The sequence below is a fragment of the Streptomyces triticirhizae genome, assembly GCF_003696235.1.
Classification (GTDB): domain Bacteria; phylum Actinomycetota; class Actinomycetes; order Streptomycetales; family Streptomycetaceae; genus Streptomyces; species Streptomyces triticirhizae.
This window is the reverse complement of record NZ_RFFJ01000005.1, coordinates 1-88168: the sequence shown is the minus strand read 5'-3', so window position 1 is coordinate 88168 and position 88168 is coordinate 1. Positions and strand designations below refer to the sequence as shown.

The following is an 88168-nucleotide window of genomic DNA, read 5'->3' as shown; positions in this document are numbered from 1 at the left end:
GCCAGCCGCCGCCGGCCCGCGCCGCCGCCACCAGCCGCGCCAGCCACCCGGCGTCGGCGGCCCCGGTGTGCAGGTCGACGGCCAACCCGTGCGCGTCGGCCAGCGCCAACACCTCCGCCAGATGCCCCGCCGGGTCCGGGTCCAGGTCCGGGCTCCCGCCCACCGCAGCCGCGCCCAGCGCCACCGCGTCCCGCAGCCGGGCCCGCTGGTCGGCCCCGGCCAGCCCGGTCAGCCGGCCCGGCACCGCCACCGTGCTCACCTCGGCCAGCCCCGTCAGCGCCCGCGCGGTCCGCAACACGGCCTCCAGCGGCGCCAACCCCCGCTCCCCGCCCACCGCGACATGGCAGCGCTGCGCGGTCGCGCCGTGGCCCAGCTGGAGCAGCGCGGCCTCGGCGACCCGCTGCGGCAGGGGCGTCGGGGCCGGGGCGCCGGACGCGGTGAGCGCGGTGTCGTGGTGGGCGTGCGGCTCGGCCGGCGCGGGCAGCAGCAGATAGCCGCCGAGTTCGACCAGGTCACCGGGGGCGTTCGGGCGCAGCGTGCCGGCGGGCGCGACGGCCGCGACCCGGCCGCCGGCCAGGGCCACGTCCACCACCCGCCCGTCGGCCAGGCGTGGGCCGCGCAACACCAGGCCCTCGGCCGCCTGTGGCATATCCGACATCGCGCTCCCCGCTCGGGCGACGACTGCGGAAGCGAGCGTAGGCGGCGGCCGCCGGCCCGGCCGGGACGTGCCCGGGGGACCCGGGAAAGTCATAAGAAACGCCCACCGTGTGGCCACCGAACCGGCCGGCCAATGGATTTCGCCTTCCGCCGTGGAGCGTGTAATCTCTTGAGCGCTCGCCCCAATAGCTCAGTCGGCAGAGCGTCTCCATGGTAAGGAGAAGGTCAACGGTTCGATTCCGTTTTGGGGCTCTGGGGTGCCGGCTCTCGCCCGATGGGTGGGGGCGGCTCACCCTGTGGCGGCGTAGCTCAGTCGGTAGAGCAAACGGCTCATAATCGTTGTGTCACCGGTTCAAGTCCGGTCGCCGCTACTCTCAGTAGCCGATTGCGGGGTCGGTCCTCCGATCGGCTACTCTCTCTGTGTTCAATACGTTTCACCCGTCCATCCGTCAAGGAGCACTCACGTGGCTGCCACCGACGTCCGCCCGAAGATCACGCTGGCCTGCGTGGAGTGCAAGGAGCGGAACTACATCACCAGGAAGAACCGGCGCAACGACCCGGACCGCCTGGAGATGAAGAAGCACTGCCCGCGCTGCAACGCGCACACCGCCCACCGCGAGACCCGCTGAGCGCACGCGCTCGGTATCCGAGTTCGAGCAGAACTCAAGGTCGCCGTGTTGAAGCCGCCCCCGGTTGTCGCCGGGGGCGGCTTCACGTCTTCTCTCGGACGGACGGGCGGGCGGGCGCCTATCCCGGCCCTCGCGCGCGGCGTCCGTAACAGCCACGTCGTCCCAGCTGTCCCATGGATGTGAGGAGTTCGCCGATGCCTCTCGACCAGTCGTTCGTCGGGCGGAGTTATCCCCCCACCGAGCCGTACGAGGTGGGCCGGGAGAAGATCCGTGAGTTCGCCCAGGCGATCGGGGATGACAACCCGGTCTACACGGACCCGGCGGCGGCCAGGGCCCTGGGATACCCGGACGTGATCGCGCCGCCGACCTTCGTCTTCCTGGTCAGCTATCGCGCCGCGTTCGAGGTGGTCTCCGACCCGAAGCTCGGCCTGGACTACAGCCGGGTGGTGCACAGCGACCAGAAGTTCGCCTACGTCAGGCCGCTGCGCGCCGGCGACCGGCTCACCGTCACCTCCACCATCGAGTCCGTCAAGTCCCTCAAGGGCAACGACATGTTGACGGTGCGCGGTGAGCTGCACGACGAGACGGGCGCGCTGGTGGCGACCGCCCACACCAAGCTGGTGGCCAGGAGCGCCGACGAGGACGCGCCGGCCGGGGAGGGGGAACGATGACCGGAACGACCGCGCACCGCGTCGCCTACGCCGAGGTCGGGGTGGGCACCGAGCTGCCGACCAGGACCTTCCCCGTCAACCGGGCCACCCTGGTGCGGTACGCGGGCGCCTCGCTGGACTTCAACCCGATCCACTGGAACGAGCGCTTCGCCGTCGACGTCGGGCTGCCCAACGTGATCGCGCACGGCATGTTCACCATGGCCCAGGCGATCCGGGTGGTCACCGACTGGGTCGGTGACCCGGGCGCGGTGCTGGAGTACGGGGTGCGCTTCACCAAGCCGGTGGTGGTGCCGGACGTGCCGGCGGGGCCCGAGGGGCTCGAAGCGGTGGTCGCGGCCGAGATCGAGGTCGGCGGGCGGGTCGCCGTCAAGCTGGACGACGAGCTGCGCACCGTTCGGGTGGATCTCACCGCCGTGCACGCCGAGCAGAAGGTGCTGGGCCTGGCCAGGGCCGTGGTCCGCCTGGCCTGAGCGCCCCGCGCCGCCCGTCTCCCGGGGCGGAACGAGCCTGTTCCGCCCCGGGGTTGACAAGGTTAGTGATTGAGCAATAACTTACTCGCATGGCACGGGAGAGCGGCCGGATGTCGGCCGATGAGCGACGCGAGAGCGTGATCCGCGCGGCGGTGGTCGAGTTCGGCCGCTCCGGGTACGTGGGCACCTCCACGGCCGCCATCGCCAAGCGGGTGGGGGTCTCCCAGCCGTATCTGTTCCGCCTCTTCCCGGACAAGCGGGCGATCTTCCTGGCCGCCGCGCGCCGCTCCATCGAGCGGATGCGTCGACACCTTGAGGGCGCCGCCGAGGGGCTCGGGCCGCAGGAGGCCCACGACGCCATGTGCAAGGCGTACTTCCCGCTGATCTCCGACCGCGACGACCTGCTCTTCCAGATGCAGATGTTCGTCACGGTCAGCATCAGGGAGGCCGACGGGGACGTGGAGTTCGCCGAGGAGATCCGCGCCCAGTGGGCCGGGCTGCTGGACGCCATAAGGGGCAGGCTCGGCGACGACCCGGTCCTCACCCGGGACTTCGCCAGCATAGGCATGTTGATCAATGTGACCCTGACCATGGGCTTCCCCGAGGGGCACCGGGTCTGGGACGAGTTGACCGTCTTCGACTACCTCGCGGGCTCCGGCTCGCAGGGGGCGGGGGAGGGCGCGGGCGCCGCCTGACCCGGCGCCGCCCGGCCGCTTCTCCTCGCTGGGAGGTGGTCGTGTGTCCACCGTGGGGCACACGTCTGTCCTCGAAACTTATTGACCAATCACTAATCTTCGGGTTCGGCGAACGACCGCCGGCCGCGACCGGGGCACCTCATGCCCCGAAGGAGGAGGGGACGATGGAGCAACGACCAAGCGACCAGGACGCGTTGAAGCAGGCGGGGGAGGGGACATCCGGCGGCGGGCGCGGCAACGCCTTCTGGACCCTGCTGATCGTCGGCGCCGCCACCTTCATGGCGGCCCTCGACAACCTGGTGGTCACCACCGCGCTGCCCGTGATCAGGGACGACCTCGGCGGGAAGCTCTCCGATCTGGAGTGGATCGTCAACGGCTACACCCTGCCGTTCGCCTGCCTCCTGCTGCTGGGCGCGGCGCTCGGGGACCGCTTCGGGCGGCGTCGGGTCTTCGGCCTCGGCGTGGCGCTGTTCACCCTGGCCTCGGCCGGCGCGGCCCTCGCCGCCACGACCGGGGAGCTGATCGCCGCCCGCGCGGCCCAGGGCGCGGGGGCCGCGATCATCATGCCCCTCAGCCTCACCCTGATCTCCGCCGCCGTGCCCAAGGAGCGGCGCGGCATGGCCTTCGGCATCTGGGGCGCGGTCAACGGCCTGGCCGTCGCGGCGGGCCCGCTCGTCGGCGGCGCCATCACCGAACACCTCACCTGGCAGTGGATCTTCTGGCTCAACGTCCCCATCGGCCTGGCCCTGCTGCCGCTGGTCCGCACCCGGCTCGTCGAGAGCAGGGGCGGCGACGGCCGGCTGGACCTGTTCGGCACGGCCCTGGTCAGCGGCGGCCTCTTCGGCGTCGTCCTCTCCCTGGTGCGCGGCCACGAGCACGGCTGGTCCTCCGGCCCCGTGGTCGCCGGCTTCGTCCTCGGCGGGCTGCTGCTGGTCTCCTTCGTCGCCTGGGAGCTGCGGACCCCGCACCCCATGCTGCCGATGCGCTTCTTCCGCTCCCGCACGTTCAGCGTGATCAACGCGGCCAGCCTGCTGATGTTCGCCGGGATGTTCGGCTCGATCTTCCTGCTGACCCAGTTCCTCCAGCTGATCCAGGGCTACTCGCCGACCGAGGCCGGCCTGCGGATGCTGCCCTGGACGGGGATGACCCTGCTGGTGGCGCCCCTCGCCGGGTTCCTCACCGACCGGATCGGCGGACGCACCGTCGTCGCCACCGGGATGACCCTGATGGCCGCCGGCCTCGGCTGGATGGCCCTCCTGGCCGAGCCCGGGGTGAGCTACACCGCGCAGATACCGGCCTTCGTCATCAGCGGCGCGGGGATGGCCATGTTCTTCGCCCCCACCGGCGCCATGGTGATGAGTTCGGTCCAGCCCCACGAGGAGGGCATAGCCTCCGGGGTCAACAACGCCCTGCGCGAGGTCGGCGGCGCCCTCGGCGTGGCCGTGCTGGCCTCGGTCTTCGCCAGCCAGGGCGGCTACGAGACCCCGCGGACCTTCACCGACGGGCTCACCCCGGCCCTCTGGATAGGCGCCGCCCTGCTGCTGGTCGCCGCCGCCCTGGTGCTGCTGATCCCGAGGAACCTCGTCCGGCCCCCGGCCACCCCGGGCTCCGCGCCCGACCAGGCCGAGGCGCCCGCGCGGGCCGGCGCGCTGGTCTGAGGGCGGACGAAGGGCGCGTCCCGCCCGTGGCCGGGCAGCCGCCGGCCACGGGCGGGACGGTCTCGTATGGTGGCGTGGTGCTGGAAACTCCTGACGCCCCGCTGGCTCCGCTCACCACGCTCCGCCTCGGCGGCCCCGCCGACCGGCTGCTGACGGCGACCACCGACGAGGAGGTCGTCGAGGCCGTCCGCCGGGCCGACGCCGACGGCCAGCCGCTGCTCGTCATCGGCGGCGGCAGCAACCTCGTCGTGGCCGACGCCGGCTTCCGGGGCACCGCCCTGCGCATCGCCACCACCGGCGTCCAACTGGACGGCGACCACCTGGAGTTGGCCGCCGGCGAGAACTGGTCCGCCGCCGTGGCCCGGGCCGTCGACGCCGGCCTGGCCGGCATCGAGTGCCTGGCCGGCATCCCCGGCTCCGCCGGCGCCACCCCGATCCAGAACGTGGGCGCCTACGGCCAGGAGGTCTCCTCCGTGATCACCGAGGTCGTGGCCCACGACCGCGAGAGGGACCGCACGGTGACCCTTCCGGGCGCCGAGTGCGGCTTCGCCTACCGCCACAGCCGCTTCAAGGCCGACCCGCACCGCTTCGTCGTGCTGCGCGTCCGCTACGCCCTCCAGGACGCCGGCGGCCTCTCGGCCCCCATCCGCTACGCCGAGACCGCCCGACTGCTCGGCGTCGAGCAGGGCGGCCGGGTCCCGCTGGCCAACGCCAGGGACGCCGTCATCAAGTTGCGCACCGGCAAGGGCATGGTGCTGGACCCGGAGGACCACGACACCTGGTCGGCCGGCTCCTTCTTCACCAACCCCGTGCTCGACGCCGACGCCTTCGCCGCCTTCCGCCGCCGCGCCGCCGAGCGCCTCGGCCCCGACGAGGTGCCCCCCGCCTTCCCCGCCCCCGACGGCCACACCAAGACGTCCGCCGCCTGGCTGATCGACCGCGCCGGCTTCACCAAGGGCTATGGCACGGGCCCCGCCCGGATCTCCGGCAAGCACACCCTGGCGCTCACCAACCGGGGCGGCGCCACCACGTCCGACCTCCTCGCCCTGGCCCGCGAGGTACGCGACGGCGTGCACGCCGCGTTCGGTGTCACGCTGGTCAACGAACCGGTCCTGATCGGCGCGTCGCTCTGACGGGGACGCCGCCCGGCCCTGGGGGCCGGGCGGCGAACGCGCGCGGGCGCGCGGCGGGTTGGCGTGAGGGGCGCGAGTAGCGGGTGTTGGCCGGTGCTCGACTACGCACCGGGGGTGGCTCCTCGCCGTGGTCGTCTACGGCGAGTCCCGGATCGCCCGTGCCGTTCCCCGCGCCCGTTCGGGCGCTCCGCGCCCCGGCGGAGCCCCCCGCGCGTCAGGACGCCAGCCACGCGTCGATCTCGACGAGAATCTTGCCCTTCACATCCTCCGGCGCCGCCGACGCGCGCACCGACTGCCGGGCCAGCTCGGCCAGTTCGTGGTCGGTGAACGCGTGGTGCTCCCGCGCGATGCGGTACTGCTCGGCCAGCCGCGAGCCGAAGAGCAGCGGGTCGTCCGCGCCCAGCGCCATCGGCACCCCGGCCTCCCACAGCGCCCGCAGCGGCACGTCCTCCGGTCGTTCGTAGACCCCCAGCGCCACGTTCGACGCCGGGCAGACCTCGCACGCCACCCCGGCCTCCGCGAGGCTGGTCAGCACCGCCGGGTCCTCCACGGCCCGCACTCCGTGTCCCACCCGCGCCGCGCCCAGGTCGTTGAGGCAGTCCCGCACGCTGATCGGCCCCGCCAGCTCGCCCCCGTGCGGCGCGGCCAGCAGCCCGCCGTCCCTGGCGATGGCGAACGCGCGGTCGAAGTCCCGCGCGAAGCCCCGGCGTTCGTCGTTGGAGAGCCCGAAGCCGACCACGCCCTGGTCCCGGTAGCGCACCGCGAGCCTGGCCAGCGTGCGCGCGTCCAGGGGGTGCTTCATCCGGTTCGCCGCCACCACGACCCGCATCCCGAGACCGGTCTCCCGCGCGGTGTCGCGCACCGCGTCGAGGATGATCTCCAACGCCGGGATCAGCCCGCCCAGTCGGGGCGCGTAGGAGGTCGGGTCCACCTGGATCTCCAGCCAGCGCGAGCCGTCCCGCAGATCCTCCTCGGCGGCCTCCCGCACCAGCCGCCGGATGTCGTCCGGCTCCCGCAGGCAGGACCTGGCGATGTCGTACAGGCGCTGGAAGCGGAACCAGCCCCGCTCGTCGGTGGCCCGCAGCTTCGGCGGCTCGCCGCCGCGCAGCGCCTCCGGCAGGTGCACCCCGTACTTGTCGGCCAGTTCGAGCAGCGTGCCGGGCCGCATCGACCCCGTGAAGTGCAGGTGCAGATGCGCCTTCGGCAGGGAACTCAAGTCACGAACACGAGCCATTCCAGGATCTTGCCGCAACCGACCGGCGCGCCAAAACCCGGCCACCCCCCGGGGCGCCGGCCCGAGCCTCAGTTCGGGCCGGCGCCCCCTCACACACCGCCCGACGGCCCCCGGCCGCGTACGGCCTCAGCGCGCGTCGGCCAGCAGCTTCTGGAGCCGGGAGACGCCCTCCACCAGGTCGTCGTCGCCCAGCGCGTACGAGAACCGCAGGTAGCCCGGCGTGCCGAAGGCCTCGCCCGGCACCACGGCCACCTCGGCCTTCTCCAGCAGCACCTCGGACAACTCCAGCGTGGACGAGGGCCGTTGGCCGCCGATCTCCCGGCCGAGCAGCTCCTTGACCGAGGGGTAGGCGTAGAACGCGCCCTTGGGCTCGGGGCAGTGGACGCCCTCGATCTCGTTGAGCATCCGCACGATGGTGGTGCGGCGCCGGTCGAACGCCTCCCGCATCCTGGCCACCGCGTCCAGGTCGCCCGCGACGGCGGCGAGCGCGGCGGCCTGCGCGACGTTGCTCACGTTGGAGGTCGCGTGCGACTGGAGGTTGCCCGCCGCCTTGACCACGTCGCGCGGGCCGATCACCCAGCCCACCCGCCAGCCGGTCATGGCGTAGGTCTTGGCGACGCCGTTGACGATCACGCAGCGGTCGGCCAGTTCGGGCACCAGCGTCGGCAGCGAGCTGAACTGCGCGTCGCCGTACACCAGGTGCTCGTAGATCTCGTCGGTGAGCACCCACAGGTTGTGGTCGACGGCCCACTGTCCGATCGCCCTGGTCTCCTCGGGCGAGTACACCGCGCCGGTCGGGTTGGACGGCGAGACGAAGAGCAGCACCTTGGTGCGCTGCGTGCGGGCCGCCTCCAACTGCTCGACGGTGGCCAGGTATCCGCTGGTCTCGTCGGTGTCCACGAAGACCGGCACGCCCCCGGCCAGCCGGATCGACTCCGGGTAGGTGGTCCAGTACGGAGCGGGAACGATCACCTCGTCGCCCGGGTCGAGCAGGGTGGCGAACGCCTCGTAGATCGCCTGCTTGCCGCCGTTGGTGATGAGCACCTGGCTGGCCTCGACCTGGTAGCCGGAGTCGCGCAGCGTCTTGGTCGCGACCGCGTCCTTGAGTTCCGGCAACCCACCGGCCGGGGTGTAGCGGTGGAAACGCGGCTCCCGGCAGGCGGCCTCGGCCGCCGCGACGATGTAGTCGGGGGTCGGGAAGTCCGGTTCGCCGGCGCCGAATCCGATCACCGGACGGCCGGCGGCGCGCAGCGCCTTCGCCTTGGCGGTCACGGCCAGCGTCGCGGACTCGGAGATGGCGCCGATCCGCGCCGAGACCCGGCGCTGGGCCGGCGGCGCGACGGGCGGTTGGGCAGGGGGTGGGGTTGCGGCACTCATGGGGGCATCGTCCCAGACCGGCGCGCGCGGTGGCACGCGGGTTGTGCGCGATCATCACACCCGCCACATCCGTCACACCGGGCGCCCGGGGTAGCTCCACACACCAACCGTTCGACGCCCGGGCTTTGAACACGTACACTCCTCACCGGTGGGCGCCCGATGCGGTACGTTGTCGGGGCCACACGGTAAAGGGTCGTAGCTCAATTGGTAGAGCACTGGTCTCCAAAACCAGCGGTTGGGGGTTCAAGTCCCTCCGGCCCTGCTGCACGAAGTGAAGAGCCGTCCGGGTGGCCGGGCGGCTTATGACCATGACCGGGATCGGGTGAGGACGAGTGGCTGGGATCACGGACTCCGTTGAGGCGCCGGAACCCCGGGGCGAGGGTGGCACCGGCCGTCGCGGCCGTCGAGCCAAGAGGGGCCCGCTGGGCAAGCTCGCGCTCTTCTACCGGCAGGTCGTCGCGGAGCTGCGGAAGGTCGTCTGGCCCTCGCGCAGGCAGCTGACGACGTACGCGACCGCGGTGATCGTCTTCGTAGTCGTCGTCATCTGCATCCTGACCGTGCTTGACTGGGGATTCAGCCGGGCCATCGAGTACGTCTTCGGCTGATTCGGCTGATGTGCCATCCCTCGTAACGAAAGTCAGGAAGAAGCGGCTACCGTGTCTGACCCGAACCTGAACGACGCCTCCCCCGAAACCGAGGGCGAGGACACCGAGCGCGACGAGGTCCAGGTGGACCAGGTGGACGCCGTGTCGAGCGATGTCGAGCAGGCCGAAGCTGCCGATGCCCGGGCGGACGAGTCCGCCGAGGTGGCCGACGAGCAGCCGGCCGAGGCCGTCGAGCCGCCGGTCGACCCGGTCGCGGCGCTCCGCGAGGAGCTGCGGACGCTGCCCGGCGAGTGGTACGTGGTGCACACCTACGCGGGCTACGAGAACCGCGTGAAGACCAACCTCGAACAGCGCGCGGTCTCGCTCAACGTCGAGGACTACATCTTCCAGGTCGAGGTGCCGCAGGAGGAGGTCGTCCAGATCAAGAACGGCGACCGCCGCACCATCAAGCAGAACAAGCTGCCCAGCTATGTCCTGGTGCGGATGGACCTCACCAACGAGTCCTGGGGCGTGGTCCGCAACACCCCGGGCGTCACCGGCTTCGTCGGCAACGCCTACGACCCGTACCCGCTGACCCTGGACGAGATCGTCAAGATGCTCGCCCCCGAGGTCGAGCAGCAGGCCGCCGCCGAGGCGGCGGCCGAGGGCGGCGCCCCCAGCGGCGGCCGCCGGGTCGAGGTCCAGGTCCTCGACTTCGAGGTCGGCGACTCGGTCACCGTCACCGACGGCCCGTTCGCCACCCTCCAGGCGACGATCAACGAGATCAACGCCGACTCCAAGAAGGTCAAGGGCCTGGTCGAGATCTTCGGCCGCGAGACCCCGGTCGAGCTGAGCTTCGACCAGATCCAGAAGAACTGACACCGGCCCTTCGAGCCGGCCGCCGCGAGGGCCAGGGAACGGACGCCGATCCGTCTCCCGGGCCCTCGCGGCGTTCCCCACCCGGCCCCCGGAAGGACCCCGGGCCAGGTCACGATCGTGGGCCCGAATTTTGGGCCGGGGAGCTTACCCGCTACCGTGGTGCGGTATGCCTGCCGCCGGATCGGCGCGAACGGTCGCGACTGACGACGGCGGCGGGCCGATCACCTCTCGTCAAGGACCCGGAGAGAGCACATGCCTCCCAAGAAGAAGGTCGCCGGGCTGATCAAGCTCCAGATCCAGGCGGGCGCGGCCAACCCGGCCCCGCCGGTCGGTCCGGCGCTCGGCCAGCACGGCGTGAACATCATGGAGTTCTGCAAGGCCTACAACGCGGCCACCGAGTCGCAGCGTGGCTGGGTGATCCCGGTGGAGATCACGGTCTACGAGGACCGTTCCTTCACCTTCATCACCAAGACTCCGCCCGCCGCCAAGATGATCCTCAAGGCCGCCGGCGTGGAGAAGGGCTCGGGCGAGCCGCACAAGACCAAGGTCGCCAAGATCACCCGCGACCAGGTCCGTGAGATCGCCACCACCAAGATGCCCGACCTCAACGCCAACGACCTGGACGCCGCCGAGAAGATCATCGCCGGCACCGCCCGTTCCATGGGCGTCACCGTCGAGGGCTGACACGCCCGACCCCCTCGTGGCAGGGCCAGGCGCTGGCCCGGACCACCACTCCGAGACCATCTCACGCAACAGCTCAGGAGCAGCAGTGAAGCGCAGCAAGAGCCTTCGCGGCGCGGACGCCAAGGTCGACAGGACCCGCGTCTACAGCCCGCTTGAGGCCGTTCGGCTCGCCAAGGACACGGCGACCACCAAGTTCGACTCGACCGTCGAGATCGCCATGCGGCTGGGCGTCGACCCCCGCAAGGCCGACCAGATGGTTCGCGGCACCGTCAACCTCCCGCACGGCACCGGCAAGACCGCCCGGGTCCTGGTCTTCGCCACCGGCGACCGTGCGGCGGCGGCGGAGGCCGCCGGGGCCGACATCGTCGGCTCCGACGAGCTGATCGACGAGGTCGCCGGCGGGCGGCTCGACTTCGACGCCGTCGTGGCCACCCCCGACCTCATGGGCAAGGTCGGCCGCCTCGGCCGGGTCCTCGGCCCGCGTGGCCTGATGCCGAACCCGAAGACCGGCACCGTCACCCCCGACGTCGCCAAGGCCGTCACCGAGATCAAGGGCGGCAAGATCGAGTTCCGCGTCGACAAGCACGCCAACCTGCACTTCGTGATCGGCAAGGTGTCGTTCGACGAGACGCAGCTGGTGGAGAACTACGCCGCCGCGCTGGAGGAGATCCTGCGGCTCAAGCCCTCGGCGGCGAAGGGGCGTTACCTGAAGAAGGCCGTCGTCTCCACCACCATGGGGCCCGGCGTGCCGATCGACCCCAACCGCACCAGGAACCTGCTGACCGAGGACGCCCTCGTCTGATCCGGTCGCGCCTGGTTCGGGATCCGGGCGAAATCCATGCGTCCGTCCCGGTTCTGTCACAGAACCGGGACGGACGTCTCATGTGTGCGACCACCCCTTTAGGGTGAGCGGAGGGGGAGCAACTGACCGACCCTGTCGCACACTTGGGGGGATCATGCGTTTCGCTTTCCGGATGCTGACCGGAGTTGCCGGAGTCGCCCTGCTGGCCGGCACCGCCGCCTGTGGCAGCGAGGACGGCTCGCCCGAGAGCCGCGCCACCGCCGAGGAGCGGAGCGGCCAGGACGCCAGCGCCGCGCTCCAGGCCGCCGCCGAGACCACATCCGAGATGCGCTCGGCCCGGTTCGAGGGCGAGATGACCGCCCCGGCCTCCGCCGGTGGGCAGACCACCATGGAGGGCGTCATGAGCTGGGATTCCTCGCTCACGATGCGGATGTTCGTCTCCGGCGAGGAGCTGGCCGCCACCCCCGGCGCACCCGACGAGATCGAGGTGCGCTGGCTGGACAACGTGATGTACATGCACATGGGGACGGAGTTCGGCGCCGAGATGGGGGGCCCCGAGTGGCTCTCCATGGACCTGGCGGCGATCGCCGAGGAGAGCGGCGACGCGGCCATGGCCGACGCCATGACCATGGGCCTGGAGTCCGCCGGCCAGGACCCGGCCCAGCAGGTCGCCATGCTGCTCAGCGCGCCCGGCATCGAGGAGGTCGGCGAGGAGACGGTGAACGGCGTCGAGACCCGCCACTACGCCGGCACCATGAGCGTCGAGGACGCCGTCGCCGGCGACCAGAGCGGCCTCACCGAGGTGCTCACCGAGGAGGAGGTCGAGCAGCTGGTCGCGACCATGGAGCAGCAGGGCATCGACGGCTACGACATCGACGTCTGGATCGACGAGAACGACCTCCCGGTGCAGGTGCGGCAGTCCTACGAGACCCCCGAGGGCCCGGTGGAGTACGAGGTCCGCTACTCGGACTTCAACACCGAGGTCTCCGTGGAGCAGCCCGCCGCCGAGCTGGTGATCGACTTCGTGGAGCTGATGGAGGAGCTGAACGCCTCGCTCTCCTGAGGCCGCTGTCGGGACAGCCTCTGTCCCTACCCCGATTTGCCTGAACGAAATCCCCTCACGTACGCTGCCACGTAAAGCCAGAGACCGCTGGTTGTCGCCTTGACCCCTCGGGGTTCGGGGCGGCCGAAGGACCGCTCACGCGGCGACCCGCGCAGGTGATCGTGGATGTGTGCGTGTGGAGTTCTCCACACGTTACGCCCTGAGCGCCTGCGCCCGGGGCGTTTTCGTTTGCCGGACCCTTCTGCCGCGGTTGCTGAACACCTGCGGAAAAACCGGAAGGAGGGCCGAGGTTATGGCTGGTTCCGACAAGGGCGCGGTCGTCGCGGAGATCAGGCAGCGCTTCGAGGCGTCGAACGCCGCCGTGGTCACCGCCTACACCGGGCTCACCGTGGCTCAGCTCAAGGAGCTGCGCCGCGCGCTCGGCGAGAACGCCCAGTACCGCGTGACGAAGAACACGCTGACCAAGATCGCGGCCAACGAGGCCGGGGTCAGCGGGCTGGACGAGTTCTTCAAGGGCTCCACCGCCGTCGCCTTCGTGACTGGGGACCCGGTCAACGTGGCGAAGGGCCTGCGTGACTTCGCCAAGGAGAACCCGGCGCTGGTCATCAAGGGCGGCGTCCTGGAGGGCAAGCCGCTCAACGCCGAGGAGATCGTCAAGCTCGCCGACCTGGAGTCGCGCGAGGTTCTGCTCTCCAAGCTCGCCGGTGGCATGAAGGCGTCGATGGCCAAGGCCGCCGCGACCTTCCAGGCCCCGCTCACGAAGTTCGTCCGCACCGCGGACGCGCTGCGGGACAAGGTCGAGCAGGGTGGTGCCGGTGCGCCGGCCGCCGCCGAGTCCGCCGAGTAACCACGGGGACGCGCGCGTCACCCCGGTTCCCTCGGGGACCTCAGTGGGCCGCCCAGGCCCGCATCACACGTTCAACCGGCGCCAGCCGGCTCAAGTGGAAGGACCGCCATCATGGCGAAGCTGAGCCAGGACGAACTGCTTGAGCAGTTCGCCGAGATGACCCTGATCGAGCTCTCCGACTTCGTGAAGAAGTTCGAGGAGAAGTTCGACGTCGAGGCCGCCGCCCCGGCCGCCGTCGTCGCCGCCCCGGGTGGCGGTGGCGCCGCCGCCGAGGCCGAGCCGGAGAAGGACGAGTTCGACGTCGTCCTGACCGGTGCCGGCGACAAGAAGATCCAGGTGATCAAGGTCGTGCGCGAGCTGACCTCCCTGGGTCTGAAGGAGGCCAAGGAGCTGGTGGACAACACCCCGAAGCCGGTTCTGGAGAAGGTCAACAAGGAGGCCGCCGACAAGGCCAAGGAGTCCCTCGAGGGCGCCGGCGCCTCCGTCGAGGTGAAGTGACCTTCGCGTCACTCCTCCCCACACGGGGTCCTACCAGGGGCGATCACCCAGCGGGTGGTCGCCCCCTGGCGTTCTCGCGGAACGCCTCCTTGCCCGGGGCGCGGCGGCGGGTATGGTGATCTTCGGCCGCTTCTCGGAGATGCCCGGGACGGGTGGCGGTGTAGTAGGGGCCTTGACGAACCGCAGCGGTCGCGCGATTCTCTGGTCGCACGCCGGATCGAATCCATGATCCGAGGCATGGAATCCCGGCGAGGTGGGAAGTGATGCGGCAGACGGGTCCGTTGCCAGCCTTCGAGGCGGCTGGAGACGGAGCGGAGCACGGCCGAGGGTGGCTCCTCGATTGATGGAATATGGGCGTTGGACATCAGTGGGTCTTGTGGCTACACTGACCCTTTGCGCTGCCTAGCTGCCTCCTGCCCGTCACCTTGGGGGCCGGCACGCGCGCAGAGAGTCCGAGCCCTCGGAAGGACCCCCTCTTGGCCGCCTCGCGCAACGCCTCGACGAACAACCAGAACAACGGCACCAGCACCGCACCGCTGCGTGTCTCCTTCGCCAAGATCAAGGAGCCGCTAGAGGTTCCCAATCTCCTTGCGCTGCAGACCGAGAGCTTTGACTGGCTGCTCGGCAATGACGCCTGGAAGGCCCGCGTCGAGGCCGCGCTGGAGAGTGGACAGAACGTTCCGACGAAGTCAGGTCTTGAGGAGATCTTCGAGGAGATCTCCCCGATCGAGGACTTCTCCGGGTCGATGTCCCTGACATTCCGCGACCACCGTTTCGAGCCGCCGAAGAACTCGATCGACGAGTGCAAGGAACGCGACTTCACCTATGCCGCCCCGCTGTTCGTCACGGCGGAGTTCACCAACAACGAGACCGGCGAGATCAAGTCGCAGACGGTCTTCATGGGTGACTTCCCGCTGATGACCGACAAGGGCACCTTCTGCATCAACGGCACCGAGCGCGTGGTCGTCTCGCAGCTGGTGCGGTCCCCGGGCGTCTACTTCGACAGCAGCATCGACAAGACCTCCGACAAGGACCTCTTCTCCGCCAAGATCATCCCCTCCCGGGGCGCCTGGCTGGAGATGGAGATCGACAAGCGCGACATGGTCGGGGTCCGGGTCGACCGCAAGCGCAAGCAGTCCGTGACCGTGCTGCTGAAGGCCCTGGGCTGGACCTCCGACCAGATCCTGGAGGAGTTCGGCGAGTACGAGTCCATGCGCGCCACCCTGGAGAAGGACCACACCCAGGGGCAGGACGACGCGCTGCTCGACATCTACCGCAAGCTCCGCCCGGGCGAGCCGCCGACGCGTGAGGCCGCGCAGACGCTCCTGGAGAACCTGTACTTCAACCCCAAGCGGTACGACCTGGCCAAGGTCGGTCGCTACAAGATCAACAAGAAGCTGGGCGGGGACGAGCCGCTGGACGCCGGCGTGCTCACCGTCGAGGACATCGTCGCCACCATCAAGTACCTGGTGCGGCTGCACGCGGGCGAGACCGAGACGGTCACCGCCAGCGGCCGGACCATCGTGGTGGAGACCGACGACATCGACCACTTCGGCAACCGGCGCCTGCGCAACGTCGGCGAGCTGATCCAGAACCAGGTCCGCACGGGCCTGGCCCGGATGGAGCGGGTCGTCCGCGAGCGGATGACCACCCAGGACGTCGAGGCGATCACGCCGCAGACCCTGATCAACATCCGGCCGGTCGTCGCCTCCATCAAGGAGTTCTTCGGCACCAGCCAGCTGTCGCAGTTCATGGACCAGACCAACCCGCTCTCCGGCCTGACCCACAAGCGCCGGCTGAACTCGCTGGGCCCCGGCGGCCTCAGCCGTGAGCGGGCCGGCCTTGAGGTCCGTGACGTGCACCCCTCGCACTACGGTCGGATGTGTCCGATCGAGACCCCCGAGGGTCCGAACATCGGCCTCATCGGTTCGCTCGCGGCCTTCGGTCGACTGAACGCGTTCGGCTTCGTCGAGACCCCGTACCGCAGGGTCACCGACGGCGTCGTCACCGACCAGGTCGACTACCTGACCGCCGACGAGGAGGACCGCTTCGTCATCGCGCAGGCCAACGCGCCGCTGACGGAGGACTACCACTTCGCCGAGTCCCGGGTGCTGGTCCGCCGCCGTGGCGGCGAGATCGACTACGTCGCCGGCACCGAGGTCGACTACATGGACGTCTCGCCGCGCCAGATGGTGTCGGTGGCCACGGCCATGATCCCGTTCCTGGAGCACGACGACGCCAACCGGGCGCTGATGGGCTCCAACATGATGCGCCAGGCCGTGCCGCTGCTCCAGGCGGAGGCCCCGCTGGTCGGCACCGGCATGGAGTACCGCTCCGCCGTGGACGCCGGCGACGTGATCAAGGCCGAGAAGGACGGCGTGATCTCCGACGTCTCCGCCGACTACATCTCGGTGCAGAACGACGACGGCACCCATGTCACCCACCGGCTGGCCAAGTTCCACCGCTCCAACCAGGGCACCTCGTTCAACCAGAAGGTCCTGGTCGAGGAGGGCGACCGGGTGGTCGCCGGCCAGGTGATCGCCGACGGCCCGTCCACCGACCGTGGCGAGATGGCGCTCGGCAAGAACCTGCTGGTCGCGTTCATGCCGTGGGAGGGCTACAACTACGAGGACGCGATCATCCTCTCCCAGCGCCTGGTGCAGGACGACGTCCTCTCCTCGATCCACATCGAGGAGCACGAGGTCGACGCCCGCGACACCAAGCTGGGCCCCGAGGAGATCACCCGCGACATCCCCAACGTCTCCGAGGAGGTCCTCGCGGACCTCGACGACCGGGGCATCATCAGGATCGGCGCCGAGGTCGAGGCCGGCGACATCCTGGTGGGCAAGGTGACCCCCAAGGGCGAGACGGAGCTGACCCCGGAGGAGCGCCTGCTGCGCGCGATCTTCGGCGAGAAGGCCCGTGAGGTCCGCGACACCTCGCTGAAGGTGCCGCACGGCGAGACCGGCAAGGTCATCGGCGTGCGCGTCTTCGACCGCGAGGAGGGCGACGAACTGCCGCCGGGCGTCAACCAGTTGGTCCGCGTCTACGTGGCCCAGAAGCGGAAGATCACCGACGGCGACAAGCTCGCCGGCCGGCACGGCAACAAGGGCGTCATCTCCAAGATCCTGCCCGTCGAGGACATGCCGTTCATGGAGGACGGCACCCCGGTCGACATCATCCTCAACCCGCTGGGCGTCCCGTCCCGGATGAACCCGGGTCAGGTGCTGGAGATCCACCTCGGCTGGCTGGCCTCCCAGGGCTGGAAGGTCGAGGGCCTGGAGGAGGAGTGGCAGCAGCGGCTCGCCGCCATCGGCGCCGACGACGTCGCGCCGGGCACCAACGTGGCCACCCCGGTCTTCGACGGCGCCCGCGAGGACGAGATGGCGGGCCTCTTCGGCTCCACCATCCCGAACCGCGACGGCGACCGCCTGGTGCTGCCGTCCGGCAAGGCGCGGCTCTTCGACGGCCGTTCCGGGGAGCCGTTCCCCGACCCGATCTCCGTCGGGTACATGTACATCCTGAAGCTGCACCACTTGGTGGACGACAAGCTGCACGCCCGTTCCACCGGCCCGTACTCGATGATCACCCAGCAGCCGCTCGGCGGTAAGGCGCAGTTCGGCGGTCAGCGGTTCGGCGAGATGGAGGTGTGGGCGCTGGAGGCGTACGGCGCCGCCTACGCGCTCCAGGAGCTGCTGACCATCAAGTCCGACGACGTCACCGGCCGGGTCAAGGTCTACGAGGCGATCGTCAAGGGCGAGAACATCCCCGAGCCCGGCATTCCCGAGTCCTTCAAGGTGCTCATCAAGGAAATGCAGTCGCTCTGCCTGAACGTGGAGGTGCTGTCCTCGGACGGCATGTCCATCGAGATGCGCGACACCGACGAGGACGTCTTCCGCGCCGCGGAAGAGCTCGGCATCGACCTGTCCCGGCGGGAGCCGAGCAGCGTCGAAGAGGTCTGACGGGCCAGGCCGGGGGAGCGTGGCCACCACGTTCCCCCGGCTCCCCCCGGACCCCGACAGACCATTGACTGACACGACCCTGAGAGGGATTGACGAGAGTGCTCGACGTCAACTTCTTCGACGAACTGCGGATCGGCCTGGCGACGGCTGACGACATCCGTCAGTGGTCTCACGGCGAGGTGAAGAAGCCGGAGACCATCAACTACCGCACCCTCAAGCCCGAGAAGGACGGCCTCTTCTGCGAGAAGATCTTCGGCCCCACCCGGGACTGGGAGTGCTACTGCGGCAAGTACAAGCGCGTCCGCTTCAAGGGCATCATCTGTGAGCGCTGCGGCGTCGAGGTGACCCGCGCCAAGGTGCGCAGGGAGCGGATGGGCCACATCGAACTGGCCGCCCCCGTCACCCACATCTGGTACTTCAAGGGCGTGCCGTCGCGCCTGGGGTACCTGCTCGACCTGGCGCCGAAGGACCTGGAGAAGGTCATCTACTTCGCCGCCTACATGATCACGTATGTGGACGAGGAGCGTCGCACCCGCGACCTGCCGTCCCTCGAAGCGCACATCTCGGTGGAGCGGCAGCAGATCGAACAGCGCCGCGACGCCGACCTGGAGGCCAGGGCCAAGAAGCAGGAGGCCGACCTGGCCGAGCTGGAGGCCGAGGGCGCCAAGGCCGACGTCCGCCGCAAGGTGCGCGAGGGCGCCGAGCGCGAGATGAAGCAGCTGCGCGACCGGGCCCAGCGCGAGCTGGACCGGCTCGACGAGGTGTGGAACCGCTTCAAGAACCTCAAGGTCCAGGACCTGGAGGGCGACGAGCTGCTCTACCGCGAGCTGCGCGACCGCTTCGGCACCTACTTCGACGGCTCGATGGGCGCCGCCGCGCTCCAGAAGCGGCTGGAGACCTTCGACCTCACCGAGGAGGCCGAGCGGCTGCGGGAGATCATCCGCACCGGCAAGGGCCAGAAGAAGACCCGTGCCCTGAAGCGGCTCAAGGTGGTCTCGGCGTTCCTCCAGACCTCCAACAGCCCGCGCGGCATGGTGCTGGACTGTGTCCCGGTGATCCCGCCGGACCTGCGTCCGATGGTGCAGCTGGACGGTGGCCGGTTCGCGACCTCCGACCTGAACGACCTGTACCGCCGCGTCATCAACCGGAACAACCGGCTGAAGAGGCTGCTGGACCTGGGCGCGCCCGAGATCATCGTCAACAACGAGAAGCGGATGCTCCAGGAGGCCGTTGACGCGCTGTTCGACAACGGCCGGCGCGGCCGCCCGGTCACCGGTCCGGGCAACCGCCCGCTGAAGTCGCTCTCCGACATGCTCAAGGGCAAGCAGGGTCGGTTCCGGCAGAACCTGCTGGGCAAGCGCGTCGACTACTCGGCCCGTTCGGTGATCGTCGTCGGCCCGCAGCTGAAGCTGCACCAGTGCGGCCTGCCCAAGGCGATGGCGCTGGAGCTGTTCAAGCCGTTCGTGATGAAGCGGCTGGTCGATCTCAACCACGCGCAGAACATCAAGTCGGCCAAGCGGATGGTCGAGCGGCAGCGCACCGTGGTGTACGACGTCCTCGAAGAGGTCATCGCCGAGCACCCGGTGCTGCTCAACCGCGCGCCCACCCTGCACCGCCTCGGCATCCAGGCGTTCGAGCCGCAGCTGGTCGAGGGCAAGGCCATCCAGATCCACCCGCTGGTCTGCACCGCGTTCAACGCGGACTTCGACGGCGACCAGATGGCCGTGCACCTGCCGCTGTCGGCCGAGGCCCAGGCCGAGGCCCGCATCCTGATGCTGTCCTCGAACAACATCCTCAAGCCGGCCGACGGCCGGCCGGTGACCATGCCGACCCAGGACATGGTGCTCGGGCTCTTCTTCCTCACCACCGACGAGGAGGAGCGCGAGGTGCGGGGCGAGGGCCGGTCCTTCGCGTCAACGGCCGAGGCGATCATGGCGTTCGACGCCGGCGAGCTGTCGCTCCAGGCGAAGATCGACATCCGCTTCCCGCTGGGCACCGTCCCGCCGCGCGGCTGGACGCCGCCGGAGCCCGAGGACGGCGAGCCGGCCTGGCAGCCGGGGGAGAGCTTCCGCCTGCGCACCACGCTGGGTCGGGCGCTCTTCAACGAACTGCTGCCCGAGGACTACCCGTTCGTCGACCAGTCGGTGGGCAAGAAGCAGCTCTCCGGCATCGTCAACGACCTGGCCGAGCGGTACCCGAAGGTCGTGGTGGCCGCCGCGCTGGACAACCTCAAGTCGGCCGGCTACTTCTGGGCCACCCGGTCCGGGGTCACCGTGGCCGTCTCCGACATCGTGGTGCCCGAGGCGAAGAAGCAGATCATCGCCGACTACGAGGCACAGGACGAGAAGGTCCAGAAGCAGTACGAGCGTGGCCTGATCACCAAGGACGAGCGGACCCAGGAGCTGATCGCGATCTGGACCAAGGCCACGGCCGAGGTCGCGGACGCGATGAGCGACAACTTCCCGAAGACCAACCCGATCTTCATGATGGTGGACTCGGGTGCGCGCGGCAACATGATGCAGATGCGTCAGATCGCCGGTATGCGTGGTCTGGTGTCCAACGCGAAGAACGAGACCATCCCGCGGCCGATCAAGGCGTCGTTCCGCGAGGGCCTCACGGTGCTGGAGTACTTCATCTCCACCCACGGCGCCCGGAAGGGCCTCGCCGACACCGCGCTGCGGACCGCCGACTCGGGCTACCTGACCCGTCGTCTGGTGGACGTCTCCCAGGACGTGATCATCCGCGAGGAGGACTGCGGCACCGACCGTGGCCTCAAGCTGACGATCGCCTCCAAGGACGCGGAGGGCGTGCTGCGCAAGGCGGACGACGTCGAGAGCAGCGTCTACGCCCGGTGTCTGGCCGAGGACATCACGGTGGACGGGAAGGTGCTGGCCCCGGCCGGCACCGACCTGGGCGACGTGCTCATCGACGAGCTGGTCCGGCACGGCGTGGAGACGGTCAAGACCCGCTCGGTGCTCACCTGCGAGTCGGCCGTCGGCACCTGCGCCATGTGCTACGGGCGTTCGTTGGCCACCGGCAAGCTGGTGGACATCGGCGAGGCCGTCGGCATCATCGCGGCCCAGTCCATCGGTGAGCCGGGCACCCAGCTGACGATGCGGACCTTCCACACCGGTGGTGTGGCGGGTGAGGACATCACCCAGGGTCTGCCGCGTGTGGTCGAGCTGTTCGAGGCCCGCACGCCCAAGGGCGTCGCGCCGATCTCCGAGTCGGCCGGCCGGGTGCGGATCGAGGAGACCGAGAAGACCAAGAAGGTCATCGTCACGCCGGACGACGGCTCCGACGAGACCTCCTACGCGGTCTCCAAGCGGGCCAGGCTGCTGGTCGGCGAGGGCGACCACGTCACGGTCGGCCAGCCGCTGACCGTGGGCGCCGCCAACCCGCACGACGTGCTGCGCATCCTGGGCCAGCGCGCGGTGCAGATCTACCTGGTGGGCGAGGTCCAGAAGGTCTACAACTCGCAGGGTGTGGCCATCCACGACAAGCACATCGAGATCATCGTCCGGCAGATGCTGCGCCGGGTGACGATCATCGAGTCCGGCGACGCGGAGCTGCTGCCGGGCGAGCTGGTCGAGCGCTCGAAGTTCGAGTCGGAGAACCGCCGCGTGGTGGCCGAGGGCGGGCACCCCGCCTCCGGTCGTCCGCAGCTGATGGGCATCACCAAGGCGTCGCTGGCCACCGAGTCGTGGCTGTCGGCGGCGTCCTTCCAGGAGACGACGCGGGTCCTGACCGACGCGGCGATCAACGCCAAGTCGGACTCGCTGATCGGCCTCAAGGAGAACGTGATCATCGGTAAGCTGATCCCGGCCGGCACGGGCCTGTCCCGCTACCGGAACATCCGGGTGGAGCCGACCGAGGAGGCGAAGGCCGCGATGTACTCGGCCGTCGGGTACGACGACATCGACTACTCGCCCTTCGGCACCGGCTCCGGCCAGGCGGTCCCGTTGGAGGACTACGACTACGGCCCCTACCAGGGCTGAGTCCTCGCGAGTGACCGGTGGCCGGGGCGGAGCGATCCGCCCCGGCCACCGGCCTGTCACGGCCCTGTCGCGTCGCCGCCGGTGGAACGCCCGGCCACGTCAAGGGGGCCGGACCTCGATCGTTTTGACCCAGGCCATCGCGCTGGGTACGCTCTGACCTTGTGCCTGGGGTGTTCCCTGCGCTTTTTCGGCGGCAGTCGGAACTCCGGGGTCCGCACACTCTTCCCAGCGCTCCCGAGCGGAGTCGCGGAAGCTCGCGGTTTTCGACACGCCCGACCGCGTGGGTCGGCGTGTTCCAGGTTAGCTTTATTGAGACCGGCACAGAGAAACCGGAGATACGGTGCCAACGATCCAGCAGCTGGTCCGCAAGGGCCGGCAGGACAAGGTCGAGAAGAACAAGACGCCCGCGCTTGAGGGTTCGCCCCAGCGCCGTGGCGTCTGCACGCGTGTGTTCACCACCACGCCCAAGAAGCCGAACTCGGCGCTGCGTAAGGTCGCGCGTGTCCGGCTCAGCAACGGGATCGAGGTCACCGCCTACATTCCGGGTGAGAACCACAACCTTCAGGAGCACTCCATCGTGCTGGTGCGCGGTGGAAGGGTGCGTGACCTGCCGGGTGTTCGCTACAAGATCATCCGCGGTTCCCTGGACACCCAGGGCGTCAAGAACCGCAAGCAGGCCCGCAGCCGCTACGGCGCCAAGAAGGAGAAGTAACCATGCCTCGTAAGGGCCCCGCCCCGAAGCGACCGGTGCACATCGACCCGGTCTACGGTTCTCCTCTGGTGACCTCCCTGATCAACAAGGTGCTGCTGAACGGCAAGCGCTCCACCGCCGAGCGCATCGTCTACGGCGCCATGGAGGGGCTGCGGGAGAAGACCGGCAACGACCCGGTCATCACCCTGAAGCGCGCCCTGGAGAACGTGAAGCCCACCCTTGAGGTGCGGTCCCGCCGCGTCGGTGGCGCCACGTACCAGGTGCCGGTCGAGGTGCGCCCCGGGCGTTCCTCCACGCTCGCCCTGCGTTGGCTCGTCGGCTACTCCCGCGCCCGTCGCGAGAAGACGATGACCGAGCGCCTGATGAACGAGCTGCTCGACGCCTCCAACGGCCTCGGTGCCTCCGTGAAGAAGCGCGAGGACACGCACAAGATGGCCGAGTCCAACAAGGCGTTCGCGCACTACCGCTGGTAGTCGCAACCCCTATCGAGACCGAGAGAAGACTGAAGCCAGATGGCTACCACTTCACTTGACCTGGCCAGGGTCCGCAACATCGGGATCATGGCTCACATCGACGCGGGCAAGACGACCACCACCGAGCGGATTCTTTACTACACCGGTGTGAGCTACAAGATCGGTGAGGTCCACGACGGCGCCGCCACGATGGACTGGATGGAGCAGGAGCAGGAGCGGGGGATCACCATCACCTCCGCGGCCACCACCTGCCACTGGCCGCTCGATGAGGTCGACCACACGATCAACATCATCGACACCCCCGGCCACGTTGACTTCACGGTCGAGGTGGAGCGCTCCCTGCGGGTGCTCGACGGCGCGGTCACCGTCTTCGACGGTGTCGCCGGTGTCGAGCCGCAGTCGGAGACCGTCTGGCGTCAGGCGGACCGCTACGGCGTTCCGCGCATCTGCTTCGTGAACAAGCTCGACCGCACGGGTGCGGACTTCTTCCGCTGCGTCGACATGATCGTCGACCGGCTGAAGGCCACCCCGCTGGTCATGCAGCTCCCGATCGGTGCCGAGGCGGGCTTCAAGGGCGTCATCGACCTGGTCCGCATGAAGGCCCTGGTCTGGTCCGAGGAGACCAAGCTCGGCGAGATGTACGACGTCGTGGACATCCCGGAGGACCTGCGCGAGCAGGCCGACGAGTGGCACGGCAAGCTCGTCGAGGCCGTCTCCGAGAACGACGAGGAGCTGATGGAGCTGTACCTGGAGGGCACCGAGCCCACCGTGGACCAGCTCTACACCGCGATCCGTCGGATCACCCTCGCCTCCACCGGCGCCGAGGGCTCCACCACGATCACCCCGGTGTTCTGCGGCACCGCGTTCAAGAACAAGGGCGTGCAGCCCCTGCTCGACGCGGTCGTGCGGTACCTGCCGTCGCCGCTGGACGTCGAGGCCGTGGAGGGCCACTCGCCGAAGGACAGCGAGGAGGTCATCCGCCGGAAGCCCTCCGAGGAGGAGCCGCTGTCGGCCCTGGCGTTCAAGATCGCCAGCGACCCGCACCTGGGCAAGCTGACCTTCATCCGCGTCTACTCCGGCGTGCTCCAGGCGGGCACCCAGGTGTTGAACGCCGTGAAGGGCCGCAAGGAGCGGATCGGCAAGATCTACCGGATGCACGCCAACAAGCGGGAGGAGATCGACCGCGTTGGCGCCGGTGACATCGTCGCCGTGATGGGGCTCAAGCAGACCACCACGGGTGAGACGCTGTCGGACGCCACCCACCAGATCATCCTGGAGTCCATGGAGTTCCCGGCTCCGGTGATCGAGGTCGCCATCGAGCCCAAGTCCAAGGGCGACCAGGAGAAGCTGGGCGTGGCGATCCAGCGGCTGGCCGAGGAGGACCCGTCCTTCCAGGTCAAGACCAACGAGGAGACCGGCCAGACGATCATCGCCGGCATGGGCGAGCTGCACCTCGATGTGCTGGTCGACCGCATGAAGCGCGAGTTCAAGGTCGAGGCCAACGTCGGCAAGCCGCAGGTGGCCTACCGCGAGACCCTGCGTCGCGCGGTGGAGAAGGTTGACTACACCCACAAGAAGCAGACCGGTGGCTCCGGTCAGTTCGCCAAGGTGCAGATCAGCCTGGAGCCGCTGGAGGGCGACGGGTACGAGTTCGAGAACAAGGTCACCGGTGGCCGCATCCCCAAGGAGTACATCCCCTCGGTGGACGCCGGTTGCCAGGAGGCGATGGAGTTCGGCGTGCTCGCCGGCTACCCGCTGACCGGCGTGAAGGTGACCCTGCTCGACGGCGCGTACCACGACGTGGACTCCTCCGAGATGGCGTTCAAGATCGCCGGCTCGATGGTCTTCAAGGAGGCCGCCCGCAGGGCGAGCCCGGCCATCCTGGAGCCGCTGATGGCGGTCGAGGTCACCACGCCCGAGGAGTACATGGGCGACGTGATCGGCGACATCAACTCCCGCCGTGGCCAGATCCAGGCCATGGAGGACCGGGGTGGCAACAAGGTCGTCAAGGCCCTGGTGCCGCTGTCGGAGATGTTCGGCTACGTCGGCGACCTGCGCAGCAAGACCTCCGGTCGTGCGAGCTACTCCATGCAGTTCGATTCCTATGGTGAGGTTCCCAAGAACGTCTCCGAGGAGATCATCGCGAAGGCCAAGGGCGAGTAGCCCTTAAGCTGGAGCAAGGGGCATTCGGGGGCATTCCGCCCCCGGTGCCCGGCCCTTTAGCGAAGCGGTCAAGGGCATCCCCTCGGGGTCCTGACCGGTTCGGTCGATTCCTGAAAACCTTCCGCAAGGTGCGGGGGGCGTACAGCACCAGTCCACAGGAGGACCCCAGTGGCGAAGGCGAAGTTCGAGCGGACTAAGCCGCACGTCAACATTGGCACCATCGGTCACATCGACCACGGCAAGACGACGCTTACCGCGGCGATCACCAAGGTGCTGCACGACGCATACCCGGACCTCAACGAGACGTTCGCGTTCGAGAACATCGACAAGGCGCCCGAGGAGCGTCAGCGCGGTATCACCATCTCCATCGCGCACGTCGAGTATCAGACGGAGAACCGCCACTACGCGCACGTTGACTGCCCGGGTCACGCGGACTACATCAAGAACATGATCACCGGTGCCGCCCAGATGGACGGCGCGATCCTGGTGGTCGCCGCCACCGACGGCCCGATGCCGCAGACCAAGGAGCACGTGCTCCTGGCCCGCCAGGTCGGTGTGCCGTACATCGTGGTCGCCCTCAACAAGGCGGACATGGTGGACGACGAGGAGATCATGGAGCTGGTGGAGCTTGAGGTCCGTGAGCTGCTCACGGAGTACGAGTTCCCGGGCGACGACGTCCCCGTGGTCAAGGTCTCCGCGCTGAAGGCGCTGGAGGGCGACCCGGAGTGGGCCAAGACCGTCCTTGAGCTGATGGAGGCCGTGGACAGCGCCATCCCGCAGCCCGAGCGGGACGTCGACAAGCCGTTCCTGATGCCGATCGAGGACGTGTTCACCATCACCGGTCGCGGCACCGTGGTGACCGGCCGTATCGAGCGCGGCATCCTCAAGGTCAACGAGACCGTCGACATCATCGGCATCAAGGAGGAGAAGGCCACCACCACGGTGACCGGAATCGAGATGTTCCGGAAGCTGCTGGACGAGGGCCGGGCCGGTGAGAACGTCGGTCTGCTCCTCCGTGGCATCAAGCGCGAGGACGTCGAGCGCGGCCAGGTCGTCATCAAGCCCGGTTCGGTCACGCCGCACACCGAGTTCGAGGCGACCGCGTACATCCTGTCGAAGGACGAGGGTGGCCGTCACACCCCCTTCTTCAACAACTACCGGCCGCAGTTCTACTTCCGCACCACCGACGTGACCGGTGTGGTGAACCTCCCCGAGGGCACCGAGATGGTCATGCCGGGCGACAACACCGACATGCGCGTCGAGCTGATCCAGCCCGTCGCCATGGAGGAGGGCCTGAAGTTCGCCATCCGTGAGGGTGGTCGGACCGTCGGCGCCGGTCAGGTCACCAAGATCATCAAGTGAGTTGACCGTTCGCGGCCCCGGCCGCGAGCCATCGTTCACCTGGGCCCCGGGCCCGCCGCCTCGCGCGGTGGGCCCGGGGCCCGGGCGCGTTTCCCGGCGGCTCTCCCCGGGGTGATCTGCCCGTCGCCCGCTCGGCGCTGATTTCGACCGTTCGTCGAGTGGCGGGCTCCTCGGCCTGCCCCGGGGGTGTGACGCTCCTTACATTCTGGGGGCAGTTTCCTTGTCACCACCCGGGCCGCTTTCCTAAGGAGCCGTCGATGACGACACACTCCGCCCCCGACTCCAGCGAGCCTCCCCAGCCCGCCGAACGGGGTGACCCGCCGCCGGCCGTCGCCGCCGAGGCCGACCTGGAGGCACGCTCGGCCGCGATGCACGCCGATCCCCGGTTCGACGAACTGCGCCGCCGGCTGCTGCGCTTCGTCGTCCCGGCGAGCATCGCCTTCTTCGCCTGGTACCTGCTCTACGTCCTGATGTCGGCGTACGCCCGAGGGGTGATGTCGACCGAGGTGGTCGGCAGCGCCAACATCGCGCTGTTCTTCGGTCTGTTGCAGTTCGTCACGACCTTCGGCATCGCGATCCTCTACTCCCGTTACGCCAACCGCCGTTACGACCCCCTCGCCGACGAGCTGCGCGACGAGTTGGAGGGCCAGCCGGCGGTGCCCGGCGCCAGGAAGGGAGACGACGCATGATCTCCATCGCGGCGGAGACCACCTCGGACGAGCGGCTGATCACCGTCATCCTCTTCGGCGTGCTGATCGCGGTGACGCTCGGCATCACCGTCTGGGCGAGCCGGCAGACGAAGTCCGCCACCGACTTCCACTCCGGGGGCCGGGGCTTCAGCGGCATCCAGAACGGCTTCGCGATCGGCGGCGACTACATGTCGGCCGCGTCGTTCCTGGGCATCGCTGGCATGATCGCGCTCTTCGGCTACGACGGCTTCCTCTACTCGATCGGCTTCCTGGTCGCCTGGCTGGTGGCGCTGCTGCTGGTCGCCGAACTCCTGCGGAACTCCGGCCGGTTCACGATGACCGACGTCGTGTCCTACCGGATGAAGCAGCGGCCGGTGCGGACGGCGGGCTCGGTCTCGACGCTGACCGTGTCGATCTTCTACCTGCTGGCGCAGATGGTGGGCGCCGGCGCCCTGGTGGCGCTGCTGTTGGGCATCGAGGAGGGTGAGACCTACCTCGGGATGAGCGCCGACACCGCCAAGATCGTCGGCATCGTGGTCGTCGGCCTGCTGATGATCACCTATGTGTCGTTCGGCGGGATGACCGGCACCACCTGGGTGCAGATCGTCAAGGCCGTGATGCTGATGGGCGGCGCGCTGCTGGTCGCGCTGCTGGTCCTGTCGATCTACGACTTCAACTTCGGCTCGCTGATGAACGACGCGGCCGAGGCGAGCGGCGCGGGGAACGCGTTCCTCGAACCGGGGCAACGCTACGGCGTCGAGGTCGCCGGCGACGCGTGGCAGACCATGGTCAACAAGCTGGACCTGATCAGCCTGGGCCTGGCGCTGGTGCTGGGCACGGCGGGCCTGCCGCACATCCTGATCCGCTTCTACACGGTGCCGGACTCCAAGACCGCCCGGAAGTCGGTCAACTGGGCCATCGGCCTCATCGGCACCTTCTACCTGCTGACCCTGATCCTGGGCTTCGGCGCCGCGGCGCTGGTCGGCCGCGACGCGATCGTGGCGCAGAACTCGGCGGGCAACACGGCGGCGCCCCAGCTGGCCGAGGAGGTCGGCCAGCACTTCGGCGGCGACTTCCTCGGCGCGGTGATGCTGGCGCTGATCGCGGCGGTGGCGTTCGCGACGATCCTCTCCACGGTGGCCGGGCTGACGATCGCCTCGTCCTCCTCGTTGGCGCACGACTTCTACAACGCCGTGCTGCGCGGCGGGAAGGCCAGCGAGCAGGAGGAGGTCAGGGTCGCCAGGTTCGCCGCGATCGGCGTGGGCGCGGTCTCCATCGTGCTGGCGGTCTTCGCACAGGACCTCAACGTGGCCTTCCTGGTCGCGCTGGCCTTCGCGATCGCCGCCTCGGCCAACCTGCCGGTGATCCTGCTGAGCCTCTTCTGGAAGCGGTTCAACACCAGGGGAGCGGTGGCCGGCATCTACGGCGGCCTGATCAGCTCGGTCGGCCTGGTGATCTTCTCCCCGGTGGTCTCGGGCAAGGTGGACGCCGAGGGGAACAACCTGGCGCTGCTGCCGAAGAGCATCGACATCTCCTGGTTCCCGCTGGAGAACCCCGGCCTGGTCTCCATCCCGCTGGGTCTGCTCTGTGCCGTGATCGGCACCCTCATGTCCAACGAGTCCGAACCCGAGCGGTTCGCGAAGCTCCAGGTGCGGGCCCTCACCGGCGCCGGGGCGGAACGCGCGACCAAGCACTGACGGTTCGCACTCGAAGGAGGGGGCCTCATCCGCCCCCGCGCCCGGGGTCCCGCACCCGCCCTTCCCCAGGCGGGGCCCCGGGCGCCGTTCTCCCGCCGGCGCGCGCCCGTACGCGCGCGGGCGGGTTCTTCGCCGTCGGGCGCGGCCCCGCGCGGCGGCGCCTACCGCCGGCGGAGGCCGGCGCGGCGGACGCCGTAGGCGGCGGCGCCGACGAGGAGGACGGCGGCTCCGGCGAGCACGGAGGGCAGCGGGAGGGCGAGGGCCAGAACGAGGCAGCCGGCGAGGCCGACGGCGGGGACGATCCTGGCCGGGCGGCCTTCGGCGGGGGCGAGGGTCCACGCGGAGGCGTTGGCGATCGCGTAGTAGGCCAGGACGCCGAAGGAGGAGAAGCCGATCGCGCCGCGGACGTCGGCGGTGGCGGCGGCTGCCGCGACGACGGCGCCGACGACGAGTTCGGCCCGGTGGGGGACCCCGAAGCGCGGGTGGACGGCGGTCAGGGCGTGGGGCAGGTGGTGGTCACGGGCCATGGCCAGGGTGGTGCGGGAGACGCCGAGGACGAGGGCGAGCAGGGAGCCGAGGGCGGCGACGGCGGCGCCGACGCGCACGACGGGCACGAGCCAGCCCGCGCCGGCCGCCCGAGCGGCCTCGGCCAGCGGCGCTTCGGCGGCGGCGAGGCCGCCTGGGCCGAGGACCAGGAGGACGGAGACGGCGACGAGGGCGTAGACGACGAGGGTGATGCCGAGCGCGGTCGGGATGGCGCGCGGGATGGTGCGGGCCGGGTCGGTGACCTCCTCACCGAGGGTGGCGATCCGGGCGTAGCCGGCGAACGCGAAGAACAGCAGCCCGGCCGCCTGGAGCACCCCGCCGCCGGTCGTGTCCGCGCCGATGTCCAGGCGGTCCGCGTCCACGGCGCCGGAGGCGAGGGAGGCGACCACGAGGGCGGCGAGCACCGCGAGGACGAGGGCCACGATGACGCGGGTGAGCAGGGCGGACCTCTGGACACCGGCGTAGTTGACGGCGGTGAGGGCCACCACGGCGGCCACCGCGACCGCGTGGGCCTGGCCCGGCCAGACATAGGTGCCGACGGTCAGGGCCATCGCCGCGCAGGAGGCGGTCTTGCCGACCACGAACGCCCACCCGGCCAGGTAGCCCCAGAACTCGCCCAGCCGCTCCCGCCCGTAGACGTAGCTGCCGCCCGAGGTGGGATAGCGGGCGGCGAGCCGGGCGGAGGAGGTGGCGTTGCAGTAGGCGACGACGGAGGCCAGGGCGAGGCCGAGCAGCAGGCCGGAGCCGGCCGCGCGGGCGGCGGGGGCCAGGGCGGCGAAGATCCCGGCGCCGATCATCGACCCCAGCCCGATCAGCACCGCGTCCGGCACGCCCAGGCGCCGACGGAGTTCGTCCGGCATCCCGGGGGTCGGCGAGGGCGTGCTGCTCACTGTGTGTCTCCTGTCGGCCGTGACCGTTCGACGTGCTTCTCCCGGTTGAGCGCGCACGATAGGGGACCGAGCTGAACGCCGGGTGGCCCACCCGCGCGTGGCCGGCCCGTTCCGCGTTCCCGGAACGGGCCGGACGCGCGACACGCGTCGGAGCCGGGCCCCCGCCCCGGGGTCGGGTGGCACGCTGACCGGGGGCGCCCGTGCGGGCGGGCGCCGGGCGGCGTAGGGAGGACGGCAATGGCGAGGATCGCGGTCTTCGGCGCGGGAGGCTCCATCGGCCACCGCGTGGTGAGCGAGGCGCTGGACCGGGGCCACGAGGTGACCGCCGTGGTCCGCGACCCGGCGAGGATCACCAGGTCGCACCCCCACCTCGCCGTGGAGCGCGGCGACGTGCTGGACCCGGCGAGCGTCGCTGCGGTGGGGCGCGGCCAGGACGTGGTGGTCAGCGCGGTGGGCGGGGACGACGGGCCGGGGCACCTGGCGTTGATCGAGCCATCGGCGCGCTCGCTGGTCGCCGGGCTGCACGCGCTGGGCGCCGAGGCGCCCCGGTTGATCATGGTCGGCGGCGCCGGCTCGCTGCGCACCCCGGACGGGCGGCTGCTGTGGGACACCCCGGGGCTGCCCAAGGCGGTGGTGGAGATCATGCGCTCGCACGGCGACGCGCTCGCCTATCTGCGGTCCATCGCCAGCGAGGTGCGCTGGACCAGCCTCAGCCCCGCGGCCCGCGTCGAGTCGGGCCGGCGCACCGGCCGTTACCGCACGGCGCTGGACGACCTGGTGGTGGACGAGGAGGGGAACAGCGTGATCAGCACCGAGGACTACGCCACGGCCCTGGTCGACGAGATCGAACGCCCCGCCCACATCGGCCGCCGGTTCACCGTCGGCTACTGAGGCCCGGGCGGCGACCCGGCGCGCGTGGGGTCACGGTCGGGCCGCGCGAAGGAGCGGAAACCGTGAACATCGTGAACCGAGGCGTGAACATGGGGGCAAGGTAGCCCCCCGAAGGTGGGGGCTTTGGGCAATCCCGGGACGCGGCAGGCCCGTTGGCGTCACACTGGGCTCATGGAGGACTACCGGAGGAACCCGCCGCGCCACCTCACGTTCCGGGTGACCCGCAGGGACGACCCCGTCTCCGAGGTCACCGAGCTGGACATGCTCAGGGCGGCCGAGCAGTACCCCCACGTCGCGATCAGGGGCCCCGTCTTCGGCTTCGCCGAGCAGCGTCCCGCGTACGGCCCGGCCTGGCGGCTCCTCGACGACGTGTCGGCGGCGTTCCCCCAGCACGCCAGGGAGGGCCTCAACTCCCACCTGTGGACGCGCGCCAACGACGAGACGAAGCCCGGCGACCCGCTCCGCGCCGAACTCATCGCCGCCATCAGCAGGTTGGAAACCGAGCCGGTCAACGAGCTGACGGTGGACGGCACCAGGTACCGGGTCGTGCGCGGCGACGAGTTCGCCCGGCTCGGCCCCGACGGCATCGAGGGCCCGCGCCCGACCGACCCCGACGAGCCCAACGCCGACCTCGCCTGGGGCGAGCGCCGCCCCACCCCGAGCCGCACCAGGGGCCTGCTCGTCGACCACGCCCGCCCGACCGGGATCATGGAGTCCATCCAGCGGATGGAGCTGCTCGGGCTCCGCTACGAGGCGTCCCGCATCCCCGCCGACGTGCGCGCCGACTCCGCCCGGGCGATCGAAACGCACCCCGGAGTCGTGTTGCTCCCGGCCACCTTCACCTTCGCCGAGCGAAAACGCGCCTCCTGGGAGCCGATGGCCAGCCTCTCGGCCACCCCGAACGAGGCCCGCGCCACCCTCTACGACTACCTCGCCGAGTTCCTGCCGAAGCTGGCCCCCGAGATCCCCGCCGAGGACGCCAGCCGCTATGCCGAGGCGGCCGAGGACTTCCGCGCCCACCCGCGCCGCGACGAGGTCACCGTGCTCGGGCGCAGGTTCCGGATCATCCGCGTCGAGCGGCTGCTGCGGATCGGGCCCGACGGCCCCGAGACGCCCAGGCCCAGCGACCTCGACCCCTACGGCCCCTGCCAGATCCACCCTTCGCTGACGGAGTGACCGCGCGCCCCGCCCACGCCCGCGTGCCCCGCCCGTCGTCCGAAGGCTGATCGGCCCGTTCGCCCCCCTGCGAGTCCCCGCGACTCCCTACACCCACGCCGTCGACTGGGCTAGGTTCGGCCCATGCTGGAAGGCAGACGTCGGCGCAGGGCCGAGGCGGGCGAGGACGCGCGCAACCGGCCGGGCCTGGCGCGGCTGCTGACCGCCGTGCGGGAACTGGACGACGACCTGCGCGACGGGCTCACCGGGCGCGGCCCGGCCCAGGCCGCCCGCCGGCTGCGCCGCCTTCTCGGCGCCGACACCGTGCTGCTCGCCGACCTCGCGGGACCGGTCGCCGTCGCGGGACCGCACCCCGAGGAGCCCGAGCCCGACACCCTGCTCGCCCAGGCGTACGAGCACGGCAGCCCCGTCCACCGGCCGCCCTGGTCGGCCGTCCCGCTGCTCGTCGCCGGCGAGCTGACCGGCGGGCTGCTGGTGCGCGGCGGCAGCGAGCCCGAGGTCACGGCCGCCGCCGCGCAGGTGGCCCGTTCCCTGGACCACGCCGCGCTGCGCCGCGCCAGGGAACGCATCGCCCAGGCCGAACTCCGCACCCTGCGCGCCCAGATATCGCCGCACTTCCTGCACAACGCCCTGGCCGTGATCGGCGCCCGCATCCGCACCGACCCCGACCGCGCCCGCGCGCTGCTCAGCGACTTCGCCGACTACCTGCGCTACAGCTTCTCCCCACAGGGCGACTACGCCACCGTCGCCGAGGAACTCCAGGCCATCCAGACCTATCTGGAGCTGCAACGCGCCCGCTTCGACGACCGGATGGAGCTGACCGTCCGGATGGCGCCCGAGATCCTGCCCGTCGCCATCCCCTTCCTCGTGATCCAGCCGATCGTGGAGAATGCCGTGCGACACGGGCTGGAGCCCAAGCCGGGCCCCGGCTCGATCCAGGTCTCCGGCTTCGGCGAGGGCCCGCTGTGCGTGATCGAGGTCGAGGACGACGGGGTGGGGATGACGCCCGAGTTCGCCCAGGCGGTGCTCGCCGGGGAGCGGCCGGCCGACCGGGGCCACCCGCTGGGGGAGCGCCGCCGGGTCGGGCTGGCCAACGTCGACCAGCGGCTGCGCACGGTCTACGGGCCCGAGTACGGGCTGGTCATCGAGACCGCGCCGGGCAGCGGCACCAAGGTCGTGATCCGGGTGCCCCGATTCAGACGAGGAGTGGTCGCGCATTGACCGCCGAGACCCGACTGCGCGCGCTGGTGGTGGAGGACGAGACGTTCACCCGCCGCGAGCTGGCCGCCATGCTGACCGCCCTCCCCGAGATCGGCCGGGTCAGCGAGGCGGACGGCGGGGAGAGCGCGGTGCGGCAGCTGGGCGAGACCGCCTTCGACGCGGTCTTCCTCGACATCTCCATGCCGGGCCTGGACGGGATGGCCGTGGCCCGGGTCGTCGGCCGCCTCTCCGAGCCGCCGGCGATCGTCTTCGTCACCGCCTCCGAGCAGCACGCCGTCGACGCCTTCGGCATTGGCGCCATCGACTACCTGCTCAAGCCCGTCCGGCCCGAGCGGCTGGCCGAGGCCGTCTCCCGCGCCGGCGCCCCGCGCCGCCCGCCGCCGGCCACGCCCCGCCCGTCCCAGGTCGACGAACTGGCCGTCGTCCAGGTCGAGAACGGCCGGCACACCACCTTCGTGCACCGTGACGACATCCAGTACGCCGAGGCCCACGGCGACTACGTCCGGCTGCACACCGGCGAGGGCAGCCACCTGATCCGGATGCCGCTGAGCTATCTGGAGGAGGTCTGGGCGCCGGCCGGCTTCGTCCGCGCGCACCGGGGCTATCTGGTGGCCATCGGCTGGGTCCGCGACCTGTGGGTCTCCAGCTCCTCGGGGCTGGTGGCCCGCACCCCCGCCGGCGACGTCCCGGTCAGCCGCCGCCACGCCCGCGCGCTGAAGGAACGGCTGCTGGCCGCCGTCAGGGACGAGGGAGTGAACGCCGTGCCGCCGCCCGGAACCCGCGCGTGAGCGGCACCCGGCGGGTGCGGATCACCAGCCCGCAGACCCGCATCGCGCTGGCCCGCCGCCACCGGCCCGCCCAACACCTGCTGCCCCCGACCATCCCCGGCGCCGACGACCGGGACTCCACCGAGGCGGTCCGCGCGCTCTTCGCCCGCCAGCGCCGGCAGGCCGCCCGCACCCTCGCGCTGCTCGGCGCCGTGCTCTTCGGGCTCAGCGGGCTGCTGGCCGCCGCGCCCGCGCTCAGCCATGTCACGCTGCTGGGAGTCCCGCTCTCCTGGCTGCTGTTGATGGGCGGCAGCTACCCCGTGCTGCTGCTGATCGCGGTCCGCCACGTCCGCCGCGCCGAACGCCTGGAGCGCGACGGCGCGCGGCCGGAGCGTGGCCCGGGAACGGACCGGGCCGCGCCGTGATCGGGCTGCTGGCCATCGGGCTGCTCTTCGTCGTCAGCGTGGTGATCGGCGCCTACGGGGTGCGGGCCGCGCGCACCACGCCCGACTTCCTGGTGGCCTCGCAGCGCGTCGCGCCCGGCTGGAACGCGATGGCCATCGCCGGCGAGTACGTCTCGGCCGCCTCGGTGCTCGGCCTGGCCGGGCTGATGCTCAAGAACGGCGTGGGCACCCTCTGGTACGCGGTCGGCTTCACCGCCGGCTATGTCGCGGTCGCCGCGCTGGTCGCCGGGCCGATGCGGCGCTCCGGCGCGTACACCGTGCCGGACTTCGCCGACTACCGGCTGGGCTCGGAGCGGATCAGGAAGCTCTGCGCGGTGATCGTGCTGGTGATCATGTGGCTCTATCTGGTGCCCCAGTTCAAGGGCGCCGGCATGGTGCTGCACGCGGTCAGCGGCACCCCCTACTGGGTCGGCGTCGTGCTGGCCGGTCTCGTGGTGAGCGTCTCCATCGCGGCCGGCGGGATGCGCTCGGCGACCTATGTGCAGGCGTTCCACTACGGCGTGAAGCTGCTGTTCATCGCGGTGCCGGCCATCTTCCTCGTGGCGCACGCCGGTTCGGGGGCGCGCGCCGAGGCGCTGCGCTTCGACGTCTCCGACGACTGGAGCCGGCCGCTGCTCGACCTGGAGAGTTCGGGCGCCCCGCTGCTGGCGACCTGGTCGGTGCTGTTGGCCACCACGCTGGGCGCCGTCGGGCTGCCGCACGTGATCATGCGGTTCCACACCAGCCCCACCGCGAAGGCCGCCCGCCGGGTCGCGGTCGGCGTGATCGTGCTGCTCGGCGTCTTCTACCTCTTCCCCGCCGTCTACGGGCTGCTCGGCCGGGTCTTCACCCCGGAGCTGGTGCACGGCGGCGACACCGACATGGTGACCGTGGTGCTGCCCGGCGCGATCGTCCCCGGCACCTGGGGCTCGATCCTGACCGCCGTGGTCGCGGCCGGCGCGTTCGCCGCGTTCCTGTCCACCTCGTCGGGGCTGCTGATGGCGCTGGCCGGCGGGCTCTCGCACGACCTGTCCCGGGCGACCGTGCCCCGGCTGCGCTGGGCGGTGGCCGCCGGCGCGACCGTGGCCGTCGGGCTGTCGCTGCCGGCGCGCAGCGTGGACATCAACGTCGCCGTCGGCTGGGCCTTCGCCGTCGCCGCCTCCACCTTCTGCCCGCTGCTGGTGCTGGGCATCTGGTGGCGCGGGCTGACCACGGCCGGGGCGGCCGCCGGCCTCGCGACCGGGGTGAGCGCCGCCACGGGCGCCGCGTTCGCCTCGGTGCTGACCGACGGCGGGCCCGGCTGGCTGGTGGTGCTGCTGGCCCAACCGGCCGCCTGGACCGTGCCGTTGGCGTTCGCCGTGATGATCGGGGTCTCGCTGCGCGGCTCGGTGCCCGAGTGGGCGGAGCGGGCCGTCCTCCGGCTGCATCTGCCGGGCTGACCGGCGGCCCCGGCCACGCGCGGGCGCGGAGACGCTGCGCCGCAGGTGGGGGATACCGCCCGATTGGCGGGGGCGCGGTCTGCTATGGCACACTGACCAGGTTGCTCGGTTGACGGCCGATGCTGCGCGCCTCCCGCCGGGAGGACCGGAAGCGAGTCTCACTGTATTCGTCATCCCATGGATGCCCTGGTCAACGGGGCAGGGATGGAAGTACCGAGATCTTCCGGGAAGCGTGGGCGGGGCTTTCAACCAGGCACCCGGTGGATTACTCCCCCCACTCCTCCCAGAGGAAACCCCTGCGGTGAAATATGGGAACGAGTACGACACGCCCGACCGCGTGGGTCGGGTCGCCTCGGGGGGTGAGCCGGGTTCCAGAGCGTTGACGAGAGACAGGACTACGAAGTAGCCATGGCGGGACAGAAGATCCGCATTCGGCTCAAGGCCTACGACCACGAGGTCATCGACAACTCGGCGAAGAAGATCGTCGAGACGGTGACCCGCACGGGTGCGTCGGTCGCGGGCCCGGTGCCGCTGCCCACTGAGAAGAACGTGTACTGCGTCATCAAGTCGCCGCACAAGTACAAGGACTCGCGCGAGCACTTCGAGATGCGCACCCACAAGCGGCTGATCGACATCCTCGACCCGACCCCCAAGACCGTTGACTCGCTGATGCGCCTGGACCTCCCGGCCGGCGTCGACATCGAGATCAAGCTCTGAGAGGTCCGGTAGAAGAGATGACCAAGCAGATCAAGGGCGTCCTGGGCGAGAAGCTCGGCATGACCCAGGTCTGGGACGAGAACAACCGTGTCGTCCCCGTGACCGTGGTCAAGGCCGGGCCCTGCGTTGTCACCCAGGTCCGCACCAACGACAAGGACGGCTACGAGGCCGTCCAGATCGCCTTCGGCGAGATCGACCCGCGCAAGGTGAACCGCCCCCTGAAGGGCCACTTCGCCAAGGCCGACGTCACCCCGCGCCGCCACCTGGTCGAGCTGCGGACCGCCGACGCCAGCGAGTACACCCTCGGCCAGGAGGTCACGGCCGAGGTGTTCGAGTCCGGCGTCCGCGTCGACGTGACCGGCACCACCAAGGGCAAGGGCACCGCCGGCGTGATGAAGCGTCACGGCTTCGGCGGCCTCGGCGCCTCGCACGGCACCCAGCGCAAGCACCGCTCGCCTGGCTCCATCGGCGGCTGCGCCACCCCGGGCCGGGTCTTCAAGGGCTTGCGGATGGCCGGCCGGATGGGCAACGAGCGCGTCACCACCCAGAACCTGACCGTCCACGCCGTGGACGCGGAGAAGGGCCTGCTCCTCATCAAGGGCGCGGTGCCCGGTCCCAACGGCGGCCTCGTCCTGGTCCGTTCCGCGGCCAAGGGGGCCTGAGGTTAATCATGAGTACCCCAAAGAGCATCGTCATCCTCTCGCCCTCGGGTGAGGAGGCCGGCACCGTCGAGCTTCCGGCGGAGATCTTCGACGCCAAGGTCAGCGTGCCGCTGATCCACCAGGTCGTCGTCGCCCAGCTGGCCGCCGCCCGCCAGGGCACGCACAAGACCAAGACCCGTGGCGAGGTCCGCGGTGGCGGCAAGAAGCCGTACCGCCAGAAGGGCACGGGCCGCGCCCGCCAGGGCTCCGTCCGCGCGCCGCAGTTCGCCGGCGGTGGCACCGTCCACGGCCCCGTGCCGCGCGACTACAGCCAGCGCACCCCGAAGAAGATGAAGGCCGCCGCGCTCCGTGGCGCCCTCACCGACCGGGCCCGGCACGACCGCGTGCACGTGGTGACCGGCGTCGTCGACGGCGAGGTCTCCACCAAGGCCGCCAGGACCCTGCTGGGCAAGATCAGCGACCGCAAGAAGCTGCTGCTGGTCGCCGAGCGCTCGGACAACACCTCGTGGCTGTCCGCCCGCAACCTGCCGCAGGTCCACATCATCGACCCGGGCCAGCTGAACACCTACGACGTCGTCGACTCCGACGACGTGGTGTTCACCAAGGCCGCCTTCGACCGCTTCGTGGCTGGCCGGGCCGCCGGCGCCGTGGCGCTCGACAAGAAGCCCGAAGGGAGCGACGCCTGATGAGCGAGGTCACCGTCGCCGAGTTCTCCAGCAAGGAGTTCTCCGCCCCGCACGACATCCTGATCAAGCCCGTCGTGTCGGAGAAGAGCTACGCGCTGCTCGACGAGAACAAGTACACGTTCATCGTCGACCCCCGGGCCAACAAGACCCAGATCAAGCAGGCCGTCCAGGCGGTCTTCGCGGTCAAGGTGGTCGGGGTCAACACGATCAACCGCCAGGGCAAGCGCAAGCGCACCCGCACCGGTTACGGCCGCCGCGCCAGCACCAAGCGCGCGATCGTGACCCTTGCTGAGGGCGACAGCATCGACATCTTCGGCGGCCCGGTCTCCTGACGGGGACCGGCCGTCCGAGACCGGACGAGGACTAAGAAATGGGAATCCGCAAGTACAAGCCGACGACTCCGGGCCGTCGTGGCGCCAGCGTCGCCGACTTCGTCGAGATCACGCGGTCCACGCCGGAGAAGTCGCTGGTCCGCCCGCTGCACAGCAAGGGTGGACGGGACAACGCCGGCCGCGTCGCGGTCCGCCACCAGGGTGGTGGCCACAAGCGCGCCTACCGCGTCATCGACTTCCGTCGGCACGACAAGGACGGTGTGCCGGCCAAGGTCGCGCACATCGAGTACGACCCGAACCGCACCGCCCGCATCGCGCTGCTGCACTACGCGGACGGCGAGAAGCGGTACATCATCGCGCCCGCCCACCTCAAGCAGGGCGACCGCGTGGAGAACGGCGCCGGCGCCGACATCAAGCCCGGCAACAACCTGCCGCTGCGCAACATCCCGGTGGGTACCGTGATCCACGCCATCGAGCTCCAGCCGGGCGGCGGCGCCAAGTTCGCGCGCTCCGCCGGTGCCTCGGTGCAGCTGCTGGCGAAGGAGGGCCGCATGGCCCACCTGAGGATGCCGTCCGGCGAGATCCGGCTGGTGGACGTCCGCTGCCGGGCGACCGTCGGCGAGGTCGGCAACGCCGAGCAGTCCAACATCAACTGGGGCAAGGCCGGCCGGATGCGCTGGAAGGGCGTTCGGCCCAGCGTGCGCGGTGTCGTGATGAACCCCGTCGACCACCCCCACGGTGGTGGCGAGGGCCGGACCTCGGGTGGTCGCCACCCGGTCTCGCCCTGGGGCAAGAAGGAGGGCCGTACGCGCTCGCCGAAGAAGGCCAGCAACAAGTACATCGTCCGCCGCCGCAAGACGAACAAGAAGCGCTAGGGAGCAGGTCGATGCCGCGCAGTCTCAAGAAGGGGCCCTTCGTCGACGACCACCTGATCAAGAAGGTGGACGCGCAGAACGAAGCCGGTACCAAGAACGTCATCAAGACCTGGTCTCGCCGCTCGATGATCGTCCCGGCGATGCTGGGCCACACGATCGCCGTGCACGACGGCCGCAAGCACGTGCCGGTGTTCGTCTCCGAGTCGATGGTGGGCCACAAGCTCGGCGAGTTCGCGCCGACCCGCACCTTCCGTGGGCACGTGAAGGACGACCGCAAGTCGCGTCGGCGCTGAGCGGGGTTTGTAGATCATGACGAACTCCCCTACCAAGACCGAAGGGACGACCATGGAAGCCAGGGCCCAGGCGCGGTACATCCGTGTCACGCCCATGAAGGCCCGCCGTGTGGTGGACCTGATCCGTGGCCTCGACGCCACGGAGGCTCAGGCGGTCCTGCGGTTCGCCCCGCAGGCCGCCAGCGTGCCGGTGGGCAAGGTGCTCGACAGCGCCATCGCCAACGCCGTGCACAACCACAACCACCCGGACGCGGACACCCTGTACGTCAAAGAGGCGTACGTGGACGAGGGCCCGACGCTGAAGCGGTTCCGGCCGCGCGCGCAGGGTCGCGCGTACCGGATTCGCAAGCGGACCAGCCACATCACCGTGGTCCTCGGCAGCAAGGAAGGAACCCGGTAATGGGCCAGAAGGTAAACCCGCACGGGTTCCGGCTCGGCGTCACAACCGACTTCAAGTCGCGGTGGTACGCCGACAAGCTGTACAAGGACTACGTCAAGGAAGACGTCGCGATCCGCAGGATGCTCACCCAGGGCATGGAGCGGGCCGGCATCTCCAAGGTGGAGATCGAGCGCACCCGGGACCGGGTCCGCGTCGACGTCCACACCGCCCGGCCGGGCATCGTCATCGGCCGCCGGGGCGCCGAGGCCGACCGCCTCCGGGGCAACCTGGAGAAGCTGACCGGCAAGCAGATCCAGTTCAACATCCTTGAGGTGAAGAACCCGGAGCTGGACGCCCAGTTGGTGGCCCAGGCCGTCGCCGAGCAGCTGTCCTCCCGCGTCTCCTTCCGCCGTGCGATGCGCAAGTCGATGCAGAGCACGATGAAGGCGGGCGCCAAGGGCATCAAGATCCAGTGCGGTGGCCGGCTCGGCGGGGCTGAGATGTCCCGTTCCGAGTTCTACCGCGAGGGTCGCGTCCCGCTGCACACGCTGCGCGCCAACGTGGACTACGGCTTCTTCGAGGCCCGCACCACCTTCGGCCGCATCGGCGTCAAGGTGTGGATCTACAAGGGCGACGTGAAGAACATCGCCGAGGTGCGCGCCGAGAACGCCGCCGCCCGGGCGGGCAACCGCCCCGCGCGCGGTGGCGCCGACCGTCCGGCCCGTGGTGGCCGTGGCGAGCGCGGGGGCCGTGGCCGCAGGCCGCAGCAGCAGAGCGCTCCCTCGGCCGAGGCCACCAAGTCCGAAGCAGCCACGGCCGCTCCGGCCTCCGAGGGCGCCAGCGGCTCCAACCAGTCCACCGGCTCTGCCGGAGGGGAGAGCTGACCCATGCTGATCCCTCGCAAGGTCAAGTACCGTAAGCAGCACCACCCCAAGCGCCGTGGCGCCGCCAAGGGCGGCACCGAGGTCTCGTTCGGGGAGTACGGCATCCAGGCCGTCACCGGTGCGTATGTCACCAACCGGCAGATCGAGGCCGCCCGTATCTCGATGACCCGGCACATCAAGCGTGGCGGCAAGGTGTGGATCAACATCTACCCCGACCGCCCGCTGACCAAGAAGCCGGCCGAGACCCGGATGGGTTCCGGCAAGGGCTCGCCCGAGTGGTGGGTGGCCAACGTCAAGCCCGGACGCGTGATGTTCGAGCTGTCGTTCCCGAACGAGAAGATTGCCCGTGAGGCGCTCACCCGCGCCGCGCACAAGCTTCCGATGAAGTGCCGGATCGTCCGGCGCGAGGCAGGTGAGGCGTGATGGCAGCCGGTACCAAGGTCTCCGAGCTGCGCGAGCTGAACAACCAGGAGCTGGTTGAGAAGCTGCGCGAGGCGAAGGAGGAGCTGTTCAGGCTCCGCTTCCAGGCGGCCACCGGACAGTTGGAGAACAACAGCCGGCTGAAGGCCGTCCGCAAGGACATCGCCCGGATCTACACCCTGATGCGCGAGCGTGAGCTGGGCATCGAGACGGTTGAGCCGGCCGAAGCCGAGGCGGTGGAGAACGCCTGATGAGTGAGAAGACTGTGACTGAGACGACGACCGAGCGCGGCCGGCGGAAGACCCGCGAGGGCCTGGTGGTCAGCGACAAGATGGACAAGACCGTCGTCGTCGCTGTCGAGGACCGGGTCAAGCACGCCCTCTACGGCAAGATCATCCGCCGTACGAGCCGGCTGAAGGCGCACGACGAGCAGAATGCCGCGGGCGTTGGCGACCGCGTTCTTCTGATGGAGACCCGTCCGCTGTCCGCGACCAAGCGCTGGCGCGTCGTGGAGATTCTGGAGAAGGCGAAGTAACCAATGATCCAGCAGGAGTCGCGACTGCGCGTCGCCGACAACACGGGTGCGAAGGAGATCCTCTGCATCCGCGTCCTCGGCGGGTCCGGGCGCCGCTACGCGGGCATCGGTGACGTCATCGTCGCCACGGTCAAGGACGCGATCCCCGGTGGCAACGTGAAGAAGGGTGACGTCGTCAAGGCGGTCGTCGTGCGTGCCGTCAAGGAGCGCCGTCGGCCGGACGGTTCGTACATCCGCTTCGACGAGAACGCCGCCGTCATTCTCCGGAACGACGGCGACCCCCGGGGCACCCGCATCTTCGGCCCGGTCGGGCGTGAGCTGCGCGAGAAGAAGTTCATGAAGATCATCTCACTCGCCCCCGAGGTGCTGTAACCGATGAAGATCAAGAAGGGCGACCTGGTTCAGGTCATCACCGGCAAGGACAAGGGCAAGCAGGGCAAGGTCATCGTGGCCTACCCCCGCGAGGACCGCGTCCTGGTCGAGGGTGTCAACCGGGTCAAGAAGCACACGAAGGCCGGCACGACCCAGCGTGGTTCGAAGACCGGTGGCATCATCACCACCGAGGCCCCCATTCACGTCAGCAACGTCGCGCTGGTCGTGGAGAAGGACGGCAAGAAGGTCACCACCCGGATCGGCTACCGCTTCGACGAGGACGGCACCAAGATCCGCGTCGCGCGCCGGACCGGTGAGGACATCTGATGACCACTGCCACCAGCACCGCACCGCGCCTGAAGACGCGGTACCGCGAAGAGATCATCGGCAAGCTGCGTGACGAGTTCGCCTACGGCAACATCATGCAGGTGCCGGGCCTGACCAAGATCGTGGTCAACATGGGTGTGGGCGACGCCGCCCGCGACTCCAAGCTGATCGAGGGCGCCGTGCGTGACCTCGCCACGATCACCGGCCAGAAGCCGACCGTGACCAAGGCCCGCAAGTCCATCGCGCAGTTCAAGCTGCGCGAGGGCCAGCCGATCGGCGCGCACGTGACGCTGCGCGGCGACCGGATGTGGGAGTTCCTGGACCGCCTGCTGTCGCTGGCGCTGCCCCGGATTCGTGACTTCCGTGGCCTGTCGCCCAAGCAGTTCGACGGGCGTGGCAACTACACGTTCGGCCTGACCGAGCAGGTCATGTTCCACGAGATCGACCCCGACCGCATCGACCGGGTTCGCGGCATGGACATCACCGTGGTCACCACGGCCACCACCGATGACGAGGGCCGCAGCCTGCTGCGTCACCTCGGATTCCCGTTCAAGGAAGCCTGAGGCGTCGCGCGATGGCTGAGTATCGAAACAAGGAGGCGTAAGCGTGGCGAAGAAGGCTCTGATCGCCAAGGCCGCCCGCAAGCCCAAGTTCTCGGTGCGTGGGTACACCCGCTGCCAGCGCTGCGGCCGGCCGCACTCCGTGTACCGCAAGTTCGGCCTGTGCCGGGTGTGCCTGCGTGAGATGGCGCACCGCGGCGAACTGCCGGGCGTCACCAAGAGTTCCTGGTAAGACGACTACGCCGTAGGTCCGGTGGGCTCCCCAACTCCTGGGGAGCCCCGGGGAAACCCCGGTGAGAGAGGCCCAAGGCCGTTTTATGACCATGACCGACCCCATCGCAGACATGTTGACCCGTCTGCGTAACGCGAACTCGGCTTACCACGACACCGTGGTGATGCCGCACAGCAAGATCAAGTCGCACATCGCGGAGATCCTCCAGCAGGAGGGCTACATCACCGGCTGGAAGACCGAGGAAGCCCAGGTGGGCAAGAGCCTCGTCCTGGAGCTGAAGTACGGCCCCAACCGCGAGCGTTCGATCGCTGGCATCAAGCGCATCTCCAAGCCGGGCCTTCGGGTCTATGCGAAGTCCACCGCGCTCCCCAGGGTGCTCGGTGGCCTGGGCGTGGCGATCATCTCCACGTCGCACGGCCTGTTGACCGACAAGCAGGCTCAGAAGAAGAACGTGGGCGGGGAAGTCCTCGCCTACGTCTGGTGACGGAAGGGAACGGAGGACAGCCATGTCGCGTATTGGCAAGCAGCCCATCCAGGTTCCCGCCGGCGTGGACGTCACCATCGATGGCGCCGTGGTCGCGGTGAAGGGCCCCAAGGGGACCCTGTCGCAGACCATCGCCGCGCCCATCGAGGTGGCCAAGGGCGAGGACGGTCAGATCGTCGTCTCCCGGCCCAACGACGAGAACCGCAACCGTGCGTTGCACGGCCTGTCGCGCACCCTGGTGGCCAACATGATCACCGGTGTGACGCAGGGGTACGTCAAGAAGCTCGAAATCAGCGGCGTTGGCTACCGCGTCCAGGCGAAGGGCTCCAACCTGGAGTTCTCCCTGGGCTACAGCCACCCGATCCTGGTGGAGCCCCCGGACGGAATCGCCTTCAAGGTCGAGACCCCGACGCGGTTCAGCGTCGAGGGCATCGACAAGCAGAAGGTCGGCGAGGTCGCGGCGAAGATCCGCAAGCTGCGGAAGCCCGACCCGTACAAGGCCAAGGGCGTGAAGTACGAGGGCGAAGTCATCCGCCGCAAGGTCGGAAAGGCTGGTAAGTAGCCATGGCATACGGTGTCAAGATCGCCAAGGGCGACGCCCGCAAGCGGGCCGCCTCCAAGCGGCGGCACATCCGCATCCGCAAGAAGATCTCGGGCACGTCCGAGCGCCCGCGTCTGGTGGTGACCCGGTCGAACCGCCACATGGTGGCGCAGGTCGTGGACGACACCATCGGGCACACGGTCGCCTCGGCCTCGTCGCTCGACGTCTCCATCCGTGGCGCCGACGGCGCCAAGAGCGACAAGGCCAAGCAGGTCGGCGCCCTGGTCGCCGAGCGGGCCAAGGCCGCCGGCGTGGAGACCGTCGTGTTCGACCGTGGCGGCAACAAGTACGCCGGCCGGGTGGCGGCGTTGGCCGATGCCGCCCGCGAGGCCGGGCTCAAGTTCTGAGCCGGTCCCGTCCGTAGATTCGAGAGAGGTATTTTTCATGGCTGGACCCCAGCGTCGCGGTGGCGGCGCCGGTGGCGAGCGGCGGGATCGTAAGGGTCGGGACGGTGGCTCGGCCGCCGAGAAGACCGCGTACGTCGAGCGCGTCGTCGCGATCAACCGCGTCGCCAAGGTAGTTCAGGGTGGCCGTCGCTTCAGCTTCACCGCGCTGGTCGTGGTGGGCGACGGCGACGGCACCGTCGGTGTCGGTTACGGCAAGGCCAAGGAGGTGCCGGCCGCCATCGCCAAGGGCGTGGAGGCCGCGAAGAAGCACTTCTTCAAGGTCCCCCGCATCCAGGGCACGATTCCGCACCCGATCAAGGGTGAGGAGGCGGCCGGGATGGTGCTGCTCAAGCCGGCTTCGCCCGGTACCGGTGTGATCGCCGGTGGCCCGGTGCGCGCCGTGCTGGAGTGCGCGGGCATCCACGACGTGCTCAGCAAGTCGCTTGGCTCGTCGAACCCGATCAACATCGTGCACGCCACGGTGGCCGCGCTCAAGGGCCTCCAGCGTCCCGAGGAGATCGCGGCCCGCCGTGGTCTGCCGCTCGAAGACGTGGCGCCCGCCGCCCTGTTGAGGGCTCGCGCCGGAGTGGGTGCGTGATGGCACAGCTGAAGATCACCCAGGTCAGGTCCCGCATCGGGACCAAGCAGAACCACCGCGAGACGCTGCGCTCCCTCGGGCTGCGCCGGATCAACGACGTGGTGGTCAAGGAAGACCGGCCGGAGATCCGTGGCATGGCCAACACCGTGCGGCATCTGGTGACGGTCGAGGAGGTGGACTGAGATGGCGGACCTCGCCAAGGAGAACACGTCGTCGGACGGCCCGCTGAAGCTGCACGACCTCAGGCCGGCCCCCGGCGCCAAGAAGTCCAAGGTCCGCGTGGGCCGTGGTGAGGCGTCCAAGGGCAAGACCGCGGGTCGCGGCACCAAGGGCACCAAGGCCCGCTACCAGGTGCGCGCCGGCTTCGAGGGTGGGCAACTCCCGCTGATCCAGCGGCTGCCCAAGCTCAAGGGCTTCAGGAACCCGGCGCACAAGAACTACCAGGTGGTGAACGTCGAGAAGCTGGCCGCCCTCTACCCGGGGGGTGGCGAGGTGACGAAGGCCGACCTGGTGGCCAAGGGCGCCGTGCGCAAGAACGAACTCGTGAAGGTGCTGGGCAGCGGCGAGATCTCGGTGGCGCTGACGGTGACGGTCGATGCCGTCTCCGCCTCCGCCAAGGAGAAGATCACCGCCGCCGGTGGCTCCGTGACCGAGTTGTCCTGAAAGCCGAAGGATCTTCGGCCGGTTTACCGAGTGACCGGGGGTGCCTGAGCGCAGGCATCCCCGGTCAGTCGTTCCGGCGGGGCCCATCCGCCGGTAAGGTGGCGGACGTTGTGCCGCCGCCAGACCTGAACTGTCATATTCGTTGGACTTCAAGACCCTAGCCTCTCGCGTGGCGCGGGGGGTGCAGGAGGAGCCGTGCTCACCGCGTTCGCCCGGGCGTTCCAGACGCCTGATCTGCGTAAAAAGCTGCTCTTCACCCTGGGCATCGTCGTGGTGTTCCGCCTGGGCCAGCACGTACCCGTGCCTGGCGTCAGCTTCCAGAACGTCGATCAGTGTGTGAAAGAGGCCGAAGCGGGCGCCGGCTCCAGCCTCTTCGGTCTGGTCAACATGTTCAGCGGTGGCGCGCTGCTGCAACTCACCATCTTCGCCCTGGGGATCATGCCGTACATCACGGCGAGCATCATCCTCCAGCTGCTGGTGGTGGTGATCCCGCGCCTGGAGGCCCTGAAGAAGGAGGGCCAGTCCGGGCAGGCGAAGATCACGCAGTACACCCGCTACCTGACGATCGCCCTCGCGGTGCTCCAGGCCACCGGCCTGGTCGCGACCGCCCGCAGCGGCACCCTCTTCCCGCAGTGCACGGTGGCCAACGACATCATCCCGGACGACTCGATCTTCACCACGCTGGTGATGGTCGTCGCCCTGACCTCCGCCACCGCGCTGATCATGTGGCTGGGTGAGCTGATCACCGACCGGGGCATCGGCAACGGCATGTCCATGCTGATGTTCGTCTCCATCGCGGCCGGCTTCCCCGGCGCGCTCTGGCGGATCAAGCAGCAGGGCACCCTGGCCGACGGCTGGATCGAGTTCGGCACCGTGGTGGCCTGCGGCCTGGCGATGGTCGGCCTGGTGGTCTTCGTCGAGCTGGCCCAGCGCCGCATCCCGGTGCAGTACGCGAAGCGCATGATCGGCCGCCGCTCCTACGGCGGGACCTCGACCTACATCCCGCTCAAGGTCAACCAGGCCGGCGTGATCCCCGTGATCTTCGCGTCCTCGCTGCTCTACATCCCGCAGCTGCTGGTGCAGTTCGCCGGCAACGACTCCGGCGGCTGGACGGACTGGGTCAACCGGTACTTCACCGGCGGTGACCACCCGTACTACATCGTCACGTACTTCGTGCTGATCGTCTTCTTCGCCTTCTTCTATGTGGCCATCACGTTCAACCCTGAGGACGTGGCCGAGAACATGAAGAAGTATGGTGGTTTCATCCCGGGTATCCGGGCAGGCAGGCCCACGGTCGAGTACCTGAGCTATGTGCTGAACCGGATCACCTGGCCTGGTTCGCTCTATCTCGGTCTGATCGCCCTGGTGCCCACGTTGGCTCTGATCATGTTCGACGCGCAGCAGGACTTCCCGTTCGGCGGCACGTCGATCCTGATCATCGTGGGCGTCGGCCTGGAGACCGTCCGGCAGATCGAGAGCCAGCTCCACCAGCGAAATTACGAAGGGTTCCTCCGCTGATGCGCATCGTCCTCGTCGGACCGCCGGGTGCGGGCAAGGGCACACAGGCCGCTCTGCTGGCCGAGCAGCTGTCCATCCCGCACATCTCCACCGGCAACCTCTTCAGGGCCAACATCAGCGAGGGGACGGAGCTGGGGCGCCAGGTCGAGTCGATCCTGCGCGAGGGCGGCCTGGTTCCGGACGAGCTGACCATCGCGATGGCCGCCGAGCGGATGGCCCAGCCGGACGCCAGGGAGGGGTTCCTGCTCGACGGCTTCCCGAGGAACATCGGCCAGGCCAAGGCGCTGGACGCCTCCCTGGCCGAGGCGGACCAGAAGCTCGACGCGGTGCTGGACCTGGAGGTCCCCGAGGACGAGGTGGTCAAGCGGATCGCCGGCCGCCGCATGTGCCGCGCGGACAGCGCGCACGTCTTCCATGTGGAGTACAACCCGCCGCGCCAGGAGGGCGTCTGCGACGTCTGCGGCGGGGAGCTGTACCAGCGGGACGACGACCGGGCTGAGACCGTTCGCAAGCGGCTGGCGGTCTACCACGAGGAGACCGAGCCGATCATCGACTACTACCGCGAGCAGGGCCTGGTCTCCACGATCTCGGCCCTCGCCCCGGTGCCCGAGGTGACGCGGCGGGCCCTGGCGGCCCTGCCGGGCCTCGGCTGAGTCGACGCTCGCTGGTGAACGCCGGCCCCCGCGCCGGCTGAGGGCCGGCCCCTGGCCGGTGTGGGAAAGGAACGTTTCCGATGGTGGAGATCAAGACCCCGGAGCAGATCGCCCGGATGCGGGCCGCGGGTCTGGTGGTGGCCGAGATACACCGCAGGTGTGCCGAGGCCGCCGTGCCCGGGGCCACCACCGCCGATCTGGACCGGGTCGCCGCGCGGACCCTCGCCAACCACGGCGCCAAGCCCAACTTCCTCGGCTACGGCGGCTTCCCCGGCAACATCTGCACCTCGGTGAACGACGTGGTGGTGCACGGCATCCCCGACGAGAAGACCGTGCTCAAGGACGGCGACCTGCTCTCCATCGACGCCGGCGCCATCGTGGACGGCTGGCACGCCGACGCGGCGATCACGGTCTTCGTCGGGGGCGGCCCGGACACCGAACGGCCGGCCGAGCTGGCCGCGTTGAACAAGGTGACCGAGGACTCGCTCTGGGCCGGCATCGCCGCGATGCGCAGGGGCAACCGCCTCGTCGACGTCTCCCGTGCGATCGAGAGCTACATCCGCCGCCAGCCGCTGCCGCCTTCGGGCAGGTACGGCATCGTCGAGGGCTACGGCGGCCACGGCATCGGCAGCGAGATGCACATGGACCCGCACCTGCTGAACTACGTGGACCGCAGGCGCGGGCGCGGTCCCAAGCTGGTCCCCGGCTTCTGCCTGGCGATCGAGCCGATGTTGACCCTGGGCACCCCGAAGACACATGTGCTGTCGGACGACTGGACGGTCAAGTCCAACGACGGCACCTGGGCCTCGCACTGGGAGCACTCGGTGGCGCTGACCGAGGAGGGCCCGCTGGTGCTGACCGCCGTGGACGGCGGGAAGGCCCGGCTGGCGGAGCTGGGCGTGACGACGGCGCCCGATCCCTTGGCATAATGATCTCTTCCCTGGGGAATGGATCATTGATTCGTCTTTTCGGGTGGGGTGTCGTAGACTGATTCGTCGGTCCTGGTGCACCCGTCTGCCCAGGGCCATCCAGGTAGCCGATCCCGGAAGGTGAAGCGCTCAAGCATGGCCAAAAAACAAGGGGCCATCGAGATCGAGGGCACCGTCGTCGAATCTCTCCCGAACGCGATGTTCAAGGTGGAGCTTCAGAACGGGCACCAGGTCCTCGCGCACATCAGCGGCAAGATGCGGATGCACTACATCCGTATTCTTCCCGACGACCGGGTCGTGGTGGAGCTGTCTCCCTACGACCTGACACGCGGGCGGATCGTCTACCGCTACAAGTAGAACCTCACAGAAGAAGACAGATCGAGACCCGGAGAGCCTCAGTCCATGAAGGTCAGGCCGAGCGTCAAGAAGATCTGCGACAAGTGCAAGGTGATCCGCCGCCACGGGCGCGTCATGGTCATCTGCGAGAACCTGCGCCACAAGCAGCGCCAGGGCTGACGCACCGCACGACCCCGCAGCTTCGCCGCGACGCGAGCGACGTTACACGTTACAGACGCAGACACCCGACCCCTCGCTCAGCGCGGGGACGACACCCCCGGTCGGAGGCCGGGGACCCGGCTCGTAAGCCCTTCGAGTCTTACGGGAACGGTGCTGCGGAAGACCTCCGAGCTATCCAACAGGAGCCACATACATGGCACGCCTCGCAGGCGTTGACCTCCCGCGTGAGAAGCGCGTCGAGGTCGCCCTCACCTACGTCTTCGGCATCGGGCGCACCCTTGCCAAGGAGACCCTGGCCAACACCGGGGTGAACCCGGACACCCGCGTGCGTGACCTTGCCGAGGAGGACCTCGTCAAGATCCGCGAGTACGTGGACAACAACATCAAGACCGAGGGTGACCTCCGCCGGGAGATCCAGGCCGACATCCGCCGCAAGGTCGAGATCCAGTGCTACGAGGGACTGCGCCACCGCCGTGGCCTCCCCGTGCACGGCCAGCGGACCAGGACCAACGCCCGCACCCGCAAGGGACCGCGTCGCGCGATCGCCGGCAAGAAGAAGCCGGGCAAGAAGTAGTCCGCCAGGACGCAGACCACCGGTCCGTCACTGGCAGGACCGACCACCTCCACGGGAGTGAGACACCTCTATGCCTCCAAAGGGCCGTACGGCCGGCGCCAAGAAGGTGCGCCGGAAGGAAAAGAAGAACGTCGCCCACGGGCACGCTCACATCAAGAGCACGTTCAACAACACGATCGTCTCGATCACCGACCCCACCGGCAACGTGATCTCCTGGGCCTCGGCCGGGCACGTCGGCTTCAAGGGCTCGCGTAAGTCCACGCCGTTCGCGGCGCAGATGGCCGCCGAGAACGCCGCCCGCCGCGCGCAGGAGCACGGGATGCGCAAGGTGGACGTCTTCGTGAAGGGCCCCGGCTCCGGCCGGGAGACCGCGATTCGCTCGCTCCAGGCCACCGGCCTGGAGGTCGGTTCGATCCAGGACGTCACCCCCACCCCGCACAACGGCTGCCGCCCGCCGAAGCGTCGCCGCGTCTGATCCAGCCGGATCTCCAGTCGAAGTAGGAGAACAACAGAACTATGGCGCGTTACACCGGGGCCGACTGCAAGCGTTGCCGTCGGGAGAAGCAGAAGCTCTTCCTCAAGGGAGCTAAGTGCGAGAGCGCGAAGTGCCCGATCGAGATCCGTCCTTACCCCCCGGGTGAGCACGGACGCGGGCGCACCAAGGACAGCGAGTACCTGCTGCAGAAGCGCGAGAAGCAGAAGTGCGCGCGCATCTACGGCGTCCTGGAGAAGCAGTTCCGGGGGTACTACAACGAGGCCAACCGGCAGTCGGGCAAGACGGGCGAGAACCTCCTCCGCATCCTGGAGACCCGTCTCGACAACGTGGTCTACCGGGCGGGCTTCGCCAAGTCCCGTGACCACGCCCGCCAGTTGGTCCGGCACGGTCACATCCTGCTCAACGGCAGGAAGACGGACATCCCGTCCGCTCGGGTCTCGCCCAACGACATCGTCGAGGTGCGGGAGTCCTCCAGGAACATGACCCCGTTCCAGGTGGCACAGGCCGAGGCGGGGGAGCGGACCGTTCCGGCGTGGCTGGAGGTGGTGCCCTCGCGGCTCCGCATCCTGGTCCACGCGATGCCCGAGCGCCAGGTGATCGACACCCAGGTGCAGGAGCAGCTGATCGTCGAGCTGTACTCGAAGTAGTCCTCCCAGGAGGACCCGCACGACCGGACGTCGCCGGGTGAGCCAGCTCACCCGGCGGCTTCCGTACCCTGGGGGGCGTGCCCCGCAGCGGGGGCGCCCCCCACACCGCACACACCGTCTGGCTCGGCATCAAATAGCGGGTGCCGAAGACTGGAGTTCACCTCATGCTGATCGCTCAGCGTCCTTCCCTGACCGAAGAGGTCGTGGACGAGTTCCGTTCCCGGTTCGTCATCGAGCCGCTGGAGCCGGGCTTCGGCTACACCCTCGGCAACTCCCTGCGGCGCACGCTGCTCTCCTCGATCCCCGGTGCGGCCGTCACCAGCATCCGGATCGACGGGGTGCTGCACGAGTTCACCACCGTGCCCGGGGTCAAGGAGGACGTCACCGACCTGATCCTCAACATCAAGCAGCTGGTCGTCTCATCGGAGCACGACGAGCCCGTGGTGATGTACCTGCGCAAGCAGGGGCCCGGGCTGGTGACCGCCGCCGACATCGCGCCGCCGGCCGGGGTCGAGGTGCACAACCCCGACCTGGTGCTGGCCACCCTGAACAACAAGGGCAAGCTGGAGATGGAGCTGACCGTCGAGCGCGGTCGCGGCTATGTCTCCGCCGTCCAGAACAAGCAGGTCGGCCAGGAGATCGGCCGCATCCCGGTGGACTCCATCTACAGCCCGGTGCTCAAGGTCACCTACAAGGTGGAGGCGACCCGTGTCGAGCAGCGCACCGACTTCGACAAGCTGATCGTCGACGTCGAGACCAAGGAGGCCATGCGGCCCAGGGACGCCATGGCCTCGGCCGGCAAGACCCTGGTCGAGCTGTTCGGCCTGGCCCGCGAGCTGAACGTGGACGCCGAGGGCATCGACATGGGCCCGTCCCCGACGGACGCCGCGCTGGCCGCCGATCTGGCGCTGCCCATCGAGGAGTTGGAGCTGACCGTCCGGTCCTACAACTGCCTCAAGCGCGAGGGCATCCACTCCGTCGGCGAGCTGGTCGCCCGCTCCGAGGCCGACCTGCTGGACATCAGGAACTTCGGCGCCAAGTCGATCGACGAGGTCAAGGCCAAGCTGGCCGGCATGGGCCTGGCCCTCAAGGACAGCCCGCCCGGATTCGACCCGACCACCGCCGCCGACGCGTTCGGCGCGGAGGACGAGGGCGACACCGGCTTCGCCGAGACCGAGCAGTACTGAGCGGACGCCGGGGCGGCCTCGTTCGCCCCGGCCCCGCCACCGCACTTCCGGGGCGTCCGCCCCGGGCGACCTGACACCGGTACCTGACACGGCCGGTGCAGAGATGACAGGAGAGAGTCATGCCTACGCCCACCAAGGGCCGCAGGCTGGGCGGCAGCCCCGCCCACGAGCGCCTCATGCTGGCGAACCTCGCCACCTCGCTCTTCGAGCACGGCCGCATCACCACCACCGTGGCCAAGGCCCGGCGGCTGCGGCCCGTTGCCGAGCGGCTGATCACCAAGGCGAAGAAGGGCGACCTGCACAACCGTCGCCAGGTGATGCAGACCATCCGCGACAAGAGCGTGGTGCACACGCTGTTCACGGAGATCGGCCCCCGGTACGAGAACCGCCCCGGCGGCTACACCCGGATCACCAAGATCGGCCCGCGCCGTGGCGACAACGCGCCGATGGCCGTGATCGAGCTGGTCGAGGCGCTGACCGTGCAGCAGAAGGCGGTGGGCGAGGCCGAGGGTGCCACCCGGCGCGCGGCCAAGGAGCGGGAGACCGCCGCCGAGCGGCCGGCCGAGGCGACGGAGGCCACCGAGGCCACCGAGGCCAAGGACGAGCAGGCCGAGGAGAAGGCCGAGGAGAAGAAGGACGACTGAGTCCTTTCTTCCGTTTTCGGTTCCACCGACGGGCCCGCACCTGCCAGGGTGCGGGCCCGCCGTGATGAGGAGGCGCTGTGGGCGAGGAGCCCGGGCCGGTGCGGGTGCGGCTCGATCTGGCGTATGACGGGCGGGAGTTCTCCGGCTGGGCGCGGCAGCGCGGCAAGCGCACCGTGCAGGGGGAGTTGGAGGACGCGCTGCGGGTGGTGACGCGGGCCGAGCGGCCCTGGGAGCTGACCGTGGCGGGGCGGACCGACGCGGGGGTGCACGCGCGGGGGCAGGTGGCGCATGTGGACCTGCCGGCCGGGGTGTGGGCGGAACAGCGGGACGCGCTGCTGCGGCGGCTGGCGGGGCGGCTGCCGCAGGACGTGCGGGTGTGGCGGGTGTCCGAGGCGCCGCCGCACTTCGACGCGCGGTTCTCGGCGTTGTGGCGGCGCTACGCGTACCGGGTCAGCGACCACCCGGGCGGGGTCGATCCGCTGCGGCGCGGGCATGTGCTGTGGCACAACTGGCCGTTGGACGTGGACGCGATGAACGAGGCGTCCGAACTGCTGCTGGGCGAGCACGACTTCGCGGCGTACTGCCGGCGGCGGGAGGGCGCCACGACGATCCGTCGGCTGTTGACGCTGCGGTGGCGGCGGGAGCCGGACGGGGTGGTCGAGGGAACGGTGCGGGCGGACGCGTTCTGCCACAACATGGTGCGGGCGCTGGTGGGGGCGTTGCTCTTCGTCGGTGACGGGCACCGGCCGCCCGACTGGCCGGCGCGGGTGCTGGCGGGCGGGGTGCGGGACTCGGCGGTGCATGTGGTGCGGCCGCACGGGCTGACGCTGGAGGAAGTGGCGTACCCGCCCGACGAGTTGCTGGCGGAGCGGAACCGGGAGTCCCGCACGTTGCGGACTCTCGGGAGCGCGCACCGTGGCTGACGGGTGTGGGAACTGTGGCGACTGCGGGGGCGCCCACGGATCTGGGGGCGCGGGGAACCGCGCGGGTGATTGTTGGCGGGCCGCGCTCGACGGTGCGTCTGCTGGGGCTTGTTGGGTGGTCGTCTGCGGCTGCTTGGTGGGTTGCTCGCGCAGTTCCCCGCGCCCCTCACCCCGGTGGGCGCTCCCCGGAAGAAACTAACCTTCCTGGCTGCGGCGGCGTTCTTCGACGATCGCGCTGGCCGAGGCGGACGCCTGCGTCTCTCCGCGCCGGATGATCTGCGAGAACGCGTGGTCGTTGCCGTCCCGCGCGGCCTGCTGCGCGGCGGTGCCGTCGCCGCTGTCGGGGCTGCCGTCCGCGTTGCCCGCGATGGTCAGGTAGACGTAGCGGCCCACCTGGTTACGGGTGGTCCGGCAGCCGCCGCGCTCGCAGAGGGCGCCGGCGTCGCCGCCGGGCAGGGCCTGGAGCGTCCCGCTCAGCTCGTCCGCGCCGTGGACCGCCGCCGCGGCCTCCTCGGATGGCAGCTGGGCCACGCCCACGGTGACGGCCACCCCGCCGCCGACATAGGTCGCGCGGAGCAGGCCGGCGCAGCCCTGTTCCTCCAGGAGCGAGGCCAGGCCACCGGTGGTGAGGGAGGCGCAGTCCTCGCTGCCGTCGCTCGCGGCCAGGGCGTAGGAGCGGTCGTCGACCTCCATCGGGTCCTCGCCGTAGAAGCCGTTCACGTCGAAGGGCGCGACGTCCTTCTCGGCGTCGCTGATGAACTCGCGGGCCGAGGGCACGGGGGGCAGCGTCGTCTCGCCGAACGTCGGCTCGGCGTCGTCGGACTCGGCGGTGCTCTCGGGCAGGGTGGTGGCGGTGCTGGCGGTCGGTCCGCCCTCGTCGTCACCCTGGCTGACGATGGCGAGCGCGACGACCACGCCGATGACGACGGCGGCGCCCACACAGGAGCCGATGATCGTCCAGCGCTTCCTGGCCCGTTGCTTGTCGGCGTCGGCCGCCAGCCGGTTCCAGTCCGGACGCGCGTCTCCCCCGGGAACCCACTGGGGTCCCCCCTGCCCTTGGCTCATGGGCGGCAGTTTAATGCGGCGCGGCCCCGGTCAGTGCGCCGGTTCGTGCCGTTCCGGTCCCCGTGCGAAAACGGATTGGCAACGGTCGGTCCGCTCGGCACACTGCGGCGGATGCGGCACATCGAGGCGGCGCACCTCGAGTACCACCTCCCGGACGGGCGGCCGCTGTTGGCGGAAGTTCGAGGAGGCCGGCCCGCCGCAGGAGCCGCCGCGTCGGCGGGACATCAGGATGCGGCTGCGCGGCGGCAGGACCGGGCTGCGCGCGGTGACGCACGACCGCTGGTTCGCCCGTTCCTTCGACCGGTTCCTGGTCTTCGGCGAGGACGGGCTGGTGCGGGAGACGCCCGAGGCGGTCTGGGACGAGCGGCGGGTGCGCAGGTCCCGGTAGGGGCGCAGGTCCCGGCGGGGGGGCGGGCTCGTTTTGACCCCTTCGGGAGGGGCGCGGTATTCTGCCTGGTCGATAATGCGTTTGGCTTGCTCGATCTCACGTGAGGGGCCCAGCGCCGGTCCACCAGGACGGTCGCCAGCGGACGGCACCCCGGTTTGCGTCACCGGATGCCGACGGTTCTGCTGATCGCCGGGTGGCCTTGTCAGGAACCACTCACTGAAAAGCGAAGGCTACGACCCGTGCGTACGTACAGCCCCAAGCCCGGCGACGTCCAGCGTCAGTGGCACGTCATCGACGCCGCCGATGTCGTGCTGGGCCGCCTGGCCTCCCAGGCCGCCACCCTTCTGCGGGGCAAGCACAAGCCCGTGTACGCACCGCACGTTGACACCGGTGACTTCGTCATCATCGTCAACGCCGACAAGGTGCACCTGTCCGGCAACAAGCGGACCCAGAAGCTCGCCTACCGGCACTCCGGCTACCCGGGCGGTCTCCGCTCGGTGCGCTATGGAGACCTTCTGGAGAAGAACCCCGAGCGCGCCGTCGAGAAGGCCGTGCGCGGGATGCTCCCGAAGAACACCCTCGGCCGCCAGATGCTCTCCAAGCTGAAGGTCTATGCCGGCCCCGACCACCCGCACGCGGCCCAGCGGCCCGTGCCGTTCGAGATCACCCAGGTCGCGCAGTAGTCCGGCCACACCCTAAGACGTAGAGACATCTCAAGGAGAATCGTGGCCGAGACCACCCCCGAGAACCTGGACGCCGAGGTCCCCGAGGTCGAGGAGTACACCACCGAGAGCGCCAGCGAGGACTTCGCCGCCTCCGGCGAGCAGCTGAACGCGCGCTTCGGTGACCCGCTCCCCGGCGCCGGGACCGGCCGTCGGAAGAACGCCATCGCCCGGGTCCGGATCGTTCCGGGCACCGGCAAGTGGCGGATCAACGGCCGCACCCTGGAGGGGTACTTCCCCAACAAGGTGCACCAGCAGTCCGTGAACGAGCCGTTCAAGGTGCTGGAGCTGGACGAGCGCTATGACGTTGTCGCGCGCATCGCCGGCGGCGGCATCTCCGGCCAGGCCGGCGCGCTGCGCCTCGGCGTGGCCCGCGCGCTGAACGAGGCGGACGTGGAGAACAACCGCGGCCCGCTGAAGAAGGCCGGCTTCCTGACCCGTGACGCCCGCGCGGTGGAGCGGAAGAAGGCCGGTCTGAAGAAGGCTCGTAAGGGCACGCAGTACAGCAAGCGGTAATCGCCGGCAGGATTTTGCTCACGCCCCGGCAGCACTTCCGTGCTGCCGGGGCGTCCCCTTTTATAGGGTCAACGGGGAATCGACAGGGAATATCGGTCACGGGCCGCGTGGGTGAACTCGGAGGAAAGACAGTGGGACGACTCTTCGGTACGGACGGGGTACGCGGTGTCGCCAATGCGGATCTCACGGCGGAGCTGGCGCTCGGCCTGTCCGTCGCGGCGGCGCGGGTGCTGGCCGGGACGGAGAGTCGGGACAGTACGTGCGGTCGCCGGCCCACCGCCGTGGTGGGCCGCGACCCGAGGGCCTCGGGCGAGTTCCTTGAGGCGGCCGTGGTCGCCGGGCTGGCCAGCGCGGGCGTGGACGTGCTGCGGGTGGGCGTGCTGCCGACCCCGGCGGTGGCGTATCTGACGGGCTCGCTGGGCGCCAGCTTCGGCGTGATGCTCTCCGCCAGCCACAACCCGATGCCGGACAACGGGATCAAGTTCTTCGCGCGCGGCGGCCACAAGCTGGCCGACGAGCTGGAGGACCGGATCGAGGCGGTCTACCGCGAGCACGCCGCCGGCGAGCCCTGGGACCGCCCGGTGGGCGCCGGCGTCGGCCGGGTCACCGAGCACACCGAGGGCTTCGACGCCTATGTGGCGCACCTGGTCGGGGTGTTGCCCAACCGGATCGACGGCCTGCGGATCGTCGTGGACACCGCGCACGGCGCGGCCTCGCGGGTCGCGCCCGAGGCGTTCGCCCGGGCCGGCGCCGATGTGATCAGCATCGGCGACGACCCGGACGGGCTCAACATCAACGACGGCTGCGGCTCGACCCACCTGGACGCGCTGCGCGACGCGGTGCTCGCCCACGAGGCCGACCTGGGCATCGCGGTGGACGGCGACGCGGACCGCTGCCTGGCCGCCGACCGGACCGGCGCCGAGGTGGACGGCGACCAGATCCTGGCCGTGCTGGGCGTCGCGATGAAGGAGGCCGGCACGCTCCGTGAGGACACGGTGGTCTCCACCGTGATGTCCAACCTGGGCTTCACGCTCGCCATGGAGCGCGAGGGCCTGCGGGTGCGGCAGACCGCCGTCGGCGACCGCTATGTGCTGGAGGAGATGTGGAACGGCGGCTTCTCGTTGGGCGGCGAGCAGTCCGGCCATGTGATCGTTCTCGACCACGCGACCACCGGGGACGGCACCCTCACCGGGCTGCTGCTGGCCGCCCGGGTGGCGGCGACCCGCCGCCCGCTGGCGGAGCTGGCGGGGGTGATGGTGCGGCTGCCGCAGGTGTTGATCAACGTGCGGGACGTGGACCGGGCCCGGGTCGCCGACAGCAGGGAGCTGGCCGAGGCGGTGGCCGAGGCCGAGCGGCAGCTCGGCGAGACCGGCCGGGTGCTGCTGCGGCCCTCGGGGACGGAGCCGCTGGTGCGGGTGATGGTGGAGGCGGCGGACGCGGCGCAGGCGCGGGCCGTGGCCAGCGGACTGGCCGACGTGGTCAAGTCCGCGCTGGGCTGAGGCCGTTCGGAGAATCCGGGACGCGTGCCCCGGCCGACGCCGGGGCGCGCCGGCCCTCTCCGGTCAGAGCTTGCGCAGCCGCAGCCCGGCGACCGCGTGGTCGGGGCCCTTGCGCAGCACCAGCGAGGCCCGACCCCTGGTCGGGGCGATATTGTCCACGAGATTCGGCTCGTTCACCTCGCGCCAGGTCTTCCTGGCGAAGTCCAACGCCTTTTCCTCGGGAATCTCCGCATACCTTCGGAAGAAGGAGCGCGGGTCCTGGAACGCGGTGGCCCGCAGCGCCAGGAATCGTTCCAGATACCAGCGTTCGATGTCGGCGACGCGGGCGTCCACATACACCGAGAAATCGAAGTAGTCCGCCACCCCGATCCGTCCGGGCGGCGCCGGCTGGAGCACGTTCAGCCCTTCGAGAACGAGGATGTCCGGGCGCACCACGGTCTCCCGCTCACCGGGCACGATGTCGTACACCAGATGCGAGTAGACCGGCGCGCTCACCTCCGCCCGGCCCGACTTCACCTCCGCCACGAAACGGGTCAGCGCCCGCCGGTCGTAGGACTCCGGGAAGCCCTTGCGGCGCATCAGGCCGCGCCGCTCCAACTCGGCGTTGGGCAGCAGGAATCCGTCGGTCGGCACCAGCGCCACCCGGTAGCCCTCCGGGCCCTGCGCCAGCAGCGCGCGCAGCAGCCTCGCCACCGTCGACTTGCCGACGGCCACGCTGCCCGCGATGCCCACGACGAACGGTGTCGCCGGCTGCGGCCCGCCCAGGAAGCCGCCGACCCGGGCACGCAGCTGGCGGGCCGCGTCGATGTGCAGCCGCAGCAGGTCGCAGAGCGGCAGGTAGACGTCCCGCACCTCGGCCACGTCGATCACGTCGCCGAGGCCGCGCAGCCGTTCCACCTGCTCGGCGGTCAGCGGCGATGCGGCCCGGTCCCTGGGGCGGCCCCAGTCGGCGCGGGAGAGGTCCACGTAGGGGGTGGGGCGCGTGGCGCGCGTGGCGCGCTGCGGGCGCGTTCCGCGCGCCGGCGCGCGACCCGAACGCGCGCGCCGGCTCGGGTCTTCGGGGCGGCTCGGGTCTTCGGGTCGGTTCGGGTCTTCGGGTCGGTTCGACGGCTCGGGAGGGTTCGGCTGCTCGGAGGGTGAGGTTGCCACGCGCCTCATTGTTCCGTCCGGTTGTCGCGTCCGGCTTGGCACCCCGTGCGGCGACCCCGATACGCTGCCCGCATGTGCGGGATCGTGGGGTACACGGGTGTCCAGTCCGCCCTCGACGTGGTGCTGGCCCAGCTCGGCCGGGTGCGCCGGCTCGAGCACGATGCCTGCGGCGTCGCGGTGCTGGCCGACGGCGGCCTGGCCTGCTCCCCGCCGGCCGACTCCCTCCCGGCGCTGACCGAGGCGCTGCGCACCCACCCGCTGCCCACCGGCGGCAGCGGCATCGGGCTCAGCCGCGACGCCCGGGACGCCCCCGAGAACGCCGGCCCCCAGCTGGACGAGGCCGGGCGGGTGGCCGTCGCGCTGATCGGGGAGCCGACCAACGGGCCCGCGCTGGCCGAGGAGTTGACCGAACGCGGCCACCCGCTGCGCACCGGAACCGTGGGCGAGGCGGTGGCCCGGCTGCTGGCCGAGGCGTTCTCCTCCGCGTACGAGCCGGCCGAGGCCGCGCGCCAGCTGTGCCGCGCGCTCGACGGCGACTTCGCGCTGCTCGCGCTGCACGCGGACGCCCCCGACACCGTGGTCGCGGCGCGGCGCGGCCTGCCGCTGACGGTGGGGCTGGGCGCCGGCGAGGCGCTGCTCGCCTCCGACGCGGCGGCGCTGGAGGCGCAGCGACCGCAGGAGGTCGTCTCGCTGGACACGACCCCCGGCGAACAGGTGGTGCTGCTGCGCCGCGAATGGGACGAGGTGCGGTGCGAGATCACCGACGCCGAGGGGGGCGTGCTGCGCGCATGATCGTGGGCGTGGGTATCGACGTGGCGGAGATCGACCGGTTCGCGCGGTCCCTGGAACGCACCCCCGAGCTGGCGCGGCGGCTCTTCGTCGAGGCGGAACTGGTGCTGCCGAGCGGGGAACGACGCGGCGTCGCGTCCCTGGCCGCGCGGTTCGCGGCGAAGGAGGCCCTGGCGAAGGCGCTGGGCGCGCCCGGCGGCCTGCGCTGGACGGACGCGGAGGTGATCCAGACCGAGTCCGGCCAGCCGCGCCTGGAGGTACGCGGCACGGTCGCCGCCCGCGCGGCGGCGCTGGGAGTGACGTGCTGGCACGTCTCCCTGAGCCACGACGCGGGGGTGGCGTCGGCGGTGGTCATCGCGGAGGCGGGGGCCTGACCGGCCGGAGGCGGAGCCTCCCGGCCCCTGACGGGCCGGGCCGGCGCGTTCCTCGGAGGTGACCGGGCGGGGGAAGCCGGGGGGCGTCGCGGCCACCTCCGGGACTGTGTCTCCGGGGCTGTGTCTCCGGAACTGTCTACGGGATCGTGGCGCCCCAGGTGGGCGCGTCCAGACTCGTGTCGTCGGTGTCGTCGGTGTCGTCGCCTCCACAGCCTGTCAAGGCGAGAACGGTCGCGGTGGCGGCTGCGATCAGCAGCGTGCGGGTGCGGGTCATGTGGAGAGCGTGGCGCCGGAGTTGGGGAGAGATGTGGCCGAAGTGCCCGTTCCGTGACGGTGGCCGTCGGGGGCGCTTTGCCCGGGGTCTGCGGCGGCCCTCAGGCCAGCAGCGAGAGCAGTTCCGCGTGGGTGTCCGCGTCGGCCGCCGCCACCAGGCCCCGGCCGGGGCCGTCGGCGCCGTCGATGTCGGTGACCACGCAGCCGGCGGCCCGGCACAGCGCGATGCCCGCCGCGAAGTGCACGCTGTCGGCGAGGTCGCCGCCGTCGGTGACATACGCCGCGCGCCGGCCGGCGGCGACCCAGGCCAGCGCCAGGGTGGAGGACACGACGCGCGGCCGGAACCGTTCGACGAACCCGGGGTGCGCCAGCAGTTCCACGGCCCGGAAGCCGGGCGCGTTCGGGAACGGCGGGTCGAGGTTGACCAGCCGCGTGGCCGGGGTGGGCGCCAGGGGCGCGTCGCCCCGGTCGAGCGGCCCGGCGGCCCGGGCCCAGGCGGTCCTTCCGTCGGTGCCGAAGACCTCCCCGCCGAACGGGTCGGCCACCGCCGCCGGGCCGCCGCGCAGCGCCACCTCGACGTCGGACCGGCCACCGGCACCGTCGGACCCCGCCCTGGGACTGTGCATGGACCGCAGCCTAGGTCGTGTCCGGGTGCCGGCCGGCAGCCCCCGAAAGCCGCCAGCCGTCACCCCGTCAGCGACCGCCACGCCGTCGGCAGGGCGTCCGTCACGCCGGACGCCGTCGCCGGCATCGGGGCCGCGCGGCCCGCCAGGCCGTGGAGGTGCGCGGCGACCGCGCCCGCGTCGCGGGCCGCGAGGCCGGCGGCCAGCAGTCCGCCCGCCAGCCCGGAGAGCACGTCGCCGCTGCCGGCCGTCGCCAGCCACGGCGTGCCGGTCTCGTTGACCAGCACCGGCCCGGCCGGATCGGCGACCAGCGTCGTCGAACCCTTCAACAGCACGGTGGCGCCGAAGCGTTCGGCCAGTTCGCGCACGGAGGCCAGCCGCCGCGACTCCACCCGTTCCCGCGCCACGCCCAGCAGCGCCGCCGCCTCGCCCGCGTGCGGGGTGAGCAGCGTCGGCGCCGAACGGGCGCGGACCCGCGCCGGGTCCAGGCCGCGCAGCGCGTCCGCGTCGAGGAGCAGCGGAACGTCGGCTGCCAGCACCTCGTGCACCACCCGTTCCGCCTCCGGGTGGTCGCCGAGTCCCGGCCCGGCCACCCACGCCTGCACCCGCCCGGCCTCGGCCGGGGTGCCGGGGCTGACCAGCGTCTCCGGGTGACGGGCGATCACCGCGCCGTGGGCCGGGCCCGCGTAGCGGACCGCGCCGACCCCGCCGTGGAGCGCCCCGCCGACGGTGAGCACGGCCGCGCCCGGGTAGCGGGCGGAGCCGGCGGCGACGCCCAGCACGCCCCGCCGGTACTTGTCGCTCTCGCCGGTCGGCCTCGGCAGCAGCGCCGCCACCTCGGCCGGGGTGAGCGCCGCGGCCTCGGGCTCGACGGGCAGCAGCGGGCGCAGCCCGATGTCCACCAGCCGCACCTCGCCGGCGTGTTGCCGCGCCGGGTCGACGAGCAGCCCCGGCTTGAGGGTGCCGAAGGTCACGGTGAGCGCGGCCGGCAGCACCGGCCCGTGCACCTCGCCGGTGTCGGCGTCGATGCCGCTGGGCAGGTCGACGGCGATGACGGGGGCGCCGGACGCCGTGACCCGTTCCGCCAACTCGGCGGCCACCGGCCGCAGTCCGCCCCGGCCGCCGATGCCGGTGATGCCGTCCACCACCATCGAGGCCCGCCCCAGCAGCGTGGTCAGGGCGCCGGGCGCGATGTCGGCGACCGCGAGACAGCGCCCGCCCGCCGCCCGCAGCGCGGCCAGCCCCGCCGGGTGCGCGCGGTCGGGTGCCAGCAGCAGCGCGTTGACGCCGATGCCGCGCCGCGCCAGCCGGGCGCCGGCGAACAGCGCGTCGCCGCCGTTGTCCCCGCCGCCGACGAGCAGCACCACGCGGGCGACGGTGCGCCGGCCGAGGCCGGGCCGCAGCAACTCGGCGCAGGCGGCGGCCAGTCCTGCGGCGGCCCTGTTCATCAGCGTGCCTTCGGGGAGCCTGGCCATCAGCGCGCTCTCGGCGGCGCGCACGGTCTCCACTCGGTAAGCAGTCCTCATGGGCCCCAGTCTGCCCAGCGCTCCGCCCCGCCGGGCGCGCCCGGCGCGTCAGGACCACCCGGCGGGGCCGGCGTGGCCCGGGCCGGCGGGACGCTGGGGCGCGCGGCGGGCTTGCTGCGACACTGGTGGGCGATGAACGACCATGCAACGACAGGGGGACCGGGCGAGGGGCCGCCCCTGCGCGCGGACATCGACCTCGCCGCGCTGCGCGCCAACGTGCGGGCGCTGCGCCGTCGCCTCGTCGGCGGCGCGGCGCTGATGGCCGTGGTCAAGGCCGACGCCTACGGCCACGGGATGCTGCCCTGCGCGCGGGCCGCCCGGCAGGCGGGGGCGCGTTGGCTGGGGACCGCGACGCCCGCCGAGGCGTTGGCGCTGCGCGCGGCCGGCGACACGGGCCCGCTGCTGTGCTGGCTGTGGACGCCGGACGGGCCCTGGCGGGCGGCGGTGGAGGCGGACATCGACGTCTCGGTGAGCGGCCGCTGGGCGTTGGACCTCGCGGTGGCCGCCGCGCGGGCGGCCGGCCGGACGGCCCGGGTGCAGCTGAAGGCCGACACCGGGCTGGGCCGCAACGGCGCGCCGTCGGCCGACTGGCCCGAGCTGGTCGCGGCGGCGCGCGCCGCCGAGGAGGCGGGCGCGGTGCGGGTGACCGGCGTCTGGTCGCACCTGGCCTGCGCGGACGAGCCGGGGCACCCGTCGATCCGGCCGCAACTGGCCGCGTTCGCCGAGGCGTTGGCCGTCGCCGAACGGGCCGGGCTGCGACCGGAGGTCCGCCATCTGGCCAACTCGCCCGGCACGTTGACCCTGCCGGAGGCGCACTACGACCTGGTGCGCACCGGCGTCTCCGTCTACGGCCTGTCGCCCTCGGCCGAGGTGGGCACGCCCGAGGACTTCGGGCTGCGCCCGGTGATGACGCTGAGCGCGCGGCTGGCGCAGGTGAAGCGGGTGCCCGGCGGCCACGGCGTCTCCTACGGCCACCACTACACGACGCCCGGCCCGACCACGTTGGCGCTGGTGCCGGCCGGCTACGCGGACGGCGTTCCCCGGCACGCCTCGGGCTGCGGCCCGGTGCTGGTCGCCGGGAAGTGGCGCACGGTCGCGGGGCGGGTGGCGATGGACCAGTTCGTGGTGGATCTCGGCGGGGACAGCGCGGGGGTCGGCGACGAGGCGGTGCTCTTCGGTCCTGGCGACCGGGGCGAGCCGACGGCCGAGGACTGGGCGCGCGCGGTGGGCACCATCGGCTACGAGATCGTCACCCGGATCGGCCCCCGGGTGCCCAGGATCTATCACGGGGCGGAGCCGGGCCCCGGGGAACCGGCGGACTGACCCGATGAGCGGACCGACCCGATGAACTGGGCGACGAGGGCGGGCATAGCGGGGCTCGCGCTGGGGGCGGTGGCCACCACGGTGGCGGTGGAACGGCTGACGGTGAGCCGTTCGGTGCGCCGGCAGGCCAGGGAGGCGCTGGACGCGGCCGGCCCGTTCGGCACCCTGCGGGGCGTGCCCGGCACGGCGGTCGCCGACGACGGGACCGAACTCCACTACGAGGTCGAGGAGTTGGAGCGGGACCCGGGCGGCGGGACGGCGGGCACCGTGGTGTTCTGCCACGGCTACTGCCTCAACCAGGACGTCTGGCACTTCCAGCGCGCCGCGCTGCGCGGCCGGGTGCGCGCCGTCTACTGGGACCAGCGCGGGCACGGGCGTTCCGCGCCGGGGCGCGCGCAACGGGAGCGCGGGGAGCCGTTGCACATCAAGCAGTTGGGGCGCGACCTGCGGGCGGTGCTGGACGCCGCCGCGCCCACCGGGCCCGTGGTGCTGGTGGGGCACTCGATGGGCGGCATGACGGTGATGTCGCTGGTCGAGCAGCACGCCGACTATGTGGCCCGCCGGGTCGCCGGCGCCGCGCTGCTGTCCACGTCGGCGGGCGACCTGACGCAGGTGACCTACGGCTTCCCGCCGCTGGCGGTGCGCGCCGCCCGCCGCGCCGCGCCCGGGGTGCTGCGGCTGCTGGGCTCCCAGGCCGAACTGGTGGAACGCGGCCGGCGCGCGGTCGGCGACCTGTACGCCGGGCTGATACGCCGCTACTCCTTCGGCGAGCCGGACGCGGTCGACCCGGCGGTGGCCAGGTTCGCGGAGCGGCTGATCGAGTCGGTGCCGATCGACGTGGTCGCCGAGTTCTACCCGGCGTTCGCCGAGCACGCGACCTGGGAGGCGCTGACCACGCTGCACACGCTCTCCGAGGACCTGCCCGCGCTGGTGCTGGTCGGCGACCGGGACGAGATCACCCCGCCCGAACACAGCCGGCGGATCGCGTCGGCGCTGCCGGCGGCCGAGTTCACCACGCTGTCGGGGGCCGGCCACCTGGTGACGCTGGAACGCCCCGAGGCGGTGACCGCGCACCTGGAGGAACTGCTCACCCGTAGCATCGGGTGCCATGGGCCAACAGCTGACTGAACCGCGCCTCACCCGCACGGTGGAGACGCCCGAGGGGATGACGGAGCTGGGTCGGCGCCTCGCCGGGCTGCTGAGGGCCGGCGATCTGGTGCTGCTCAGCGGGGAGTTGGGCGCCGGCAAGACGACGCTGACGCGCGGCTTGGGCGCCGGGCTCGGCGTGCGCGGCGCGGTCACCTCGCCGACGTTCGTGATCGCCCGGGTCCACCCCTCGCTGGGCGCGGGCCCGCCGCTGGTGCACGTGGACGCGTACCGCCTGGGCGGCGGTCTTGAGGAGATGGAGGACCTGGACCTCGACGTGGCGCTGCCGGAGTCGGTGGTGGTCGTCGAGTGGGGCGAGGACCGGGTCGAGGAACTGGCCGACGACCGGCTCCACGTGGTGATCCACCGGGCGCTGACGTCCCCCTCGGGCGTGGCCGGGGGAGACGACGGGGGAACGGACGCGCGCGAGGTGACCCTGCGGGGCGTCGGCGCGCGCTGGCGCGGGGTCGACCTGGCGGCCCACCTTGGCGGCGGGACGGTCTAGCTGTGCTGTCCCGGGACGTTGGTGACACGCGGGCCGGGTGTTCGAACGGGTGAGGGCCTTCCGGGTTCGGTGTGGATTGCGACATCTACCGCCGACCGCCAGGAGGTTCTCGTGTCCCACCGTAACGCCCCGCTGACCCCGACCGGCAGGCTGCGTCTGGCCCGGTGTGGTCGTCGAGGACGGCTGGCCGCTGCGACGGGCCGCGGAACGCTTTCAGGTCAGTCACACCACCGCCGCCCGCTGGGCCGACCGTTACCGGCGACTGGGCGCGGCCGGGTCCCGTCAGGGGACGACGACCACCAGCACGCCGTCCCGGGCGAAGTCCCACATCGCCGCGCCGTCCTCGCGGGACTGGCGGATGCCGCCCGTGCCCCGCGTCGCCTCGGGGTTGGGCGTCGAGCCGTCCAGCGCGGCGGAGAAGCCGAACACCGTTCCGTCGGGCGCGACATGGAAGACCACCGCGTGTTCCATCGGCACCCCGTCCGAGCCGGTGCCGCGCTCGGAGCGCGAGCTGACCGCGTAGGTGCCCGGCTCGGGGCTGAGCGCGCTGGGGAAGACCTCGTAGGTGGACAGCAGCGTCTCGCCGCCGTCCGCCTCGACGTCCACCAGCCACACCCGCCGCTGCTCCAGCGCGTAGACCACCCGGCGGCCCTCGCCCGACTCGGCCGGTACCGGCGGCTCCTCGGCGGCCCCGCCCTCCTCGGCTCCGCCGTCGCCGTCGCCGTTGGCACCCTCGCCCTCCTCGGGCGAGGGGGTCGCGCGGGAGGGCGGCGGGGGCCAGTTGTCGGCCGCCGACGCCTGGTAGGCGAAGAACCCGATGACGGCGAGGGCGAGCGCGGTCAACGCGGCGACGAAGACGCCGGAACCGGAACCTGAGCTGTGGCGCGCCACGGTGTCGTTGCCGCCTTTCGGGACGAGAGCCGCGTTCGTTCGCGACGAGAGCCGCGTTCCCGACGTGCTCTGCCTGGGACCTGTCAAGATTTCGGACGCGGAGGCCCGGGCGGGCTCCGCCCATCGAAGCTACCAGGCGTCGGGGGGACTTCGGCGGCGCCGTACGCTTGCTGCGTGCTGCTGCTCGCCCTGGACACCGCGACCCCCGCCGTCACCGTTGCCCTCTTCGACGCCGAGGCGGGCCGGGTGCTCGCCGCGCGGGAGCGGGTGGACGCCCGCCGGCACGGGGAGTTGCTGATGCCGTCCGTCGACGCGGTGCTGACCGAGGCCGGGCGGCGGATCGCCGACGTCGGGGCGCTGGTCGCCGGCACCGGGCCCGGTCCCTACACGGGGCTGCGCGTCGGCCTGGTGACGGCCGCCGCGCTGGGCGCCGCCCGGGGCGTTCCGGTGTACGGGGTCTGCACCCTCGACGGCATCGCGCACGCCAGCGGGCTGCGCGAGCCCTTCGTGGTGGCGACGGACGCCCGCCGCAAGGAGGTGTACTGGGCCGAGTACGCCGACGCCGACACCCGCGTCGGCGGCCCGGCGGTGGACCGCCCGGGCGAGATCGCCGAACGGGTCGCCGACCGGCCGGCGGTGGGCGCGGGCACCGCGCTCTACCCGGAGGCGTTCCCCGGCGCGCGCGCCGATCTGCCGGCGCACGCCTCCGCCAGCGCGCTGGCGGCGATCGCCGCCAGCGCGCTGGCCGTGGGCGCGCCGTTGGACGCGCCCCGGCCGCTCTATCTGCGCCGTCCGGACGCGCGCGAGCCGGCGGGCTACAAGGCGGTCACGCCCCCGCCGGCGGAGGCGAGCGCCAGGCGATGAGCCAGAGCGACCGGACCAGCGGGGCGAACGGCGCGAACGCGACGGCCAGCGGCGTGACGTTGCGCGCGATGCGCTGGTGGGACATCGAGCCGGTGCTGGCCCTGGAGGCCGAGCTGTTCGCGCAGGACGCCTGGTCGGCGGGGATGCTCTGGTCCGAACTGGCCGGCGCCGGCGGGCCGGAGCCGACCCGCGACTACGTGGTGGCCGAGGCCCCCGGCGAGGTCGGGCTGGCCGGCTATGCCGGGCTCGGCGTGGCCGGGGACGTCGCCGAGGTGATGACCATCGGCGTCACCGGCGCCCACCAGGGCACCGGGCTCGGCGGCCGGCTGCTGACCCGGATGCTGGCGGGCGCGGCGGCGTTCGGCAGCACGGCGGTCATGCTGGAGGTCCGGGTGGACAACGAGCCGGCGAAGCGGCTCTACCGCCGCTTCGGCTTCGAGCAGGTCGGCATCAGGCGCGGCTACTACCAGCCGGGGAACCGCGACGCGCTGGTGATGCGCAGGGAACTGGCCGCCGGGCGGCCCGACCCGGCGAGCCCGGGCCCCGACACGAACGAGCCGGACATGGAAGAAAGCGAATCCTGAGGAATGGCCGACGAACCGCTGGTCCTGGGCATCGAGACCTCCTGCGACGAGACGGGCGTGGGCGTGGTGCGCGGCACCACGCTGCTGGCCGACGCGGTCGCCTCCAGCGTCGACGACCACGCCCGCTACGGCGGCGTCGTCCCGGAGATCGCCAGCCGCGCGCACCTGGAGGCGATGGTTCCCACCATCGAACGGGCCCTGGCCCAGGCGGGCGTGGCGGCCGGCGACCTGGACGGCATCGCCGTCACGGCCGGCCCGGGCCTGGCCGGCGCGCTGCTGGTGGGCGTCTCGGCGGCCAAGGCGTACGCCTACGCGTTGGACAAGCCGCTCTACGGGGTGAACCACCTCGCCTCGCACATCTGCGTCGACCAGCTGGAGCACGGGCGGCTGCCCGAGCCGACCATGGCGCTGCTGGTCTCCGGCGGCCACTCCTCGCTGCTGCTGGCGCCCGACATCACCACGGACGTCCGCCCGTTGGGCGCCACCATCGACGACGCGGCGGGCGAGGCGTTCGACAAGGTCGCCCGGGTGCTGGGGCTCGGCTTCCCCGGCGGGCCCGCGATCGACCGGGAGGCGCGGGCCGGCGACCCGAACGCGATCGCCTTCCCGCGCGGGCTGACCGGGCCCAGGGACGCGCCGTTCGACTTCTCCTTCTCCGGGCTGAAGACGGCGGTGGCGCGCTGGGTCGAGACCCAGCGGCGGGCCGGCCTGGACGTGCCGGTGGCCGACGTGGCGGCCTCGTTCCAGGAGGCGGTCACCGACGTGCTCACCCGCAAGGCCGTCCGCGCCTGCCGCGAACAGGGCGTGGACCACCTGATGATCGGCGGCGGGGTGGCCGCCAACTCCCGGCTGCGCGCGATGGCCGAGGAGCGCTGCGCGGCCGCCGGCATCACCCTGCGGGTGCCCCGGCCCGGGCTGTGCACGGACAACGGCGCGATGGTGGCGGCGCTGGGCGCCGAGATGGTGGCCAGGAACCGGCCGCCGTCCGCGTGGGACCTGCCGGCCGACTCCTCGCTGCCGGTGACCGAGCCGCTGGTTCCGGCGGGGGAGCCGGGCTGATGGCGCTGGCGCTGATGTGGGAGGCGAAGGCCGCCCCGGGGCGGGGCGAGGACCTGCTGGCCTGGGCCCGCGCGCGGCGCCTGGACCCGGCGCCGGAGCGCAGGGAGACGTTCGTCGCGCCCCAGGACCGGGTGCTGGTGATCACCTGGTGGCCGGACGCGGTGCCCGTTCCGCCCGAACTCCCGGACCCGCCGGGGGAGTTGCTGGCCCGCCCGCCACACCGCTGGCGCTTCACACCGGTGGAGTCCTGACGTTCGCCAGCGGCCGGCCCAGGATCATGCTGGGGGCGCCTGCGACCCGGGTCAGGAAGACGGTGGCCGCGTTCCGCCCGCTGGGCCTGACCCGGCGCAGCAGCTCCTCGGGGGTGATCGCCGAGCCCCGCTTCTTGACGGTCAGCGTGCCGACGTCCCGCTCGCGCAGCAGCGCCCGCAGCCGCTTGAGGTGGAACGGCAGCACATCGGTGATCTCGTACGCCGTCGCGTAGGGGGTCGGCGCGGGCGCGTCGCCGGTCAGGTAGGCGATGCTCGGGTCCAGCAGCCGGCCTCCGATCGCCTCGGCCACCGCGCCCACCAGGCCGGCCCTGATCACCGCGCCGTCCGGCTCGTACAGGTAGCGTCCTGGCGCGCCGGCCGGGGCCGGCTCGGGGGCGCCGGCCAGCGAGTGGCCGCCGGGCAGCAGCGTGGCCCGGCGCAGCCCCGGCGTGGCGACGTCGCCGAACCACAGCACCGCCTCCTTGACCTCGCCCCGGTGGGAGACCCACTCGGCCTCGGCCTCGGGCGGGATCGCCTCGTGCGGCACGCCGGGGGCGATCTTCAGCGCGGCGTTCGGCAGCCGGGTGGCGGTGGCCAACGCCCAGGACAGCGGCGGCGAGTAGGACTCCGGGTCGAAGATCCGGCCCCGGCCGCCGCGCCGCGCCGGGTCCACGAACACCGCGTCCAAGGCGCCGACCCGCCCGCCGAGTTCGGCGTCCGCGACCGTCTCGACGGGCGCGCACCGCACCTCGATCCGGTCGGCCAGGCCCAGCGCCGCCGCGTTGGCCTCGGCGACCGCGCAGGTCAGCGGCGAACGGTCCACCGCGAGCACGCGCAGGCCGGCGCGGGCCAGCGCGATGGCGTCGCCGCCGATCCCGCAGCACAGGTCGGCGACCCGGCGCACGCCGGCGCGGGCCAGCCGGCTCGCGCGCCGGTCGGCGACGGAGGTCCGGGTGGCCTGTTCCAGCCCCTCGGGGGTGAAGTACATCGCGGCCGCGTCCGCGCCGAACTTGGCCTCGGCCCGCTGCCGCAGCCGGGCCTGCCCGAGCGCGGCGGCGACCAGCGCGGGCGGGTGCTCCCGGCGCAGCCGGGTCGCCACGGCCAGCTCCTCGGCCGGCGTGACCTCCCGCACCCGCTCCAGCAGCCGCTGGCCCGGCTCGGTGAGCAGGGCGGCGAACGCGGCGGTCGCGTCCGGGGCTTCGGGGTCCGGCGCGGGGGGTCGCTCGGGGGGGTGTTCGGGGGGTGGGGCCACCCGAGTCATTCTGCCCGGGCGGCCGGGGGCGGCTGCGGGGGAGTCGCGGTTCCCGGTGGCACCATCCCGAACCATGAAGCTAATCCGACAAGTAGTACAAAACGACTGGAAGGATCGGCTCAGGGTTCGGGCCCGCGCACCCCGCCATGCCCGCCCCCGCGCGACCGCCGCCCTCCTCGCCCGCCTCACCGCCCTGCGCGACAGCGGCCGGACGGGCCACGGCGGGTCGAGCAACGGCGGGTCGGGCCACGGGAGTCGGCCGCTCCGCGCCAGGCTGCGCCGCTACGGCGCGCTCGGCGGCGCCACCGTGCTGGCCGTGGTCTGCTCCGGCGTCGGCATCCCGCCCCCGCTGCGCCCCGACCCGCCGCCGGACGAGCCCCGTTGGCGCACCCTCACCGCCGAGATCGCGGCACCCACCGCCCGGGGCGCCCCGTTCCTCGGCGTGCCGCAGCGCGTGCAGGCGCCCGACATCGCGCACTCGCTCCAGGCGTACGCCGACCGGCTCCACCGCGCCGAAGTGCGCCGGGGCGCGGCCGTCAAGCAGTGGAAACTGCGCAAGGCGCCGCTGCGCGCGCCAACGCCCCCCGAGAAGAAGCCCGAGCTGACCACCGAGCCCGGGCATCTGAAGGGCGAGGGGCTGCCGCCGGTGATCGTCCAGGTGCCGACGGACGAGAAGGTCATCTTCCTGACCGTGGACGACGGCGCCGACAAGGACCCCGCGCTGCTGGAGATGCTGCGCGGCCTGGACGTTCCGATGAGCGGCTTCCTCTCCGACGAGGTCGCGCGCGAGGACTACGGCTACTTCCGCGAGGCCCGGCGCGCCGGCTACGGGATGCACAACCACTCGATCACCCACCGCCAGATGGACAAGCTCGGCGAGGCCGAGCAGCGCGCCGAGATCTGCGGTCAACAGGACATCCTGGAAAAGGAGTTGGGGCATCGCCCCAAGCTCTTCCGGCCGCCCTACGGGGCCTACGACGAGGCCACCCTGCGGGCCGCCGCCGCGTGCGGGATCGAGGTGGTGCCGCTGTGGGCGGCCGAGGCGTTCCCCGACCGGATCGAGTACGGGCGGGCCGACCGGAGGTTCCACCCCGGGGACATCGTGCTCACCCACTTCCGGGGCGAGGCCGAGTGGGACGCGGCGATGACGGACATGGTCCGCCGGCTGCTGGACGCCGCGACCGAGCAGGGCTTCGCCGTCGCGCGGTTGGAGGACTACCTGTGAGAACGCCCGCCGGGGCCGGCGCGTTGGCACTCTAGTTGACTGAGTGCTAACCGCGGCCTAGTCTCGTGGCTGGCACTCTCACTCAAAGAGTGCCAGACCGTGCGACAGGCGGACTCGGCACCCGCGACGACGGGTCCACCAGGTCGCCATCCAGCCATAGATAACCCCGTGAGATCTCCGAAGGGGGAGGTCGGATCGTGACGACCGCCAGCTCCAAGGTTGCCATCAAGCCGCTTGAGGACCGCATCGTGGTCCAGCCGCTCGACGCCGAGCAGACCACGGCCTCGGGCCTGGTCATTCCGGACACCGCCAAGGAGAAGCCCCAGGAGGGCACCGTCCTGGCCGTGGGCCCGGGCCGCTTCGAGGACGGCAACCGTCTGCCGCTCGACGTCAAGGTCGGCGACATCGTGCTGTACAGCAAGTACGGCGGCACCGAGGTCAAGTACAACAACGAGGAGTACCTCGTCCTCTCGGCCCGCGACGTTCTCGCGATCGTCGAGAAGTAACGCACCGACGCTTGTCGCGCCGCGCCTCGGAACCCGCGCTGTACCAGTTGCCGGGGCCGGGGCGCGGTCTGATTCCAGCGGCCTGATTGCGGCCTGACTCCAAGAGGAAACTAAGGGACACCCAAGACCCATGGCGAAGATCCTGAAATTCGACGAGGACGCCCGTCGGGCCCTTGAGCGCGGCGTCAACCAGCTGGCGGACGCGGTCAAGGTGACCATCGGCCCCAAGGGCCGCAACGTCGTGATCGACAAGAAGTTCGGCGCCCCCACCATCACCAACGACGGCGTCACCATCGCCCGCGAGGTCGAGGCCGAGGACCCCTACGAGAACCTCGGCGCCCAGCTGGTGAAGGAGGTGGCGACCAAGACCAACGACATCGCTGGTGACGGCACCACCACCGCGACCGTGCTCGCCCAGGCGCTGGTGCGCGAGGGCCTGCGGAACGTGGCCGCCGGCGCCTCCCCCTCCGGGCTGAAGCGCGGCATCGACGCGGCCGTCGCCGCCGTCGCCGACGACCTGCGGGCCAGCGCCCGACCGATCGACTCCAAGGAGGACATCGCCGCCGTGGCCGCGCTGTCCGCCCAGGACAAGCGGGTCGGCGAGCTGATCGCCGAGGCCATGGACAAGGTCGGCAAGGACGGCGTGATCACCGTCGAGGAGTCGCAGACCTTCGGCCTCGACCTGGACTTCACCGAGGGCATGGCCTTCGACAAGGGCTACCTCTCGCACTACATGGTCACCGACCAGGAGCGCATGGAGGCCGTTCTCGACGACCCCTACATCCTGATCCACCAGGGCAAGATCAGCTCCATCCAGGACCTGCTGCCCCTGCTGGAGAAGATCATGCAGTCCGGCGGCTCCCGGCCGCTGCTGATCATCGCCGAGGACGTCGAGGGCGAGGCCCTGTCCACGCTGGTGGTCAACAAGATCCGCGGCACCTTCAACTCGGTCGCGGTCAAGGCCCCCGGCTTCGGCGACCGCCGCAAGGCGATGCTCGGCGACATGGCCACCCTCACCGGCGGCACCGTGATCTCCGAGGAGGTCGGCCTCAAGCTCGACCAGGTCGGCCTGGAGGTGCTGGGCACCGCCCGCCGGGTCACCGTCACCAAGGACGACACCACCATCGTGGACGGCGCCGGTGACGCCGCCGCGATCCAGGACCGGGTCGCCCAGATCAAGGCCGAGATCGAGGCCACCGACTCCGACTGGGACCGTGAGAAGCTCCAGGAGCGCCTCGCCAAGCTCGCCGGCGGTGTCTGCGTGATCCGCGTCGGCGCGGCCACCGAGGTGGAGCTGAAGGAGAAGAAGCACCGCCTGGAGGACGCCATCTCCGCGACCCGCGCCGCGGTCGAGGAGGGCATCGTCCCCGGCGGCGGCGCCTCCCTGGTGCACTCCGCCAAGGTCCTGGAGAACGACCTGGACAGGACCGGCGACGAGGCCACCGGCGTGGCGATCGTCCGCCGCGCCGCCGTCGAGCCGCTGCGCTGGATCGCGGAGAACGCCGGCCTGGAGGGCTATGTCATCACCTCCAAGGTCGCCGACCTCGACAAGGGTCAGGGCTACAACGCGGCCACCGGCACCTATGGCGACCTGGTCAAGGACGGCGTCATCGACCCGGTGAAGGTCACCCGCTCCGCCCTCCAGAACGCGGCCTCCATCGCCGCGCTGCTGCTCACCACCGAGACCCTGGTGGTGGAGAAGAAGGAGGAGGAGCCGGAGGCCGGCGGTCACGGCCACGGCCACGGGCACGCGCACTGACGTCCCCGCACGACGGCCGGGCCCCGGGCCTCTCCTACAGTGCCACCAGGCCGAGTTGGGAGAGCAGGCCCAGCTGGTCCCAGTTCCACCAGGACTCGGCGAGCAGTCCGTGCTCGAAGCGGTGGGTGACCTGCCCGGTCACCCGCACCGGCCGGCCGGTGGCGCCCAGGCCCATGAGGTCCCCGCTGTGGGTGCCGGTCACGGTGAACCGGGTGGAGACCAGGTTCCCCTCGGCCACCTGGTCCTCGATCACGAACGTCGGCCGCAGCGTGCCAAGCCAGCGGGCCACGGAGGTCTTGGCGTCGGCCAGGTCGAGCGGCTCGTTGGGGCTGGCCGGGTCGTGCTCGTGGAAGTGCGGCACGCACAGCTCGTCGGCCACGCTCAGGGTGCCCTCGTTGATCACCTCGGTCAGATAGCGCCGCACCACCCGCTTGTTGAGTTCCTCGTCGCGCAGCACCTCCAGGTCGGTGAACCGGGGCACGTCGTCGCAGAGCGCCACCAGATGCCGGAAGATCCGTTCGGTCTCGGGGAGTTGGGAGTTCTCCCTGGCCGCCTCGCGGGAGGGGAACGTCGCCAGCATCATCAGGTGCGAGACGTCGCCCTCGTCCCTGGCGAGCACCACGCGGGTCAACGTCCGCTTCCCCCGGGTCGCCTCGATCCAGGTGTCCAGCAGCTCGTTGACCTCGTTGACACGGTGGGTGGTGAGTTCGACTACCTGTACAAAAATCATGGCCCGTCCATGGCTCGCGCGACTGATCCCCTGGCGAACCACTCTAGGCGAGTTGTGTTATTTGCCCGATTTTTCGGGGTCACCGGTCGGTCGTGCCGTCTCCCGCCGGGCGATCCGGCCCGGCCCATCGCCCCCACGGCGCGGCCCGAACTCCCGCCCCGCGCGCGCCGACACGCGGCCCAGCGCGCCCACCGGCAGCAGCCTGGCCGCGCCCAGCAGCGCCCTGTACCGGAAGCCCGGAACGCTCACCACCCGCCGCCGCGCAAGGTCGCGCAGCGCCGTGGCCACCACCCGGTCCGCGTCCAGCCACATCCAGCCGGGCAGCGCCGTCACGTCCATCTGGGCCCGCTGGTGGAACTCCGTGCGCACGAAGCCCGGGCACAGCGCCATCAGCCGCACCCCGCTGCCCGCCAGCTCCAGCGCCGCGCCCTCGGTGAACCGCACCACCCACGCCTTGGACGCGCCATAGGTGCCGCGCGGGACGAACGCCGCCACCGAGGCCACGTTCACCACCCCGCCGCGCCCGCGCTCCCGCATTCCCGGCACCGCCGCCGAGGTCAGCCGCAGCACCGCCTCGCAGTGCACGCGCAGCATCCGCAGCTCGTCGGCGAGCGGCGCGCGGGTGAAGCCGCCGCTCAGGCCGAAGCCGGCGTTGTTGACCAGCAGGTCGACCGGGCGCTCGGCGTCGGCCAGCCGCTCGGCCACCGCCTCCAGGCCCTCGTCGGTGGCCAGGTCGGCGGGCAGCGCGGTCGCCGCGACGCCGTGCCGTTCGGTCAACTCGGCCGCCAGGGCGGCCAGTCGCTCGCCGTTCCTGGCCACCAACACCAGGTCGAGGCCGTCGCCGGCCAGTCTGCGGGCGAAGGCCGCACCGATTCCGGCGGTCGCCCCGGTCACCAACGCTGTCGTCATGGGGCGACCGTAGTCGCTCGGGGGAGCGCGCCGGAACCGTGCGCGCGCCGGTCAGCGCTGGCGCTGGGCGCCGCTCTCGGCGAGCCCGCGCCTGGCCCGCCCGAGCAGCTCCTCGCGCTCGTCCTCCGTCAACCCGCCCCACACCCCGTAGGGCTCGCGCACGGAGAGCGCGTGCGCGGCGCACTCGGTCCGCACCGGGCACCGCATACACACCTCCTTCGCCGCCTCCTCCCGGGCGCTGCGCGCGGCCCCGCGCTCCCCCTCGGGGTGGAAGAACAGCGAGCTGTCCACGCCCCGACAGGCGGCCATCAACTGCCAGTCCCACAGATCGGCGTTGGGGCCGGGAAGGCGGGAGAAATCTGCCATGACATGTCCCATCGTCATCGGGGTCGTCGCCGCGACCGCACTCACGACCAGCACGTGCAACACGAGCAAGAAGAACCGTGGAAGTAGATGTAAATATGACTACCCGCCGAATATAGCCTGAGACACGTCAAAGCGGAAAAGAAGGACTAAATAGGGCAAACAGTCATAAGCCGGGACGGTGGCGTGTTGGTCGGAGTGGGGCTTCGGTGTGATGAGCTGGTCACGTACAGTGCAGATGCTGTGAGGTGGGAGGCCGTAACTCTTTCGGGTGACCATCGTTGAGAGGGCGGAGGCGGTTGGCTCGGCTGTCAACCGCCGGCACGACGACTCACACTCCCTGGAGGCTCAAGGTGACGCGCATCAGCTGCGGAGGGCGGCCATGACTTCTGTCCTTGTCTGCGACGACTCCCCGCTCGCCCGGGAGGCGCTCCGCCGCGCGGTCGCGACCGTGCCCGGCGTCGAGCGGGTCACGACGGCGGCCAACGGCGAGGAGGTCCTCCGCCGCTGGGGCGCCGACCGCTCGGACCTCATCCTGATGGACGTCAGGATGCCGGGACTCGGCGGCGTCGAGACGGTCCGGCGGCTGCTCTCGGCCGACCCCGGCGCCCGCATCATCATGTTGACGGTGGCCGAGGACCTCGACGGCGTGGCGCTGGCCGTCGCCGCCGGCGCCCGTGGCTACCTCCACAAGGACGCCTCCCGCGCCGAGTTGCGCGCCACGGTCACCCAGGCCCTGGCCGACCCGACCTGGCGGCTGGCCCCCCGCCGGCTGCGGTCCTCCGACATGGGCGCGGCGCCCACGCTGACCGCGCGCGAGATCCAGGTCCTGGAGGGCATGAGCCACGGCCGGTCCAACGCGGAGATCGGCCGTGAGTTGTTTCTCTCCGAGGACACGGTCAAGACCCATGCCCGTCGGCTGTTCAAGAAGTTGGGCGCCTCGGACCGCGCACACGCCGTGGCCTTGGGTTTTCGTTGGGGTCTGGTCCGCTGACCGCACCCGGTGCACGGCTCGGGACGGGGTGTTCGCCGCCGGCGCTCCACCCCGTCCGGCGGGGAGCGGGACACGAACGGTCCTCCGGTGTCGCATCCTGGAAGCATGAAGCTCCTTGGGGACGAGCCAGCCGGGTGTGAAGGGGAGGGCCAGGAACGTGACCTTCAGCGCTCCCGCGCATAACGCTTCGGTGCACAACTCCGCCTCCGCCGCCACGGAGCGGCCGGCGGGGGTGCACCATGGACCGATGCGCGATGACGACACCTCGGCGATCGCCGCCCTGGCGCATCGTGCGGCCACGGGGGACGCCCAGGCCACCCACGACCTGTTGGCCCACGTGCATCCGCTGGCCCTGCGCTACTGCCGGGTCCGGCTGTCCCGACTCCCGGGCGAGGCGCGGCACTTCGTGGACGACCTGGCGCAGGAGGTCTGTCTGGCGGTGCTCTGCGCGCTGCCGCGCTACCGCGACACCGGGCGCCCGTTCGACGCGTTCGTCGTCGCCATCGCCCAGCACAAGGTCGCCGACCTCCAGCGCGCCGCGCTGCGGCACCCCGGCAGCATGGCGGTGCCCTCGGACGAGATGCCCGAGCGGCCCGACGACTCGCTGGGCCCCGAGGAGCGCGCGCTGCTGTCCAGCGACGCCGAGTGGGCCAGGAAGCTGCTGGCCAACCTGCCCGCGCACCTGCGGGAGCTGGTGCTGCTGCGGGTCGCCGTCGGGCTGACCGCCGAGGAGACCGGGCACCGGCTGGGAATGTCTCCGGGCGCCGTGCGCGTTGCCCAGCACCGCGCCCTCAGCAGGCTCAGGGCGCTCGCCGGCCGATAGGCCGAGCGGGTGGCGCGGGGTCGTAAGCTGGACACCCCGGCCGGGTGAGCTGGAGGGGAGTTGTCCGGTTCATTTCGGTTCGTTCGGAAAGTGGTGTCATGACTGATCACGTGGGCGAGGTGCCGCAGAAGTTCGCGGCGCTCGGGCTGACCTTCGACGATGTGCTGTTGCTGCCCGGCCCGGCGGATCTGGCGCCCGGTGACATCGACACCTCCTCGCAGCTGTCCCGCAACGTCCGGGTGAACATCCCGCTGCTCTCCGCCGCGATGGACAAGGTCACCGAGGCGCGGATGGCGATCGCCATGGCCCGCCAGGGCGGCGCCGGGGTGCTGCACCGCAACCTCTCGATCGAGGAGCAGGCCGCCCAGGTCGACCGGGTCAAGCGCTCCGAGTCCGGGATGGTCACCGACCCCATCACCATCAGGCCGGACGCCACCCTCAGCGAGGCCGACGAGCTGTGCGGCCGGTACCGGATCAGCGGCGTCCCGGTCACCGACGCCTCCGGGAAGCTGCTGGGCATCGTGACCAACCGCGACATGGCCTTCGAGACGGACCGCTCCCGCGAGGTGCGGGCCGTGATGACGCCGATGCCGCTGGTCACCGGGCAGGTCGGGATCTCCGCGCGGGAGGCCGTCGAGCTGCTGCGCCGGCACAAGATCGAGAAGCTGCCGCTGGTCGACGACTCCGGCCGGCTCAAGGGCCTGATCACCGTCAAGGACTTCGTCAAGGCCGAGCAGTACCCCAACGCCGCCAAGGACGCCGAGGGCCGGCTGATCGTGGGCGCCGCCGTGGGCGTCACGGGTGACGCCTACGAGCGGGCCGAGGCGCTGATCGAGGCCGGCGTCGACTTCGTGGTGGTGGACACCGCGCACGGCCACTCGCGGCTGGTGCCGGAGATGGCCGCCAAGATCAAGGCCAACCACGGCGACGTGGACGTCGTCGCGGGCAACGTCGCCACCAGGGACGGCGCCCAAGCGCTGATCGACGCGGGCGTGGACGGCATCAAGGTCGGCGTCGGGCCAGGCTCGATCTGTACCACCCGGGTGGTCGCCGGCATCGGGGTGCCGCAGGTCACCGCGATCTACGAGGCGTCGCTGGCGGCCCGCGAGGCGGGCGTGCCGGTGATCGGCGACGGCGGCCTCCAGTACAGCGGCGACATCGCCAAGGCGCTGGTGGCCGGCGCGGACACGGTGATGCTGGGCAGCCTGCTGGCGGGCTGCGAGGAGTCCCCGGGCGAGTTGCAGTTCATCAACGGCAAGCAGTTCAAGTCGTACCGGGGCATGGGCTCGCTGGGCGCCATGCAGTCACGGGGCGAGCGGCGTTCCTACTCCAAGGACCGGTACTTCCAGCAGGGCGTGGGCGACGACGACAAGCTGATCCCCGAGGGCATCGAGGGCCAGGTGCCCTACCGTGGCCCGCTGGCCTCCGTCGTCCACCAGCTGGTGGGCGGGCTGCACCAGTCGATGTACTACCTCGGCGGGCGCACCGTTCCGGAGATCAAGGAGCGCGGGCAGTTCGTGCGGATCACCTCGGCGGGGCTCAAGGAGAGCCACCCGCACGACATCCAGATGACCACGGAGGCCCCCAACTACTCGCGGCGGTGAGCGGGGTCGGGGCCGTCGGGGCGGCATCGGTGATACTGGGGGCGCACATCGCATGGAAGGGCTCTACCTGTGACTGAGATCGAGATCGGGCGCGGCAAGCGCGGCCGGCGCGCCTACGCCTTCGACGACATCGCCGTGGTGCCCTCGCGCCGCACCCGCGACCCGAAGGAGGTCTCGATCGCCTGGCAGATCGACGCCTACCGCTTCGAGCTGCCGTTCCTGGCCGCGCCGATGGACTCGGTCGTCTCGCCGCGGACGGCGATCCGCATCGGGGAGCTGGGCGGTCTCGGGGTGCTCAACCTGGAGGGTCTGTGGACCCGCTACCCGGACCCTGAGCCGCTGCTGGCGGAGATCGCCGGGCTTGAGGAGGACCGGGCCAACCGGCGGCTCCAGGAGATCTACGCGGCGCCCATCCAGGAGGAGCTGATCTTCCAGCGCATCCGCGAGGTCAGGGATGCCGGCGTGGTCACGGCCGCGGCGCTGTCGCCGCAGCGGACGGCGCAGTTCTCCAAGGCCGTGCTGGACGCCGGCGTGGACATCTTCGTGATCCGGGGCACCACGGTCTCCGCCGAGCATGTCTCGGGCGCGGCCGAGCCGTTGAACCTCAAGCAGTTCATCTACGAGCTGGACGTTCCGGTGATCGTGGGCGGCTGCGCGACCTACACCGCCGCGCTGCACCTGATGCGCACCGGCGCGGCCGGGGTGCTGGTGGGCTTCGGCGGCGGCGCCGCGCACACCACGCGGAACGTGCTGGGCATCCAGGTGCCGATGGCCACGGCGGTGGCCGACGTCGCCGCCGCCCGGCGGGACTACCTGGACGAGTCGGGCGGGCGCTACGTCCATGTGATCGCGGACGGCGGCGTCGGCTGGTCCGGCGACCTGCCGAAGGCGATCGCCTGCGGCGCCGACGCCGTGATGATGGGCTCCCCGCTGGCCCGCGCCACGGACGCGCCGGGGCGTGGCCACCACTGGGGCATGGAGGCGGTCCACGAGGACGTGCCGCGCGGCAAGAAGGTGCACCTGGGCACGGTCGGCACCACCAAGGAGGTGCTCACCGGCCCCTCGCACATCCCCGACGGCTCGATGAACTTCTTCGGCGCGCTGCGGCGGGCGATGGCCACCACGGGGTACTCGGAGCTGAAGGAGTTCCAGCGGGTCGAGGTCACGGTGGCCCGCTCCCGCTGAACCGGCGGACTTCCGGGGGCCGTTCACCGTCTGGGGCGTTCACAGGCGGTGGGCGGCCCCCGCCGGTGTGGCGCCCCTGGTGTCGAAGAGCAGCTGCGCCTTGGCGGCCAGGCCCTGGAGGTCGTAGGTGCCGTGGTGGGTCAGCAGCAGCGTCAGGTCGGCGACGGCGGCCGACTCGTACGGTGAGTCTGCGCGCGGCACCCGCCGGCCCGCCACCCGCCACTCGCTGACGCACGGGTCGTGGAAGCTGAGCTGGGCGCCCAGCGTCAGCAGCCGGGAGGCGATCTCGCGGGCCGGGCCGCGTTCCAGGGCGGGCAGCTCGGGGCGGTGCGCGACGCCGAGCAGCAGCACATGGGCGCCCCTGGCCGACTTGCCGTGCTCGTTGAGCAGCGCGGTGGCCCGCTGGGTGACATAGCCGGGCATCCGCTCGTTGACCTCCCGGGCCAGGCCGACCAGGCGCAGCCGGTTGCCCGGGTTGACCGGGGCGTCAGGTCCCGCCGGCCCCGGGCCGGGGCGGCAGATGCCGGGGGCGGGGGAGCGGGTCTCGGCGCAGCGGACCACGTCCCACAGGTCGATGCCCAACTCGTGGCAGAACATGGCCATCTCGTTGATCAGAGCCATGCCGACGTGCTGGACGTTGGTCTCCAGGACCTTCACCGTCTCCGCCTCGCGCAGGCCACGGGCGCGCACCACCTTGTCGGTGAGCCGGCCGTAGAACGCGGCGGCCGCCTCGACGCAGTCGGGCGTCAGGCCGCCGATCACGCGCGGCGGGGCGGCGTGGCCGCCGGGCGCGGCGGGGTCCAAACGGCCGGGGGCGTGCGCCAGTTGGAAGTCGCGCCCGGCGCGCAGCCCCGAGCCGCGCTCCAGCACGGGGCGCAACACGCCCTCGGTGGTGCCGGGCGGCACGGTGGACTCCAGCACCACCAGGGTGCGGGGCCGCAGCCGGGGCGCGAGGGTGGCGGCGGCCTCGCGCACCGCGTTGAGGTCGGGGGCGCCCCGGTCGTCGGGCGGGGTGGGCGCGCAGATCAGCGCGGTGCGGACCCGGCCGAGCACGACCGGGTCGCTGGCCGCGCGGAAGCCGCCGGCCAGCATCCGGCGCAGCGCCGGCGCGGAGAGCGAGGCGTCGCCGGGCGGGCGCCCCGCGTTCAAGCCGGCGGCGATCCGGGCATCCGGTACGAAGGCGACCGTGCAGATGCCGGCGGCGGTGGCCGCCTGGGCGGCGGGCAGTCCCAGTGGCCCAAGACCGAGGACGGCGAGATCAGCGGGCATACGCGGGCGGCTCCCTTCCCTTCTGCCGCTCCCCGGGGAGGGCATATGCGCTCCGGTCAGGTTACGGGCATATATGACAGATACGGTGGATTGGTCCGGTTCAACAGGCCGAGGGGACGCGCCCGGGCGGCGAACTCGGTGGAGCTGGGGGAGTCTGAAGATGGCCACGGATCGACGGAGCGGGCAACGCCAGGGGCGGCACGCACGCGAGATGCCAGGGAGGCAGCGGTGAGGACAGCGACGCTAGGACCGGAACAGCGGGCCGAGGCACTGGCCCGGATGGCGGAACGGGAGTTGGACGTCCTCGTGGTCGGCGGCGGCGTGGTCGGCGCCGGCACCGCGTTGGACGCCACCACCCGGGGCCTGTCCACCGGACTGGTGGAGGCCAGGGACTGGGCGGCCGGCACGTCGAGCCGGTCGAGCAAGCTGATCCACGGCGGGCTGCGCTATCTGGAGATGCTGGACTTCGGCCTGGTCAGGGAGGCGCTGCGGGAACGCGGCCTGCTGCTCAGCCGGATCGCCCCGCACCTGGTGCGGCCGGTGCCGTTCCTCTACCCGCTGCGCCACCGGGGCTGGGAACGCTTCTACGCCGGCTCGGGCGTGGCGCTCTACGACGCGATGTCGCTCTCCTCGGGCCACGGGCGTGGCCTGCCGACCCACCGTCACCTGACCCGTTCCCACGCGCTGCGGGTCGCGCCCTGCCTGCGGAAGGACGCGCTGGTCGGCGCGTTGCAGTACTACGACGCGCAGGTGGACGACGCCCGGTTCGTCGCCGCCCTGGTCCGCACCGCCGCCAGCTACGGCGCCCGGGTCGCCAACCGGGCGCGGGTGACCGAGTTCCTCCGCGAGGGGGAGCGCGTGGTGGGCGTGCGGGTGCTGGACCTGGAGAGCGGCAACGGGCGCGGGGACGGGAACGGCGGCGGGGACGGCGCCGGTTCGGGGGAGTTCCGCACCTACGAGATCCGCGCGAAGCAGGTCGTCAACGCCACCGGGGTGTGGACCGACGACACCCAGGCGATGATCGCCGAGCGCGGCCAGTTCCATGTCAAGGCATCCAAGGGCATCCACCTGGTGGTGCCCAAGGACCGCATCCACTCCTCGACCGGGCTCATCCTGCGGACCGAGACCAGCGTGCTCTTCGTGATCCCCTGGGGCCGGCACTGGATCGTCGGCACCACCGACACCGCCTGGGACCTGGACAAGGCGCACCCCGCCGCGTCCAGCGCCGACATCGACTACCTGCTGGAACACGTCAACTCCGTGCTGGCCGTTCCGCTCACCCGGGACGACGTGGAGGGCGTCTACGCCGGGCTGCGGCCGTTGCTCGCCGGCGAGTCGGACGCCACCAGCAAGCTCTCGCGTGAGCACACCGTGGCCCACCCGGTGCCGGGCCTGGTGGTGGTCGCCGGCGGGAAGTACACCACCTACCGGGTGATGGCCAAGGACGCGGTGGACGCGGCGGTGCACGGGCTGGACCGGCGGGTCGCGTCCTGCTGCACGGAGGAGATCCGGCTGGCGGGCGCCGAGGGGTTCGCTGCGCTGTGGAACGCGCGGGGCCGGATCGCCGCCAGGTCCGGGCTGCACGAGGCCAGAGTGGAGCATCTGCTGCGCCGCTACGGCTCCCTGACGCAGGAACTGCTCGACCTGATCGTCGCCGACCCGCGCCTCGGCCAGCCGCTGCCGGCCGCCGACGACTACCTCAAGGCCGAGATCGTGTACGCCTGTTCGCACGAGGGCGCCCGGCACCTGGAGGACGTGCTGACCCGGCGCACCCGGATCTCCATCGAGACCTTCGACCGGGGCACCCGAAGTGCCCAGGAGTGCGCCGAGTTGATGGGTGGTGTGCTGGGCTGGTCGGACGCGCAGGTGGCGCGTGAGGTGGAGCACTATCTGAAGCGGGTGGAGGCGGAGCGCGAGTCGCAGCTCCAGCCCGACGACCAGACGGCGGACGCGGCGCGGCTGGGGGCGCCGGACACCGTTCCGCTCTGAAGCCCCGGCCCTGGTCCCGGTCCCCGGCCCCCGTGTGAGGTCTCCCAACTGCCGGTCCGCCCGGCCGTGTTGCCGGTTGGGTCGCCGGTCTCCTTGTTGATTTCGTTACTGATCGACTCGGGCGGGCGGGTCGCCCGGCGCCCCGGATGTCATACGGATGGGTGACAATGGCCGGGGAAGCCGGAGGGGACGCACGCATGGGCCAGGACAACGGGGCAAACGAGTCGAGGCTGCGCCGGCAGTCGCACGAGGACGAGGGCGAGGTCGGCGGCGAGGTCGCGGCCGAGGCCGACGGCGAGGGCGGGGGCGCGGACGGGGGCGCCGGGCCCGGCGCCGCGTCAGCGTCGGCCGGGGGCAGGGGCGTTGCCGAGGGCGCGGGCGTTGCCGAGGGCGCGGCGGAGGACGGCGGCGCGGACGGTGCCGACGGGGTGGACCGGCCGACCACCAAGGTCGCCCCGGGCCGCCGGAGCGACGCGACCCGGCTGCTGAACGGGCGTTACCGGCTGGGCTCCGTCGTCGGGCGCGGCGGCATGGGCACGGTGTGGCGGGCCACCGACGAGGTGCTCGGCCGTTCCGTCGCGGTCAAGGAGCTGCGGCTGTCGGCCGGGGTCGACGAGGCCGAGCGCAAGCGCATGATCACCCGCACTCTGCGGGAGGCCAAGGCCATCGCCACCATCCGCAGCCGAGGCGTCGTCACCATCTACGACGTGGTCGACGAGGGCTCGCGGCCGTGGATCGTGATGGAGCTGATCGAGGGGCGCTCGCTGGCCGACATCATCCGGCAGGACGGCCCGATGTCCCCGCGCCGGGCCGCCGAGATCGGCCTGGCCATCCTCGACGTGCTGCGCGACGCGCACGGCGCCGGCATCCTCCACCGGGACGTCAAGCCGTCCAACGTGATCGTCGCCGACGACGAGGGCCGGGTGGTGCTGACGGACTTCGGCATCGCCAAGGTCGAGGGCGACCCGTCCATCACCTCCACCGGGATGCTGGTGGGCGCGCCCTCCTACATCTCGCCCGAGCGGGCCAGGGGCGCCTCGCCCGGGCCGCCGGCGGACATCTGGTCGCTGGGCGCGCTCCTCTACTGCTGCGTCGAGGGCCGCCCGCCCTACGACGAGGGCAGCGCCATCGCCACCCTGGCCGCCGTGATGCACGACCCGGTGCCGCCGCCGACCCAGGCGGGCGACCTGACCGAGCTGATCATGGAGTCGCTGCGGAAGAAGCCGGAGGAGCGGCCGGCGGAGCCCCGGGTGCGGGAGCTGCTCAACGAGGTGTTGGGCGGCGGGGAGGGTTCGGGTTCGATCACGGACCACCAGACGTTGATGGTCGGGCGGCGCCCCACGCCCAAGCCGGGCTCCACGTCGGCCGTTCGCGGCGGGGCGGGCGCTGCGGGAGGGGCGGCCGGCGGGGCGGCCAAGGGCGGTTCCACCGCCGGGACTTCGGCCGGTGCCGCCGCCGCGCGCTCCTCCGCCCGTTCCTCCGCGCCGGCGGTCTCGCCGAAGCCGGGCGCGAGCGACCCGCGCACGCCGGCGCGTGCGACGGCGGCCGTCTCCGCCGACGTCGCCCCCGAGGCCACCGGCGCTGCCTCGGACGCTCCCGGCACGCCGCCCCCTCCCGTGCGGTCCGGCGGCGCGGCGGACGCGGCCGAACGGCGCCGGCTGATGCTGGCGATCGGCGCGGTCGCGGTGGCGCTGGTCGTGCTCGGCACGGCCGTGGTGATCTGGCTCTCCGGCGGCGACGACGCCTCCGACGAGGGCGGCAGCGGCGGTCAGGAGCAGGGCGAGACCGAGGGGCAGGCGGGTCAGGAGGGGAACGACCCCGACCCCGAGGGCGAGTCCGACGGCGGCGCCGGCGAGACGGAGAACGGCGGCGGCGAGGCCTCGGGCGAGTCAGGAGAGACGGGGGAGACGGGTGACTCCGCCGAGTCCGGTGGCGGCGAGGACGCCGGCGGCGGGGACGATGGCCCGCCCGGCACCTCCCCGGAGAACGACCCGGACGCCGAGCCGGACAGCCCGACCGGCTACGCCCAAGTCGTCGACGCGGACTTCCACTTCAGCATCTCGCTGCCGCAGGGCTGGGAGCGGGTGGGCATAGCCGGGCAGAACTCGGGCGCCATCTACGCGGCCGAGCCCGGCAGCCCGGTCAAGGTTCAGGTCGACTTCAACGACCGGCCCGGCGCCGACGCCGAGGCCGCCTGGCGCGACCTGGAGCCGGCCGTGCGGAGCAACAGCCGGGACTACGAGCGGATCGGCATCGAGAGCATCGAGTGGCGCGACTATCCGACGGTCGCCGACTGGCAGTTCGAAAGGGTCGAGGACGGGGAAAGAGTCCGGGTGCTCAACCGTGGCTTCAAGGTCGACGATGACCGGGGCTACGCGATCATGATCACCTGTCCGGTGGACGCGTGGGAGGAGGGCTCGTGCCGCACGCTGCGCGAGACGGCCTTCCAGACCTTCGCACCGCTGGAGTGAGGCGCGTTCCCGTTCGCCCGCCGGCGCCCGGCAGCCGGTTCGCTCCCGGCCGATCGCTCCTGCTTGAGCGCATCTGGACGAGAGTGACCGGATCTGACTGGGGTTGGCGTAGGGCTGAATGGGACTGAGAAGAATCGTCAGTTGACGGACCGTAGCCGAGCGGGTGCCCCGCGCCGTATCGTGGGAAGCCGTCCGGCGGGTGGGCACGCGGTGGGGAGGCGCAAGGTGGACAAGTACGCGGGGCGGCTGCTGGCCGATCGCTACCGGCTGCCCCAAACCCCGTCGGACGAGTTCGAGTTCGTGGAGTCCCGGGCCTTCGACACCGCCAGCGGCCAGGAGGTCCTGGTGCGGCAGGTGCCGCTGCCCGAGGTCGTGGACGCCGAGTTGGTGGACGGCCCCGGCCGGCACGGCGGCGCGGCGGGCGCGGGGCGCGGCGCGGGCGCCGACCGCGCCACCAGGACGCCCGACGACCCCGTGGTCCGGCGGGCCGTCGAGGCCGCCACGGCGGCGGCGGCGCTGCCCGACCACCCGAGGCTCGACCAGGTCTTCGACGTCTTCGTGCAGGGCGACGGGCTGTGGATCGTCAGTGAGTTAGTCCCCGCGAGGCCGCTGGCCGCGCTGCTGGCGGAGGAACGCCTCGGGCCCTACCGCGCGGCCGAGGTGGCCGCCGACCTGCTGGCCGCGCTGCGGATCGTGCACGCGCACGGCTGGACCCACCGCAATGTCACCGCGCGCACGGTGCTGATCTGCGACGACGGCCGTGCCGTGCTGACCGGCCTGGCGGCCGGCGCGGCGGAGGAAGTCCTCTGCGGCTACGACCCGTTGCCCGCGCCCGACATCCCCGACACCTTCGCCGCGCACCCGAGGAAGGGCATCTCGGGCCCTGAGCCCGGGCCCGGCTCCTCGGGCCGGGTGGCCATGGAGAAGCCGGCGGGATGGCCGCCGGGCGGCGGTGGCGGGGCGCCGGGGCCTGGAACGGCCGGTGTTGGCGGCGTGCCGGCGCCTGGTCCCGCCGGTGCCGGTGCGGGTGGCTGGCCGGGGAACGACCCGGCGGGTGTGGGCCGGCCGGACAACGTTCCCCGTGCGGGCGCTGGCGCACCCGACGAGCCCACGGGCGCGGGCGGTTGGCCGCCCGCGCC

The 88168-nt window shown here is 71.4% G+C and carries 95 protein-coding genes, 3 tRNA genes and 3 pseudogenes; 86 read left to right on the top strand and 15 right to left on the bottom strand.

The annotated features are described in order from the left end of the window. Positions 1 to 658 (bottom strand): annotated as a pseudogene (locus EBN88_RS02485) (hydrolase); the annotation flags it as partial. A 178-nt stretch (positions 659 to 836) separates the two neighbouring features. Between EBN88_RS02485 and EBN88_RS02480 the strand changes: the two are divergent. The 8 genes from EBN88_RS02480 to EBN88_RS02445 all read left to right on the top strand — a co-directional run bounded on the left by EBN88_RS02480 (position 837) and on the right by EBN88_RS02445 (position 5913). Next, positions 837 to 909: transfer RNA gene (locus tag EBN88_RS02480), tRNA-Thr, on the top strand. A gap of 46 nt (positions 910 to 955) precedes the next feature. After that, positions 956 to 1028 (top strand) — tRNA-Met (locus tag EBN88_RS02475). Positions 1029 to 1121: 93 nt separating this feature from the next. After that, positions 1122 to 1286, top strand: coding sequence for a 50S ribosomal protein L33 (gene rpmG, locus EBN88_RS02470; protein WP_077059582.1), 165 nt, complete (start codon positions 1122 to 1124; stop codon positions 1284 to 1286). Positions 1287 to 1480: 194 nt separating this feature from the next. Beyond that, positions 1481 to 1957, top strand: a complete 477-nt coding sequence (locus EBN88_RS02465; RefSeq protein WP_122182106.1) for a MaoC family dehydratase N-terminal domain-containing protein — start codon at positions 1481 to 1483, stop codon at positions 1955 to 1957. Continuing rightward, positions 1954 to 2427, top strand: a complete 474-nt coding sequence (locus tag EBN88_RS02460; RefSeq protein WP_122182105.1) for a MaoC family dehydratase — start codon at positions 1954 to 1956, stop codon at positions 2425 to 2427. Before EBN88_RS02465 ends, EBN88_RS02460 begins: the two co-directional genes overlap by 4 nt. A gap of 89 nt (positions 2428 to 2516) precedes the next feature. Beyond that, a complete protein-coding gene (locus EBN88_RS02455; protein WP_233580391.1) occupies positions 2517 to 3122 on the top strand; it encodes a TetR/AcrR family transcriptional regulator in 606 nt (201 codons plus the stop codon). A gap of 164 nt (positions 3123 to 3286) precedes the next feature. Beyond that, positions 3287 to 4780 (top strand): MFS transporter, encoded by a 1494-nt coding sequence (locus EBN88_RS02450; protein WP_122182103.1) that lies wholly within the window; start codon positions 3287 to 3289, stop codon positions 4778 to 4780. Positions 4781 to 4857: 77 nt separating this feature from the next. After that, on the top strand, positions 4858 to 5913 hold the full coding sequence (locus EBN88_RS02445; RefSeq protein WP_122182112.1) for a UDP-N-acetylmuramate dehydrogenase: 1056 nt from the start codon (positions 4858 to 4860) through the stop codon (positions 5911 to 5913). A 214-nt stretch (positions 5914 to 6127) separates the two neighbouring features. Here the strand turns inward: EBN88_RS02445 and EBN88_RS02440 are convergent, their stop codons facing one another. Then, entirely contained in the window at positions 6128 to 7147 is a 1020-nt protein-coding gene (locus tag EBN88_RS02440; protein WP_122182102.1) for an adenosine deaminase, read from the bottom strand. A gap of 126 nt (positions 7148 to 7273) precedes the next feature. Then, positions 7274 to 8524 carry a pyridoxal phosphate-dependent aminotransferase gene (locus tag EBN88_RS02435; protein WP_122182101.1) on the bottom strand — a complete coding sequence of 417 codons (1251 nt, stop codon included), beginning with the start codon at positions 8522 to 8524 and terminating at the stop codon, positions 7274 to 7276. Positions 8525 to 8713: 189 nt separating this feature from the next. On the opposite strand from EBN88_RS02435, the gene EBN88_RS02430 reads away from it, so the two are divergent. The 16 genes from EBN88_RS02430 to EBN88_RS02355 all read left to right on the top strand — a co-directional run bounded on the left by EBN88_RS02430 (position 8714) and on the right by EBN88_RS02355 (position 28937). Further along, positions 8714 to 8786 (top strand) — tRNA-Trp (locus EBN88_RS02430). A gap of 79 nt (positions 8787 to 8865) precedes the next feature. Continuing rightward, a complete protein-coding gene (gene secE, locus EBN88_RS02425) occupies positions 8866 to 9129 on the top strand; it encodes a preprotein translocase subunit SecE (protein WP_233580394.1) in 264 nt (87 codons plus the stop codon). Positions 9130 to 9180: 51 nt separating this feature from the next. Next, complete coding sequence (nusG, locus tag EBN88_RS02420) at positions 9181 to 9987, top strand: transcription termination/antitermination protein NusG (protein WP_122182099.1); 807 nt, start codon at positions 9181 to 9183, stop codon at positions 9985 to 9987. 252 nt (positions 9988 to 10239) lie between these two features. Beyond that, on the top strand, positions 10240 to 10671 hold the full coding sequence (rplK, locus tag EBN88_RS02415; RefSeq protein WP_122182098.1) for a 50S ribosomal protein L11: 432 nt from the start codon (positions 10240 to 10242) through the stop codon (positions 10669 to 10671). Between the two features lie 85 nt (positions 10672 to 10756). Further along, positions 10757 to 11473 carry a 50S ribosomal protein L1 gene (rplA, locus tag EBN88_RS02410; RefSeq protein ID WP_122182097.1) on the top strand — a complete coding sequence of 239 codons (717 nt, stop codon included), beginning with the start codon at positions 10757 to 10759 and terminating at the stop codon, positions 11471 to 11473. A 154-nt stretch (positions 11474 to 11627) separates the two neighbouring features. Next, complete coding sequence (locus tag EBN88_RS02405) at positions 11628 to 12536, top strand: LolA-like protein (RefSeq protein WP_147472625.1); 909 nt, start codon at positions 11628 to 11630, stop codon at positions 12534 to 12536. A 292-nt stretch (positions 12537 to 12828) separates the two neighbouring features. After that, positions 12829 to 13383: a 50S ribosomal protein L10 gene (gene rplJ / locus EBN88_RS02400; RefSeq protein WP_122182095.1), complete on the top strand. Its 555-nt coding sequence runs from the start codon at positions 12829 to 12831 to the stop codon at positions 13381 to 13383. Between the two features lie 111 nt (positions 13384 to 13494). Then, positions 13495 to 13881, top strand: coding sequence for a 50S ribosomal protein L7/L12 (rplL, locus tag EBN88_RS02395; RefSeq protein WP_122182094.1), 387 nt, complete (start codon positions 13495 to 13497; stop codon positions 13879 to 13881). 476 nt (positions 13882 to 14357) lie between these two features. Continuing rightward, positions 14358 to 17843 (top strand): DNA-directed RNA polymerase subunit beta, encoded by a 3486-nt coding sequence (gene rpoB, locus EBN88_RS02390; protein WP_122182093.1) that lies wholly within the window; start codon positions 14358 to 14360, stop codon positions 17841 to 17843. 98 nt (positions 17844 to 17941) lie between these two features. Then, on the top strand, positions 17942 to 21841 hold the full coding sequence (locus EBN88_RS02385) for a DNA-directed RNA polymerase subunit beta' (RefSeq protein WP_122182092.1): 3900 nt from the start codon (positions 17942 to 17944) through the stop codon (positions 21839 to 21841). 340 nt (positions 21842 to 22181) lie between these two features. Further along, entirely contained in the window at positions 22182 to 22553 is a 372-nt protein-coding gene (gene rpsL, locus EBN88_RS02380) for a 30S ribosomal protein S12 (RefSeq protein ID WP_062207506.1), read from the top strand. A gap of 2 nt (positions 22554 to 22555) precedes the next feature. After that, the gene (rpsG, locus tag EBN88_RS02375; RefSeq protein WP_113689428.1) at positions 22556 to 23026 is read left to right on the top strand and encodes a 30S ribosomal protein S7; all 471 of its coding nucleotides are present in this window, start codon (positions 22556 to 22558) and stop codon (positions 23024 to 23026) included. A gap of 39 nt (positions 23027 to 23065) precedes the next feature. Next, positions 23066 to 25189: an elongation factor G gene (gene fusA / locus EBN88_RS02370; RefSeq protein ID WP_122182091.1), complete on the top strand. Its 2124-nt coding sequence runs from the start codon at positions 23066 to 23068 to the stop codon at positions 25187 to 25189. Between the two features lie 168 nt (positions 25190 to 25357). Next, positions 25358 to 26551 (top strand): elongation factor Tu, encoded by a 1194-nt coding sequence (gene tuf, locus EBN88_RS02365; protein ID WP_122182090.1) that lies wholly within the window; start codon positions 25358 to 25360, stop codon positions 26549 to 26551. Between the two features lie 257 nt (positions 26552 to 26808). After that, positions 26809 to 27240, top strand: a complete 432-nt coding sequence (locus EBN88_RS02360; protein WP_122182089.1) for a DUF485 domain-containing protein — start codon at positions 26809 to 26811, stop codon at positions 27238 to 27240. Continuing rightward, positions 27237 to 28937: a solute symporter family protein gene (locus EBN88_RS02355; protein ID WP_122182088.1), complete on the top strand. Its 1701-nt coding sequence runs from the start codon at positions 27237 to 27239 to the stop codon at positions 28935 to 28937. Before EBN88_RS02360 ends, EBN88_RS02355 begins: the two co-directional genes overlap by 4 nt. 161 nt (positions 28938 to 29098) lie before the next feature. Here EBN88_RS02355 and EBN88_RS02350 read toward each other — a convergent pair whose 3' ends face one another. Next, a complete protein-coding gene (locus EBN88_RS02350; RefSeq protein ID WP_122182111.1) occupies positions 29099 to 30343 on the bottom strand; it encodes an APC family permease in 1245 nt (414 codons plus the stop codon). A gap of 267 nt (positions 30344 to 30610) precedes the next feature. On the opposite strand from EBN88_RS02350, the gene EBN88_RS02345 reads away from it, so the two are divergent. From EBN88_RS02345 to truA, 38 genes are all read left to right on the top strand, one after another. Then, entirely contained in the window at positions 30611 to 31264 is a 654-nt protein-coding gene (locus EBN88_RS02345) for an NAD(P)-dependent oxidoreductase (RefSeq protein WP_122182087.1), read from the top strand. 171 nt (positions 31265 to 31435) lie between these two features. Then, positions 31436 to 32440, top strand: coding sequence for a DUF5954 family protein (locus EBN88_RS02340; protein WP_122182086.1), 1005 nt, complete (start codon positions 31436 to 31438; stop codon positions 32438 to 32440). Between the two features lie 123 nt (positions 32441 to 32563). After that, entirely contained in the window at positions 32564 to 33661 is a 1098-nt protein-coding gene (locus EBN88_RS02335; RefSeq protein ID WP_122182085.1) for a sensor histidine kinase, read from the top strand. Continuing rightward, a complete protein-coding gene (locus EBN88_RS02330; RefSeq protein WP_122182084.1) occupies positions 33658 to 34449 on the top strand; it encodes a LytR/AlgR family response regulator transcription factor in 792 nt (263 codons plus the stop codon). The genes EBN88_RS02335 and EBN88_RS02330 overlap by 4 nt, the downstream gene beginning before the upstream one ends. Continuing rightward, positions 34446 to 34853 carry a hypothetical protein gene (locus EBN88_RS02325; protein WP_122182083.1) on the top strand — a complete coding sequence of 136 codons (408 nt, stop codon included), beginning with the start codon at positions 34446 to 34448 and terminating at the stop codon, positions 34851 to 34853. The genes EBN88_RS02330 and EBN88_RS02325 overlap by 4 nt, the downstream gene beginning before the upstream one ends. Beyond that, entirely contained in the window at positions 34850 to 36310 is a 1461-nt protein-coding gene (locus EBN88_RS02320; protein WP_122182082.1) for a sodium/solute symporter, read from the top strand. The genes EBN88_RS02325 and EBN88_RS02320 overlap by 4 nt, the downstream gene beginning before the upstream one ends. 408 nt (positions 36311 to 36718) lie before the next feature. Next, positions 36719 to 37027: a 30S ribosomal protein S10 gene (rpsJ, locus tag EBN88_RS02315; protein WP_016473429.1), complete on the top strand. Its 309-nt coding sequence runs from the start codon at positions 36719 to 36721 to the stop codon at positions 37025 to 37027. A 17-nt stretch (positions 37028 to 37044) separates the two neighbouring features. Then, entirely contained in the window at positions 37045 to 37689 is a 645-nt protein-coding gene (gene rplC / locus EBN88_RS02310; RefSeq protein WP_122182081.1) for a 50S ribosomal protein L3, read from the top strand. A gap of 8 nt (positions 37690 to 37697) precedes the next feature. Continuing rightward, positions 37698 to 38375, top strand: coding sequence for a 50S ribosomal protein L4 (gene rplD, locus EBN88_RS02305; RefSeq protein ID WP_122182080.1), 678 nt, complete (start codon positions 37698 to 37700; stop codon positions 38373 to 38375). Further along, positions 38375 to 38707: a 50S ribosomal protein L23 gene (gene rplW / locus EBN88_RS02300; protein WP_122182079.1), complete on the top strand. Its 333-nt coding sequence runs from the start codon at positions 38375 to 38377 to the stop codon at positions 38705 to 38707. Before rplD ends, rplW begins: the two co-directional genes overlap by 1 nt. Positions 38708 to 38745: 38 nt before the next feature. Next, positions 38746 to 39582 (top strand): 50S ribosomal protein L2, encoded by an 837-nt coding sequence (gene rplB, locus EBN88_RS02295; protein ID WP_122182078.1) that lies wholly within the window; start codon positions 38746 to 38748, stop codon positions 39580 to 39582. An 11-nt stretch (positions 39583 to 39593) separates the two neighbouring features. Further along, on the top strand, positions 39594 to 39875 hold the full coding sequence (gene rpsS / locus EBN88_RS02290) for a 30S ribosomal protein S19 (RefSeq protein ID WP_097230393.1): 282 nt from the start codon (positions 39594 to 39596) through the stop codon (positions 39873 to 39875). A 52-nt stretch (positions 39876 to 39927) separates the two neighbouring features. Beyond that, positions 39928 to 40275: a 50S ribosomal protein L22 gene (gene rplV, locus EBN88_RS02285; protein ID WP_122182077.1), complete on the top strand. Its 348-nt coding sequence runs from the start codon at positions 39928 to 39930 to the stop codon at positions 40273 to 40275. After that, positions 40275 to 41138 (top strand): 30S ribosomal protein S3, encoded by an 864-nt coding sequence (rpsC, locus tag EBN88_RS02280; RefSeq protein WP_122182076.1) that lies wholly within the window; start codon positions 40275 to 40277, stop codon positions 41136 to 41138. Before rplV ends, rpsC begins: the two co-directional genes overlap by 1 nt. 3 nt (positions 41139 to 41141) lie before the next feature. Beyond that, complete coding sequence (gene rplP, locus EBN88_RS02275) at positions 41142 to 41561, top strand: 50S ribosomal protein L16 (RefSeq protein WP_097230396.1); 420 nt, start codon at positions 41142 to 41144, stop codon at positions 41559 to 41561. Further along, positions 41561 to 41809 (top strand): 50S ribosomal protein L29, encoded by a 249-nt coding sequence (gene rpmC, locus EBN88_RS02270; protein WP_122182075.1) that lies wholly within the window; start codon positions 41561 to 41563, stop codon positions 41807 to 41809. Before rplP ends, rpmC begins: the two co-directional genes overlap by 1 nt. Further along, positions 41809 to 42093 (top strand): 30S ribosomal protein S17, encoded by a 285-nt coding sequence (rpsQ, locus tag EBN88_RS02265; RefSeq protein ID WP_097230398.1) that lies wholly within the window; start codon positions 41809 to 41811, stop codon positions 42091 to 42093. Before rpmC ends, rpsQ begins: the two co-directional genes overlap by 1 nt. 3 nt (positions 42094 to 42096) lie before the next feature. Continuing rightward, positions 42097 to 42465: a 50S ribosomal protein L14 gene (gene rplN, locus EBN88_RS31080; protein ID WP_107485047.1), complete on the top strand. Its 369-nt coding sequence runs from the start codon at positions 42097 to 42099 to the stop codon at positions 42463 to 42465. Positions 42466 to 42468: 3 nt separating this feature from the next. Further along, the gene (rplX, locus tag EBN88_RS31075; protein WP_199742223.1) at positions 42469 to 42792 is read left to right on the top strand and encodes a 50S ribosomal protein L24; all 324 of its coding nucleotides are present in this window, start codon (positions 42469 to 42471) and stop codon (positions 42790 to 42792) included. Next, a complete protein-coding gene (gene rplE, locus EBN88_RS02255) occupies positions 42792 to 43355 on the top strand; it encodes a 50S ribosomal protein L5 (RefSeq protein WP_122182074.1) in 564 nt (187 codons plus the stop codon). The genes rplX and rplE overlap by 1 nt, the downstream gene beginning before the upstream one ends. Before the next feature lie 43 nt (positions 43356 to 43398). Next, positions 43399 to 43584 (top strand): type Z 30S ribosomal protein S14, encoded by a 186-nt coding sequence (locus EBN88_RS02250; RefSeq protein WP_097230640.1) that lies wholly within the window; start codon positions 43399 to 43401, stop codon positions 43582 to 43584. An 85-nt stretch (positions 43585 to 43669) separates the two neighbouring features. Next, a complete protein-coding gene (gene rpsH / locus EBN88_RS02245; protein WP_122182073.1) occupies positions 43670 to 44068 on the top strand; it encodes a 30S ribosomal protein S8 in 399 nt (132 codons plus the stop codon). A 22-nt stretch (positions 44069 to 44090) separates the two neighbouring features. Further along, the gene (rplF, locus tag EBN88_RS02240; RefSeq protein WP_122182072.1) at positions 44091 to 44630 is read left to right on the top strand and encodes a 50S ribosomal protein L6; all 540 of its coding nucleotides are present in this window, start codon (positions 44091 to 44093) and stop codon (positions 44628 to 44630) included. Between the two features lie 2 nt (positions 44631 to 44632). After that, on the top strand, positions 44633 to 45016 hold the full coding sequence (rplR, locus tag EBN88_RS02235) for a 50S ribosomal protein L18 (protein WP_122182071.1): 384 nt from the start codon (positions 44633 to 44635) through the stop codon (positions 45014 to 45016). A 37-nt stretch (positions 45017 to 45053) separates the two neighbouring features. Continuing rightward, complete coding sequence (rpsE, locus tag EBN88_RS02230; RefSeq protein WP_062207457.1) at positions 45054 to 45653, top strand: 30S ribosomal protein S5; 600 nt, start codon at positions 45054 to 45056, stop codon at positions 45651 to 45653. After that, on the top strand, positions 45653 to 45835 hold the full coding sequence (gene rpmD / locus EBN88_RS02225) for a 50S ribosomal protein L30 (RefSeq protein WP_122182070.1): 183 nt from the start codon (positions 45653 to 45655) through the stop codon (positions 45833 to 45835). The genes rpsE and rpmD overlap by 1 nt, the downstream gene beginning before the upstream one ends. A gap of 1 nt (position 45836) precedes the next feature. Further along, complete coding sequence (gene rplO, locus EBN88_RS02220) at positions 45837 to 46316, top strand: 50S ribosomal protein L15 (RefSeq protein WP_122182069.1); 480 nt, start codon at positions 45837 to 45839, stop codon at positions 46314 to 46316. Positions 46317 to 46511: 195 nt separating this feature from the next. Continuing rightward, positions 46512 to 47834, top strand: coding sequence for a preprotein translocase subunit SecY (gene secY / locus EBN88_RS02215; protein ID WP_122182068.1), 1323 nt, complete (start codon positions 46512 to 46514; stop codon positions 47832 to 47834). After that, positions 47834 to 48487, top strand: coding sequence for an adenylate kinase (locus EBN88_RS02210; RefSeq protein WP_122182067.1), 654 nt, complete (start codon positions 47834 to 47836; stop codon positions 48485 to 48487). The genes secY and EBN88_RS02210 overlap by 1 nt, the downstream gene beginning before the upstream one ends. An 80-nt stretch (positions 48488 to 48567) precedes the next feature. Beyond that, positions 48568 to 49416, top strand: coding sequence for a type I methionyl aminopeptidase (map, locus tag EBN88_RS02205; protein ID WP_122182066.1), 849 nt, complete (start codon positions 48568 to 48570; stop codon positions 49414 to 49416). Between the two features lie 135 nt (positions 49417 to 49551). After that, positions 49552 to 49773, top strand: a complete 222-nt coding sequence (infA, locus tag EBN88_RS02200; RefSeq protein WP_003948620.1) for a translation initiation factor IF-1 — start codon at positions 49552 to 49554, stop codon at positions 49771 to 49773. A 45-nt stretch (positions 49774 to 49818) separates the two neighbouring features. Next, positions 49819 to 49932, top strand: a complete 114-nt coding sequence (gene rpmJ, locus EBN88_RS02195; RefSeq protein ID WP_049567412.1) for a 50S ribosomal protein L36 — start codon at positions 49819 to 49821, stop codon at positions 49930 to 49932. Positions 49933 to 50125: 193 nt separating this feature from the next. Further along, a complete protein-coding gene (gene rpsM, locus EBN88_RS02190; RefSeq protein WP_122182065.1) occupies positions 50126 to 50506 on the top strand; it encodes a 30S ribosomal protein S13 in 381 nt (126 codons plus the stop codon). A gap of 70 nt (positions 50507 to 50576) precedes the next feature. Then, entirely contained in the window at positions 50577 to 50981 is a 405-nt protein-coding gene (rpsK, locus tag EBN88_RS02185) for a 30S ribosomal protein S11 (protein WP_016473404.1), read from the top strand. A gap of 41 nt (positions 50982 to 51022) precedes the next feature. Then, entirely contained in the window at positions 51023 to 51649 is a 627-nt protein-coding gene (gene rpsD / locus EBN88_RS02180) for a 30S ribosomal protein S4 (protein WP_122182064.1), read from the top strand. 164 nt (positions 51650 to 51813) lie between these two features. Further along, the gene (locus tag EBN88_RS02175) at positions 51814 to 52836 is read left to right on the top strand and encodes a DNA-directed RNA polymerase subunit alpha (RefSeq protein WP_122182063.1); all 1023 of its coding nucleotides are present in this window, start codon (positions 51814 to 51816) and stop codon (positions 52834 to 52836) included. 119 nt (positions 52837 to 52955) lie between these two features. Beyond that, positions 52956 to 53480 (top strand): 50S ribosomal protein L17, encoded by a 525-nt coding sequence (gene rplQ, locus EBN88_RS02170; RefSeq protein ID WP_122182062.1) that lies wholly within the window; start codon positions 52956 to 52958, stop codon positions 53478 to 53480. Between the two features lie 77 nt (positions 53481 to 53557). Continuing rightward, on the top strand, positions 53558 to 54403 hold the full coding sequence (truA, locus tag EBN88_RS02165; RefSeq protein WP_122182061.1) for a tRNA pseudouridine(38-40) synthase TruA: 846 nt from the start codon (positions 53558 to 53560) through the stop codon (positions 54401 to 54403). Between the two features lie 195 nt (positions 54404 to 54598). Here truA and EBN88_RS02160 read toward each other — a convergent pair whose 3' ends face one another. Next, positions 54599 to 55468: a hypothetical protein gene (locus EBN88_RS02160; protein ID WP_147472624.1), complete on the bottom strand. Its 870-nt coding sequence runs from the start codon at positions 55466 to 55468 to the stop codon at positions 54599 to 54601. Positions 55469 to 55697: 229 nt separating this feature from the next. Between EBN88_RS02160 and EBN88_RS30370 the strand changes: the two genes are divergently transcribed. From EBN88_RS30370 to glmM, 4 genes are all read left to right on the top strand, one after another. After that, complete coding sequence (locus tag EBN88_RS30370; RefSeq protein WP_158621303.1) at positions 55698 to 55856, top strand: hypothetical protein; 159 nt, start codon at positions 55698 to 55700, stop codon at positions 55854 to 55856. A 239-nt stretch (positions 55857 to 56095) separates the two neighbouring features. Next, the gene (gene rplM, locus EBN88_RS02155) at positions 56096 to 56539 is read left to right on the top strand and encodes a 50S ribosomal protein L13 (protein WP_122182059.1); all 444 of its coding nucleotides are present in this window, start codon (positions 56096 to 56098) and stop codon (positions 56537 to 56539) included. Positions 56540 to 56581: 42 nt separating this feature from the next. Beyond that, complete coding sequence (rpsI, locus tag EBN88_RS02150; protein WP_122182058.1) at positions 56582 to 57094, top strand: 30S ribosomal protein S9; 513 nt, start codon at positions 56582 to 56584, stop codon at positions 57092 to 57094. A gap of 131 nt (positions 57095 to 57225) precedes the next feature. Further along, the gene (glmM, locus tag EBN88_RS02145; protein ID WP_122182057.1) at positions 57226 to 58593 is read left to right on the top strand and encodes a phosphoglucosamine mutase; all 1368 of its coding nucleotides are present in this window, start codon (positions 57226 to 57228) and stop codon (positions 58591 to 58593) included. Between the two features lie 63 nt (positions 58594 to 58656). On the opposite strand, the gene coaA is transcribed toward glmM, so the two are convergent. Further along, positions 58657 to 59559 carry a type I pantothenate kinase gene (gene coaA, locus EBN88_RS02140; RefSeq protein ID WP_233580390.1) on the bottom strand — a complete coding sequence of 301 codons (903 nt, stop codon included), beginning with the start codon at positions 59557 to 59559 and terminating at the stop codon, positions 58657 to 58659. A 255-nt stretch (positions 59560 to 59814) separates the two neighbouring features. Here coaA and EBN88_RS02135 point away from each other — a divergent pair, with 255 nt between their 5' ends. Then, positions 59815 to 60534 (top strand): class II glutamine amidotransferase domain-containing protein, encoded by a 720-nt coding sequence (locus EBN88_RS02135; protein WP_122182055.1) that lies wholly within the window; start codon positions 59815 to 59817, stop codon positions 60532 to 60534. Then, positions 60531 to 60905, top strand: a complete 375-nt coding sequence (locus tag EBN88_RS02130) for a holo-ACP synthase (protein WP_122182054.1) — start codon at positions 60531 to 60533, stop codon at positions 60903 to 60905. The genes EBN88_RS02135 and EBN88_RS02130 overlap by 4 nt, the downstream gene beginning before the upstream one ends. 136 nt (positions 60906 to 61041) lie before the next feature. On the opposite strand, the gene EBN88_RS30365 is transcribed toward EBN88_RS02130, so the two are convergent. The 3 genes and pseudogenes from EBN88_RS30365 to EBN88_RS02120 form a co-directional block, all read right to left on the bottom strand. Further along, positions 61042 to 61179, bottom strand: coding sequence for a hypothetical protein (locus EBN88_RS30365; protein ID WP_158621302.1), 138 nt, complete (start codon positions 61177 to 61179; stop codon positions 61042 to 61044). 100 nt (positions 61180 to 61279) lie between these two features. After that, positions 61280 to 61756, bottom strand: a pseudogene (locus EBN88_RS02125) (inositol monophosphatase family protein); the annotation flags it as partial. Between the two features lie 107 nt (positions 61757 to 61863). Then, entirely contained in the window at positions 61864 to 63327 is a 1464-nt protein-coding gene (locus tag EBN88_RS02120; RefSeq protein WP_122182053.1) for an NAD(P)H-hydrate dehydratase, read from the bottom strand. Between the two features lie 132 nt (positions 63328 to 63459). On the opposite strand from EBN88_RS02120, the gene alr reads away from it, so the two are divergent. From alr to EBN88_RS02100, 4 genes and pseudogenes are all read left to right on the top strand, one after another. Beyond that, positions 63460 to 64650, top strand: coding sequence for an alanine racemase (gene alr, locus EBN88_RS02115; protein WP_122182110.1), 1191 nt, complete (start codon positions 63460 to 63462; stop codon positions 64648 to 64650). 21 nt (positions 64651 to 64671) lie between these two features. After that, positions 64672 to 65778: an alpha/beta fold hydrolase gene (locus EBN88_RS02110; protein ID WP_122182052.1), complete on the top strand. Its 1107-nt coding sequence runs from the start codon at positions 64672 to 64674 to the stop codon at positions 65776 to 65778. Then, positions 65759 to 66301, top strand: a complete 543-nt coding sequence (gene tsaE / locus EBN88_RS02105) for a tRNA (adenosine(37)-N6)-threonylcarbamoyltransferase complex ATPase subunit type 1 TsaE (RefSeq protein WP_122182051.1) — start codon at positions 65759 to 65761, stop codon at positions 66299 to 66301. The genes EBN88_RS02110 and tsaE overlap by 20 nt, the downstream gene beginning before the upstream one ends. Positions 66302 to 66412: 111 nt before the next feature. After that, a pseudogene (locus EBN88_RS02100) lies at positions 66413 to 66632 on the top strand (helix-turn-helix domain-containing protein); the annotation flags it as partial. Here EBN88_RS02100 and EBN88_RS02095 read toward each other — a convergent pair. Further along, positions 66584 to 67192, bottom strand: a complete 609-nt coding sequence (locus EBN88_RS02095; protein WP_122182050.1) for a hypothetical protein — start codon at positions 67190 to 67192, stop codon at positions 66584 to 66586. The pseudogene EBN88_RS02100 and the gene EBN88_RS02095 sit on opposite strands and share 49 nt — an antisense overlap. 174 nt (positions 67193 to 67366) lie before the next feature. On the opposite strand from EBN88_RS02095, the gene tsaB reads away from it, so the two are divergent. The 4 genes from tsaB to EBN88_RS02075 are packed head-to-tail and all read left to right on the top strand — an operon-like array spanning position 67367 to position 69950. Beyond that, positions 67367 to 68056 carry a tRNA (adenosine(37)-N6)-threonylcarbamoyltransferase complex dimerization subunit type 1 TsaB gene (tsaB, locus tag EBN88_RS02090; RefSeq protein ID WP_122182049.1) on the top strand — a complete coding sequence of 230 codons (690 nt, stop codon included), beginning with the start codon at positions 67367 to 67369 and terminating at the stop codon, positions 68054 to 68056. Then, complete coding sequence (gene rimI, locus EBN88_RS02085) at positions 68053 to 68640, top strand: ribosomal protein S18-alanine N-acetyltransferase (RefSeq protein WP_122182048.1); 588 nt, start codon at positions 68053 to 68055, stop codon at positions 68638 to 68640. The genes tsaB and rimI overlap by 4 nt, the downstream gene beginning before the upstream one ends. Before the next feature lie 3 nt (positions 68641 to 68643). After that, the gene (tsaD, locus tag EBN88_RS02080) at positions 68644 to 69699 is read left to right on the top strand and encodes a tRNA (adenosine(37)-N6)-threonylcarbamoyltransferase complex transferase subunit TsaD (protein WP_122182047.1); all 1056 of its coding nucleotides are present in this window, start codon (positions 68644 to 68646) and stop codon (positions 69697 to 69699) included. Beyond that, complete coding sequence (locus EBN88_RS02075) at positions 69699 to 69950, top strand: hypothetical protein (protein WP_122182046.1); 252 nt, start codon at positions 69699 to 69701, stop codon at positions 69948 to 69950. The genes tsaD and EBN88_RS02075 overlap by 1 nt, the downstream gene beginning before the upstream one ends. Here EBN88_RS02075 and EBN88_RS02070 read toward each other — a convergent pair. Beyond that, on the bottom strand, positions 69931 to 71202 hold the full coding sequence (locus tag EBN88_RS02070) for a THUMP-like domain-containing protein (protein ID WP_407703364.1): 1272 nt from the start codon (positions 71200 to 71202) through the stop codon (positions 69931 to 69933). The genes EBN88_RS02075 and EBN88_RS02070 overlap by 20 nt on opposite strands. Positions 71203 to 71275: 73 nt before the next feature. Between EBN88_RS02070 and EBN88_RS02065 the strand changes: the two genes are divergently transcribed. From EBN88_RS02065 to groL, 3 genes are all read left to right on the top strand, one after another. Further along, positions 71276 to 72427 carry a polysaccharide deacetylase family protein gene (locus EBN88_RS02065; protein WP_122182044.1) on the top strand — a complete coding sequence of 384 codons (1152 nt, stop codon included), beginning with the start codon at positions 71276 to 71278 and terminating at the stop codon, positions 72425 to 72427. A 197-nt stretch (positions 72428 to 72624) separates the two neighbouring features. Continuing rightward, the gene (gene groES / locus EBN88_RS02060) at positions 72625 to 72933 is read left to right on the top strand and encodes a co-chaperone GroES (RefSeq protein ID WP_097230433.1); all 309 of its coding nucleotides are present in this window, start codon (positions 72625 to 72627) and stop codon (positions 72931 to 72933) included. A gap of 130 nt (positions 72934 to 73063) precedes the next feature. Further along, complete coding sequence (gene groL / locus EBN88_RS02055) at positions 73064 to 74692, top strand: chaperonin GroEL (RefSeq protein ID WP_122182043.1); 1629 nt, start codon at positions 73064 to 73066, stop codon at positions 74690 to 74692. Between the two features lie 34 nt (positions 74693 to 74726). Here groL and EBN88_RS02050 read toward each other — a convergent pair whose 3' ends face one another. Genes EBN88_RS02050 through EBN88_RS02040 form a run of 3 tightly spaced genes read right to left on the bottom strand, consistent with a single transcriptional unit; the run spans position 74727 to position 76697 of the window. Next, positions 74727 to 75422 (bottom strand): ester cyclase, encoded by a 696-nt coding sequence (locus EBN88_RS02050; protein ID WP_233580389.1) that lies wholly within the window; start codon positions 75420 to 75422, stop codon positions 74727 to 74729. A 57-nt stretch (positions 75423 to 75479) separates the two neighbouring features. Then, positions 75480 to 76331, bottom strand: a complete 852-nt coding sequence (locus tag EBN88_RS02045) for an SDR family NAD(P)-dependent oxidoreductase (RefSeq protein WP_122182042.1) — start codon at positions 76329 to 76331, stop codon at positions 75480 to 75482. 51 nt (positions 76332 to 76382) lie between these two features. Further along, positions 76383 to 76697: a WhiB family transcriptional regulator gene (locus tag EBN88_RS02040; RefSeq protein WP_122182108.1), complete on the bottom strand. Its 315-nt coding sequence runs from the start codon at positions 76695 to 76697 to the stop codon at positions 76383 to 76385. Between the two features lie 379 nt (positions 76698 to 77076). Here EBN88_RS02040 and EBN88_RS02035 point away from each other — a divergent pair, with 379 nt between their 5' ends. From EBN88_RS02035 to EBN88_RS02020, 4 genes are all read left to right on the top strand, one after another. Then, the gene (locus EBN88_RS02035; protein ID WP_019431595.1) at positions 77077 to 77688 is read left to right on the top strand and encodes a response regulator transcription factor; all 612 of its coding nucleotides are present in this window, start codon (positions 77077 to 77079) and stop codon (positions 77686 to 77688) included. Between the two features lie 247 nt (positions 77689 to 77935). Then, the gene (shbA, locus tag EBN88_RS02030; protein WP_325052713.1) at positions 77936 to 78511 is read left to right on the top strand and encodes an RNA polymerase sigma factor ShbA; all 576 of its coding nucleotides are present in this window, start codon (positions 77936 to 77938) and stop codon (positions 78509 to 78511) included. A 98-nt stretch (positions 78512 to 78609) separates the two neighbouring features. Then, positions 78610 to 80115 carry an IMP dehydrogenase gene (gene guaB / locus EBN88_RS02025; RefSeq protein ID WP_122182040.1) on the top strand — a complete coding sequence of 502 codons (1506 nt, stop codon included), beginning with the start codon at positions 78610 to 78612 and terminating at the stop codon, positions 80113 to 80115. 69 nt (positions 80116 to 80184) lie between these two features. After that, positions 80185 to 81300: a GuaB3 family IMP dehydrogenase-related protein gene (locus EBN88_RS02020; RefSeq protein WP_122182039.1), complete on the top strand. Its 1116-nt coding sequence runs from the start codon at positions 80185 to 80187 to the stop codon at positions 81298 to 81300. A gap of 39 nt (positions 81301 to 81339) precedes the next feature. On the opposite strand, the gene EBN88_RS02015 is transcribed toward EBN88_RS02020, so the two are convergent. Further along, positions 81340 to 82569 carry a nucleotide sugar dehydrogenase gene (locus EBN88_RS02015; protein ID WP_122182038.1) on the bottom strand — a complete coding sequence of 410 codons (1230 nt, stop codon included), beginning with the start codon at positions 82567 to 82569 and terminating at the stop codon, positions 81340 to 81342. A gap of 228 nt (positions 82570 to 82797) precedes the next feature. Between EBN88_RS02015 and EBN88_RS02010 the strand changes: the two genes are divergently transcribed. The 3 genes from EBN88_RS02010 to EBN88_RS01995 form a co-directional block, all read left to right on the top strand. Further along, complete coding sequence (locus tag EBN88_RS02010) at positions 82798 to 84558, top strand: glycerol-3-phosphate dehydrogenase/oxidase (protein WP_122182037.1); 1761 nt, start codon at positions 82798 to 82800, stop codon at positions 84556 to 84558. A 197-nt stretch (positions 84559 to 84755) separates the two neighbouring features. Further along, positions 84756 to 87029, top strand: a complete 2274-nt coding sequence (locus EBN88_RS02000; protein WP_233580388.1) for a serine/threonine-protein kinase — start codon at positions 84756 to 84758, stop codon at positions 87027 to 87029. Between the two features lie 225 nt (positions 87030 to 87254). Further along, positions 87255 to 88168: protein kinase (locus EBN88_RS01995; protein WP_325052712.1), on the top strand; the 914-nt coding region annotated here is incomplete at its 3' end.

Excerpts from the sequence above, each read along its gene's own strand:
- EBN88_RS02465 (WP_122182106.1), top strand. The coding sequence starts at position 1,481 with ATGCCTCTCGACCAGTCGTTCGTCGGGCGGAGTTATCCCCCCACCGAG.
- EBN88_RS02460 (WP_122182105.1), top strand. The coding sequence starts at position 1,954 with ATGACCGGAACGACCGCGCACCGCGTCGCCTACGCCGAGGTCGGGGTG.
- EBN88_RS02455 (WP_233580391.1), top strand. The coding sequence starts at position 2,517 with ATGGCACGGGAGAGCGGCCGGATGTCGGCCGATGAGCGACGCGAGAGC.
- EBN88_RS02450 (WP_122182103.1), top strand. The coding sequence starts at position 3,287 with ATGGAGCAACGACCAAGCGACCAGGACGCGTTGAAGCAGGCGGGGGAG.
- EBN88_RS02440 (WP_122182102.1), bottom strand. The coding sequence starts at position 7,147 with ATGGCTCGTGTTCGTGACTTGAGTTCCCTGCCGAAGGCGCATCTGCAC.
- EBN88_RS02435 (WP_122182101.1), bottom strand. The coding sequence starts at position 8,524 with ATGAGTGCCGCAACCCCACCCCCTGCCCAACCGCCCGTCGCGCCGCCG.
- rplK (WP_122182098.1), top strand. The coding sequence starts at position 10,240 with ATGCCTCCCAAGAAGAAGGTCGCCGGGCTGATCAAGCTCCAGATCCAG.
- EBN88_RS02405 (WP_147472625.1), top strand. The coding sequence starts at position 11,628 with ATGCGTTTCGCTTTCCGGATGCTGACCGGAGTTGCCGGAGTCGCCCTG.
- rplJ (WP_122182095.1), top strand. The coding sequence starts at position 12,829 with ATGGCTGGTTCCGACAAGGGCGCGGTCGTCGCGGAGATCAGGCAGCGC.
- rplL (WP_122182094.1), top strand. The coding sequence starts at position 13,495 with ATGGCGAAGCTGAGCCAGGACGAACTGCTTGAGCAGTTCGCCGAGATG.
- rpsG (WP_113689428.1), top strand. The coding sequence starts at position 22,556 with ATGCCTCGTAAGGGCCCCGCCCCGAAGCGACCGGTGCACATCGACCCG.
- fusA (WP_122182091.1), top strand. The coding sequence starts at position 23,066 with ATGGCTACCACTTCACTTGACCTGGCCAGGGTCCGCAACATCGGGATC.
- EBN88_RS02360 (WP_122182089.1), top strand. The coding sequence starts at position 26,809 with ATGACGACACACTCCGCCCCCGACTCCAGCGAGCCTCCCCAGCCCGCC.
- EBN88_RS02355 (WP_122182088.1), top strand. The coding sequence starts at position 27,237 with ATGATCTCCATCGCGGCGGAGACCACCTCGGACGAGCGGCTGATCACC.
- EBN88_RS02350 (WP_122182111.1), bottom strand. The coding sequence starts at position 30,343 with ATGCCGGACGAACTCCGTCGGCGCCTGGGCGTGCCGGACGCGGTGCTG.
- EBN88_RS02345 (WP_122182087.1), top strand. The coding sequence starts at position 30,611 with ATGGCGAGGATCGCGGTCTTCGGCGCGGGAGGCTCCATCGGCCACCGC.
- EBN88_RS02340 (WP_122182086.1), top strand. The coding sequence starts at position 31,436 with ATGGAGGACTACCGGAGGAACCCGCCGCGCCACCTCACGTTCCGGGTG.
- EBN88_RS02335 (WP_122182085.1), top strand. The coding sequence starts at position 32,564 with ATGCTGGAAGGCAGACGTCGGCGCAGGGCCGAGGCGGGCGAGGACGCG.
- rpsJ (WP_016473429.1), top strand. The coding sequence starts at position 36,719 with ATGGCGGGACAGAAGATCCGCATTCGGCTCAAGGCCTACGACCACGAG.
- rplC (WP_122182081.1), top strand. The coding sequence starts at position 37,045 with ATGACCAAGCAGATCAAGGGCGTCCTGGGCGAGAAGCTCGGCATGACC.
- rplD (WP_122182080.1), top strand. The coding sequence starts at position 37,698 with ATGAGTACCCCAAAGAGCATCGTCATCCTCTCGCCCTCGGGTGAGGAG.
- rplW (WP_122182079.1), top strand. The coding sequence starts at position 38,375 with ATGAGCGAGGTCACCGTCGCCGAGTTCTCCAGCAAGGAGTTCTCCGCC.
- rplB (WP_122182078.1), top strand. The coding sequence starts at position 38,746 with ATGGGAATCCGCAAGTACAAGCCGACGACTCCGGGCCGTCGTGGCGCC.
- rpsS (WP_097230393.1), top strand. The coding sequence starts at position 39,594 with ATGCCGCGCAGTCTCAAGAAGGGGCCCTTCGTCGACGACCACCTGATC.
- rplV (WP_122182077.1), top strand. The coding sequence starts at position 39,928 with ATGGAAGCCAGGGCCCAGGCGCGGTACATCCGTGTCACGCCCATGAAG.
- rpsC (WP_122182076.1), top strand. The coding sequence starts at position 40,275 with ATGGGCCAGAAGGTAAACCCGCACGGGTTCCGGCTCGGCGTCACAACC.
- rplP (WP_097230396.1), top strand. The coding sequence starts at position 41,142 with ATGCTGATCCCTCGCAAGGTCAAGTACCGTAAGCAGCACCACCCCAAG.
- rpmC (WP_122182075.1), top strand. The coding sequence starts at position 41,561 with ATGGCAGCCGGTACCAAGGTCTCCGAGCTGCGCGAGCTGAACAACCAG.
- rpsQ (WP_097230398.1), top strand. The coding sequence starts at position 41,809 with ATGAGTGAGAAGACTGTGACTGAGACGACGACCGAGCGCGGCCGGCGG.
- rplN (WP_107485047.1), top strand. The coding sequence starts at position 42,097 with ATGATCCAGCAGGAGTCGCGACTGCGCGTCGCCGACAACACGGGTGCG.
- rplX (WP_199742223.1), top strand. The coding sequence starts at position 42,469 with ATGAAGATCAAGAAGGGCGACCTGGTTCAGGTCATCACCGGCAAGGAC.
- rplE (WP_122182074.1), top strand. The coding sequence starts at position 42,792 with ATGACCACTGCCACCAGCACCGCACCGCGCCTGAAGACGCGGTACCGC.
- rpsH (WP_122182073.1), top strand. The coding sequence starts at position 43,670 with ATGACCATGACCGACCCCATCGCAGACATGTTGACCCGTCTGCGTAAC.
- rplF (WP_122182072.1), top strand. The coding sequence starts at position 44,091 with ATGTCGCGTATTGGCAAGCAGCCCATCCAGGTTCCCGCCGGCGTGGAC.
- rplR (WP_122182071.1), top strand. The coding sequence starts at position 44,633 with ATGGCATACGGTGTCAAGATCGCCAAGGGCGACGCCCGCAAGCGGGCC.
- rpsE (WP_062207457.1), top strand. The coding sequence starts at position 45,054 with ATGGCTGGACCCCAGCGTCGCGGTGGCGGCGCCGGTGGCGAGCGGCGG.
- rpmD (WP_122182070.1), top strand. The coding sequence starts at position 45,653 with ATGGCACAGCTGAAGATCACCCAGGTCAGGTCCCGCATCGGGACCAAG.
- rplO (WP_122182069.1), top strand. The coding sequence starts at position 45,837 with ATGGCGGACCTCGCCAAGGAGAACACGTCGTCGGACGGCCCGCTGAAG.
- EBN88_RS02210 (WP_122182067.1), top strand. The coding sequence starts at position 47,834 with ATGCGCATCGTCCTCGTCGGACCGCCGGGTGCGGGCAAGGGCACACAG.
- map (WP_122182066.1), top strand. The coding sequence starts at position 48,568 with ATGGTGGAGATCAAGACCCCGGAGCAGATCGCCCGGATGCGGGCCGCG.
- infA (WP_003948620.1), top strand. The coding sequence starts at position 49,552 with ATGGCCAAAAAACAAGGGGCCATCGAGATCGAGGGCACCGTCGTCGAA.
- rpmJ (WP_049567412.1), top strand. The coding sequence starts at position 49,819 with ATGAAGGTCAGGCCGAGCGTCAAGAAGATCTGCGACAAGTGCAAGGTG.
- rpsM (WP_122182065.1), top strand. The coding sequence starts at position 50,126 with ATGGCACGCCTCGCAGGCGTTGACCTCCCGCGTGAGAAGCGCGTCGAG.
- rpsK (WP_016473404.1), top strand. The coding sequence starts at position 50,577 with ATGCCTCCAAAGGGCCGTACGGCCGGCGCCAAGAAGGTGCGCCGGAAG.
- rpsD (WP_122182064.1), top strand. The coding sequence starts at position 51,023 with ATGGCGCGTTACACCGGGGCCGACTGCAAGCGTTGCCGTCGGGAGAAG.
- EBN88_RS02175 (WP_122182063.1), top strand. The coding sequence starts at position 51,814 with ATGCTGATCGCTCAGCGTCCTTCCCTGACCGAAGAGGTCGTGGACGAG.
- rplQ (WP_122182062.1), top strand. The coding sequence starts at position 52,956 with ATGCCTACGCCCACCAAGGGCCGCAGGCTGGGCGGCAGCCCCGCCCAC.
- EBN88_RS02160 (WP_147472624.1), bottom strand. The coding sequence starts at position 55,468 with ATGAGCCAAGGGCAGGGGGGACCCCAGTGGGTTCCCGGGGGAGACGCG.
- EBN88_RS30370 (WP_158621303.1), top strand. The coding sequence starts at position 55,698 with ATGCGGCTGCGCGGCGGCAGGACCGGGCTGCGCGCGGTGACGCACGAC.
- EBN88_RS02135 (WP_122182055.1), top strand. The coding sequence starts at position 59,815 with ATGTGCGGGATCGTGGGGTACACGGGTGTCCAGTCCGCCCTCGACGTG.
- EBN88_RS02130 (WP_122182054.1), top strand. The coding sequence starts at position 60,531 with ATGATCGTGGGCGTGGGTATCGACGTGGCGGAGATCGACCGGTTCGCG.
- EBN88_RS30365 (WP_158621302.1), bottom strand. The coding sequence starts at position 61,179 with ATGACCCGCACCCGCACGCTGCTGATCGCAGCCGCCACCGCGACCGTT.
- EBN88_RS02120 (WP_122182053.1), bottom strand. The coding sequence starts at position 63,327 with ATGAGGACTGCTTACCGAGTGGAGACCGTGCGCGCCGCCGAGAGCGCG.
- alr (WP_122182110.1), top strand. The coding sequence starts at position 63,460 with ATGAACGACCATGCAACGACAGGGGGACCGGGCGAGGGGCCGCCCCTG.
- EBN88_RS02110 (WP_122182052.1), top strand. The coding sequence starts at position 64,672 with ATGAACTGGGCGACGAGGGCGGGCATAGCGGGGCTCGCGCTGGGGGCG.
- tsaE (WP_122182051.1), top strand. The coding sequence starts at position 65,759 with ATGGGCCAACAGCTGACTGAACCGCGCCTCACCCGCACGGTGGAGACG.
- rimI (WP_122182048.1), top strand. The coding sequence starts at position 68,053 with ATGAGCCAGAGCGACCGGACCAGCGGGGCGAACGGCGCGAACGCGACG.
- tsaD (WP_122182047.1), top strand. The coding sequence starts at position 68,644 with ATGGCCGACGAACCGCTGGTCCTGGGCATCGAGACCTCCTGCGACGAG.
- EBN88_RS02075 (WP_122182046.1), top strand. The coding sequence starts at position 69,699 with ATGGCGCTGGCGCTGATGTGGGAGGCGAAGGCCGCCCCGGGGCGGGGC.
- EBN88_RS02065 (WP_122182044.1), top strand. The coding sequence starts at position 71,276 with ATGAAGCTAATCCGACAAGTAGTACAAAACGACTGGAAGGATCGGCTC.
- groL (WP_122182043.1), top strand. The coding sequence starts at position 73,064 with ATGGCGAAGATCCTGAAATTCGACGAGGACGCCCGTCGGGCCCTTGAG.
- EBN88_RS02050 (WP_233580389.1), bottom strand. The coding sequence starts at position 75,422 with ATGATTTTTGTACAGGTAGTCGAACTCACCACCCACCGTGTCAACGAG.
- EBN88_RS02045 (WP_122182042.1), bottom strand. The coding sequence starts at position 76,331 with ATGACGACAGCGTTGGTGACCGGGGCGACCGCCGGAATCGGTGCGGCC.
- EBN88_RS02040 (WP_122182108.1), bottom strand. The coding sequence starts at position 76,697 with ATGGCAGATTTCTCCCGCCTTCCCGGCCCCAACGCCGATCTGTGGGAC.
- EBN88_RS02035 (WP_019431595.1), top strand. The coding sequence starts at position 77,077 with ATGACTTCTGTCCTTGTCTGCGACGACTCCCCGCTCGCCCGGGAGGCG.
- shbA (WP_325052713.1), top strand. The coding sequence starts at position 77,936 with ATGCGCGATGACGACACCTCGGCGATCGCCGCCCTGGCGCATCGTGCG.
- guaB (WP_122182040.1), top strand. The coding sequence starts at position 78,610 with ATGACTGATCACGTGGGCGAGGTGCCGCAGAAGTTCGCGGCGCTCGGG.
- EBN88_RS02015 (WP_122182038.1), bottom strand. The coding sequence starts at position 82,569 with ATGCCCGCTGATCTCGCCGTCCTCGGTCTTGGGCCACTGGGACTGCCC.
- EBN88_RS02000 (WP_233580388.1), top strand. The coding sequence starts at position 84,756 with ATGGGCCAGGACAACGGGGCAAACGAGTCGAGGCTGCGCCGGCAGTCG.